Raw genomic sequence first — 104,256 nt, 5'->3', positions numbered from 1 at the left:
CCGCCGTAGCCCGGCGGCGGGGGAGGTGTGCCATAACCCGGCGGCGGCGGTGCGCCGTAGTTCGGCGGCGGGTAGCCAGGAGGGTTGCTGCCCTGGGGGTCTGCCGGGCTGCCCGGATACTCGGGAGGTTGGCTCATGTCCGTCCTTGCTGTCGGATTTCCTCGTGTCTGAAGTTTCCTAGGAGGAAGGCGCGCGGAACTTGGCAAACGGGAACTTAGCAAAGATGCGGCCGGAGCGCGCGGATTGACGGCCCGCACGCCTGGGGCGGCGCGGGTGTCCGCCCGCCGTGGTATGCCTGAAACCGTGTCCGACGGTCTGTTTGACCTCCCCGGTGCGCCGCAGCCGACCGATCACGGGCTGGGCGTGTCGGGCGGTGCACCCATGGCGGTCCGGATGCGTCCGGCGTCGCTGGACGAGGTGGTCGGGCAGGACCATCTGCTGGCGCCCGGATCTCCCCTGCGCCGGCTGGTCGAGGGCTCGGGCGTGGCGTCGGCCATCCTGTACGGGCCGCCCGGCAGCGGCAAGACGACGCTGGCCGCGCTGATCTCGCAGGCCACCGGCCGCCGGTTCGAGGCGCTGTCGGCCCTGTCGGCCGGTGTCAAAGACGTTCGGGCGGTGATCGACACCGCGCGCCGGGCGCTGCTGTCCGGTGAGCAGACGGTGCTGTTCATCGACGAGGTGCACCGCTTCTCCAAGACCCAACAGGACGCGCTGTTGTCCGCTGTGGAGAACCGGGTGGTGCTGCTGGTGGCGGCGACCACGGAGAACCCCAGCTTCTCGGTGGTGGCGCCGCTGCTGTCGCGCTCGCTGATCCTGCAGTTGCGGCCGCTGAGCGCCGACGACATCCGCACAGTGGTGCAGCGCGCGATCGACGACCCACGCGGACTGGGCGGCCAGGTCGCGGTCGCGCCCGAGGCCGTCGACCTGCTGGTGCGGCTGGCCGCGGGCGACGCCCGGCGCGCGCTGACGGCGCTGGAGGTCGCCGCCGAGGCGGTCGAGCCCGGCGGCGAGCTGACCGTCGCCGCCGTCGAGCAGTCTCTGGACGAGGCCGCGGTGCGCTACGACCGCGACGGCGACCAGCACTACGACGTCATCAGCGCCTTCATCAAGTCGGTGCGCGGTTCGGACGTCGACGCCGCGCTGCACTACCTGGCCCGCATGCTCGTCGCCGGCGAGGATCCGCGGTTCGTCGCGCGCCGGCTGATGATCCTGGCCAGCGAGGACATCGGCATGGCCGACCCGAACGCGCTGCAGGTCGCGGTGGCGGCCGCGCAGACGGTGGCGCTGATCGGCATGCCCGAGGCGCAGCTCACCCTGGCGCACTGCACGATTTATCTGGCCACCGCGCCGAAGTCGAACGCGGTCACCACGGCACTGGCCGCGGCGATGGCCGACATCAGGGCCGGCAAAGCCGGTCTGGTTCCGCCCCATCTGCGCGACGGTCACTATTCGGGTGCGGCGGGGCTGGGCAACGCGCAGGGCTACAAGTATTCCCACGACCACCCGGATGGGGTTGTGGCACAACAATATCCGCCGGACGAGCTGGCAGGGGTCGACTACTATCGGCCCACCGGCCGCGGCGGTGAACGCGAGATGGCCGGCCGGCTGGACCGGCTGCGCGCGATCATCCGTAAGAGGGGACGGGCATGAGGTTCTTCACCGACGAGGAGATGGGCGCCCTGCTGCCCACCGCCCAGCCCTACAGCGTGGTGATCCTGGAGAAGGGACCGAAGTACGGCGACGAGGACACGCCGGGCATCGTCTGGGAGCACGGCCGCCGCAATTTCGGGCTGCGCGACGACGGAGTGCTCCCGGTGGTGCTGCCGATCGTCGACGAATCCGACGTGTGCGGCATCGGAGTGTTCGCAGCGACAGTCGAGGACACCACGGCGATCATGGCCGACGACCCGGGTGTGGCGGCGGGCGTCTTCACCTACCGGGTGCACCCGTGCCGCGGATTCCCCGGGGACGCGCTGCCCTGAGCGGTCCTGGACCGATTGGGGTAGCTAGACCAGCTCGGGCACCCGCAGGTGGGCGATAGCCAGCTCGAACTCGGCCACGTCGATCACCTCGGCGCCCAGCTCTCGCACGCGCCTGCTGCGCAGTTCGCTGGCGCGGTCGCGGTTGCGGGCCATCGCCTCCATCGAGTCGAACGTGGAGCAGGTGACGGCCCGGCGGCAGGCGGGGTGGTCGACCATCAGGCTGGCGCTGCAGAACCCGTCGAGGTCCGCCATCTCGGGCAGCACCGCCATCCGGTAGAAGTCCAGCGATCGGCTCAGCTGATCCGGCACCACCTTGAGCCAGGTGGCGCGCACGCACGCGCCGGGGCGGGACGGGTGGTCGCGGTGCAGCAACGGGATGTCCCATTCCTCGACCCGTGCGCTGCCGTCGAACATCAGCGCGGCACGGTCGCGGATGGGTGCGACCTGCTCGGCGCTGCGGCGCATCGCCTCCATGGTTTCCCACGAGCTGGTGGCGATGCAGGTGCCCGATTGCCGGTCAACCAGCAGCGATAGTCCGACACACCCGTCGATCTCGGTGAGCGCGGGCATGACGACATCGCGAACATGCGCAATGCCGATGTCGACCGACAGGGGTTGCGCCTGGATGGTGGTGGAGCGTGCGTACACGGTCGACCCCTCCTATGTCGGGGCGGCGCCCCGGTGGCGCCACCGGTCCCACCCGCTACCTTCCTCCTGCCGGTTACTCGCCGCAATGCTTTGCCGAAAGGCTCCTGAGGCCCCCGGATGTTGTGGCAGCGCTCACAATGCATTGGCTGGTCGCGAGGCCGGCGCCGTAGGCTTGGCCGGGTGCATACCGATGTGCTGGACGTGGACACCTCCCGCCGCCGCATCGTCGATCTCACCGAGGCGGTGCGCGGGTTCTGCTGGTCGCGCGGGGACGGATTGTGCAACGTGTTCGTCCCGCACGCCACCGCGGGGGTGGCCATCATCGAGACGGGCGCCGGTTCCGACGACGACCTGGTCGACACGCTGGAACGGCTGTTGCCGCGCGACGATCGCTACCGGCATTCGCACGGCTCCGCGGGCCACGGCGCCGACCACGTGATGCCGGCGCTCGTCGCGCCGTCGGTGACGGTTCCGGTGTCGGCCGGTGAGCCGATGCTGGGGACGTGGCAGAGCATCGTCCTGGTCGACCTGAACCGGGACAACCCGCAACGCTCGGTCCGGCTGAGCTTTCTGGAGGGTTAGCGGCTCGGTGCCCGGCGCGCCGGGGCAGGTACTGTGAGCGGTCGAAATGCGTCGTGAGACGGGCTTGCCATGCCCCGGCGAATAGGCTGGGAATGAGACGTCGAAGTAACGGAAAGAAGCGGACTCGAAAGTGCAGACACACGAGATCAGGAAGCGGTTTCTTGATCATTTCGTGAAGGCGGGCCACACCGAGGTGCCGAGCGCATCGGTGATCCTCGACGACCCCAACCTGCTGTTCGTCAACGCGGGCATGGTCCAGTTCGTGCCCTACTTCCTGGGCGCGCGCACCCCCGAATACTCGACCGCCACCAGTATCCAGAAGTGCATCCGCACCCCCGATATCGACGAGGTCGGTATCACCACCCGGCACAACACGTTCTTTCAGATGGCCGGCAACTTCTCGTTCGGCGACTATTTCAAGCGTCGCGCCATCGAGCTGGCCTGGACGCTGCTGACCAACGGTGTCGAGCAGGGCGGTTACGGCCTGGATCCCGAACGCATCTGGACGACGGTCTTTTTCGACGACGACGAGGCCGTTCAGCTGTGGCAGGAGATCGCCGGGCTACCCGAGGATCGCATCCAGCGCCGCGGCATGGAGGACAACTACTGGTCGATGGGCATCCCGGGCCCGTGCGGCCCGTCCTCGGAGATCTACTACGACCGCGGGCCGGAGTTCGGCGTCGAGGGCGGCCCGATCGCCAACGAGGACCGCTACATCGAGATCTGGAATCTCGTGTTCATGCAGAACGAGCGCGGCGAGGGCACCGGTAAGGCCGACTTCGAGATCCTGGGGCCGTTGCCCCGCAAAAACATTGACACCGGCATGGGTGTGGAGCGGGTCGCCTTCATCCTGCAGGGCGTGCACAACGTCTACGAGACCGACCTGCTGCGGCCCGTCATCGACACCGCCGCCGCGCGGGCGCCGCGCGGGTATGACGTCGGCAACCACGACGACGACGTGCGCTACCGGGTGATCGCCGACCACAGCCGCACCGCGGCCATCCTGATCGGCGACGGCGTCACGCCCGGCAACGACGGCCGCGGCTATGTGCTGCGCCGGCTGCTGCGTCGGGTGATCCGCTCGGCCAGGCTGCTTGACATCGAGGGGCCCATCGTCGGTGACCTGATGGCCACCGTGCGCGACGCGATGGGCCCGTCGTATCCGGAGCTGGTCGCCGACTTCGATCGGATCCGGCGGATCGCGGTCGCCGAGGAGACCGCGTTCAATCGCACGCTGGCGGCGGGCTCGAAGCTGTTCGACGAGGTGGCGGGCACCACCAAAGCCTCTGGCGCGAAAGCGATCTCGGGTTCGGATGCCTTCACGCTGCACGACACCTACGGGTTCCCGATCGAGCTCACGCTGGAAATGGCGTCCGAGGCCGGCCTGCACGTGGACGAAATCGGCTTCCGGGAACTGATGGCCGAGCAGCGTCGCCGGGCCAAGGCCGACGCCGCCGCGCGCAAGCACGCGCACGCCGACCTGACCGCCTACCGGGAGCTGGTCGACGCCGGACCCACCCAGTTCACCGGCTTCGACGAATTGACTTCCGAGGCAAAGATTCTGGGGATCTTCGTGGACGGTAAGCGGGTTCCGGTGGTCACCCACGGGGCCGAGGGGGCCGACCGGGTCGAGCTGGTGCTGGACCGCACGCCGTTGTACGCCGAGGCCGGCGGCCAGATCGCCGACGAGGGGACCATCAGCGGAACGGGCGCCGGACAGAGCGCCCGCGCCGCCGTCACCGACGTGCAGAAGATCGCCAAAACCCTGTGGGTGCACCGGGTTAACGTCGAGTCCGGTGAATTCGTGGAGGGCGACACCGTCGTCGCGGCCGTCGACCCGCAGTGGCGCCGCGGCGCCACCCAGGGGCACTCGGGCACTCATATGGTGCACGCGGCGCTGCGACAGGTGTTGGGACCCAATGCCGTTCAGGCCGGGTCGCTGAACCGGCCGGGCTACCTGCGGTTCGACTTCAACTGGCAGGGGCCGCTGTCCGAAGAACAGCGCACCCAGGTCGAAGAGGTGACCAACCAGGCCGTGCAGGCCGACTTCGAGGTGCACACGTTCACCGAGCAGTTGGAGAGGGCCAAGGCGATGGGCGCGATGGCCATGTTCGGCGAGGCCTACCCCGACGAGGTCCGGGTGGTGGAGATCGGCGGCCCGTTCTCGCTGGAGCTCTGCGGCGGGACGCACGTGCACAACTCGGCGCAGATCGGGCCGGTGACCATTCTGGGCGAATCCTCGGTCGGTTCCGGGGTGCGCCGGGTGGAGGCCTACGTCGGGCTCGAGTCGTTCCGGCACCTGGCCAAGGAACGCGCGCTGATGGCGGGGCTGGCGTCGTCGCTGAAGGTGCCGTCCGACGAGGTGCCCGCCCGGGTGGCCAACCTGGTGGAGCGGCTCAAGGCGGCGGAGAAGGAACTCGAACGCGCCCGGCTGGCCGGTGCGCGGGCCGCCGCGACCAACGCAGCGGCGGGCGCGGAGCGTATCGGTAACGTCCGGGTGGTGGCACAGCGGATGTCGGGCGGGATGACGGCGGCCGATCTGCGCTCCCTGGTCGGCGACATTCGCGGCAAGCTGGGCAGCGATCCCGCGGTGGTCGCGCTGATCGCCGAGGGAGAGGGCGGGTCGGTGCCGTATGCGGTCGCCGCCAACCCGGCCGCCCAGGATCTCGGGCTTCGCGCCAACGAGCTGGTCAAGCAGCTCGCCGCTAGCGTCGACGGCCGCGGGGGCGGCAAGGCCGACCTGGCGCAGGGTTCCGGCAAGGATCCGGCGGGCATCGACGCAGCGCTCGGCGCGGTACGTTCCGAGATCGCCGTGATAACGCGGGTCGATTGAGTGGTCTCCGCACAGCACCGCTTGCCTGACCGGCCCGGCGATCCCCACCAGGACCCTGGACGGGGACGGCGGCTCGGCATCGACGTGGGCAGCGTCCGCATCGGGGTGGCCTGCAGCGACCCCGACGCCATCCTGGCCACCCCGGTCGAGACCGTCCGCCGCGACCGCAACGGCAAACACCTGCGGCGGCTGGCTGCGCTGGCCGCCGAACTCGAGGCCGTCGAGGTGGTCGTCGGCCTGCCGCGCACGCTGGCCGACCGCACCGGCCCGTCGGCGATCGACGCGATCGAGGTGGCCGACGCGCTGGCGGAAGTGCTGGCCCGCCGAGTTCCTCCCACTCCGGTGCGGCTGGCCGACGAGCGGCTGACCACGGTGGCGGCGCAGCGTTCGCTGCGCGCGGCCGGGGTGCGGGCCAGGGAGCAGCGCGCGGTGATCGACCAGGCGGCGGCGGTGGCGATCCTGCAGAGTTGGCTGGATCAGCGCCGCGCGGCGGTGGCGGGGGAGCACAGCGATGGTTGACAGCGCACGGCGGGAACGGGCCGAGCCGGAGGCCGTGGGTGCGCCGTCGGGGCGGCGGCCGAGCCGCGTCTCCCGCAAACAGGCCAAGCGGGGCCGTCGGCGGCGGTTCGTCGGCAAGATCGTGCTCGCGCTGCTCGTCGTGGTGGTGCTGGCGGGGGTCTTCGTCGGCGGCAAGCTGTGGCACACGCTGTTCGGGCCCGATAACGACTACAGCGGCGGCGGCAAGCGGGACCTGGTGATTCAGGTGCAGGCCGGTGACTCGACCACCAACATCGGCGAGACGCTGCAAAAAGAGCAGGTCATCAAGACGGTCCGGGCGTTCGTCAACGCCGCGCACGGCAACAGCGCCATCAACTCGATCCAGCCCGGCTTCTACCGGATGCGCACCGAGATCCCGGCGGCCAACGCGGTCGCGCGGCTGACCGACCCGAAGAGCCGGGTGGGCCGGCTGGTCATCCCGGAGGGCCGCCAGCTCGACGACACCACCGACATGAAGACCAACGTGGTGACTCCGGGGATCCTGACGCTGATCTCGCGCGCCACCTGCGTGGATCTCGACGGTGACACGCGCTGCGTCCGGGCGCAGGACCTGCGCGCGGCCGCGACCAACAGTTCCGCCTTGGCGTTGGCGGTGCCGCCGTGGGCCACCGAACCCGTCGGCGAGCTCGGCAAGGACCACCGCCGGATCGAGGGCCTGATCGCGCCGGGCACGTTCAACGTCGATCCGTCCGCGTCGCCGGAGAGCATCCTGGCCACCCTGATCGGCGCCGGCGGCGAGGAGTACGTGAAGTCCGGGCTGGTCGACACCGCCCAGGCCATGGGCCTGTCGCCCTACGACATCCTGGTGGTGGCGTCGCTGGTGCAGCAGGAATCCAACTCCCAGGACTTCGCCAAGGTCGCGCAGGTCATCTACAACCGCCTGCACGCCCACCACACGCTCGAGTTCGACTCGACGGTCAACTATCCGCTGGACCGCCGCGAGGTGGCCACCAGCGACGCCGACCGCGCCCAGAAGACGCCGTGGAACACCTACGTGTCGCAGGGCCTGCCGGCCACCGCGATCTGTTCGCCCGGCACCGACGCGCTGCAGGCCGCCGAGCACCCGCAGCCCGGTGACTGGCTGTACTTCGTCACCATCGACGCCCAGGGCACGACGCTGTTCACCCGCGACTATCAACAACATCTCGCCAACATCGAGCTGGCTAAGCGCAACGGTGTCCTCGACAGCACGCCCCGCTAGCGCGGGCCCCCGCAAGGCTGCCGTGCTCGGCAAGCCAATCGCCCACTCCAAGTCCCCGCAATTGCACCTGGCCGCCTATCGCGCGCTTGGCCTGGCCGACTGGACGTACGAGCGCATCGAATGCGACGCAGACCAGCTGCCCGGCGTGGTCGGCGGCCTCGGCCCCGAGTGGGTCGGGGTGTCGGTGACCATGCCCGGCAAGTTCGCCGCCCTGCGATTCGCCGACGAGCGCACCGACCGGGCGCAGCGGGTGGGATCGGCCAACACCCTGGTGCGCACGCCCGCGGGCTGGCGGGCCGACAACACCGACATCGACGGGGTCGCCGGCGCGCTCGGCTGCGCCTCGGGATGGGCGCTCGTCTGTGGATCGGGCGGCACCGCGCCGGCCGCCGTCGCCGGCCTGGCCCAGCTGGGTGTCGCCGGCATCACCGTGGTGGCCCGCAATCCCGACAAGGCGGCCCGGCTGGTGGACCTGGGCAACGAGCTGGGCGTGCCGACCCGGTTCTGCGACCTGGACGGCGACGGGCTGGCCGATGAGGTGGCGGGCGCCGAGGTGCTGGTCAGCACCATCCCGGCGGACGTGGCCGAACGCTACGCCGGCACCTTCGCAAGCATCGGTGTGCTGCTGGACGCCGTCTACGACCCATGGCCCACGCCGCTGGCCGCCGCGGTGAGCGCCGCCGGCGGGCGGGTGGTCAGCGGCCTGCAGATGCTGCTGCACCAGGCTTTCGCGCAGGTGGAACAGTTCACCGGGCGGCCCGCACCCCGCGAGGCCATGACTTGCGCGGTGGCCGCGCCGGAATAGCCTGCCGCGCATGCGGATTGCGGTCGCGTGCCTGGTGCTGGCCTGGTTGGCGGCGTTGAGTTGCTACGACATTCGCGAACGCCGCCTGCCCAACGCGCTGACGCTGACCGGGGCCGCGGCGGTCCTGGCGGTCGCGACGCTGGCCGGACGCGGGCCCGCGGCGCTGGCCGGAGCCTTGGCCCTGACCGCGATCTACCTGGCGGTGCACTGCGCGGCGCCAGGCGGGATGGGCGCCGGTGACGTCAAGCTGGCCCTCGGTCTCGGCGCCCTGACCGGGTGCTTCGGCGTCGGCGTGTGGTTTCTCGCGGCGCTCGGTGCGCCGCTGCTGACCGCGGCGCTCGGGGCGGTCGCCCGGCTTCGCGGCGGTGCCGACGGCACGGCCCCGGTGCCGCACGGGCCGTCGATGTGTCTGGCCAGCGCGGCGGGCGTGGGGCTGACGCTGCTCTGACGGCCTCAGTTCGGCACGGCGGTGGGGCGCAGCAGTGGCAGCAACTGGTCGCCGAGCCTGACCGTCTCCGACTTGTACGGGGTGTCCGACAGCACGAAATGGCTGACCCCGAGGTCGGCGTATTTACGCAGCGCGTCGGCGACCTCGACGGCCGAGCCGACCAGCCAGGTCGTGCCGGCGCCCTCCCCGCCGTACTTGCTCGGCGTTGTATACAGGCAGAAATCGACCACCTCGCCGCGCCCGGCAAGGTCGTTGAGCCGCCGCTGACCCTCGGACCCGGCCGGGTCGTGCAACAGCAGCATGGTCGGCGTGCCGGCCAGCTTGGCGACCTTCGCCTCGGCGTCGCGCCAGGCCTGCTCGGACGTGTCGCGCACCAGCGTCGTCACCCGCAGGCCGAATTCCAGCGGCGCGTGTTCACGACCGAGCTTGTCGGACAACGACTTCAGCCTGTCGATGCGCTCGGCGATTCCGTCCAGTGACTCGCCCCAGAACAGTTGGACGTCGGCGTCGGTCGCGGCGACCTGCTCGGCGGCCGCGGATGCTCCGCCGAAATAGAGCTTCGGGTACCGGCCGTCGGCCGCACCGAGGGGGCGCGGCTGCAACGTCGAGTGTTCGACACCGAAAAACTCGCCGCGGAAGGTGACGTCGTCCTCGCTCCACAAGCGGCGAACCAGCCGGATGAATTCGCGGGTGCGGTCGTAGCGGCGGCCCATGTCGACCTCGGCGTCGCCGTATGCGGCCAGATCATCGGCACCGCTGACGACGTTGATCAGCAGCCGGCCGTCGTTGAGTCGATCCAGGGTTGCCGCCGCACTGGCGAAATGCGCCGGATGCCAATAACCGGGGCGGACCGCCACCAGCGGGGCGAAGTTGGTGGTGCGCGCGGCGATGGCGGTCGCAACGGTGAAAGTGTCCGGCCGCCCCCAGCCGGTGCCGATCAGCGCGCCTTCCCAGCCGTGTTGCTCGGCGCGCAGCGCCAGGTCGACCGAATAGTCCAAGCTTCCCCAGCCGTCGACGGTGTCGTCGCCTCGATGGCCGGGCTCGACGGTATTCGGTATGTACCAGAGAAATTGACCCACCAGGCAACATGGTGGCACATGACCGCGGTGGCGTGGCCCGGCTTCGCGGCATATCTCGTGGTCACCGCAAGAATCAGCACGGATGAATGTCCACCCACGGCGAAAAATTCAGGACGCAGCAAACCGTTGCCGCCGGCGTCCGCTTCTGACAGCCTTTCCGGCTGGCCGTCGTGCGCACGACATCGATTCGCCCAGAAAGGCTTTGACTCCATGATCGTTGGCGGCCGAGCTCGCCCCAGCGCTGCAGGCGCCGCGCGGCACCGGGATTGATCCCGGGCCGGAAACCCGGTCGTCGATCGCGGCCGCGCGGGTCAAGGTCGCGATCCAGGAGCCGGCGCTGCGGGCCGCGTCGCGCGTCTTCGACGTCGGCGGCGCGTCGGCCGTGCAGGCGTCGGCGCTGTTGGACCGGCACTGGCGCAACCCGCGGACGCTGTTCTCGCACAACCCGACCGTGTACAAGGCGCGGTGCTCGGCGATGTCGCCGTCAACCGCGCGGAGCCGCCCGCGAGCAGTTTCTTCTGACCGGCGCCGCGCCCGGACCTACTACCGCCGCGGGCTGCGCGAATCGGCTTTTCGGAAGTCGACATGGGAAGATGGGACCCGTGTTGCGTTGGATCACTGCTGGGGAGTCGCATGGCCGCGCGCTGGTGGCCGTGCTCGAAGGCATGGTCGCGGGTGTGGAGGTCACCTCCCTCGACATTGCGGAACAATTGGCCCGTCGCCGCCTGGGTTACGGCCGCGGCGCCCGGATGGCGTTCGAGCGGGACGCGGTGAGCGTGCTGTCCGGGGTGCGTCACGGTGTCACCCTGGGCGGCCCCATCGCCGTCGAGATCGGCAATACCGAATGGCCGAAGTGGGAGACCGTGATGGCCGCCGATCCGGTCGACCCTGGCGAGCTGGCGGACAGCGCGCGCAACGCGCCGCTGACCCGGCCGCGGCCCGGCCACGCCGACTACGCGGGCATGCTCAAGTACGGTTTCGACGACGCCCGACCGGTGCTGGAGCGGGCCAGCGCCCGCGAGACCGCGGCCCGCGTCGCGGCCGCCACCATCGCCCGCTCGTTCCTGCGTCAGGCGCTCGGCGTGGAGGTGCTCTCGCACGTCGTCTCGATCGGCCCGTCGGCGCCGTACGATGGCCCGCCGCCCGGCCCGGGCGACCTGCCCGCCATCGACGCCAGCCCGGTGCGCGCCTTCGACAAGGCCGCCGAGCAGGCGATGATCACCGAGATCGAGGCCGCCAAGAAGGACGGCGACACGCTCGGCGGTGTGGTCGAGGTGGTGGTCCTGGGCCTGCCCGTCGGGCTGGGCTCGTTCACCAGCGGCGACAACCGGCTGGACAGCCAGCTCGCGGGCGCCGTCATGGGCATCCAGGCGATCAAGGGCGTCGAGATCGGCGACGGCTTCGAGACGGCACGCCGCCGCGGCAGCCGCGCCCACGACGAGATGTACCCCGGTCCCGACGGCGTGGTCCGCTCGACGAACCGCGCGGGCGGCCTGGAGGGCGGCATGACCAACGGCCAGGCGCTGCGGGTGCGTGCCGCGATGAAGCCCATCTCCACGGTGCCGCGCGCGCTGGCCACGGTCGACATGGCGACCGGCGACGAGGCCGTCGCGATCCACCAGCGCTCGGACGTGTGCGCGGTGCCCGCCGCCGGCGTGGTGGTCGAGGCCATGGTGGCCCTGGTGCTGGCGCGGGCCGCGCTGCAGAAGTTCGGCGGCGATTCGCTGGCCGAAACTCGCCGCAATGTCGAGTCCTACCGGCAGGCGGTCGCCGAGCGGGAGTCGCCGGCCGCCCGGGGTACCGCGTAATGGCGCCCAAGGCGGTCCTGGTGGGCCTGCCGGGGTCGGGCAAGTCCACCATCGGCCGGCGGTTGTCCAAAGCGCTCGGCGTCGATTTCCTGGACACCGATGTGGCCATCGAACAGCAGACCGGGCGCCGCATCGCCGACATCTTCGCCGCCGACGGGGAGCCGGAATTCCGCCGCATCGAGGAAGACGTGGTGCGCGCCGCGCTGGCCGGCCACGACGGTGTGGTGTCGCTGGGGGGCGGCGCCGTCACCAGCCCGGGGGTGCGCGAGGCGCTCGCCGGTCACACCGTCATCTACCTGGAGATCAGCGCCACCGAAGGCGTGCGCCGCACCGGCGGCAACGTGGTGCGCCCGCTGCTGGCCGGCCCCGATCGCGCCGACAAGTACCGCGCGCTGCTGGCCGAGCGCAGCCCGCTGTACCGACGGGCGGCCACCATCCGCGTCGACACCAACCGGCGCAACCCCGGCGCGGTGGTCCGCTACATCGTCTCGCGGTTGCAGGCTCCCGCCGGGGCGGCCACATGACGCGCTCCGGTGATCCGGTCACCATCGAGGTGGCCGTCGACCCGCCGTACCCGGTGATCGTCGGCACCCGCCTGCTGGGCGAGCTGGACGAACTCCTCGGCGGCCGGCACAAGGTGGCCATCGTCCATCAGCCCGTGCTGACCGAGACCGCCGAGGTGATCCGAAGCCGCTTGGCGGACAAGGGCGTCGACGCGCACCGCATCGAAATCCCGGACGCAGAGGAAGGCAAGGACCTCCCGGTGGTGGGCTTCTTGTGGGAAGTGTTGGGCCGCATCGGGATTGGACGCAAAGACGCATTAATCAGCCTTGGCGGTGGCGCGGCCACCGACGTCGCCGGATTCGCGGCCGCCACCTGGCTGCGCGGCGTCGACATCGTGCACGTGCCCACCACGTTGCTCGGCATGGTCGACGCGGCCGTCGGCGGCAAGACCGGGATCAACACCGACGCGGGCAAGAACCTGGTCGGGTCGTTCCATCAGCCGCACGCCGTTCTGGTGGACCTCGACACGCTGCAGACGTTGCCGCACAACGAACTTGTGGCCGGGATGGCCGAAATCGTCAAGGCGGGATTCATCGCGGATCCGGTGATCCTCGACCTCATCGAGGCCGACCCGCGGGCCGCGGTCGACCCGTCGGGTGACGTGCTGGCGGAGCTGATTAGCCGCGCGATCGCCGTCAAGGCGGAGGTGGTGGCCGCCGACGAGAAAGAGTCGGAGCTGCGCGAAATCCTCAACTACGGGCACACATTGGGGCACGCCATCGAGCGTCGCGAGCACTACCGGTGGCGGCACGGGGCGGCGGTGTCGGTGGGACTGGTCTTCGCCGCCGAGCTGGCCCGGCTGGCGGGCCGCCTCGACGACGCCACCGCGCAGCGGCACCGCACCATCCTGTCCGCGCTCGGCCTGCCGGTCAGCTACGACGCCGACGCGCTGCCGCAGTTGCTGGAATACATGGCGGGAGATAAGAAGTCGCGGGCCGGGGTGCTGCGGTTCGTGGTCCTCGACGGCCTGGGCAAGCCGGGCCGGATGGCCGGCCCCGACCCGTCGCTGTTGGCGGCGGCCTATGCCGGACTCGCGGAGGCGGAAACATCATGACCTGCGCCGGCGACGATGCAGAGCGAAGCGATGAGGAGCGGCGCCGATGACCACCGTCGTGAACGTCATCAACGGCCCGAACCTGGGCCGGCTGGGTCGGCGCGAGCCGGACGTGTACGGCGACACGACGCATGATCAACTGGCGGCGCTCATCGAGCGGGAAGCCGACACGCTCGGCCTCAAAGCCGTTGTGCGGCAAAGCGATAGCGAAGCCGAACTGCTGGACTGGATCCATGCGGCCGCCGACGCGGGCGAGTCGGTGATCCTCAACGCCGGCGGACTCACCCACACGTCGGTGGCGCTGCGCGACGCGTGCGCGGAGTTGAGTGCGCCCCTGATCGAGGTGCACATCTCCAATGTCCATGCGCGCGAAGAGTTCCGGCGACACTCCTACCTCAGCCCGGTCGCGACCGGAGTGATCGTCGGGCTGGGGGTGCAGGGCTATCTGCTCGCCCTGCGCTATCTGGCCGGGGAGCCCGGCGCCAACAGCTAGCCCTTGTCGTGTTCGGTGCCCGGCTTGGTGTGCTCGTCGCCGGTGCGGATCACCTCGGTCTTCGGGTCGTCCTCGGTGTGCTGAATCGTTTCGGTAGGTGATTCGGTGGTGGCTACCTTGTCGGTGGCCGCCTCGCGCTCGGCCGTGGCGACCGACGCGGTCCGCGCCTCGGTGTGGGCTCCGGACGACTGCGTGGGAATCTCGCCGGTGGGCGCGTCGTCGGCGCGCACCGCGGAGAACACGTCGGTGTCACCGTCCCGCTCTCGTTTTTCGTCAAGGCCGTGGTGTTTCTCCGGAGTCTTCTCGAACTGCCGGTCCACCCGCCAGCGCCCAATGGTCACGCCGATGATTCCGGGCAGGAAGACGCACAGCGCGGTGAAGGCCGCAAACGTCGTCAGCTCGTTGAGCAACCCGCCGGTGTACAGGCCCTTGTAGAAGAGCGCGAGCAGCCAGGTAACGGCACCACTGAGCACACCGGCCACCAGGCCGGCCAGCAGCCAGGTCATCGCCAGGTCGCCGCGGCGATCGGGGTCCCGGTTGGCGCGGGCGTCGGCCCGGCCGTCGAGAACCCCCCATACGGCCACGCCGATGATGAACAGAATCAGCAGCGCCGCACTGATCAGCCCGGCCTGCGTCTGCCACGCGTTGATCAGTGCACCTTGGAACAATCGGACGACGACCATCGCCGCGGCGTAGACCAATCCGCGCAACATCCAGTTACTCATGGCCCAAAAGCGTAGCGAGTACCGTCAAGACCTGTGACACATTCACAGCGTCGGGACAGGCTCAGAGCGCGACTTGAGGCCAGCGGATTGGATGCGCTGCTGGTCACGGACTTGGTGAACGTCCGTTACCTCTCCGGTTTTACCGGATCCAACGGCGCGTTGCTGGTGTTCGCCGACGATCGCGGCCCCGTGCTGGCCACCGATGGGCGGTACCGGACCCAGGCCGCCGAGCAGGCGCCGGACCTCGACGTCGCCATCGAGCGGGCGCTGGGACGGCACCTGGCCGCGCACGCCGCCGAGGCCGGCGCGCAGAAGCTGGGCTTCGAGAGCAACGTGGTGACCGTCGACGGATTCGACGCGCTGACCCGCGAGCTTGACGAGCGCAAGGCGGCCACCGAGCTGGTCAAGGCCGCCGGAACCGTCGAGGCGTTGCGCGAGGTGAAGGACGCCGGCGAGGTCGCGCTGCTGCGGCTGGCGTGCGAGGCGGCCGACGCGGCGCTGACCGATCTGGTGGCGCGCGGTGGCCTGCGGCCCGGCCGGACCGAACGCGAGGTCAGCCGCGAGCTGGAGGCCCTGATGCTCGACCACGGCGCCGACGCGATCTCGTTCGACACCATCGTGGCCGCGGGCCCGAATTCGGCGATCCCGCATCACCGCCCCACCGACGCGGTGTTGGCCAGCGGCGATTTCGTCAAGATCGACTTCGGTGCGCTGGTCGGCGGCTACCACTCCGACATGACCCGCACCTTCGTGCTCGGAAAGGCCGCCGACTGGCAGCTGGAGATCTACCAGTTGGTCGCCGACTCCCAGCGGGCCGGCCGCGAGGCGCTGCACGCGGGTGCCGACCTGCGCGAGGTGGACGCGGCGGCCCGCCGGGTGATCGCCGAAGCGGGCTATGGCGAGCAGTTCAGCCACAGCCTGGGCCACGGCGTGGGCCTGGAGATCCACGAAGCGCCGGGCATCGGCGCCACATCCACCGGCACGTTGCTGGCCGAATCCGTGGTGACCGTGGAACCCGGCGTCTACCTGCCCGGCCGCGGCGGGGTGCGCATCGAGGACACGCTGGTGGTGCCTGACGAAACCCTTGGCAAGCCACCGGAATTGCTGACCAAGTTCCCCAAGGAGCTCGCCGTTTTGGCCTAGTCCCGATGGTGCCGACCCGCTGCGCCCGATCGCATGCGCCGCGCTTGCGATCGGCACTAGCTACGGCCGACTCACGGCTTCGCTGGGGTTGCGCCCCCGAGTACAGTCGGGTGCGTGAACGGGGTGGCACGGGGTCTGGCGCGCCTCCGGGATTCGCGGTGGGACATGTACGCTGAGCCCCTTCGGGAGATGCGGCTGGCGATGCAGATCGTCTACTTCGCGAACCACATGCCGTTCGCCAGCGGGGTCACGCTGCACGTCCCGCTGCTGACGATGATCGAGCCGGTGCCGTCGCCGGACGAGCACGCCGCGGTCGGCTCCGAACACGTCCACCACTAACGGCGTTTCGCGCGTCACGGCCAGACCCCGGCGCGCGGGGCACGGTCGCGGAGCGCTCTAAACTGGCCGACAAGTTACAGACAGTTCCGTAGCGACTGTCCATCCTCGAGGAGATATACCGAACCGTGGCAAGCACTGCCGATTTCAAGAACGGACTGGTGCTGGTGATCGACGGCCAGCTGTGGCAGATCGTCGAGTTCCAGCACGTCAAACCGGGCAAGGGCCCGGCCTTCGTGCGGACGAAGCTCAAGAACGTGCTCTCCGGCAAGGTCGTCGACAAGACGTACAACGCCGGCGTGAAGGTGGAGACCGCCACTGTCGACCGGCGCGATTCCACGTACCTGTACCGCGACGGCTCGGACTTCGTGTTCATGGACAGCGAGGACTACGAGCAGCACCCGCTGCCCGAGGCGCTGGTCGGCGATTCCGCCCGGTTCCTGCTGGAGGGCCTGCCGGTGCAGGTGGCGTTCCACAACGGCGCCCCGCTGTACCTCGAGTTGCCCGTCTCGGTCGAGATGGAGGTCACCCACACGGAGCCGGGCCTGCAGGGCGACCGGTCCAGCGCCGGCACCAAGCCCGCCACCGTGGAGACCGGCGCCGAGATCCAGGTGCCGTTATTCATCAACACCGGAGACAAGCTGAAGGTCGACACGCGCGACGGCAGCTACCTGGGGCGCGTCAACGCGTGAGCAGACCCGTGCGGGGACGCCATCAGGCCCGCAAGCGTGCCGTCGACTTGTTGTTCGAAGCCGAGGCCCGTGGGCTGAGCCCGGCGGAGGTCGTCGACGTCCGCACCAGGCTCGCCGAAACGAACCCCGAAGTCGCGCCCCTGCAACCGTATACGGCCGCGGCCGCCCGGGGCGTCGGCGAACATGCCGCGCACATCGATGACCTGATCAGCTCGCATCTGCAGGGCTGGACGCTGGACCGGCTGCCCGCCGTGGACCGCGCCATCCTGCGGGTCGCGGTCTGGGAGCTGCTTCACGCCGACGACGTGCCGGAACCGGTCGCCGTCGACGAGGCCGTCCAGCTGGCCAAGGAGCTGTCCACCGACGACTCGCCGGGCTTCGTCAACGGGGTGCTCGGCCACGTCATGCTGGTGACACCGCAGATCAGGGCCGCCGCCCAGGCGGTTCGGGGTGCGGTGGCTTCCGACACCGCCGGCACACCGGAGGACCACGGACCGCAACCATGACCCGGTTGGAGCTGCGCCTGCTCGTGGCGGCCATCCTGGCCGCGACGGTGGTGCTGGGTGCGGTGATCTGCGCCGCCTACGGCCTGACCATCGTGGCCTCGGTGCTGTCGATCTACGCGCTGGGCGTGGGCGCCTGGTTGTATCACTGCGTCGAACGGGTGGTCGTCGCCCGCCGCATCAGCACGGTGCGTTCGGCGGCCAAGCCGCTGCAGCCGCTGCTGCCGGTGATGGCCGCGATCATGGGGCTGACGCAGGGCGTGGTGCGCTCGCTCAGCGATGTCACCGAGTTGCCGGTCCGTCGCCTCGAGCTGCCCATGCTGCGGTGGGCGGACAGCGCGCGGGGCAATCGGCGCCCTCGAGGCGACGTCGTGGACAGTGACGACGAGGCGGATCACCGAGCAAGCTGAGGTGAAATGACCACGGGCGTGGCGCAGCGGGTTCACAATACGAGCGGCACGTCAGCGGCGGCGATCCGAGAAGAACAGGTGAGGTCATGATTCGATACAGCACCCAGCCGCGACGACTACGAGTGTCCGCACTGGCGGCGGTGGCCAACCCGTCCTACGCCCGGGTCGACACCTGGAACCTGCTCGACGACGCCTGCCGTCACCTCGCCGAGGTGGACCTCGCCGGGCTGGACAAGACCCACGACGTGGCGCGGGTGAAGCGCCTCATGGATCGCATCGCCGCCTACGAGCGGTACTGGCTGTACCCCGGTGCGGCGAACCTGGCGATCTTCCGGGCCCACCTGGAGAGCCTGTCCACGGTGCGGCTCACCGAGGAGGTCTCCCTGGCCGTGCGGCTGCTGAGTGAATACGGCGACCGCGCAGGGCTTTTCGACACCTCCGCGCCGCTGGATGACCAGGAGCTCGTCGCGCAGGCCAAGCAGCAGCACTTCTACACCGTGCTGCTCGCCGACGACGCCCCGAGCACGGCGCCGGACAGCCTGGCCGAGTGCCTGCGCGCGCTGCGCTGCGCGTCCGACGATGTGCAGTTCGAGATCCTGGTGGTGCCCAGCGTCGAAGACGCCATCGCGGCGGTTGCGCTGAACGGGGAGATTCAGGCCGCGATCATCCGCGACGACCTGCCGCTGCGGTCCCGCGACCGGCTGCCGCTGATGAACACGCTGCTGGGGCCCAACGAGGATGCCGACGGGGTCATTCCCGATCGGGCCAACGACTGGGTGGAGTGCGGCGAGTGGATCAGGGAGCTGCGGCCCCACATCGACCTGTATCTGCTGACCGACGAGTCGATCGCGGCCGGCGATGACACCGAGCCCGACGTCTACGACCGCACGTTCTACCGGCTCAACGACGTCACCGACCTGCACAGCACGGTGCTCGCCGGACTGCGAAACCGTTACGCCACACCGTTTTTCGATGCGCTGCGCGCGTATGCGGCCGCGCCGGTCGGCCAATTCCACGCCCTGCCGGTCGCGCGGGGCGCCAGCATCTTCAACTCCAGGTCGCTGCAGGACATGGGGGAGTTCTACGGCCGCAACATCTTCATGGCCGAAACCTCCACCACCTCCGGTGGCCTCGACTCGCTGCTGGACCCGCACGGCAACATCAAAAAGGCGATGGACAAAGCCGCCAAGACGTGGAACGCCGACCACACCTACTTCGTCACCAACGGGACGTCGACGGCCAACAAGATCGTGGTGCAGTCGCTGACCCGGCCCGGTGACATCGTGCTGATCGACCGCAACTGCCACAAGTCGCACCACTACGGGCTGGTGCTGGCAGGTGCCTACCCGCTGTACCTGGACGCGTATCCGCTGCCGCAGTTCGCGATCTATGGCGCGGTGTCGCTGCGCACCATCAAGCAGACGCTGCTGGACCTGGAGGCGGCGGGACAGTTGCACCGGGTGCGCATGCTGCTGCTGACCAACTGCACCTTCGACGGCGTCGTCTACAACCCTTTGCAGGTCATGCAGGAGGTGCTGGCGATCAAGCCGGACATCTGCTTCCTGTGGGACGAGGCGTGGTACGCGTTCGCCACGGCCGTGCCGTGGGCCCGGCAGCGGACCGCCATGGTGTCCGCCGAGCGCCTGGAGCAGATGCTGGCAGCGCCGGAATACGTTGCGGAATACCGGAAATGGGCCGCGTCCATGGACGGGGTCGACCGGTCCGAGTGGATCGAGCGCGAGCTGATGCCCGACCCGGCCACCGCCCGGGTGCGCGTCTACGCCACGCACTCCACGCACAAGTCGCTGTCTGCGCTGCGGCAGGCGTCGATGATCCACGTGCGCGACCAGGATTTCAACGCGCTCACCCGGGATTCCTTCGGCGAGGCGTTCCTGACGCACACCTCGACGTCGCCGAACCAGCAGCTGCTGGCGTCCTTGGACCTGGCCCGCCGACAGGTCGACATCGAGGGCTTCCAACTGGTCCGGCAGGTCTACGACATGGCGCTGGTCTTCCGGCATCGGGTGCGAAAGGACCGGCTGATCAGCAAGTGGTTCCGCATCCTCGACGAATCCGACCTGGTGCCCGAGGAGTTCCGGGAGTCCTCGGTGAGTTCCTACCGCCAGGTCAGGCAGGGCGCGCTGGCCGAGTGGAACGAGGCCTGGCGCTCCGACCAGTTCGTGCTGGACGCGACGCGGGTGACCTTGTTCGTTGGCGCGACCGGGATGAACGGCTACGACTTCCGCGAGAAGATCCTGATGGAGCGATTCGGCATCCAGATCAACAAGACGTCGATCAACAGCGTGCTGCTGATCTTCACGATCGGCGTCACCTGGTCCAGCGTGCATTACCTGCTCGACGTGTTGCGAAGGGTGGCAATCGATTTCGACCGCATCGAGAAAGCGGCCAGCGTCGCCGACCGGGCGCTGCAGAAGCGTCATGTCGAGGAGATCACCGAGGATCTGCCGCATCTGCCCGACTTCAGCGAATTCGACGTCGCGTTCCGGCCCGTCGACGAGTGCAACTTCGGCGACATGCGATCGGCGTTCTACGCCGGCTACGAGGAGACCGACCGCGAACACGTGCTGATCGGCATGGCCGGGCGACGACTGGCCGAGGGCAAGACCCTGGTGTCGACCACCTTCGTGGTGCCCTACCCGCCGGGCTTTCCGGTGCTGGTCCCGGGCCAGGTGGTCTCCAAGGAGATCGTCTACTTCCTGGCCCAGCTCGACGTCAAGGAAATCCACGGGTACAACCCCGATCTCGGGTTGTCGGTCTTCACCGAGACGGCGCTGGCGCGCATGGAGGCGCAACGCAACGCCGCGATGGCGGCGGTGGGCTCGGTGACCGCGGCGTTCGAGTTGCCGGCGAACGCGTCGGCGACGAACGGCGCGCGCAACAACGGTGCCAACGACGCCCCGGCCGTGCCGTCGGTCGCCGACAGCAGCTGAGCGATCAGCCGGTCGTCGGAGTCGGATTCGCGCCGCAGGTGGTGCGGGCCGAGGTGTGCGGTGCGCTCGGCGACCAATCGGCGATACCCCGCCGGATCCCCTGCAGGAGTGCGTCGCGGCCCGCAGGAGCCGTCTGGTTGCAGCTCGAACTGAGTGTGTTGAACGGACTCGGGTCGGCTCCGGCCGGCGCAGCCAGGACACCGGAGCCGAACACGACCGCCGCGCTGACCAGTATTCGGGCGATCGCACGATCGTTACGGCGCACAGGGCGTGCAGTACTGAACATGACGGCGCCAGCCTAGGACGCGACCGCTGAGAGACCGCTGAGAACGCGCTGAGCTCGATGTTTTCAGCCGGGCCGCGGGGCTGCAGAATTAACGACGTGCGAGTATCCGGTGTCTGGCCGTTTCGGCGAAGCGGGCGGGCGGCTCCGTGGCGCCTCGCCCACCTGGGCATCTCGGCTCGCTCGGCGGCCGTGTCGGCGATCGTCGTGCTGATTGCGCTCAGCGTGGCCGGCGCGGGTTTGGACGCGATCCTGTACCACAAGCTGTTGTCGGGCGTCGATTACGCCGCAGTCGAGCGGGTCCGCGACATCACCAAGGCGCTGCAGTCTAATTCGCCCGACGACCTCGACAATCGTTTGCTGACCACCGACCAGCGGGTCGTCGCGACCCAACTGCTCGGTCCGGATGGCAACGTGGTCAAACGATCCGGCTCGGCTCCGAATACGCCGCTGGTTTCCGCGAGCGAGTTCGACTTCAACCTGCGCCGCGGCCTGCCCGACGACGCGGTGGCCGGAGACGACATGCGGGTGAGTGGCCGAAAAGTCGCGACCCGATCCGGTGTGTACACGGTGCTGGTAGGGGGAGGCAGCGAGGCGGTCGAGGCGACCGCGCGGACGCTGGCGATCCTGCTGGCCTGCAGCGCGCCGGTCATCGTCGGGGTGGTGGCGGGGGCGACCTACTGGCTGGTGCGCCGCTCGCTGCAGTCGGTGGACGCCATCCGGACCAGGGTGGCCGACATCTCGACGTCCGACCTGGCCGAGCGGGTGCCGGTGCCGGACAGCCGCGACGAGATCGCGGCCCTGGCCGTCACCATGAACGAGATGCTGTCGCGTCTGGAAGCGGGTCACCGTGCGCAGCAACGCTTTGTCGGCGACGCGTCCCACGAATTGCGAAGCCCGCTCGCCACGATCATCTCCGGGCTGGAAGTGGCCGAGGCTCATCCCGATCTGCTCGACGCCGACCTGGCGGTGAACACCCTGCTGCCCGAGGCGCAGCGCATGCACACCCTGATCGAAGATCTGCTGCTGCTGGCCCGCGCCGACGAGCAGACGCTGCTCCGGCGCAAGGAGCAGGTGGCGCTCGACGACCTCGCGCGGGCCGAGGCCGACCGCGCGCGGCGTGACAAGCAATGCGTGGTCCACACCGATCTCCGTCCGGTGCGCCTGGAAGCCGACCCGGTGGCTATGTCGCGGATGATCCGTAACCTCGTCGAAAACGCTGTCCATCATGCGGTTTCGTGCGTGGCCATCGAAGTCGGCGGCCGGGACCGGGTGGCGATCCTGACCGTCAGCGACGACGGCCCGGGAATCGCCCCCGCCGACCGCAGCCGGGTATTCGAACGTTTCGTGCGCCTGGATTCCGACCGGGCCCGCAGCGGGGGAGGGACGGGCCTCGGCCTGGCGATCGTCGCCGAGATCGTTGCGGCACATGAGGGCACGGTTACCATCGACGACCCGCCCTCCGGCGGAACCAAGATGATCGTGACGTTGCCCGTGTCTCAGCAGAGCAATCGGTAACCGACGCCCCGAATCGTCTCGATGGTGTTGGTGCCGAAGGGGACATCGATCTTGCGACGCAGATATCCCACGTAGACCTCGACCACGTTGTCGGGGCCGTGATGATGCGCATCCCACACGTTTCGCAGTATCTCGGCCTTGGTCACCACCACGTCCTTGTTGCGCATCAGGAACTCGAGCACCCCGTATTCGCGGGGAGTCAGGGCGATCGGGGTCGAGCCCCGTTTGACCGTGTGCCTTGCGGGATCCAGCGCCAGCGTCCCGGCTTTCAGCACCACCGGCCGCGCCGGCGCGCCGCGACGAATCAGCGCCCGCAGCCGCGCCACCAACACCGGAAACGAGAACGGTTTGGTCAGATAGTCGTCCGCACCCAGATCGAAGGCGTCGGTCTCGTCGTACTCACCGTCCTTGGCGGTGAGCATGAGCACCGGTGTCCACACGTTGTGCGACCGCATCCGGCGCAGCACCTCGTAGCCGCTGAGACCGGGCAGCATGATGTCGAGAATGATTACGTCGAAACTGTTTTCGGTGGCCTTCCGCAGGCCCTCGACACCGTTGCCGACGGCCACGACGACGAAGCCCTCTGCCTTGAGCCCCCTGGCCACGGTGGCGGACAACCGCGGTTCATCCTCGACGAGCAGGACTCTCATGTTTCAACGCTACGTCGAGCACCGGATGGACCCTCAGTCGGGCCAGCGGGCCTCGATCAGCACCTCGGCGAACGGGCCGCCCATGCGGCAGAAACGGTTGGTCGCCACCCACACGACGCCCGGGTTTTCCAGCGTGATGCGCACCGGGTGACCGACGATCGTCTCACCGGGATTTGTGCCGCCGTCATTACCGACTGACGAACCGTACGGTCGAATCGCTGTGAAATCGTTGAGAATCGCGTCGTGCCTTGCCCGTTACCGCGGGTGGCGCCCGGTTTGCGAGTTAACTTCTCGATGAGCGTGGCCGCCGCCGTGTCAGCGTGGATCACGGTCGGGTTGCTCGATACCGGTTTCCGGATGGTGTTCCGTCGCATCATCTTTGGGCCGGCCGGGGTGGTGACCGGGCCGCTGCGGTATGACGACGACCAACACAGCGATCAGCGCCGCGAGCACCGCCGAGGCGAGCGGGCGGCTCCACGCCAGGCCACCGTCGGCGACGGGCTTGTCGATGAAGTCACCGACGGTCGCCCCCAGCGGCCTGGTCAGGATGAACGCGACCCAGAACAAGGTGACGCGGGAGATGGGCGTCCAGAAGTACATCGCCGCGACCACCGCCAGGCCGACCGCGAAAACCAGCGCGCCGCGTTCGTAACCGAAATCGCGTGTGTCGGCCAGCCAATCGCCGAGCGCGGTGCCGAGCGTCTGCGAGAACGTGATGGTCGCCCAGTAAAACGCCTCCACCTTAGGCGTGGAGACGGTGCTGACCGATACGGTGCCCTGCGACCAGCGCCAGAGTCCCAGGGTGGCCAGCAGGCACGCCAGCAGCAGCAGCGATCCGCCGGTGTAGCCGATGCCCAGCGATCGGTCCGCGAAATCGGCCAGCACGGTGCCGAACGTCGTCGAGGCCACGATCGTCGACCAGTAGAGGGCCGCATGGAATCGCTTGGCGAGAATCTGCGCCGCCACCAGCGCCACCAGTGCGACGCCGAAAATCGCGACCCCCGCGGCGTAGCCCCAATTCAGCGTCATCGTGACGGTGTCGCCGCCCGTCTCGCCCAACGTCGTCGCCAAGACCTTGATGACCCAGAACCCCAGGGTGACCGCCGGCACCTTGGTCAACGCGTGCTTCGTCACGTCCGTCATGCACGCCATCTTCCGCCGTCGGGAGCCCATCCGGGAATCGTCGGGTTCCACGGCGTGGCAGGTTCTGCTCACCGGGATCACAAAGCAGACACGTTCGCGCAGGTGGCGCAATACCGCGGTGGGTGGCGGTTTTAGCTGGTCGGGCCTCGAGGCGGCCCGGCGCAATACCCGCGACCGCCCTCGCAGGGCCTGGTCGACGACCCGAAAAACGGCCCTGAGCTGCGTTAGCGTGACTCCCGTGGCGCAACCAGTACCCAGCTGGGACATTCAAGACTCCAGGGCCAATCGCGCCCGCCGGGTCGCCGACGTGCTGCGCCAACAGATCCATTCCGACGCCTACCCGGAGGGCCTGCCCGCCGAACTGGACCTGGCCGCCGAATTCTCGGTATCCCGCAACACCATTCGCGAGGCGCTGACCGTCCTCAAGCACGAGGGGCTGATCGACCGGGGACCCAAGGTCGGCACGCACGTCGCGCAGCGCAAGTACGACCACGGGCTGGACGCGCTGCTGGGCCTGAAGGAGACGTTCAAGGATCTCGGTGAGGTCCGCAACGAGGTGCGCGCCGCGATGCCGGTCACCGCGCCGCCGTCGGTGGCCCGCCGGCTGCGGCTGCAACCGGGCGAGCAGGCGGTGTTCATCGAGCGGTTGCGATACCTGGGGGACCTGCCGCTCAGCCTCGACCTCACCTACCTCGCGCCGGACATCGGCCGCGAGGTTCTGACCCATCCGCTGGAGACCAACGACCTATTCGCGCTCATCGAGCAGGTGAGCGGGCAACGCCTGGGGTCGGCCGCACTGGCGCTGGAGGCCATTCCCGCCGACGCGCACTCGGCGGCCACGCTGCAGGTGCCCGACGGTGCGGCGCTGCTGATGCTGGAGCGGCTCACCAGCCTCGCCGACGGCACCCCCGTCGACCTGGAGCACATCCGGATGCGGGGCGATCGAATCACCATGCGGGGCAACCTGATGAGGAGCAACCCATGACGCTGATCAACAACAACCGCGCCGACGTGCCGGTCACCATCGACGAGTCGCTGTGTATCGACGGCTGCACGCTGTGCGTGGAGGTCTGCCCGCTCGACGCGCTGGCCATCAACCCCGACACCGGCAAGGCCTTCATGCACGTCGACGAGTGTTGGTACTGCGGCCCCTGCGCGGCCCGCTGTCCCACCGGCGCCGTCACGGTCAACATGCCCTATCTCCTTCGCTGAAAAGCATTCGACCCCAGGATCTTCCATGAAACGACGCGCCATCCGGCTGGCGTCGGTGGTGATCGCGATCGCCGCGCTCACCTCCGGTTGCTCGCTGGAATCCCTGTCGCAGTCCTCCGGTGTGGTCAACGTGGTGGTGGGATATCAGTCCAAGACCATCAACACCGTCACCGCGGGTACGTTGCTGCGCGCGCAGGGCTACCTGGAGCACCGACTGGCTGACATCACCACCCGCACCGGCACCAAATACGCAGTGCGGTGGCAGGATTACGACACCGGCGCCCCGATCACCGCGCAGATGCTTGCCGAGAAGATCGACATCGGCTCGATGGGCGACTATCCGATGTTGATCAACGGCTCGAAGACGCAGGCCAACCCGCTGGCAAAAACCGAGATCGTCTCCATCGCCGGCTACAACCCCAAGGGCGCCCTGAACATGGTGGTGGTGGCGCCCGGTTCGTCGGCGACCACGCTGCGCGACCTGGCCGGCTCCAAGGTTTCAGCGAGCGTGGGGTCGGCCGGTCACGGCACCTTGATGCGGGCGCTGGACAGGGCCGGGATCAAGGGTGTGGAAGTGCTCAACCAGCAGCCGCAGGTCGGTGCCTCTGCTCTGGAATCCGGTCAGGTGCAGGGTCTTTCGCAGTTCGTCGCCTGGCCGGGGCTGCTGGTCTTCCAGAACAAGGCCAAACTGCTATACGACGGCGCCGAGCTGAATCTGCCCACCCTGCACGGGGTGGTGGTGCGGCGCTCGTACGCGACGTCTCATCCGGAGGTGCTGGGCGCGTTCCTGCAGGCGCAACTGGACGCCACCGACTTCCTCAACTCCAGGCCGCTGGAGGCCGCCCGGATCGTCGCCCAGGGGAGCGGCCTGCCGCAGGAAGTGGTGTACCTCTACAACGGCCCCGGTGGTACCTCGTTCGACACCACGCTCAAACCGTCCCTGGTCGAGGCGTTGAAAAATGATGTGCCGTACCTGAAGTCGATCGGCGATTTCGCCGACCTCGACGTGTCCGGCTTCGTCCAGGACGGGCCGTTGCGCACCGTGTTCGGGGCACGCGGGCTGAACTACGAGGCGGCCCGGGCCGCCACCGCCAACCCGTCCGCGCTGCGCGGGGATCCCGCCCTGGCCAGCGAATTATGGCTGGACGGTTCGGATTCCACGCAGACGGTCGCCAACCCGACCGGTCTGCTTCGGGCGGTGCGAGAGGCGGCCGCCCGGGGCGCCAAGGTCCGCGCCGCCTATGTGCCCGACGCGGAGCTGGGCACCCGGTGGTTCGCCGACAAGGCGGTCTGGGTGCAAGACGGCCAGAACTACCTGCCGTTTGGCACGCCGGCCGGCGCGCATCGCTATCTCAACGCACACCCGGGCGGCGCCATCGTGAATTACCAGCAGGCCCTTGGAGGTTCGGTATGACCGCTTATCTCACCGGCGACCCGGCAGCCCCGGTGTCGGCGCAAGTCGTCGACACGGCGCCGGCGACGGCCACCCCGCGGCGTGCCGGCTCGCCGTGGCAGTGGCGGCTGCTGCGGCTCGCATCGGTCGCCGCCGCGATCGGGCTATGGCAGGCGCTCACCGCCGACAAGGTGCGGCTGCTGCTGCGCTTCGACACGCTGCCCACCGTCACCGAGATCGTGCACGCGCTGGGACGCCGGCTCGGAACCTCCGAGTACTGGCTTGACCTGGCGCAGTCGCTGATCCGGATCCTCACCGGCTTCGGATTGGCCGCGGTGGTCGGGGTCGCGACGGGCGTGCTGCTGGGGCGTTCCCGCTTGTTCGCCAACACCTTCGGCCCGCTGACGGAGTTGGTCAGACCCGTTCCGGCCATCGCGATGGTGCCGGTGGCGATCCTGCTGTTCCCGACCGACGAGGCCGGCATCGTGTTCATCACCTTCCTCGCGGCGTACTTCCCGATCCTGGTCAGCACCCGGCACGCGGTGCGGGCGCTGCCCACGCTGTGGGAGGACTCGGTGCGCACCCTCGGCGGCGGCCGGTGGGATGTGCTTAAACAGGTGGTGTTGCCGGGCATCCTGCCCGGCGTGTTCGGCGGCCTATCGGTCGGGATGGGCGTGGCGTGGATCTGCGTGATCTCCGCGGAGATGATCTCGGGCCGACTCGGGATTGGCTACCGCACCTGGCAGGACTACACCGTGCTGGCGTACCCCCAGGTGTTCGTCGGCATCATCACCATCGGCGTGCTGGGTTTCGCGACGGCCGCGGCCGTCGAGGTCGTGGGCCGTCGGGTGACCAGCTGGCTGCCGCGTGCCGAGGAGGAAGGCCGGCAATGACCATAAAAAAGGCTGGAGTGAGTCTGGAACTGGATCGAGTTCGCTTGTCCTACACCGGAGAACCGGTGATCGACGGGCTGAGCCTGACGGTGCGGCCCGGGGAGATCCTGGTGCTCACCGGTCCCTCGGGCTGCGGCAAGTCGACGGTCCTGCGGGCCCTGGCGGGACTGCTGCGGCCCGACGAGGGCCGGATCGTCGCCGACGGCGACGAGGTGACGACCACCTCGGGTGACCGGGGCATGGTGTTCCAGGACAACGCATTACTGCCCTGGCGCACCGTGCGCTCCAACATTGAGTTGGCCCTGCGGCTGCGCGGCCTCGCCCGGTCGGGCCGGCGCGCCGAGGCCGACCGCTGGATCGCCGAGCTCGGTCTCACCGGCTTCGGCGACTACCTGCCCAAGAGCCTGTCCGGCGGCATGCGGCAGCGCGTCCAGCTGGCCCGCGGTCTGGCCGGGGCGCCGCGCGCGGTGATGATGGACGAACCGTTCGGCGCGCTGGACACCCAGACCCGTACGGCCATGCAGCGGCTGCTGATCGACACCTGGCGTGCCCATCCGACGACGATCGTCTTCGTCACGCACGACGTCGACGAGGCGCTGCTGCTGGGCGATCGCATCGCCGTACTGGGCAAGGCCGGTCAGCCGCTGCGCACCCAGGTCGACGTGCCGGAGCCGCGCGTCGACCGCCAGCGCGCCGCGCTGCGCGCCGAAGTCATTGCGGCACTGAATCACTCGGCGGTGGCGGCATGATGCAGATTCCCGACCCGGCGACCGCGGCCCGGCTCGACTGTGACGTCCTGGTCATCGGCGGCGGCACCGCGGGCACCATGGCGGCGCTGTCGGCCGCCGAGAGCGGCGCGCAGGTGCTGCTGCTGGAGAAGGCCCACGTGCGCCACTCCGGCGCCCTGGCGATGGGCATGGACGGCGTCAACAACGCGGTGATCCCGGGCAAGGCCGAACCCGAGGACTACGTCGCCGAAATCACCCGCGCCAACGACGGAATCGTCAACCAGCGCACGGTGTATCAGACCGCCACCCGCGGCTTCGCGATGGTGCAGCGGCTGGAGCGCTACGGCGTGAAGTTCGAGAAGAACGAGCACGGCGAGTACGCCGTGCGCCGGGTGCACCGCTCGGGCTCCTACGTGCTGCCGATGCCCGAGGGCAAGGACGTCAAAAAGGCGCTGTATCGCGTGCTGCGGCAACGGTCGATGCGTGAGAAGATCCAGATCGAGAACCGGCTGATGCCGGTGCGGGTGCTGACCAACGAGGGCCGGGCCGTGGGCGCCGCGGCGCTGAACACCCGCACCGGTGAATTCGTCACGGTCGGCGCCAAGGCGGTCATCCTCGCCACCGGCGCGTGCGGCCGGCTCGGCCTGCCCGCGTCGGGCTACTTGTACGGCACCTATGAGAACCCCACCAACGCCGGTGACGGCTATTCGATGGCCTACCACGCGGGTGCGGAACTGTCCGGCATCGAGTGCTTCCAGGTCAACCCGCTGATCAAGGACTACAACGGCCCGGCCTGTGCGTACGTCGCCAATCCCTTCGGCGGCTATCAGGTCAACGCGCACGGCGAGCGGTTCGTCGACTCCGACTACTGGTCGGGGCAGATGATGGCCGAGGTCAAGACCGAGATCGACTCCGCGCGCGGACCCATCTACCTCAAGGTGTCGCACCTGCCCGACGAGACGCTGACCGCGCTGGAAAACATCCTGCACACCACCGAGCGGCCCACCCGGGGTACCTTCCACGCCAACCGCGGCCACGACTACCGCACGCATGACATCGAGATGCACATCTCCGAGATCGGCTTGTGTAGCGGGCATTCCGCGTCGGGGGTGTGGGTCGACGAGCACGCCCGCACCACGGTTCCCGGGCTGTACGCCGCCGGTGACCTGGCCTGCGTGCCGCACAACTACATGATCGGGGCATTCGTGTTCGGCGACCTGGCCGGCACGCACGCCGCCTCGACCCTGGCCGAGGTCGCTGCGCCGCAACAACTTCCGGAGGATCAGGTGCGCGAGGCGCACGAGCTGATCTACCGGCCGCTGCGACATCCGGACGGCCCGCCGCAACCCCAGGTCGAATATAAGCTGCGCCGCTTCGTCAACGACTACGTCGCGCCGCCCAAGACCGGGGCCAAGCTGTCGCTGGCCATCCGCACCTTCGAGCGGATGAGCGCCGAGATCGCCGAGATGGGCGCCCGCAATCCGCACGAGCTGATGCGCGCGGTGGAGGTGTCGTTCATCCGCGACTGCGCCGAGATGGCCGCCCGCTCGTCGCACACCCGCACCGAATCCCGCTGGGGCCTCTATCACGATCGCGCCGACCTACCCGGCCGCGACGACGACCAATGGGGCTATCACCTCAACCTGCGCAAAGCGACCCAAGGCGACGCCGAAAAAGGAATGGTGTTCCTCAAGCGGCCGGTGGCACCGTATTTCGTGCCCGTCCCGGAGCTCGACGGCCTGCCGCCCACCGACCGGACCGTGTACCCGGTGGAGCAGCCGCCGCTGGTCGGCGGCCAGGCGCCGGCCACCGCGGTGTCCCGAATCGGTTCGGCCACAACCGCGTTCGAACCGCCGTCGCCGCGCATCGCCGAGGTCCTGGCGCTCGAGGAACCCACGATGGCCGACCTCGATCCCTACCTCGCCGACGCGGATCCCGGCGTGCGCCGCACCGCGGTGTCGACGCTGACCGAGCACATCCCCGACGGGTATGCGCCCGCCCTGGTCGCCGCGCTGAACGACGGCGACGCCTCGGTCCGCCTCACCAGCGCCGACGGCATCCGCGAGCTGGTCGAGGTGTTGCCGCAGCCGGAAAGCGTGCGGGAGCACCTGGATTCGGCCGATCGGGTGGTGCGCGCGGCCTCGCTGTACGTGCTGGCCGCCCGCCGGGCCGGTGATGCCGCGCAATACCGTCACGCCCTCGACGACGCCGATCATCGGGTGCGCATCGAGGCGGTGCGCGCGCTGGTGTCCGTCGACGACGTGGCAGGTGTCGTCGCCGCCGCCGGCGACGAGAACCGCGAGGTGCGCATCGCGGCGGCCGCCGGGCTGGCGACGCTGAGGGTGGCAGCGGCCCCAGCTAGCCGTGCCGTGCGTCGGCTCGTCGCCGACTCCGACCCGCTGGTTCGCGCCGCCGCACTGGCCGCCCTGGGCCAATTGGGTTGCGGCCAAGACGATTACGCCGCCATCAAGCAGGCGCTGCGGGCGCCGGCCTGGCAGGTGCGGGAAGGCGCGGCCCGCGCGCTGGCCGGCGCGCCGGTCGACTTCGCGGTTTCGCACCTGTCCGAGGCGCTGGGCGACGCCCATCTGGACGTGCGTAAGGCGGCCGTGCTCAGCCTGACCCGCTGGGCCGCGGAGCCCGCCGCCCGGGACGCCCTGGGACTTGCGCTCAAGGACGGCGACGCCGACGTGCGGGCCTACGCGCGCCGAGCGCTCGAGCAGGACAGCTTGGCGGAAAAGGGTTAGTCAACGCAGGATCTTGGCGTACAGCAGGCTGTCCTGCGGTTCGGGTCCCATCGTGGGGTAGACCGCGTGCCGGGCGAGCCGCCCCTCCAGGAAGAAGCCGGCGTGCTCGAGTAGCCGGGCCGAGCGCTCGTTGTCCACGCTGCAGGTGGCCCAGACGCGGTACACCTCGCGGTCGGCGTCGAGCGCGGTGAGCAGCATGCCGAGCACCTCGGACATCAGCCCCTTGCCCCACCAGCGCCGACCCAGGCAGTAGCCGACCTCGACCGAGTGCGGCGCGGTGCGCCGGCAGCTGGCCAGCCCGATCACCTCGCCGCGGTGCCGCGACTCGATGACCCAGGTCTTCTCGTCCGCGCCTGCGTTCAGTTTTTCGGTGATCACGCGCCGCGTCGCGGCCACGTCGGGGTGCGGTGCCCACAACAGATACTTGGTGACCTGCGGGTCGCGGGCGACCCGCTGGAACAGCGCCCCCGCGTCGTCGAGCGTGGGTAGGCGCAGCAGCAGCCGCGGACCGCTGATGCGGTCGGGTGGGAATTCGGGCATCGGGATGTGACTTTAAAGGTCGAGGGCGCGATAGGTGTTGCGGACGAATCGCGGTTGCGCCGTGCGGAGTTTGGCCAGCGACGTGTTTCCGGCGACGGCCGTGGCGGCGTCGACGGTCAGGTCCGGCAGGTTCTGAATCAGGTAGAGCAGGATCAGATCCGCGCTGGGGTCGGCCTGCCACCAGGTCCCGTAGGCGCCGGGCCAGCTGAACGTGCCGAGGCCGCCGGGCCCGAAAAGCGGTGTGCTCTTGGCCGGGTCGGTCACCAGCGACAAGTTCAGCCCGAAGCCGCGGCCGACCCAGTACGGCGCGCCGAGGAAGTTGTGCCGCTTCTGCTCCTCGGTGAGCCGGTCGGTCCGCATCGACCGGACGGACTCTTCCGAGAGCACCCGCACGCCGTCGACCGTTCCGCCGCCGAGCAGCATCCGCACGAATCGCAGGTAATCGTCGGCGCTCGACCACAATCCGCCCCCGGCGTTGCAGAACGAGGGCGGTGTGATGTGCGGTGGGCCCATCACGCCGTGCTGCAGCCGGCTCTGTTCGTCGAGTGAGTACATGGTCGCCGCGCGGCGCCGCGCCTCGGGTGACACGAAGAACCCGGTGTCGGTCATGCCCGCCGGGCCCAGGATCCGTTCGTCGAGCACCTCGTGGAACGGCTTGTCGTCGACGCGGGAGGCGATGACGCCCAGCAGGTCGATGGAGTGGCTGTAGGTGACCCGGTCACCCGGCTGATGCACCAGCGGCAGCTCGGCCAGCTCGGCCAGCCAGGCGTCGGGGCCCTGATTGAAGGGCAGCCGCATGTAGGCCTTGGAGATCGGCCCGGACACCGAGAAGCCGTAGGCCAGCCCGCTGGTGTGGGTCAGCAGATCCTGGATCAGGATGGTGCGGTTCACCGGGTGCGTCCGGTCGAGCGGGCCGTGCGGATCGTCGAGCACCCGAACGTCGGCCAACTCCGGCGCCCAGCGGGTGACCGGATCCTTGAGCGTCAGCTTGCCGTCGTCGACCAGGCTCATCACCGTCGCGACCGTCACCGGCTTGGTCATCGACGCGATGCGTAACAGCGAGTCGCGCTGCATCGGCAGACCCGCGTCCACGTCCCGGTAGCCGATTTCGTTGACCTGCAGCAGTTCTCCCCGCTGCCAGACCATTGTCACCGCACCGGCGAGCAGGCCGGCGTCGCACACCTCACGAATGGAGGCGGCATTGCCACTGAGGGTCGAGCTATTCACCTGGTCAGGTTAGCGGGCCGGTGACGGCGCCGGATTAGCCCCACCGCGCGGACGAAATAGCGCGCGCCATTTCAGCGCGGAATAACGCCCCTGGACATTCAGCGCGGAGAAATGAGAATTGACCCTCATGGCCAATCAAATGGCCAGGACGATAGCCGCAGCGTGCGGTGGTGCTGCCAGTATTTGCCCTGGCGCTCAATGGAATCGGCGGTGTTCAAACCCGCCCACCAACATGGCGGACCCGGTGACGACCGTGGAATCGACGCCCACATCGCCGGACGATGTCTGCTGCGATACACCCCAACCCCAGGCAAGCGGCTGGCACTGCAAATCGGCCTGAACTGTGGGCCGATCAACCCGCGCCGCACCTGGCCTCCACCCCCTCCTCCGCCTCGGCAATAGATTTCTACGCCGAAATTCAGCGTTTACTTTCGTCGAATCCGGCGCTCGCGGGCCGGCATTATTCGTGGCGCCTTTCGGCGATTAAATCGCGCTTAATCTCGACCCGCGGCGGCGCCGGCCGCGAGGTGTCGCTGTGCCGCGGGCCACACCATGCGCCCCATTCCGAGACTCATGGGGCGGAAGTGACTGGCGTGGGTGGGGCGACGGACGCCGCACGTGCCTCGCGGCGTAGCACTCGAAATAAGTGCTACGCTGCCTCGCAGTCGACATCCTTTAACGATCCGTCCGGCGAGGCGGAGAAGGAGGTCAAGTTTCGTTATGGGTGCTGCGGGCGACACCGGCTTAGGCAGCGATTCCCGGGAGTTGATGTCGGCGGCCGATGTGGGCCGCACCATTTCCCGCATTGCGCATCAAATCATCGAAAAGACCGCGCTGGATGGTCCCGACGCGCCACGGGTGGTGCTGCTCGGCATCCCGACCCGCGGTGTGATCCTCGCCAATCGGCTCGCCACCCACATCGGCGAATACAGCGGCGTCGAGGTCGGCCACGGCGCCCTGGACATCACGCTCTACCGCGACGATCTGATGCAGAAGCCGCCGCGACCGCTGGAAGACACCTCGATTCCGGCCGGCGGCATCGACGACGCGTTGGTGATCCTGGTCGACGACGTCTTGTACTCCGGCCGCTCGGTGCGTTCCGCGCTGGACGCGCTGCGCGACGTGGGCCGGCCGCGGGTGGTGCAGCTGGCGGTACTGGTCGACCGCGGCCACCGCGAACTGCCGCTGCGCGCCGACTATGTGGGCAAGAACGTCCCCACCTCACGCGGCGAAAGCGTGCACGTGCTGCTGAGCGAGAACGACGGTGACGACGGCGTGGTGATCTCACGATGACGCGCCACCTGCTGGCGGCCGGCGACCTGAGCCGCGATGACGCCACCGCCATCCTCGACGATGCCGACCGGTTCGCCCAGGCGCTGGTGGGTCGCGAGATCAAGAAGCTGCCAACGCTGCGCGGCCGCACCATCGTCACAATGTTCTACGAGAACTCGACGCGCACCCGGGTGTCCTTCGAGGTGGCCGGCAAGTGGATGAGCGCCGACGTGATCAACGTCAGCGCGTCCGGATCGTCGGTGGGCAAGGGGGAGTCGCTGCGCGACACCGCGTTCACGCTGCGCGCGGCCGGCGCCGACGCGCTGATCATCCGGCACCCGGCCTCCGGCGCCGCGCACCTGCTGGCCGAGTGGACTTCGGGCGGGAACGCCGCCCGAGAGGATCCAGGGCCGTCGGTGATCAACGCCGGCGACGGCACCCACGAGCACCCGACCCAGGCGCTGCTGGACGCGCTGACCATTCGCCAGCGGCTCGGCGGCATCGAGGGCCGTCGCATCGTGATCGTCGGCGACATCCTGCACAGCCGGGTCGCGCGCTCCAACGTGATGCTGTTGCACACCCTGGGCGCCGAGGTCGTCCTGGTCGCGCCGCCGACGCTGCTGCCGGTCGGCGTCGAGGGCTGGCCGGTCACCGTGTCCAACGACTTCGACGCCGAGCTGCCCGCCGCCGACGCGGTGCTGATGCTGCGGGTGCAGGCCGAGCGGATGAACGGCGGGTTCTTCCCCTCGGTGCGCGAATACTCCTCGCTGTACGGGCTTTCCGATCGCCGCCAGGCGATGCTGCCCGACCACGCCGTGGTGCTGCACCCGGGGCCGATGCTGCGCGGTATGGAGATCGCCTCCTCGGTGGCCGACTCATCGCAATCGGCTGTGCTGCAACAGGTTTCCAACGGTGTCCACGTGCGGATGGCGGTGCTGTTCCACGTGCTGGTCGGCACCGAATTAGCCGGAGAAGAGGGTGCGGCGTGAGCGTGCTGCTGCGCGGGGTTCGGTTGTACGGCGAGGGTGATCGGGTCGATGTGCTGGTCGACGACGGCCAGATCGCCGACATCGGCCCCGGGTTGGTCGAGGCCGGAGGCGTCGAAAAGGACCTGGACGTGATCGACGCTACCGATCAGGTGCTGCTGCCCGGCCTCGTCGACCTGCACACCCACCTGCGCGAACCCGGGCGCGAATACGCCGAGGACATCGAAACCGGCTCGGCCGCGGCGGCTTTGGGTGGCTACACCGCGGTGTTCGCGATGGCCAACACCAACCCGGTCGCCGACAGTCCGGTGGTCACCGACCACGTGTGGCACCGAGGCCAGCAGGTCGGCCTGGTCGACGTGCACCCGGTGGGCGCCGTCACCGTCGGGCTCGCCGGCAAAGAGCTCACCGAGATGGGCATGATGGCGGCCGGGGCCGCGCAGGTGCGGATGTTCTCCGACGACGGTATCTGCGTGCACGACCCGCTGGTGATGCGTCGCGCCCTGGAATACGCCACCGGTCTGGGCGTGCTCGTCGCCCAGCACGCCGAGGAGCCTCGGCTGACCGTCGGCGCCGTCGCCCACGAGGGGCCCACCGCCGCCCGGCTGGGCCTGGCGGGCTGGCCCCGGGCCGCCGAGGAGTCGATCGTCGCCCGCGACGCGCTGCTGGCCCGCGACGCGGGCGCCCGGGTGCACATCTGCCACGCGTCCACCGCGGGCACCGTGGAGATCGTGAAATGGGCTAAGGGGCAAGGGATCTCGATCACCGCCGAGGTCACCCCGCACCACCTGATGCTCGACGACAGCAGGCTGACCGGTTACGACGGGCAAAACCGGGTGAATCCGCCGCTGCGCGAAGCGGCAGACGCGGTGGCGCTGCGCCAGGCGCTGGCCGACGGCGTCATCGACTGTGTAGCCACCGATCACGCCCCGCACGCCGAGCACGAGAAGTGCGTGGAGTTCTCCGCGGCGCGCCCGGGCATGCTGGGGTTGCAGACGGCGCTGTCGATCGTGGTGCAGACGATGGTCATCCCCGGCCTGTTGACCTGGCGGGACCTCGCCCGGGTGATGAGTGAAAACCCCGCAAGCATCGCGGGCCTGCCCGATCACGGCCGACCGCTGGAGGTGGGGGAGCCGGCCAACCTCACGGTGGTGGATCCCACGACCTCGTGGACCGTCGCCGGATCCGACCTGGCCAGCCGGTCGGCCAACACGCCCTACGAGGCGATGACGCTGCCCGCCACCGTGACGGCCACGCTGCTGCGCGGCAAGGTCACCGCCCGAGACGGGAAGTCCCCGGCATGAATTCGGGCACACTGGTGGGATCGCTGATCTTCGCGGCCGTGGTGGTGGTGGTGATCACGGTGGTGATCCAGCTGATGATGCGGACCTGGCACCGTCGTTCGCGGCAGCAGGCGGAGCTGATCGGGGCGTTGCCCGAAATTCCCGACCAGGTGGGGGCGGCGACCATCACCACCCGCGGGCACTATTGCGGTTCCATGATGGCGCCGGGCTGGAGTGAGCGGATCGCGGCCGGTGATCTGGGTTTCCGTAGCAAAGCGGTGCTGACCCGCTATGCCGGGGGCATCATGGTGGAACGCGTACGGGCCCAACCCATTTGGATCCCTCAGGACTCGATCACCCAGATCCGCATGGAGCGCAGAATGACCGGCCGGGTCGGCATCTTGGCGATCCGTTGGCGGCTGCCGTCGGGCGTCGAGATCGACACCGGCTTCCGGGCGAACCACCGTAACGAATACGACGGCTGGCTCAAATCGCAGCATGAGGAGGAGCGGCGCTCGTGACTAAGGCGCAGTTGGTACTCGAGGACGGACGCGTCTTCACCGGCACACCGTTCGGCAAGATCGGCCAAACTTTGGGTGAGGCCGTGTTTTCCACCGGCATGTCCGGCTACCAGGAGACGCTGACCGATCCGAGTTACCACCGGCAGATCGTGGTGGCTACCGCGCCGCAGATCGGCAACACCGGCTGGAACGGCGAGGACGCCGAGAGTCGCGGCGACAAGATCTGGGTGGCCGGCTACGCGGTGCGCGATCCGTCGCCGCGCCCGTCCAACTGGCGGTCCACCGGCACCCTGGAGGACGAACTGGTCCGCCAGCAGATCGTGGGCATCGCCGGCATCGACACCCGCGCGGTGGTCCGGCATCTGCGCACCCGCGGCTCGATGAAGGCGGGCGTGTTCTCCGGTGATGCGCTCGCCGATGCGGACGAACTGCTGGCGCGGGTGCGCGGGCAGCGGTCGATGCTGGGGGCCGACCTGGCCGGCGAGGTCAGCACGCCGGACACCTACATCGTGGAACCCGAAGGCTCACCACGGTTTACGGTCGCCGCGCTGGATCTGGGGATCAAAACCAACACGCCGCGCAACTTCGCCCGCCGCGGCGTCCGCACCCACGTGCTGGCCTCGTCGGCGACCTACGAGCAGATCGCCGACCTCAAGCCCGACGGCGTCTTCCTGTCCAACGGCCCCGGCGACCCCGCCACCGCCGACCACATCGTCGCGGTCACCCGCGAGGTGCTGGGCGCCGGAATCCCGTTGTTCGGCATCTGCTTCGGCAATCAGATCCTGGGCCGGGCGCTGGGACTGTCCACCTACAAGATGGTGTTCGGGCACCGCGGCATCAACATCCCGGTGATCGACCACGCCACCAGGCGGGTGGCGGTCACCGCCCAAAACCACGGCTTCGCGCTCGAGGGCGAGGCCGGCCAAACCTTCGACACGCCGTTCGGACAGGCGATCGTGAGCCACACCTGCGCCAACGACGGAGTGGTCGAGGGCGTCAAACTCGCAGACGGGCAAGCGTTCTCGGTGCAGTACCACCCGGAGGCCGCGGCCGGACCGCACGATGCGGAGTACCTGTTCGACCAATTCATCGAGCTGATGGCAGGGGAGGGCCGCTAGTGCCACGTCGCACCGACCTCAACCACGTGCTGGTGATCGGCTCCGGGCCGATCGTCATCGGTCAGGCCTGCGAGTTCGACTACTCGGGAACCCAGGCCTGCCGGGTGCTGCGCGCGGAGGGGCTGCAGGTCAGCCTGGTCAACTCCAATCCGGCCACCATCATGACCGACCCGGAGTACGCCGACCACACCTACGTCGAGCCGATCACCGCCGCCTTCGTGGAGAAGGTGATCGCCCAGCAGGCCGAGCGCGGCAACAAGATCGACGCGCTGCTGGCCACCCTGGGCGGGCAGACCGCGCTGAACACCGCCGTCGCGCTGTACGAGAACGGCGCGCTGGAGCGGCACGGCGTCGAGCTGATCGGCGCCGACTTCGACGCCATCCAGCGCGGCGAGGACCGGCAGATGTTCAAGGACATCGTCGCCAAGGTCGGCGGTGAATCCGCCCGCAGCCGAGTGTGCTTCACCATGGAAGAGGTCCGCGAGACGGTCGAGGAGCTCGGCCTGCCGGTCGTGGTGCGGCCCAGCTTCACCATGGGCGGCCTGGGTTCGGGGATGGCGCGGTCCGTCGAGGAGGTCGACCGGATGGCCGGCGCCGGGCTGGCCGAAAGCCCCAGCGCCAACGTGCTGATCGAGGAATCGATCTACGGCTGGAAGGAATTCGAGCTCGAGCTGATGCGCGACGGCAACGACAACGTGGTCGTGGTCTGCTCGATCGAGAACTTCGACCCGATGGGCGTGCACACCGGCGACTCGGTCACCGTCGCGCCGGCGATGACGCTGACCGACCGGGAATACCAGCGGATGCGGGACCTGGGCATCGCGATCCTGCGCGAGGTCGGGGTGGACACCGGCGGCTGCAACATCCAGTTCGCGATCAACCCGGTCGACGGCCGGCTGATCGTCATCGAGATGAACCCCCGGGTGTCGCGGTCCAGCGCGCTGGCGTCCAAGGCGACCGGTTTCCCCATCGCCAAGATCGCCGCCAAGCTGGCCATCGGGTACACCCTCGACGAGATCGTCAACGACATCACCAAGGAAACGCCGGCCTGCTTCGAGCCCACCCTGGATTACGTGGTGGTCAAGGCGCCGCGCTTCGCGTTCGAGAAGTTCCCGGGCGCCGATCCCACGCTGACCACCACCATGAAATCCGTCGGCGAGGCGATGTCGTTGGGCCGCAACTTCGTTGAGGCGCTGGGCAAGGTGATGCGGTCGCTGGAGACCACCCGCGCCGGTTTCTGGACCAAACCCGACCCCGAGGGTGACGTCGGCGAGGTGCTGACCCGGCTACGGACGCCGACCGAGGGCCGGCTCTACGACATCGAACTGGCGCTTCGGCTGGGCGCGTCGGTGGAGCAGGTGGCCGAGGCCAGCGGCGTGGACCCGTGGTTCGTGGCGCAGATCGGCGAGCTGATCGAGCTGCGCGCGGAGCTGATCGCCGCCCCGGTGCTCGACGCCGACCTGTTGCGTCGCGGCAAGCACAGCGGGCTGTCGGACCGCCAGATCGCCGCGCTGCGGCCCGAACTGGCCGGCGAGAACGGTGTGCGCTCGCTGCGTGAGCGGCTGGGCGTGCACCCGGTGTACAAGACCGTCGACACCTGCGCGGCCGAGTTCGAGGCCAAGACGCCGTATCACTACAGCAGCTACGAGCTGGACCCCGCCGCCGAGACCGAGGTGGCGCCGCAGACCGAGAAGCCCAAGGTATTGATCCTGGGGTCGGGTCCCAACCGCATCGGTCAGGGCATCGAGTTCGACTACAGCTGCGTGCACGCGGCAACGACGTTGTCACAGGCCGGGTTTGAGACCGTGATGGTCAACTGCAACCCGGAAACGGTGTCCACCGACTACGACACCGCCGACCGGCTGTACTTCGAGCCGCTGACCTTCGAGGACGTCCTCGAGGTGTTCCGCGCCGAGCAGCAGTCCGCGGGCGACGGCCCGGGCGTGGCCGGGGTGATCGTGCAACTGGGCGGTCAGACGCCGCTCGGACTGGCGCAGCGCCTGGCCGACGCGGGCGTGCCGATCGTCGGCACTCCGCCGGAGGCCATCGACCTGGCCGAGGACCGCGGCGCCTTCGGCGACGTGCTCACCTCGGCCGGCCTGCCGGCGCCGAAGTACGGCACCGCAACCACTTTCGCCCAGGCCCAGCGGATCGCCGAGGACATCGGCTACCCGGTGCTGGTGCGGCCGTCCTACGTGCTGGGCGGTCGGGGCATGGAGATCGTCTACGACGAGGAGACGTTGCGGGGCTACATCACCCGCGCCACCGAGCTGTCACCCGAGCACCCGGTGCTCGTCGACCGCTTCCTCGAGGACGCGGTGGAGATCGACGTGGACGCGCTGTGCGACGGCACCGAGGTCTACATCGGCGGCATCATGGAACACATCGAGGAGGCCGGCATCCATTCCGGCGACTCGGCGTGCGCGCTGCCGCCGGTGACGCTGGGCCGCAGCGACATCGAGAAGGTTCGCCGCGCGACCGAGGCCATCGCGCGCGGCATCGGCGTGGTGGGCCTGCTCAACGTGCAGTACGCGCTCAAGGACGACGTGCTCTACGTCCTGGAGGCCAACCCGCGCGCCAGCCGCACGGTGCCGTTCGTGTCGAAGGCCACCGCGATCCCGCTCGCCAAGGCGTGCGCCCGGGTCATGTTGGGCGCCAGCATCTCCCAGCTTCGCGAGGAGGGCATGCTGGCGGCGTCCGGCGACGGCGCCCACGCTGCGCAGAACGCCCCGATCGCGGTCAAGGAGGCCGTGCTGCCCTTCCACCGCTTCCGCCGCGCGGACGGGGCCGCCATCGACTCGCTGCTGGGCCCGGAGATGAAATCCACCGGCGAGGTGATGGGCATCGACCGCGACTTCGGCAGCGCCTTCGCCAAGAGCCAGACCGCCGCCTATGGGTCGCTGCCCGCGCAGGGCACCATCTTCGTGTCGGTGGCGAACCGGGACAAACGCTCGCTGGTGTTCCCCGTCAAGCGCCTGGCCGACCTGGGATTCCGCGTTCTTGCCACCGAGGGCACCGCGGAGATGTTGCGCCGCAACGGAATTCCCTGTGACGAGGTGCGCAAGCACTTCGAGGAACCGCAGCCGGGTCGTCCCGCGGCGTCCGCGGTGGACCTGATCAAGGCCGGTGAGGTCGACATGGTGATCAACACCCCCTACGGCAACTCCGGCCCGCGCATCGACGGATACGAAATCCGGTCGGCCGCAGTGTCGGTCAACATTCCCTGCGTCACCACGGTGCAGGGTGCCTCAGCCGCCGTCCAGGGCATCGAGGCGGGCATCCGCGGCGACATCGGTGTGCGAAGCCTGCAAGAACTGCACAGCCAGATCGGACAGGCCGGGAACGGGGTCCAGTGACCGGGTTCGGTATCCGGCTGGCGGACGCGAAGGCGGAACGCGGGCCGCTGTGCGTGGGCATCGACCCGCATCCCGAATTGCTGCGCGCCTGGGGCCTGCCCACGACCGCCGACGGCCTGGCGGCGTTCTGCGACATCTGCATCGAGGCGTTTTCCGGATTCGCCGTCGTCAAACCACAAGTCGCGTTCTTCGAGGCCTACGGCGCCGCGGGATTCGCGGTGCTGGAACGCACCATCGCGGCCCTGCGATCGGTCGGGGTGCTGGTGCTGGCCGACGCCAAACGCGGCGACATCGGCACGACGATGGCGGCGTATGCGGCCGCCTGGGCGGGTGATTCACCGCTGGCCGCCGATGCCGTGACGGCCACCCCATACCTGGGATTCGGCTCGTTGCGGCCGCTACTGGAGACCGCCGCGGCGCACGATCGCGGGGTGTTCGTGCTGGCGGCCACGTCCAACCCCGAGGGCGCCACCGTGCAGCGTGCCGCCTTCGACGGCCGCACGGTGGCCCAGCTGGTCGTCGACCAGGCGGCGGTGGTGAACCGCTCCGCGACCCCGTCCGGGCCGGGATACGTCGGCGTGGTCGTGGGCGCGACGGTGTTGCAGGCGCCCGACGTCAGCGCGCTGGGCGGTCCGGTCCTGGTGCCCGGGCTCGGCGTCCAGGGCGGGCGGCCGGAGGCGCTCGCCGGGCTGGGCGGCGCGGAACCGGGGCAGTTGCTGCCCGCGGTGGCCCGCGAGGTGCTGCGGGCCGGGCCGGGCGTGCCGGAGCTGCGTGCGGCGGCCGATCGTATGCTGGACGCGGTCGCCTACCTGGCGGTGTGAGTGGGCGCCTAGTCGGATGGTGGCGACCCGCTGCGCCCGGCTACGCCGCGCTTGCGATCGCCTAGTCCGACGCCAGCGCGGTGCTGGGCCGCGCGGTTTCGACGATGACGGTGGTGGCCTTGACGACGGCCACCGCGACGCTGCCGGGACGCAGCTGCAGGTCTTCGGCGGCCTCGGTGCTCATCAGCGACACCACGGTGAACGGGCCGCACTGCATCTCCACCTGGGTCATCACCTTGTCGCTGACCACCGAGGTGACCAGCCCGACGAACCGGTTGCGGGCCGAGCTGCCGATGCTGAGCGGGTCCGCCGGCGGGGCGGGCGCATTGGTGCGGGAGAAGTGGGCGAGGTCCTCGCTCGCGATTACCTTGCGGCCGGCGGCGTCGTGACTGACCGCAAGGGCGCCCTGGTTGATCCAGCGCCGCACGGTGTCGTCGCTGACGCCAAGCAGCTCGGCTGCCTGGCGAATTCGCAGGTGGGACACTTCTCGATCGTATCGGATTCCGTGCCACCGATTAGCTGAAATGAGACCCAGGGGGCACCACTATCCCGCAATTACGGAATCAGGATGGTCTTTAGCCCGCGTGTGCGGAGTTGGGGGGAAGATTTCGCCCGGTATCGCGGAATCGAGCACCCGTCATCGCCCGCGCGCGTCCGGCGCAGCGGTCATCCCGGTAGCCGAACGACGCTGCGGCCCTTGATGGTTGGTCACAGTTCACCATTTGTTCAGGCGAGTAGATCTTGATCACGTCCCATGTAATCCGGCCGCGGCGCGCGCTCGGATGCCTACCGCCGGACGTGGGGTCGCCGCGACGTGAAAGCCGGCCGGGCAGGCGGCTTCGACGACGAATCCCGGCGGCGGCCTCGTTGATTGCTGGAGCGATCGAGGCGTGACGTGCGGAAGGCCGCCCAGGCTGGCACCCCGGGCCCGGGAGTCGGCGGACCGTCGGAGGGTGCCCGGACGCCCGGATTCGAGGCCACCAGGCCGCCCCGGGGCCCCCACGGGGGCCGTCAGGACCGGGGCGCGGGCCGAACGCCGGTGTTGGCCTGGCGTTTGACCGGCGACACGACACGCGCGACACGCCGCAACAAATCCGTGATCCCTCGCACCAGGCGTGACGGCGGCCCACCGGCGGCGTTCCGGACGGTCCGGCCGCCACGGCCGCCGCCGTCGTCGGCCGATCAAACCGCAGGTAGATGGCCTATTGACGAAGCCAATCGGAGCCGGTGCCGACACCTGGTCGGTGCTCGGCGCGACTGTCGTGACCCCCGCCGCAGGCACCGCTCTGGCCGGTCACACGCCGGTGCATGCTGGGACTTTGCCCCCTTAAGCAGGGGGCCGGGTTAGATTTCGTCAGAAGGCCTGAGTACGGTCGTCTCCGCTGGCAGAAGTACCGGCGAGACAAAATGAGATCGATTGAAATTGATTGATCAGATACGGAGGAATCGTGGCCCTTCCCCAGTTGACCGACGAGCAGCGCGCGGCCGCGTTGGAGAAGGCGGCTGCCGCACGTCGAGCGCGAGCAGAGCTCAAGGACCGCCTGAAGCGTGGCGGCACCAACCTGACCCAGGTCCTCAAGGACGCCGAGACCGATGAAGTCCTGGGCAAGATGAAGGTTTCCGCGCTTCTCGAGGCATTGCCCAAGGTGGGCAAGGTCAAGGCGCAGGAGATCATGACTGAGCTGGAGATCGCCCCGACCCGCCGTCTGCGCGGTCTCGGCGATCGTCAGCGCAAGGCCCTGCTGGAAAAGTTCGGCTCCTAACCGAGTCGTGGGCGCACCGGCCCAAGGAGCGCCAGTGAGCGCCGGCGGGGGACCGGACGTCCAGCACGGCACACGTCCTGAACCATCAGGTAACGGACGTGTGGTCGTGCTGTCCGGTCCCTCCGCGGTCGGCAAGTCGACTGTGGTCCGATGCCTGCGTGAGCGGGTCCCGGACCTGCATTTCAGCGTCTCGGCCACGACGCGGGCGCCGCGGCCCGGCGAGGTCGACGGCGTCGATTACCACTTCGTCACCCCGGCCCGCTTCCAGCAGCTCATCGACGAGGGCGCGCTGCTGGAGTGGGCCGAAATCCATTCGGGACTGCACCGATCCGGCACCCTGGCCGAGCCGGTCCGGGCCGCAACGGCCCGCGGATTCCCGGTGCTGATCGAGGTCGATCTGGCCGGGGCCCGGGCCGTCAAGAAGGCGATGCCCGAGGCTCTCGCGGTCTTCCTGGCGCCGCCCAGCTGGGAGGACCTCAGGGCCAGGCTCGTCGGCCGCGGCACCGAGACGCCGGAGGTCATGGAGCGGCGTCTGGAGACCGCCCGCACCGAAATGGCGGCCCAAAACGACTTCGACCGGGTGGTCGTGAACAGTGAATTGGAGTCTGCGTGCTCCGAATTGGTATCCTTGCTGGTGGGAACTGCGCCGGGCCGGCACGACCCGTCTGGCCAGTCCAGAAGCCGGACCACTTCCCAGCAAGATTGACCACCGAATTTTTTCAGTTCTTTCAGCGGCGACGAGCCGCTGACAATCCGCCAGGAGATTGACCTAAGTGAGTATTCCGCAGTCCGACGCGGCATTGGCCGCCGTCCCCGACCGGTTCGATCCGTCCGCCGGGGGACCGGGCGCCTACGACACCCCGCTGGGTATCACCAACCCGCCCATCGACGAGCTGCTGGACCGCGTCTCGAGCAAGTACGCCCTGGTGATCTACGCCGCCAAGCGGGCCCGTCAGATCAACGACTACTACAACCAGCTCGGTGAGGGCATCCTCGAATACGTCGGTCCGCTGGTCGAGCCCGGGCTGCAGGAAAAGCCGCTTTCGATAGCGATGCGCGAGATCCACGCCGACCTCCTCGAGCACACCGAGGGCGAGTAACAGGGCCGGGCCGGGCGCGCTGTGGACAACCGCGATCGGGTCGCGAAAAGAGTAATCGTCGGCGTCTCCGGCGGTATCGCCGCCTATAAGGCGTGCACGGTCGTCCGTCAGCTCGCCGAGGCCGGTCATTCGGTCCGCGTCATCCCGACCGAGTCCGCGCTGCGTTTCGTCGGTTCCGCCACCTTCGAGGCGCTCTCCGGCCAGCCGGTGCACACCGGCGTCTTCAACGACGTGCCGGAGGTTCCGCACGTCCAGCTCGGCAAGCAGGCCGACCTGGTCGTCGTCGCGCCGGCCACCGCGGACCTGCTGGCCCGGGCGGTACACGGCCGGGCCGACGACCTGCTGACCGCCACCCTGCTCACCGCGCGATGTCCGGTGCTGTTCGCGCCGGCGATGCACACCGAGATGTGGTTGCACCCGGCCACCGTCGAAAACGTGGCCACGCTGCGCCGCCGGGGAGCAGTCGTGCTCGAACCCGCCGCCGGGCGGCTCACCGGGACGGACAGCGGCTCGGGCCGGCTACCGGAGGCCGAGGAGATCACCACGCTGGCTCATCTGCTGCTGGAACGCCACGACGCGCTGCCCTACGACCTCGCCGGCTGCAAGGTGCTGGTGACGGCCGGGGGCACGCGTGAACCGGTCGACCCGGTCCGCTTCATCGGCAACCGCAGCTCCGGCAAGCAGGGTTATGCGGTGGCGCGGGTCGCCGCCCAGCGCGGCGCGGAGGTCACGCTGATCGCCGGGCACACCGCCGGGTTGATCGACCCCGCCGGCGTCGAGGTGGTCCATGTCAGCTCGGCCCAACAACTTGGCGACGCGGTCGCCAAGCACGCTTCCGAGGCGGACGTGTTGGTGATGGCCGCCGCCGTCGCCGACTTCCGGCCGGCCCGGGTTGCGGCCGCCAAGATCAAAAAGGGCTCGAAGGAGCAAGACCAGCCCCCCACCATCGAGTTGGTCCGCAACGACGACGTGCTGGCGGGTGCGGTGCGGGCGCGGGCCAACGGCGAGCTGCCCAACATGCGTGCCATCGTGGGATTCGCCGCCGAGACCGGCGATGCCAACGGGGACGTGCTGTTTCACGCCCGGGCGAAGCTGCGCAATAAGGGCTGCGACCTGTTGGTCGTCAACGCGGTGGGCGACGGCCGGGCCTTCGAGGTGGACAGCAACGACGGCTGGCTGCTGGCGGCCGACGGTACCGAGTCGGCGCTGCAGCACGGCTCCAAGACATTGATGGCCAGTCGTATCGTGGATGCGATCGCCGCGTTCCTGCAGGGGGACGGCGGATAGCACGGTCGAGTTCTTCTCGGCACCGGGGCAGGTGCTGGCCGGGCCGACGCCAACCGATATAATTCGGCTAACTAACTAATTGGAAGGATTGTCATTGTGAGCGAAAAGGGTCGCCTGTTTACCAGTGAGTCGGTGACTGAGGGACATCCCGACAAGATCTGTGACGCGATCAGCGATTCGGTCCTCGACGCCCTCCTCGCGCAGGATCCCCGTTCACGTGTCGCTGTCGAGACGCTGGTCACCACCGGACAGGTGCACGTGGTGGGTGAGGTGACCACGACGGCCAAGGAGGCGTTCGCCGACATCACCAACACGGTTCGCGAGCGCATCCTCGACATCGGCTACGACTCCTCGGAGAAGGGCTTCGACGGGAGCACCTGTGGGGTCAACATCGGCATCGGGGCGCAGTCACCCGACATCGCCCAGGGTGTGGACACCGCCCACGAGCACCGCGTCGAGGGTGCCGCCGACCCGCTGGACGCCCAGGGCGCCGGCGACCAGGGCCTGATGTTCGGCTACGCGATCAACGACACCCCCGAGCGGATGCCGCTGCCGATCGCGCTGGCCCACCGGCTGTCGCGGAAGTTGACCGAGGTCCGCAAGAACGGCACGCTGCCTTACCTGCGACCGGACGGCAAGACGCAGGTCACCATCGAGTACGAGGACGACGTTCCGGTTCGCCTGGACACCGTGGTGGTCTCCACCCAGCACGCCGACGGCATCGACCTGGAGAAGACGCTCGATCCCGACATCCGCCAGCACGTGCTCAAGACCGTGCTCGAGGAGCTGGCCCACGACACCCTGGACTCGTCGGCGACGCGGGTGCTGGTGAACCCGACCGGCAAGTTCGTCCTCGGCGGCCCGATGGGCGACGCCGGCCTGACCGGCCGCAAGATCATCGTGGACACGTACGGCGGCTGGGCCCGCCACGGCGGCGGTGCCTTTTCCGGCAAGGATCCGTCCAAGGTGGACCGTTCGGCGGCCTACGCGATGCGCTGGGTGGCCAAGAACATCGTCGCCGCCGGGCTGGCGGAGCGGGTCGAGGTCCAGGTGGCCTACGCCATCGGCAAGGCCGCCCCGGTCGGGCTGTTCATCGAGACCTTCGGCACCGCGACGGTCGACCCGGTCAAGATCGAGAAGATCGTCCCCGAGGTCTTCGACCTGCGGCCCGGCGCGATCATCCGCGACCTGGACCTGCTGCGCCCGATCTACGCGCAGACGGCCGCGTACGGCCACTTCGGCCGCACCGACGTCGAGCTGCCCTGGGAGCAGCTGAACAAGGTCGACGACCTCAAGCGCGCGATCTAACGCGGCAGGGGGTGATCCGCGTCCAGCGCGGGTAGCCCGTCGATGCTGCGCCGGTTGCGATCGATCAGCCGGCTGTACTGGCCGTCGATGGCCTTGCGATGCGCGGCGTCGAGCACCGGCCGTTCGTCGACGAGATCGTAATAGGGCACCGCGAATCCGCACGCATCGGCGATCCGCTCCACATCGATCACGATGATGGTGCGGACCCCCGCGTGCTGGTCGCCGAAATGTCGCATCAGAGCAGCGAATTCGGTGTCGTCCGGGCGGATCACCCGTCCGGTGCCGAACAGCCGCAGGATCCGCGAGTTGCGGGTGAACGAGCAGAACATGACGGTGATCCGGCCATTGTCGCGCAGATGGGCGATGGTTTCCACGCCGCTGCCGAACAGATCCAGGTAGGCGACGGTGTGCTCGTCGAGAACTGCGAACGTGTCGCGATATCCCTTGGGGGACAGGTTGATTCGCCCACCTTCGGACGGAGCGGTGGCGACGAAGAATACGGCCTGCTCCCGGATGAAGTCGCGAAGCGACCTGTCGATGCTCGGAAATTCCTTTGCCACGTGAGCACGCTAGCGGGTGAACCGGTAGTCGTCCAGGTCGAATCGCCGGCTGCGCCAGTACACCTCCGGGGTGGTGCCCGGCCGCAGCGGCACGTCACCGTTCTTGTCGAAGTAGTAGCTGTTGGCCAGCCGGCAGCTGTCCTGCCAGAAGATCTGCCGGGGCCGGCGGCGCATCATCTCGGCGAAGTAGCGGTCGTTGGCCTCCTGGCTCACCTCGACGCGGGTCGCGCCGACGCGCTTGGCCCGCTTGAGGCAGCGCACGATGTGATGCGTCTGCGCCTCGATCAGCGCGAAATACGAAGAGCCGACGTAACCGTACGGGCCGAACACGGTAAAGAGGTTGGGAAATCCCGGCACGGTGACACCCTCGTAGGCCTGCAGCCGGTGCTCGTCCCAGAAGCGGCTCAACGACTTTCCGCCGCTCCCGGTCACGGCGAAGGTCGGCACGTTGTCAGGGTCCATCACCTTGAACCCGGTCGCCAGGATCAGCACGTCGATCTCGTGGTTCTCGCCGTCGGTGGTGGCCACCGCGTCGGGTGTGATCTTGTCGATCGGTTCGGTGACCAGCCGCACGTTGTCGCGGTTGAACGTGGCGAGGTAGCCGTTGTGGAAGCCGGGGCGTTTGCAGCCCACCGCGTACTGCGGGGTGAGCTGCTCACGCACGTCCGGATCCTGAACCTGTTGCTGCAGATAGGATTTCCCAAACGAGGCCATCCTCTTGGCCAGCGGGAGGACCGTGAAGTAGTGCGCCGAGATGGGGAAGGTGAGCTCCACGTAGGCCTGACTGAGCAGGCGCTGCAGGAACTTGCCGCCGGGAATTCGCATCGCCCAGCGCGCCGGAGCCGGCAGCGGAACGTCGAACTTGGGGAAGCACCAGATCGGGGTGCGCTGAAACACCGTGAGCGACGACACGATTGGCGCGATCTCGGGAATCACCTGGACGGCCGAGGCGCCGGTGCCGATCACCGCGACGCGCTTGCCGCGCAGATCCTGGCCGTGATCCCACCGCGCGGTATGCATGGTGATGCCGCCGAACGAGTCGACGCCGTCGATGTCGGGCAGGTTCGGCACCGTCAGTACGCCGCAGGCGCTGATCAGAAATCGCGCCGTGATGCCCCCGCAACCGGGAGGTGCCCCCACTCCGGCCGGGTCGGTCTGCACCCGCCACAGGCCGCGCTCGTCGTCATACTCGGCGGTTTGCACCTTGGTGTTGAACCGGATCCGCGAGCGGATGCCGTACTTGTCGGCGCAGTGTTCGGCGTAGGCCTTGAGCTCCCGGCCCGGCGCGTAGGTGCGCGACCAGTGCTGGCTCTGCTCGAAGGAGAACTGGTAGGAGAACGACGGAATGTCCACGGCGATACCGGGATACGTGTTCCAGTGCCAGGTGCCGCCGACCCCGTCGCCGGCCTCTATCACCAGGTAATCGGGCAGCCCGGCCCTGTCCAGGTTGATCGCCGCACCGATGCCGGAGAACCCGGCGCCGATGATCAGCGTGTGATAGTCGGGGGCTTCGTCTTCGTGCGGGACCATCGTTGCCTGCCTAGGGGTGCAGTGCCTTGCGAAGAGCCGTGAGGCCGCGCTCGGTGGCCTCCGCGGCGGCGGGTATCGCCAGGGCGAAACTGACGAACCCGTGCACCAGGGTGGGCTCGTTGCTCAGCTCCACCGGCACGCCGGCGGCGCCCAGCAGCTCGGCGTAACAAGCCCCGTCATCGCGCAGCGGATCGTGTTCGGCGGTGCCGATGTAGGCGGGCGCCAGCCCGGACAGGTCCGCGGCGTTCGCGGGGGCCATGGTGGTGGGCAGTGCCTTCGGGTCGGTGATATCCAGGTCGGGTACGTACCAGGACAGGAAAGCGTCGATGACCTCACGGTTCAGGATCGGCGCGTCGGCGTTGTCGGTGTACGCAGGCAGGGACAGGTCCGCGGTGACGGTCGGGTACCAGAGCAACTGGAAGCGCAGTGCCGGGCCGCCGTTGTCGCGGGCCAGCAGCGCCGTCACGGCGGCGAGATTGCCGCCCGCCGAGTCGCCGGCCACGGCGATGTTGTTCGGGTCGCCGCCGAGCTCGGCCGCGTTCTCGGCGACCCATTGCAGCGCCGCCCAGCAGTCGTCCACGCCGGCCGGGAACGGGTGCTCGGGGGCCAGCCGGTAGCCGACGGACACCACGACGGCCTCGGCGCCGACGGCGTGCGCACGGGCGACCGGGTCGTGCGTGTCCAGGTCGCCCAGGCAAAAGCCGCCGCCGTGATAGAAGACGACCACGGGCAGCGGGCTGGCGTCACTGTCGGGCCAGTAGATGCGCACCGGGATGTCGGTGCGCTCGCCGTGGGCGATCGTACGGTTCTCGATCCGCAGGTCCGGCAGCATTTTGGGCGGCACCTTGAGCAGCCGGAGACGCGAGCGGGCGACCTCGACACCGTCGGCCTCGCGGAAGGTCATCGGAAAGGCGTCGAGCAGCGACTTGAACGTCGGATCGATCCCGGGCCGGGCGGTGGTCGGCTCGCTCATGCGTTTACCGTACGCTGCGGGGTCACCGGTGCAGGGCGCTTCGCAGCGCGGCCAGTCCGCCCTCGAGCGCCGCGGTGGCGGCGGGCACCACGCCGGCATAGCCCAGGTAGCCGTGCACCAGCGTCTCGGCGTTGTGCACCCGGGCGTCCACGCCGGCGGCGGTCAGCAATTCGCCGTAGCGGATGCCGTCGTCGCGCAGCGGGTCGTATCCGGCGACCGCGATGTAGGCCGGCGCCAGGTTGCTCAGATCCTTCGCCCGCCCCGGCGCCATGTCCGACGGCGGATCGGACATGTCGACTTCGCCTGCGTACCAACGGGAGAACTCCGCGACGGCCTTGACGTCCAGGATCGGTGCGGTGGCGTTCTCGGCGAATGACGGCAGCGACGCGTCCCACATGGTCGACGGATACCACATCAGCTGGAACACGATCGGCGGGGCGGCGTTGTCCCGCGCCCGCTGCGCCACCGCGGCCGAGATGGTGCCGCCGGCCGAATCCCCGGCGACGGCGATCCGGTTCGGGTCGCCGTGCAGTTCGCCGGCGTTCTCGGCGACCCAAAGCGTTGCGGCCCAAGCGTCTTCGACCGCGGCGGGGTAGGGGTGCTCGGGGGCCAGCCGGTAGTCGACGGACACCACGATCGCGTCGGCGCCGACCGCGTGCTGACGGGCCGTGCCGTCGTGGGTGTCGAGGTCGCCGATGACGAACCCGCCGCCGTGGAAATACAGCACGACCGGCGCCGGGGCGCCAGCCGGGTAGGCGTCGGAATGGGTTGGCGGCCAATAGATCCGGACCGCGATGGCGCCCGCGGGCCCGGGAATCGTGCGGTCCTCGACCCGCAGCTCGGGGTGCAGCGGCCGGCGCGGCAGGTCGCGGAACCGCTGTCGCGCCGCGTCGATTCCGTCCTCAGTGGATAGCCGGAAGGGAACCGCATCCAGTACCTTCTGCAGGATGGGGTCGATAGCGGGTTTCTCGTCGGCTGTGTTATCCAAGCTGGGCATGGACGTACCGTACGCACCTCGTCTGGTGGCCGGCGCCTGGGTGGCGGCCGGCTGGGTGGCCCTGGCCTACGGCATCTACCTGACCGTGCTGGCGCTGCGCTCGCCGCCGGGAATCGAGTTGACCGGGCACTGGGTGCTGCAGCCGGCGTTCAAGGCCTCGATGGCGTTGCTGCTGACGCTGGCCGCGGCGGGGCATGCCGTCGTCCGCGAGCGGCGGTGGCTGATGCTGGCGCTGCTGCTCTCGGCGGTCGGCGACTGGGTGCTGGCGATCCCGTGGTGGACGCTGTCCTTCGTGGTGGGCCTGGCGGCATTCCTGTTGGCGCACTTGTGTTTTCTGGCCGCCCTGCTGCCGCTGGTGCCGGCGTTCTCGAAGGATGCGCCGCCGTCGACGGTGCGCATCGTTGCGGTGGTCCTGATGTGTGCGGCGTCGATCGCGCTGCTGGCCTGGTTCTGGCCCCACCTGGGCGCGGAGAAGCTGACGCTTCCGGTGACGGTCTACATCGTGGTGCTGACCGCGATGGTGTGCACGGCCCTGTTGGCGAAACTGCCGACGATCTGGACTGCGGTGGGGGCGGTGTGTTTCGCGGTCTCGGACTCGATGATCGCCATCGCCCGCTTCATCCTGGGCAATGAGGCGCTGGCGGTCCCGATCTGGTGGTCGTATGCGGCGGCCCAGATCCTGATCACGGCCGGGTTCTTCTTCGGCCGCGAGCTTCCCGCCGACGCCGCCGGGGACGCCCCGGCGCCCGCCGAGGGCTGATTGTCGCCCGTGCCCGGTACGCTGCGGACCGGACGGTAAGCAATTGGATGACAACATGATTCGCGGCCCGGGGACGCGGTGAGTCCGAGCGCGCGCACGCCCGTCGAGGTGGAGCCCATCGCCCGGGTGCTGCCGATGCTGTCGGTGCCGCACCTGGACCGGGAGTTCGACTACCTGGTGTCGGCCGAGCAGTCCGACGACGCGCAGCCCGGGGTGCGGGTGCGGGTGCGCTTCCACGGCCGGCTGGTCGACGGGTTCGTGCTGGAGCGCCGCAACGACACCGATCACCCCGGCAAGCTGGGCTGGCTCGATCGCGTCGTGTCGGCCGAGCCGGTGCTCACCCCGGAAATCCGCCGGTTGGTCGACGCGGTGGCCGCCCACTACGCGGGCACCCGCCCCGACGTGCTGCGCCTGGCCGTACCGGCCCGGCACGCCCGGGTGGAGCGGGAAGCCCTGGTCAGCCGCGATGCGGCGGTCCCGGAGCCCGTCGACCCGTCGGGCTGGGACGGTTACGGCCGGGGCGCTCAATTTCTGGCCGCGCTGGCCGAATCACGGGCCGCCCGGGCCGTCTGGCAGGCGCTGCCGGGCGAGTCGTGGACGGACCGCTTCGCCGAGGCCGCCGCGCAAACCGTGCGGACCGGCCGATCGGCGCTGGCGATCGTTCCCGACCAGCGCGACCTGGACGCGCTGTGGCAGGCCGCGACGGCACGGATCGACGAGGGCAGCGTGGTGGCCCTGTCGGCCGGCCTGGGCCCGGCGGCCCGGTACCGGCGCTGGCTGGCGGCGCTGCGCGGTTCCGCGCGGTTGGTGATCGGCACGCGCAGCGCGGTGTTCGCGCCGCTGAGCGATCTCGGGCTGGTCATGGTGTGGGCCGACGCCGACGACAGCCTGGCCGAGCCGCGGGCGCCGTATCCACACGCCCGCGAGGTGGCGATGCTGCGCGCGCATCAGGCCCGGTGCGCCGCCCTGATCGGCGGCTACGTGCGCACCGCCGAGGCCCACGCGCTGGTGCGGAGCGGCTGGGCCCACGACATCGTCGCGGCGCGGCCGGTGGTGCGGGCCCGCACGCCGCGGGTGATCGCCCTGGACGACACCGGCTACGCCGACGAGCGCGACCCGGCGGCGCGCACGGCGCGCATTCCGTCCATCGCGTTGCGCGCCGCCCGTTCGGCGCTGCAGGCCGGGGCGCCGGTGCTGGTGCAGGTGCCGCGGCGCGGATACCTCCCGTCGCTGGCCTGCGCGCGGTGCCGCACGATCGCCCGGTGCCGGCACTGCACGGGCCCGCTGTCGTTGCAGGAGGGCGGCGCGGCGCTGCTGTGCCGCTGGTGCGGGCGCGTCGACCCGACGCGCCGGTGCGCGCGATGCGGGTCGGACGCGGTGCGCGCCGTCGTCGTCGGGGCGCGCCGCACCGCCGAAGAACTCGGCCGCGCGTTCCCCGGCACGGCGGTGATCACGTCGTCGGGCGACGGCGTGGTGCCCGAGGTCGCGGCCGGCCCGGCGCTGGTGGTGGCCACCCCGGGCGCCGAGCCGCAGGCGTCCGGCGGTTATGGCGCGGCGCTGCTGTTGGACACCTGGGCGCTGTTGGGCCGCCAAGACCTGCGCGCGGCCGAGGACGCGCTGTGGCGCTGGATGACGGCCGCCGCGCTGGTGCGCGCCCGCGGCGACGGCGGCGTGGTCATGGTGGTCGCCGAATCCTCGCTTCCCACAGTGCAATCGCTGATCCGCTGGGATCCGGTGGGTCATGCGGAGGCGGAAGTGACCGCGCGGGCCGAGGTCGGCCTGCCGCCCAGCGTGCACATGGCGGCCGTCGACGGGACGGCCGGCGCCGTGACCGCGCTGCTCGACGAGGCCCGGCTGTCCGACCAGGATTCCTTGCACGCGGATTTGCTTGGGCCGGTGGACCTTCCGGCCGGGGTGCGCCGCCCGGCCGGAACGCCGGCCGGTGCCCCGGTGACGCGGATGCTGGTGCGCGTGCCCCGCCAGCAGGGCCTGGCGCTGGCGGCCGCGCTGCGGCGCGGCGTAGGTGTACTCAGCGCCCGGCAAACCCATGAGCCGGCCCGGGTGCAGATCGACCCCCTGCACATCGGCTAAGTTTTACGAACTATTACCCTAGGCGACAATATGCGCGTGCAATAATCTCTTTCTACGACATTAGAGTGTTGCTACACTTTCTAATTTTTAGCCGCCGAGAAGTCCGGAAACCATCCGGGAAGGGGCGATATGGCAGCCGACAACGCCACAGTTGACGAGTCATTGGACGTCATCACCGATGCCCTGCTGACGGCCTCCCGTTTGCTGATGGCCATCTCGGCTCGCTCCGTCGGGCAGGTCGACGAGACCATCACCATCGCGCAGTTCCGGACGCTGGTGCTCCTGTCCAATCGTGGCCCGGTCAACCTGGCAACGCTGGCCGGTCTGCTGGGCGTGCAGCCGTCGGCCACCGGACGGATGGTGGACCGGTTGGTCGCCGCCGGGCTGATCGACCGCTTGCCGCACCCGACCTCGCGGCGCGAGCTGCTCGCCGCGCTCACCACCCGCGGCCGCGACGTCGTCCATCAGGTCACCGCCCACCGGCGCGCCGAGATCGCGGCCATCGTGGCGAAGATGCCGCCGCCGGAGCGGCACGGGTTGGTGCGGGCCCTGACGGCCTTCACCGCCGCGGGCGGCGAGCCCGACGTCCACCTGGACGCCGAGATCGACCTGTAAGTGAGCTGTGGCGATCGCGAGCGCGGCGGAGCCGGGCGAAGCGGGTCGCCACCATCAGAGCTGTTGCGATCGCGAGCGCGGCGGAGCCGGGCGAAGCGGGTCGCCACCATCAGAGCTGTTGCGATCGCGAGCGCGGCGGAGCCGGGCGAAGCGGGTCGCCACCATCAGAGCTGTTGCGATCGCGAGCGCGGCGGAGCCGGGCGAAGCGGGTCGCCACCATCAGAGCTGTTGCGATCGCGAGCGCGGCGGAGCCGGGCGAAGCGGGTCGCCACCATCAGAGCTAGTCGGTCCGCTTCCGCGCGGTCACCAGCAGGTACTCCCAGCCCATCGTGCCGTTGGCCAGGTGCTGCTGCGCGAGTTCGACGAGCTGGGCGTCGAGCTCGGCGGCCAGAACCCGGTTGTGGCCGATGTTCGCGTACGCCTCGATCGTCGGGCCGTAGTGCTGCTTGAAATACGCGTGCACGGCCTCGGCGCTGTCGAACCTGTTGACCGTCAACATGCCTCGCGTCGTGGTGAGGTCACCGATCTGGTCACCCAGCAGCGCGGCGACGTAGCGCGGGCGACCCCAGAGCGAGGCCGGCGGCACGGGGTGCGACAGGCTCGGGCGGTACGGCCGGATGGTGGCGAGCATGCGGCCGAAGAACCCCTCGGGGGTCCAGCTGATCACGCCGATCGTGCCGCCCGGCCGGCAGACCCGGACCAGTTCGGCGGCGGCGCGCTGCTGGTCGGGGGCGAACTGCACGCCGATCGCGGACATGACCACGTCGAACTCCCCGTTGCCGAAGGGTAGCGCCTGCGCGTTGGCTTCCCGGTAGTCGATCGTCAGGCCTCGGGCCTCCGCCCGGGCCTGCGACCGTCGCAACAGCTCCGGGGTGAGGTCGGTGGACACGACGGTGGCGCCGGTGGACGCGGCCGGCAGCGAGATGTTGCCCGAGCCGGCGGCGACGTCCAGGACCCGCACGCCGGGCCCGATGCCGGTGGCTTTGACCAGGGCGGGGCCGAGGGGTGCCATCACTTCCTCGGCCATCAGGGCGTAGTCGCCCAACGCCCATACCGTGCGATGAGTGGCAGCCACCGAGGCGTCGCTGATCGGGGTGTCGAGGGTCATCTAGACCTCCTTTGAGAAGGGGAAAGGGTTGTCTTTCGACCTCGTTGTCGACGTGAATCGGCAGTACGGCTCACACCGGTGGTTAATGACTGCCAGAAATAATAGCTATAGGCAATAGTGTACGCACGCACATGGGGTCGGCTCGGGCGGGTCGGGCCTGCGTGCGCCGCTTCCTAGACTGGGCCGGTGCGTCTTGTCTTCGCCGGAACCCCAGAACCCGCGCTACCCGCATTGCGCCGCCTCATCGACTCGCCGCGGCACGAGGTGATCGCGGTGCTGACGCGGCCCGACGCCACCGTCGGACGGCGTGGCAAGCCGGAGCCGTCGCCGGTGGCCTGCGAGGCGCTCGATCGTGGAATTCCGGTGCTGCGGCCGTCGCGGCCGAACTCGGACGAGTTCGTCGCGGAGCTGTCGGAGTTGGCACCGGACTGCTGCGCGGTGGTGGCCTACGGCGCGCTGCTGCGCGACGGCCTGCTGGCCGTCCCGCCGAGGGGGTGGATCAACCTGCACTTCTCGCTGCTGCCCGCCTGGCGCGGCGCCGCGCCGGTGCAGGCGGCCATCGCCGCGGGCGACAGCATCACGGGCGCCTCGACGTTCCAGATCGAGCCGAGCCTGGACTCCGGCCCGATCTTCGGAGTCGTGACCGAGACCATCCGGCCGACCGACACCGCCGGGGAACTGCTTGAGCGACTGGCCGTTTCGGGCGCGGTACTGCTGTCGACCACGCTGGACGGCATCGACGATGCGACGCTGACACCGGTGCCGCAGCCCGCCGACGGGGTCAGCATCGCACCCAAGATCACCGTCGAGCAGGCCCGGGTGCGCTGGGACCTGCCGGCGCTGGTCGTGGATCGTCGCATTCGCGCCGTCACCCCGAATCCCGGCGCGTGGACGCTGATCGGCGACCTGCGCATCAAACTGGGGCCGGTACAGGTCGCCGAGGCCTCCGCGCTGCCGCGGCCCTCAGAACCGTTGCTGCCCGGGGCTATTCACGTCGACCGCAAGAGCGTCTGGGTCGGCACGGGTTCCGAGCCGGTGCGGCTGGACCAGATCCAGCCGCCCGGAAAGAAATTCATGAACGCGGTGGACTGGGCGCGCGGCGCCCGGCTCGACCCCGAGGTGCGGGCGACATGAGCACCGGGCGCGACAGACCGCAGCGCGGCCGCCCGGAGCGCAAGTCGCCGCGACCGCAGCAGCGCGACCGCCGACCGCCGCGCCGGCCCCTTGACCCGGCCCGCGGCGCTGCGTTCGACGTGCTTCGGGCGGTCAGCGAACGCGATGCCTACGCGAACCTGGCGCTGCCCGCGTTGCTGCGCGAACGCGGAATCACCGGCCGCGACGCGGCATTCGCCACCGAGCTCACCTACGGCACCTGCCGCACCCGGGGCCTGCTCGACGCCGTCATCGGCGCGGCCGCGCGGCGCTCGCCGCAGGCCATCGACCCGGTGTTGCTCGACCTGCTGCGGCTCGGCGCGTATCAACTGCTGCGCACCCGGGTCGACGCGCACGCCGCGGTGTCCACCACCGTCGAGCAGGCCGGAATCGAATTCGACTCGGCGCGAGCGGGTTTCGTCAACGGAGTACTGCGCACCATCTCCGGGCGCGACGAGCAGTCCTGGGTCGCCGAGCTGGCCCCCGACCCCGGGCAGGATCCGATCGGGCACGCCGCGTTCGTGCATGCCCACCCCCGGTGGATCGCCCAGGCCTTCGCCGATGCGTTGGGTGCCGCCGCGACCGAACTCGACGCGGTGCTGGCCAGCGACGACGAGCGGCCCCAGGTGCACCTGGCCGCCCGCGCCGGGGCGCTGACCGCCGCCGAGTTGGCCGACGCGGTGGACGGGACGGTCGGCCGCTATTCGCCGTACGCGGTGTACCTGGCGGGCGGCGATCCCGGGCGGCTGACGCCGGTGCGCGACGGCGTCGCGCTGGTCCAGGACGAGGGCAGCCAGCTGGTGGCGCGGGCGCTGACCCTGGCGCCGGTCGACGGCGACAGGGGCCGGTGGCTGGACCTGTGCGCCGGGCCGGGTGGGAAGACGGCGCTGCTGGCGTCCCTGGGCGTGCAGCAGCACCCGGAGTCCGGGTTCCGTCTCACCGCGGTGGAGCCGGCGCCGCGCCGCGCCGACCTGGTCGCCGAGAACACCCGTGGCCTGCCGGTCGACGTGCTGCGGGTCGACGGGCGGCAGACGGAACTGGAGCCGACGTTCGACCGGGTGCTCGTCGACGCGCCCTGCACCGGGCTGGGGGCGCTGCGCCGCCGGCCGGAGGCCCGTTGGCGGCGGCAACCCGCCGACGTGCCCACGCTGACCAAGCTGCAGCGCGAGTTGCTGGGCGCCGCGATCGCGCTGACGCGCCCTGGCGGCGTGGTGCTCTACGCCACCTGCTCGCCGCACCTGGCTGAGACCGTCGGCGTGGTCGCCGACGCGCTGCGCCGCCAGCCGGTGAGCGCGCTCGACACCCGGCCGTTGTTCGAGCCCGTCGCCGACCTGGGGGACGGGCCGCACGTCCAGTTGTGGCCGCACCGGCACGGCACCGACGCGATGTTCGCGGCCGCGCTGCGCCGCGAGGCGGGGTAGCGGGGCCGCGCCGGATGTGAAGCGGGCCGCGCGGCTCAGTAGTCTGGCGCTCATGCCTCCCAATCCGGAACCGTCAAAGGGCCCGCTGATCGCGCCGTCGATCCTTGCCGCTGACTTCTCCCGGCTCGCCGACGAAGCCGCCGCCGTGACCGGCGCCGACTGGCTGCACGTCGATGTGATGGACAACCACTTCGTGCCGAACCTGACCATCGGCCTACCGGTGGTCGAGAGCCTGCTGGCCGCCACGACCATCCCGATGGACTGCCACCTGATGATCGAGAACCCCGACCGCTGGGCGCCTCCCTACGCGGAGGCGGGGGCGTACAACGTCACCTTTCACGCCGAGGCCACCGACAATCCAGTCGGGGTGGCGCGCGACATCCGCGCCGCGGGCGCCAAGGCGGGAATCAGCGTCAAGCCGGGCACCCCGCTGGAGCCTTACCTCGAAATCCTGCCGCAGTTCGACACGCTGCTCATCATGTCGGTCGAGCCCGGCTTCGGCGGCCAGAGCTTTATCCCCGAGGTGCTGAGCAAGGTCCGCACCGCGCGCAAGCTGATCGACGCGGGGGAGCTGACGATCCTGGTCGAAATCGACGGTGGCATCAACGACCACACCATCGAGCAGGCCGCCGAGGCCGGCGTCGATTGCTTCGTCGCCGGGTCGGCCGTGTACGGCGCCGACGACCCAAAGGCCGCGATCGACGCGTTGCGGCGCCAGGCCGCCGGCGCATCCCCGCACCTGCGTCGATGACGCTTCCGCCGGGCGACAGTCTTGCCGCCGCGATGCGCCTGGCGATCGACCAGTCCAACCACGTCAAGGGGACCACGTATCCGAACCCACCGGTGGGGGCGGTCATCCTGGATGCCGGTGGCGAGGTGGTCGGCGTCGGCGCCACCGAACCGGCCGGTGGCGATCACGCCGAGATCCTGGCGCTGCGGCGGGCCGGCGATCTGGCGGTCGGGGGCACCGTGGTGGTCACCCTCGAGCCGTGCAACCACTACGGCAGAACCCCGCCCTGTGTAAACGCCCTGCTCGACGCAAAGGTGGGGACCGTGGTGTACGCCGTCGCCGACCCGAACCCGGAGGCGTCCGGTGGGGCGGCCCGGCTCGAGGAGGCCGGCGTCGCGGTGCAGTCCGGGGTGCTGGCCGACGAGGTGACCGGCGGGCCGCTGCGCGAGTGGCTGCATAAGCAACGGACCGGGCTGCCACACGTGACCTGGAAATACGCTAGCAGCGTCGATGGTCGCAGCGCGGCCGCGGACGGCTCCAGCCAGTGGATTTCCAGCGAGGCCTCCCGGCTGGATCTGCATCGCCGACGCGCGGCCGCCGGAGCGATCGTGGTGGGCACCGGCACGGTGCTGGCCGACGACCCGGCGCTGACCGCGCGGCTGCCCGACGGCTCGCTGGCCGACCGGCAACCGCTGCGAGTGGTCGTCGGGATGCGTGAAATACCTTCGGAGGCAAAGGTTCTCAACGACGATTCGCGAACCATGCTGATCCGCACGCACGACCCGATGGAGGTGCTCAAGGCCGTCTCCGACCGCACCGACGTGCTGCTGGAGGGCGGCCCGACGCTCGCGGGCGCCTTCCTGCGGGCCGGGGTGGTCAACCGGATTTTGGCCTACGTCGCGCCGACGCTGCTGGGCGGTCCCGTCACCGTGGTCGACGACGTGGGCGTGTCCACGATCGGGCGGGCGCTGCGCTGGCAGTTCGACGGCATCGACCGGGTCGGGCCCGACGTGGTGCTCAGCCTGGTGCCGCGCAGCGGCTAGCGCTCACCCAACGAAACCGTTTGCGGCTCGGCTATTTCCGGCTCCTCGGCGTGTTCCTTGCGGCCGCCGATTAGCAGGCCTAGCAGCGCACCGGCGATACAGATCACCACGGTGGCCTCGAAGATGTCGCCGTACATCATTGCGAAGGCCTTGAGGTACATGGTGCCCTGCGCGGCGATGCGCTCCAGCAGGGTGGCGTTGGCCGGGATCGCGGCCGTCAGGCCCGCCACGATCTGGTTGAACCGGTACAGTCCCCACGCGCTGAGTGCGGCGACACCGATCAGCATGCCCGTCATCCGGGCCACCACCACCGCCGCCGAGGCGATGCCGTGTTGGGCGGACGGCACCACCCGCAGCGCGGCGGAGGTCAGCGGCCCGATCACCAGGCCCAGGCCCACCCCGGCCACCAGCAGGTCGGCGTGCAGCACCGGCACGCTGAACACCCCGAAGATGTTGTGCTTCTGGCTCATCACGTCTTGGCGCCAGAAGTGGATCAGCCAGTACCCGTAGGCCGCGATCATCAGCCCGACGAAGGTCATGATGCGGTCACCGACTCGGGTGGCGATCCACCCGCCCAGCACCGCCCCGATCGGCAGTGCGATCAGGAACCACAGCAGCAGCCCGGCGGCCTGGGTCTGGGACTGTCCCAGCACGCCCTGGCCGAACAGTTCGACGTCGACCAGCGTCACCATCAGCGCGGCACCGGCGAACAGCGAGGCACCCAGCGCGGCCAGGAACGGGCGGAAGTGCACACCCGCCGGTTCGATCAGCCGGGTGCGCGCGAAGCGCTCCCAGAGCAGGAAGAGCGCGGCGACCACGACCGCGCCGATGACCAGTGGCAGCCCGTAGCTGGGCAGGATCTGCTTGCCGTCGGGTTGGGGGTTGTACAGACCGATGACGGCGAGGCCCAGGGCGACCGCCAGCAGCACGCCACCGACCAGGTCGACCTTCTCGGGCTCCTCCACCCGTTTGTGCGACGGCAGGCTGAACTGGATCATCACCATCGCGATGAGGGTCAGCGGCACGTTGATCCAGAACACGTAGCGCCAGTCGTGGAACAGGAAGACGATGAAGATCCCGTACAGCGGGCCTAGCACGCTGCCGAGTTCCTGCGCGGCACCGATGCCGCCCAGCACGCCGGCGCGGTTGCGTTGGGACCACAGGTCGGCGCCCAGGGCGAGGGTGACCGGCAGCAGCGCGCCGCTGGCCACACCCTGGATGGTGCGGCCGCCGACCAGCAGGTGGAAGTCGCCCCAGTGGCCGGCCAGCGCGGTGACCACGGAGCCGACGATGAACAGCGCCAGGCTGACCTGCAGCACCAGCTTGCGGCCGAACCGGTCGGATGCGCGGCCCAGCAGCGGCATGGCGGCGATGTAGCCCAGCAGGTACATCGTGATGATCCAGGTGATGCGCTGCAGCTGGTTAATCGGGATGTGAACGTCGGTCATAATGTCGCGCATGATCGTCACGACGACGTAGGCGTCCAGGGCGCCCAGCAGGACCGCCAGGCTGCCCGCGCTGATCGCTACGCGGCGCCCGGTTTGGTGCCCGGTCGGGGCCGCGGTCTCCGCGGTCACGAGCTCACCGGGGGCTTGGTGACCTGAACCTGCTCGCCCCAATTGGACAGGGTGATCTGGGCGGAGTTGCCCGAGCTCTTCTGCAGGTTGGCCTGGACCAGCAGGTGGTCACCGGTCTCCTGGACCCACACCGTGCTCGGCACCGGCTGCGTCGCGTTGAACTGCGGCACGATCTTGTTCACCGCGTCGGCCGAGACATTGCCGGTGATGCGGATGGTGTTCTGCCCGTTGATGTTCTCGCGGCCCTCGGCCTTGGCGTTGCTGAAGTTGGCCAGCGCGTTGCCCAGCCCGTTGTCGGGGTTCAGCAGCACCGAGACGTCGTAGATGTCGGAGGCCTTGCCGAAGTCACTCCACTTGTTCGGGGTGAGGGTGGCGTAGAGGGTTCCGTCGAGCACCACGAAGTTGGCGTCGATGTCGGAGCCGCCCAGGGTGATCGTGGCGTTGCCCGACGCGGCGGTGGCCGGCGCCGTGGTGAGGTCACCGGTCAGCGTCTTGATGGGTAGCCCGGGGATCTTGCCCTGGATGCTCAGAGCGATGTGCGCGCTCTGCACCTTCTTGGTGGCGTCGGCCGACTGCTTCACCAAGGTCGTGCCGTCGGGGAGCGGCGCGCTGCTCTGTTTTGAGCCCGACGAACAGCCGGCGATCAAGGTGGTGGCGAGGGTCAGGGATGCGATGACGGCCGATATACGGCGGCGGGTCTGCATACTCTGCATCGTAGAGGGTGCCGATGACTGCCCTGGTGAACGCGGGGTGCCAGTGTCGTCCGGGCGCGGGTGTTTGCCCTGCTCATCAGCGTGAGTGGGGGCCAATTAGCCTAAGAGGATGTTTACCGGAATTGTCGAGGAACTCGGCGAGGTGACGGCTCGTGACGTCCTTTCGGACGCCGCACGGCTGACCATCCGCGGTGCCGTCGTGACCGCCGACGCGGGCCATGGCGATTCGATCGCCGTCAACGGCGTGTGCCTGACCGTCGCCGAGCTGCTACCGGGCGGGCAGTTCACCGCCGACGTTATGGCCGAATCGCTCAACCGGTCGAACTTGGGCGAATTGCAGGTCGGCAGCCGGGTCAACCTGGAGCGCGCCGCGGCCGTCAACAGCCGGCTGGGCGGGCACATCGTGCAGGGGCACGTCGACGGGACTGGGCGCATCGTGGGCCGGACACCGTCGGAGCACTGGGAAGTGGTGCGCATCGAGATGCCGGCCGAGGTGGCCCGCTACGTCGTGGAAAAGGGGTCGATCACCGTCGACGGGATTTCGTTGACGGTGTCCGCGCTGGGCGGCGAGCCGGGGGACTGGTTCGAAGTCTCGCTGATCCCCACCACCCGCGAATTGACCACGTTGGGCAGCGCTCCGGTCGGCACACAGGTGAACCTCGAGGTCGACGTGATCGCCAAATACGTTGAGCGGTTGATGGCGCGCTAAACCGGGGTCTGCAGCAATCGGGCCTGTCGGGGCTGACTAAGAGATCCTGGTGGTGCTCTCGGGTCACGACGGGTACCGCATGTCCGCCCGCGACCTGTGCAACATCAAGCCGTCATGACAGCAGGCCGCTAGCCGCGGCGTCTCGCGCCGCGACTAACGGCCTGCGTTGGGATCAGCTGGCTACTCGGCTATTACACCGGGCGCCAGTTGGGGCCTTCCCAGTAACCCCAATGGTTCATGTTGGGATCCCAGACGATCTGGGCCCACGGTGCCCACGGTGGCGGCGGTGGCGGCGGCCCCGCCCACGGCGGAGCCCCGTAACCGGCCGGACCACCGTTGTTATCGTCCCAATCGTGACAGCTGTTCCAGTTCTGGTACGGGCCCCAGCCCGGATCCCACTGATCGCCCGGGCACCAGTGGTGGTGATACATAGGCGGAGGAGGAGGCGCCGCCGCAGCGGTGCCCGTGGACAGTCCGAGCGCGGACATGGCCAGGCCGCCGGCCGCGAGCGCGCCGGTACACAGACGGACCCACGGTCGTGTTCGTGTGTTGGTATTCATGCGGCTTGGATTTCCCCGCGCTAATGTGCGCGAAACCCGTTTCCGCCGTTTGCCGGTGTCAAATATCGGGCACAGCCAACACATATCTGCTGCAAAGGCTTTCGGCCTGTACGGGCCTTTCATAGGGTTATTTTTGACACCAGGTGACGATATTGCGGGCTGAGCAAACCATTTTTGGCGGCGCCATCCTGTTTGCGGATTACCTCGAGCCCGAAATCGCCCGGAGCCATTCCCCTCGCGAAAAGGGTTCCTGGCGTCGTGCCCGGTGTCGGCGGCCGGGGCGGCGAAAAATTGTGATCCCGGCAACGATTACGGGGGTCGCGAGGCCCGATCCGACACCGGGATGCCGCGGGGATCCGCGGCGACGAGATATGTGCGCGCTCATCGGATGTGGTCAGGCCGTCGGCGTCGCCAGCCCACTCGGTGGCGCAACGCGATCCGGGACCGTCCCACTGATCAAGCCGTGGCAATAACGGCGCCGCCGCCGTGGTTCATACTGAATGCAACACGTGGGCTTCTCGTGTGAGCCGTTTCGACAGTGTTCCCGCCGGACAGCGGGGACGGCGAGGTAGCAAAGATGACGAGGTTGGACTCCGTCGAGAGGGCGGTTGCCGACATTGCGGCCGGCAAGGCCGTCATCGTCATCGACGACGAGGACCGCGAGAACGAGGGCGATCTGATCTTCGCCGCCGAGAAGGCGACGCCGGAGATGGTGGCCTTCATGGTGCGCTACACCTCGGGATACCTGTGCGTGCCGCTGGACGGCGAGGTCTGCGACCGGCTGGGCCTGCTGCCGATGTACGCGGTGAACCAGGACAAGCACGGCACCGCCTACACGGTCACCGTCGATGCGAGACGGGGTGTGGGCACCGGGATTTCAGCCTCGGACCGGGCCACCACGATGCGGCTGCTGGCCGATCCCACCAGCGTCGCCGACGACTTCACCCGACCGGGTCACGTGGTTCCGTTGCGCGCCAAGGACGGTGGCGTGTTGCGCCGCCCCGGTCACACCGAGGCCGCCGTCGACCTGGCCCGGCTGGCCGGTCTGCAGCCCGCGGGCGCCATCTGCGAGATCGTCAGCCAAAAAGACGAGGGCGCGATGGCGCAGACCGATGAACTGCGGGTGTTCGCCGACGAACACGACCTGGCCATGATCACCATCGCCGACCTGATCGAGTGGCGCCGCAAGCACGAGAAGCACATCGCCCGGATCGCCGAGGCCCGGATACCGACGCGGCACGGCGAATTTCGTGCCATCGGCTACGCCAGCATCTACGAAGAGGTCGAACACGTCGCGCTGGTGCGCGGGGACATCTCCGGGCCGAACTCCGACGGTGACGACGTGCTGGTGCGCGTGCACTCCGAATGCCTGACCGGTGACGTGTTCGGTTCGCGCCGTTGTGATTGCGGGCCGCAGCTGGACGCTGCGATGGCCATGGTCGCCCGCGAGGGACGCGGCATCGTGCTCTACATGCGCGGCCACGAGGGACGCGGCATCGGGCTGATGCACAAGCTGCAGGCCTACCAGCTGCAGGACGCCGGTGAAGACACCGTCGACGCCAACCTCAAGCTCGGATTGCCGGCCGACGCACGAGATTACGGTATCGGCGCGCAGATCCTGGTGGACCTCGGGGTGCGTTCGATGCGGCTGCTGACCAACAACCCTGCGAAGCGGGTCGGGTTGGACGGGTACGGCCTGCACATCATCGAGCGGGTGCCGCTGCCGGTGCGCGCCAACGCGGAGAACATCCGTTACCTGATGACCAAGCGGGACAAGATGGGCCACGACCTGGCCGGGCTGGACGATTTTCACGAATCCGTCCATCTGCCAGGTGAATTCGGCGGTGCTTTGTGAGCCGCGCCGGCGACGATGCAGAGCGAAGTGATGCTGAGGAGTGGCGCCGATGAGCCCCGCCGACGGTGTGCCGGAGGTTCCGCCGCTCGATGCATCCGGCCTGCGACTGGCCCTGGTCGCGAGCACCTGGCACAGCGAAATCTGCGACGCCTTGCTGGCGGGTGCCCGCAAGGTGGCCTCGGAATCGGGTATCGACGACCCGACGGTGATCCGGGTGATCGGCGCGATCGAAATCCCGGTGGTGGCGCAGGAACTCACCCGCAACCACGACGCCGTCGTCGCGCTGGGCGTCGTGATCCGCGGGCAGACACCGCATTTCGAATACGTGTGTGATGCGGTGACGCAGGGCCTTACCCGGGTGTCGTTGGACACTTCCACACCGGTGGCCAACGGCGTGCTGACGACCGACACCGAGGAGCAGGCGTTGGACCGGGCCGGCCTTCCGGAATCGGCCGAGGACAAAGGGGCCCAAGCCACTCTGGCGGCCCTGACCACCGCACTGACCCTGCGTGAGTTGCGCGCTCAGTCGTGACGTCGCCGCCGGACCGCGAGTCCTGGGATGCGGTGCTGCGTCCCCATCGCACACCGCTATTCGCTTATGGAGCGGCGTTTCTCATCGCCGCGGCGCATATCGTGGTGGGCCTGTTGCTCAAGGCGGGGTCAACCGGGGTGGTCTTTCAGACCTCCGATCAGGTGGCGATCGCGGTGCTGGGCCTGGTCATCGCCGGCGTCGTGCTGCTGTTCGCACGGCCGCGGCTGCGAGTGGGGCCGGCCGGCGTTTCGGTGAGAAATCTGTTGGGCGACAAGCTGATCGAGTGGCCGGATGTTGCCGGGGTGTCGTTTCCGGTGGGTCACCGCTGGGCGCGCATCGACCTGCCGGATGACGAGTACATACCGGTGATGGCCATCCAGGCCGTGGACAAGGGCCGCGCGGTGGACGCCATGGACACGGTCCGGTCGCTGCTGGCGCGCTATCGGCCGGACCTGCAGATGCACTGAGCGCTCCACCATCGGCCGATGGCTCTTCAGGCCCGGCTGGGCGCGGCCGCCCGGGTTCTGCTGCTGGCAGCCTGTGACGCGCAGCCTGAGTTCCCGATGGCGGACTGGGCGGCGAAAACGCCGGGCACAGGTCGACGGGCGCACCGCTTAGACGCGGTGGCCCGCCGCCTGGTGGTTCAACTCGTGGGCCGGGAAGCCCAGGCCAGAGCGGTGGAAGGCACTCAGTACCGAGTGCAGTCCGTCATCATTTGCTGGAAGATCGGCAGGGCCTGCTGGGCCCCCTGGTTGTGCTCGATCGCGTGCAGCAGGTTCACCCGCTGATCGGGCGACGATGCCAGGTACTGCTGCAAGAACTGCTGGTTGGGCGGCGATTGGTCGAGGTACTGGGCGGCCATCGGGTTCTCGGCGTGCACCGCCCGCATCGCCTGGTCGTAGCTACAGGTGGTGTGGATCATCGGACCGTAATCGGGATCAGCAGATGCGACCCCGGCCCCAGCGGTCGACGCCAGTGCCAGACCGCCGAGCGCGACGGCCAGTTTGGCCAACGAGCGCTTCATCATTTACGGACTCCCTCCATTGCTCTGCCCCCCACTCTAACGTTGAGCTAGAAGCCTGGTAGCCGGATCGGATGCCGCCCAAACCGCCACGACCGCGCGGGGCCCCGCTACGGGCCTTCTAGCTGCCCGGATGTTCCTTCGTCGGATTCGGGGCTCCAGCTGCTCGGCAACAGCGGCACGGGTCCAGGCCGCCGTCGGCGCGGCGGTAGGCCGCCGGATCCTTATACTCGCCGCCCTTGACCAGCTGCACGGCCGACGGTTCGGGCTGCACATGCTCGATCGTCGACGGCCGAAGGCCCGGCCAGCAGCCGGTCGAAGTAGCCCGGCCGGCAGCGCACTCGTCGAGGAAGGTGTCGACACCGAGGGGCTGCAGCAACCAGGCTAGCGAGGACTCGACGGTAATCCCCTCAAACGTCGTGGTGACCGGTATGCACAACACTAGACCGGCACCCGCACGCGCCCCGCCTTTCTCGGCACCACGCCGGCGGCTACTAGCCTGGATCTGTGCCCGATCCCGCCACCTACCGCCCCGCACCCGGGTCCATCCCGGTCGAGCCCGGCGTCTACCGATTCCGGGATCCGCACGGGCGAGTCATCTACGTCGGCAAGGCCAAGAGCCTGCGCAGCCGGCTGACGTCATACTTCGCCGACATCTCCAGCCTGCACCCGCGAACCCGGCAGATGGTGACCACCGCGGCCAAGGTCGAGTGGACGGTGGTCAACACCGAAGTCGAGGCGCTGCAGCTCGAATACAACTGGATCAAAGAATTCGACCCGCGGTTCAACGTCCGCTATCGCGACGACAAGACCTATCCGGTGCTGGCCGTGACCCTCAACGAGGAGTTCCCGCGGCTGATGGTCTATCGCGGCCCCCGCCGCAAAGGCGTGCGGTATTTCGGGCCATACTCGCACGCGTGGGCCATCCGGGAAACGCTGGACCTGCTCACCCGGGTGTTTCCGGCGCGCACCTGCTCGGCGGGAGTGTTCAAGCGGCACAAACAGATCGACCGTCCCTGCCTGCTCGGCTACATCGACAAATGCTCGGCTCCGTGCATCGGCAGGGTCAGCGCCGAGCAGCACCGTCAGATCGTGGACGATTTCTGCGACTTCCTGTCCGGCAAGACCGACCGGTTCGCCCGGGAGCTGGAACAGCGGATGAACGCCGCGGCCGAGCAGCTCGATTTCGAGCGGGCCGCGCGGCTGCGCGACGACCTGGCCGCGGTGAAGCGGGCGATGGAGAAGCAGGCCGTCGTCCTCGGCGACGGCACCGACGCCGACGTGGTGGCGTTTGCCGACGACGACCTCGAGGCCGCGGTCCAGGTGTTCCACGTCCGCGGCGGCCGGGTGCGCGGCCAGCGCGGCTGGATCGTCGAAATGTCCGCCGACCCTGGCGATTCCGGTGAGGAACAGCTGGTCGAGCAGTTCTTGACCCAGTTCTACGGTGAGCAGGCCGAATTGGGTGGCGCCGCAGACGAATCGGTGAACCCGGTGCCGCGCGAGGTGCTGGTTCCGTGCCTGCCGTCGAATGCCGGCGAGCTGACCAGTTGGCTGTCCGGCTTGCGTGGATCCCGGGTGGTGCTGCGGGTGCCGCAGCGTGGCGACAAACGTGCGCTTGCCGAGACCGTGCAACGCAACGCGAAAGAGGCGTTGCAGCAACACAAACTGAGGCGCGCCGGTGACTTCAACGCCAGATCCGCTGCGCTGCAGAACATCCAGGAGGCACTTGGCCTATCCGACGCGCCGTTGCGCATCGAATGCGTGGACATCAGCCATGTCCAGGGCACCGACGTGGTGGGCTCGCTGGTGGTCTTCGAGGACGGCCTGCCGCGCAAATCGGACTACCGGCACTTCGGCATCCGGGAAGCCGCGGGACAGGGGCGCTCCGACGACGTCGCCTCCATCGCCGAGGTGACCCGGCGCCGCTTCGCGCGGCACCTGAGTGAACAAAACGACCCGAATATGCTTTCGGCGGAAGGAAAGTCTCGTCGGTTCGCCTACCCGCCGAATCTGTACGTCGTCGACGGCGGTGCGCCGCAAGTCAACGCGGCCAGCGCGGTGCTCGAGGAACTCGGCATCACCGACGTCGCGGTGATCGGCCTGGCCAAGCGGCTGGAAGAGGTGTGGGTGCCCTCGGAGCCCGATCCCGTCATCATGCCGCGCAACAGCGAGGGACTTTATTTGCTGCAACGCGTCCGTGACGAGGCGCATCGGTTCGCCATCACCTACCATCGCAGCAAGCGATCCAAGCGAATGACGGCATCGGTGTTGGATTCGGTGCCAGGATTGGGAGAACGTCGCCGCAAGGCACTGGTAAGCCATTTCGGATCGATAGCCCGCCTCAAGGAGGCCACCGTCGACCAGATCACCGCCGTTCCCGGCATCGGGGTGGCAACCGCCACCGCCGTCCTCGAGGCGCTGCGACCCGATCAGTCCGAGGCCGCCCGGTGACGGGCCCAGGTGAGTTCGCGGGCGGCCACTCGGTGGATGCCGCGGCCGGTATCGACGTCGTTCTGGTGACCGGATTATCCGGCGCCGGGCGGGGTACCGCAGCCAAGGTGCTCGAAGACCTCGGCTGGTATGTGGCCGACAACCTGCCCCCGCAGCTGATCACCCGGATGGTCGATTTCGGTCTGGCCGCCGGCTCGCGGATCACCCAGCTCGCGGTGGTGATGGACGTGCGGTCGCGCGGCTTCACCGGCGACCTGGACTCGGTGCGCACCGAGCTGGCTACCCGAAACATCGCCCCGCGCGTGGTCTTCATGGAAGCATCCGACGACATGCTGGTGCGCCGCTATGAACAGAACCGGCGCAGTCACCCGCTGCAGGGCGATCAGACCCTGGCCGAGGGCATCGCCGCCGAGCGCCGGATGCTGGCATCGGTTCGCGCCAACGCCGACCTGATCATCGACACCTCGACGCTGTCGGTGCGCGGCCTGCGCGAGACCATCGAGCGGGCCTTCGCCGGCGTCGCCAGCGCGACCACCAGCGTCACGGTCGAGTCTTTCGGCTTCAAGTACGGCCTGCCGATGGACGCCGACATGGTGATGGATGTGCGGTTCCTGCCGAACCCGCACTGGGTCGACGAATTGCGTCCCCGCACCGGGCAGGACCCCGCGGTGCGGGATTACGTGTTGAGCCAGCCGGGCGCGGCCGAATTCCTCGATGCCTACCATCGATTGCTGTCTCTGGTCGTCGACGGCTACCGCCGGGAGGGCAAGCGCTATATGACGGTGGCCATCGGCTGCACGGGCGGCAAGCATCGCAGCGTCGCGATCGCGGAGGCATTGATGCAGTTGCTCAAGACCGATCCCCAACTGTCGGTGCGGGTGTTGCACCGGGATCTGGGCCGCGAATGACCGAGCCGACGAACCGCGGCATCGTCGCGCTGGGCGGCGGACACGGCCTGTACGCGACGCTGTCGGCGGCCCGCCGGCTGACTCCCTACGTGACCGCCGTGGTGACCGTTGCCGACGACGGTGGTTCGTCCGGCCGGTTGCGTAGCGAGCTGGACGTGGTGCCGCCGGGTGACCTGCGAATGGCATTGGCCGCCTTGGCATCTGACAGCCCACATGGGCGGCTGTGGGCGACCATCCTGCAGCACCGGTTCGGCGGCACCGGCGCCCTGGCCGGGCATCCGATCGGCAACCTGATCCTGGCCGGCCTGTCCGAGGTGCTGGCCGACCCGGTGGCCGCACTCGACGAGCTGGGGCGCATCCTCGGCGTCAAGGGCCGGGTGCTGCCGATGTGCCCGATCGCGCTCCAGATCGAGGCCGACGTCTCCGGCCTGGAATCCGACCCGCGGATGTTCCGGCTGATTCGCGGCCAGGTGGCGATCGCGACCACACCGGGCAAGGTGCGCCGCGTCCGGCTGCTGCCGGACAACCCCCCGGCGACGCGGCAGGCCGTCGACGCCATCATGGCTGCGGATCTGGTGGTGCTGGGCCCCGGGTCGTGGTTCACCAGCGTGATCCCGCATGTGCTGGTGCCCGGGCTGGCCGCGGCGCTGCGGGCGACCACCGCGCGGCGCGCCCTGGTGCTCAATCTGGTGGCAGAGCCGGGGGAGACGGCCGGCTTCTCCGTCGAGCGTCACTTGCACGTGCTGGCCCAGCACGCACCGGAATTCAGCGTGCACGACATCATCATCGACGCCGAACGGGTGCCCAGTGAGCGCGAGCGCGATCAACTGCGCCGTACCGCCACACTGCTTTCGGCCGAGGTCCACTTCGCCGACGTGGCCAGACCTGGTACACCTTTACATGATCCAGGCAAGCTCGCGGCGGCCCTGGACGGGGTCCGGGCGGCCCACAAGGCTCCGGGACCGTCTTCGGTCACGGCCACCGCGGATATTCGGGTCGACGGTGCCAGCCCACCAGCCGGGGGGAGTGGACCGGCCGGCAGCGGACCAAGGGGTGACGACGCGTGGCGATGACGACCGAAGTCAAAGACGAACTGAGCCGCCTCATCGTGAAATCGGTCAGCGCGCGCCGGGCGGAGGTCACGTCCCTGCTGCGATTCGCCGGCGGGCTGCACATCGTCGGCGGCCGCGTGGTGGTCGAGGCCGAGGTGGACCTGGGCAACGTCGCGCGGCGGTTGCGCAAGGACATTTTCGAGCTGTACGGATACAACGCCGTCGTACATGTGTTGTCGGCCAGCGGGATTCGCAAGAGCACCCGGTACGTGCTGCGGGTGGCCAACGACGGTGAGGCGCTGGCGCGCCAGACCGGCCTGCTCGACAACCGCGGCCGCCCGGTGCGCGGACTGCCGGCCCAGGTGGTGGGCGGCAGCGTCGGCGACGCCGAGGCCGCCTGGCGGGGAGCCTTCCTGGCGCACGGGTCGCTGACCGAGCCGGGGCGGTCGTCGGCGCTGGAAGTCAGCTGCCCCGGCCCGGAGGCGGCGCTGGCGCTGGTGGGTGCCGCGCGTCGGCTCGGTGTCAGCGCGAAGGCCCGCGAGGTGCGTGGCGCCGACCGGGTGGTGGTGCGCGACGGCGAGGCGATCGGCGCGCTGCTGACCCGGATGGGCGCCCAGGACACCCGGCTGGTGTGGGAGGAGCGCCGGATGCGGCGCGAGGTCCGGGCCACGGCCAACCGGCTCGCCAACTTCGACGACGCCAACTTGCGCCGCTCGGCGCGGGCTGCGGTCGCGGCCGCGGCCCGGGTGGAGCGGGCGCTGGAGATCCTGGGCGACACCGTTCCCGACCATTTGGCCTCGGCCGGCAAGCTGCGCGTCGAGCACCGGCAGGCATCACTGGAGGAGCTCGGCCGGCTCGCCGACCCTCCGATGACGAAAGATGCTGTGGCGGGCCGTATTCGGCGGCTGCTGTCGATGGCCGATCGAAAGGCGAAGGTCGAGGGCATCCCCGATACCGAGTCGGCGGTGACGCCGGATTTGCTTGAGGACGCGTAACTGGTCGCGCCAATCGCTGTTCGCAACGGGTGGGCGGGGGCTACGGTCGGGTGATGAAACGGCTTTCGAGCGTTGATGCGGCGTTCTGGTCGGCCGAAACCGCGGGCTGGCACATGCACGTGGGAGCGCTGGCGATTTGCGACCCGAAGGAATCACCCGAGTACAGCTTCCAGCGACTCCGCGAACTGATCATCGAGCGGCTGCCGGAGCTGCCGCAGCTGCGGTGGCGGGTCACCGGGGCACCGCTGGGGCTGGACCGGCCCTGGTTTGTCGAAGATGAAGACCTCGACATCGACTTCCACATCCGGCGCATCGCCGTTCCGGCGCCGGGCGGTCGCCGCGAGCTCGAGGAGCTGGCCGGCCGGTTGATGTCCTACAAGCTGGACCGTGCCCGGCCCCTATGGGAGATGTGGGTAATCGAGGGCGTCGAGGGCGGCCGGATCGCGTCGCTGACCAAGATGCACCACGCCATCGTCGACGGTGTCTCGGGCGCCGGCCTGGGTGAGATTCTCCTGGATGTCACGCCGGAACCGCGCCCGCCGCAACAGGAAACGGTGGGATCGCTGGTGGGATCGCAGATTCCCGGCATCGAACGGCGCGCGGTGGGCGCGCTCATCAACCTTGGTGTCAAGACGCCTTTTCGTATCGCCAGGCTCATGGAACAGACCGTGCGCCAGCAGATCGCCACGCTGGGCGTGCGCAGCAGGCCGCCGCGCTACTTCGAGGCCCCGAAAACCCGCTTCAACGCGCCGGTCTCGCCGCACCGGCGCATCACCGGCTGCCGCGTCGAACTGGCCCGTGCCAAAGCCGTCAAGGACGCGTACGGCTTCAAGCTCAACGATGTCGTGCTCGCGCTGGTGGCCGGGGCGGTGCGTGACTACTTACAGAAGCGCGGCGAGTTGCCCGCCAAGCCACTGATAGCGCAGATCCCGGTCTCGACGCGCACCGACGACGATAAGGACGACGTCGGCAACAAGGTCAGCTCGATGACCGTCTCGCTGGCCACAGATGTCGAAGACCCGGGCGAGCGGCTGCGGGCCATTCACGAAAGCACCCAGAACGCCAAGCTGATGGCCAAGGCGCTGTCGGCGCATCAGATCATGGGGCTGACCGAGACCACGCCGCCCGGGCTGTTGGGGTTGGCCGCCCGGGCCTACACGGCCAGCGGGCTGTCGCGAAACCTGGCTCCCATCAACCTGGTTGTCTCCAATGTCCCCGGCCCGCCGTTCCCGCTGTACATGGCCGGCGCCAAGCTGGATTCGCTGGTGCCGCTGGGGCCGCCGGTGATGGACGTCGCACTGAACATCACCTGCTTCTCTTACACCGATTACCTGGACTTCGGTTTCGTGACGACGCCCGAGGTGGCCAACGACATCGACGACATGGCCGATCGGATCGAGCCGGCCTTGACCGACCTGGAGAAGGCCGCCGCGCGCGAGAGCGGCTGATAGCGCGTATCTACAACTTGCGGGCTTCCTGCGCGATCGGTTGCTCGGAACGGTCGGCGATTGCCCGTGCTATTCGAGACTCGATGTCGTAGGGCACGATTATCGCGGTCGCAGAGTGGATCCGGCTGACAGCCCGGGCCATCTTGTCCGCAGTAGCGTCATGCAGCAGACGGCCTACCAGCGGCGCATATTCTCGACGCGGCAACAGTACCGTCACCTGCGTGCCTGGATGATCATTGAGTGACTGTAAGACCAGCTCTTGGGCGGCCCGACCGAGGTGGCGATCCGGGCAGTCGATGACCCAAAGCGCAGTGACGTTGTCGAACTGTTCCCACTGCGCCTGCAAGTCCGCGGCATGAGCCGCGTCCACCACGAAGTGCACCGCGGTCAGCTGGTCGGGGTGCAAGCCCTTTCCGTAACGCAGTGCCGCGGCCACCGCGAGGTCAACCGAATCCACAAAGACGAACACCCGGTGTCTTGCATGGTCGAACAGCTCAGCAGGCTCTTGCTCGGTGCGTGACGTCTCCAGAACGGCGGCCTCGGCACGGTACTGCCGGTTGAGCCGCGTTAATGCCAACACCAGCAGGGGGAAGATAACGACGATTACCCAGGCTCCCTCGGTGAACTTGGCCACCACGAAGATCGCCACCACGATCGTTGACGAGATCCCCGCAGACAGGTTGATCACCAGCTTGTGTCGCCAGCCCGGCGCACGCTGGGTGAGATGGTGTTTGGTCATGCCGTAGCCGGCCATCGCGAATGCGCTGAACACACCGATCGCGAACAGCGGCACCAACGCTCGCACCGAGCCGCCGGTCGCCAGCAGTAGTGCCACCGCCAGCACGGCCAGCGTGATGATGCCGTTGGAGAACACCAGACGATGACCGCGTTTGGTCAGCGGCCGCGGCAAGAAGCGGTCCTCGGCAATGAAACTGGCCAGCGGCGGGAAGCCAGTGAAACTGGTATTGGCGCCGGTGAAGAGGATCGCCGCGCTCGACGCCTGGACGAGGAAGTACAGGATGTTGCCGATCACTCCGTGGCCGAAAACCGTCCGGGCGATCTCGGAGAGCATCGACGGATATTCAGCGACAAAGGGAGTGACATGGGTGTGGTGCGCAAGATAGGCCACACCAGTCAGCAAGAACCCGAGGATCCAGACCATTACGGTGAGGGCCCGGCGCGCGTTGGGGCCCTGCGGTTTACGAAAGACATTGACCGAGTTGGAAATCGCCTCCACTCCGGTCAGCGACGTGCTGCCATGGGCGAACGCGCGCAGCAACACCAGAATGGTGGCCCCCATCACCAGGCCGTTGTCATGATGCACCGGCACCGCCCCGGGAAGGTGCTCCGGATCGTACGCGTATGTCGGCAAGCCCCAAATGACTTCACGGATGAAGCCGGTGGCGATCATCAGCGTCATCATGATGACGAACGAGTAGGTCGTCGCGGCGAATATCCGGCCTGCGTGCCGCAACCCGCGCAGGTTGGCGTAGCAAATGAGGGCCACCGCAGCCACGGCGATTTCCAAGCTGTACGGACGCAGCTGGGGTATTGCCGACACCACCGCCACTGTGCCGGCCGCGGGTTGCACCGCGACGGTGACCACGTAGTCGATCAACAGCGCGGCGGCGGCGACCTGCGCCACCCGGGGCCCGAAGTTCTCCCGCGCCACGAGGTAGGAGCCGCCAGCGCGGGCGTAGGCCGTCACGACCTGGCGATACGACAGCGTCACCAATACCAGGACCAGCAAGATGGCCGCGGTGATCGGCAGCACCAACACAAACGCGGCCAGCCCGGCATGTGGCAGCAGTTCGACCATGATCTGTTCGGGACCGTAGGCGGTCGACGAGATCGCGTCCGGTGCAATCGCGCCGAGTGCAACCGGGTTGGACAAGCTCTCCGAGTCCAGCTGCTCGCTGATCAGCGGCTTCCCCAGCAAGACGCGCTTGCATACGTCGCCGATGGATGGCCGGATAACCGGCCGGCGAACCGACGTTGTCACATCAGATGTTGTCACAACACATCACTTCCCCGGTTACTCGACGACTTGGTAGGTGGGGTCGACCATCGACATCGGCTCGTTGCCGTTTCGGCGCGCCTCGGCGGTGACCCGCAGCAGCTGACCGGGCTGGATAGTCTCACCGTGGCCGGGATGGAGAGTGACCCGGACCTCTCCGCTGTCATCGCCGACCAGGATCCACCGAGATGTTCGCCGGTCCTCGCTGATGTCTTCGACCCGCCTGACCCATCCTTCGATGGTGGCCCGTCGCCCGGGAACCAGGCCCGCCACGGAGATCACCGCCGGGGACAAGGAGTGGTCTTTTTCCTCGATGCGCGATATCCGCATCAGCACTTTGCCGATTCGTCGGGCGATCCGTTGCTCGAAACCGGCGGCGGTCGCCTGCGCTATCCGAGACCCCGTGTCGTAGGGAACGATCAGCGCGACCACACCCGGGAGCCGGCTGATAGCCCGAGACATCTTGTCCGCGGTGCGGTCATGCAGCAGCCGGCCCACCAGCGGCGCATATGTTCGACGCGGCAACAGAGCCGTCACCTCGGTCTCTGGACATTCGCCGAGCGCTTGGAGGACCAGCTCTTGGGCGGCCCGACTGAGGTGACGATCCGGACAGTCGATCAGGCGTAGCGGAGTCTCTTGATCGAAGCGGTCCCAGAGCTCCGCTAACTCCGCAGCATGAGCCGCGTCCAGCACGAAGTGCACCGCGGTTAGCTCGTCGGGGTGCAAGCTCTTTCCGTAGCGCAGCGCCGCGATCTCGGCCAGGTCAACCGAATCCACAAAGACGAACACTCGATGTCGGGTATACGCGGCCGACCCGGGCGGCTCGGTGGAAGACGTCTTCAAGACGGTGGCCTCGGCGCGGTAGCGCCGGTTGAGCCGCATCAACACGAACACCAGTGCGGGCATGACCACGACGACCAGCCACGCCCCCTCGGTGAACTTGGCCACCGCGAAGATCCCCACCACGATCGTCGACAAGATCCCCGCGGACAGGTTGATCACCAGTTTGTGGCGCCAGCCCGGCCCACGCTGGGCGAGATGGTGTTTGGTCATGCCATAGCCGGCCATCGAGAACCCGGTGAACACCCCCATTGCGAACAGCGGCACGATCGCGTCGACCGAGCCGCCGGTCACCAGCAGCAATATCAGCGCCAGCGCGGTCAACGTGATGATGGCGTTGGAGAACACCAGCCGATGACCGCGTTTCACCAGCGGCCGCGGCAGAAAGCTATCCTCGGCAATGAAACTGGTCAGCGCAGGGAAACCATTGAAACTGGTATTGGCACCGAAGAACAAAATGGCCGCGCTCGCCGTCTGCAGAAGCCAATACATGCTGCTGCCGATCACCCCGGTACCGAAAACCGCACGGGCGACCTCGGAAAGCATCGACGGATATTCGGCGACAAAGGGAGTCGCGTGGGTGACGTGCACAAGGTAGATGACACCAACCAACAAGAACCCCAGGACACAGGCCATTGCGGTGAGAACGCGACGCGCGTTGACGCCTTGCGGCTTACGAAAGATGTTGACCGCGTCGGCGATGGACTCGACGCCGGTCAGCGACGTTCCGCCGTTGGCGAAGGCACGCAGCAACACCAGAATCGTGGCGCCCATCACCAGCCCGTTGCCCTGATGCACCGGCACAGCTCCGGCAATGTGCGCCGGATCGTATTGCGGTAAACCCCAAAAGGCTTCACGAACGACACCAGTCACGATCATCACCGTGAGCATGACGATGAAAGAGTAGACCGGCACCGCGAATATCCGGCCCGCCTCCCGCAATCCGCGTAGGTTGGCGTAAGCAATCAAGAGCAACGCCACCACCGTGATTTCCAAGTGGTAAGGGCCCAGCGAAGGTACCGCCGACACCACCGCAAAAGTGCCGGACGCACACTGCACCGCCACGGTGACCACGTAGTCGATCAACAGCGCGGCGGCAGACAGCTGCGCCACCCGGGGTCCGAAGTTGGCCCGCGCCACCACATAAGAGCCGCCTCGCTGGGTGTAAGCCATCACGACCTGCCGATACGATCCGGTCACCAGCGCCAATATCAGCAAGATGACACCGGCGATCGGAAGCACCAGCACGTACGCGGCCAACCCGGCGGCAGGCAGCAGCTCAACCATGATCTGTTCGGGACCATAAACCGTCGACGAGATCGCATCCGGTGAAAGCGCGCCCAGCGCAACAACGTTCGACAAGCTCTCCGATTCCAGGTGCTCGCTGATCAGCGGCTTACCCAAAAAGAGGCGCTTGCCCACGTCGCCGATCGACAACGAGACACCCAGCCGGTCAGTCGACGATCTCATGCCCGCACCCTCCCGATCAGAGCGACAACGAAAGGCTTGCCGCTTTTGCGCACCGCCGCCCGACAGCGACGACCACCACCGGCACATCGACGTTGCGGTCGACGACGACGGGCGGCCGCTGTCCGAAAAAACCCAAGTTGGCGTCGGCCCTGGACCTGGCCGCCGCTGGTTGCCGCTCACCGAGGTAGGTGGGCAGCATCAGCGATTGGTATTTCACAGATCTCCTCCGATCTGGCCGTTTCCCGGAAGCCGAAGGCCTTCCTCCCCGCGGTTGCCATTTCGAGAGCCCGGCAGCTTCTTTTCCGGCAGCCGCACGTGCTTAGTCTGCGTCGTCTGCGCCTCCGGGGCAATCCGAGCGAGATCAGCCTGGCCGTCGAGTTAGCTACGGCGGCGGGCAGCAGCTACGGGTAGCGGGAAATGCCTCTGTGTTCATGGACGAATCACGTTGGCGCCCTGAGGATTATTCGGGAAGGCCGGAAGGCCTGTAGCGATCTCGGCTGCGGAGTGCCACCTATGTGTATCCCACAATATTTACATCGGGCAACTTTGCGGCGGCTGCGTGGTTCAGATTGTTAACGTTATGTTTATTCATGTAAAAAGACCGAAAAGCGATAGGAATTCGGTGACGTCTCTTGGTCTTCTCGCGGCACCAAAGGCGGTGTCGCACAAGAAGTTTCGGAGCTTTTGAACGGGTGACGAGAACAATGCGTCACGACACCTCCCCAGCTTGCAGGGGGGTCAATTATGTCGCGGGTCTATTCAGAGGTGTATCAACTCGGCTGATCCACAACACTGCCGGTGGCGACGCCGACTTCGCCAGTTCCGCATGATGACGCGGCCGAGCAAAGGTGTTGTGCTCTGCGATAGCTGAAGGGCGGCTAGAGTCCGGCGGACGGGCAGCCAAGCCTCCCGCCGCCGTTCAGCATTCGTCAAGAATGCTGGGATCGCCGGGCTGCGATTGCTAGGGTCGGCGCATGCGCGCCGAGGATATTGCTGAGGCCTTTCCGGTGATCCGTATCGATGCTGACGCGGTTGAGGCCGTCCGTATGATCGCTGAGCAACGGCTTCCGGGGATCTTGGTCGTTGACGCGTCTGGCGGACTTTACGCGGTGCTACCGGCCTCCCAAGTGGTTCGATTTGTGGTGCCGCGCTTTGTGCAGGATGATCCATTGCTAGCTGGTGTGTTGAGCGAGTCGGTTGCTGATCACGTTGCGGACCGATTGCGTGGCAAGGCGGTCGGCGCCATGCTGCCAGAGCATTTGGTCAACGTGCCGCCCGCTGAATTCGACGAGACCGTCCTCGAAGTCGCTGCGAAAATGGCGAGGCTGCGCACTCCGCTGATCCCGGTGGAAAGGGGTGGAAATCTACTTGGCGTGATTACGGCCTCACGCTTGCTCGCCGCAGTGCTGAAGTCGTGATCGGTGGATCGCGGTGCGCGGTACCGAGCCGCGCACATGCCCAACGGGGGGACGGCAGATGAGCGCGTTTCACGCGATTTACGCGGTCGTAGTGTTCGTGATCGCCTACGGGTTGATCACCATCGAGCGTTTTAACAAGACACTGGTGGCGCTGGCCGGCGCGACGGCCATGTTCTTCTTGCCGGTCGTCAATTCCCATGAAGTCTTTTACTCGGAGGACACCGGAATCGACTGGGATGTCATCTTTCTGCTCCTGGGGATGATGATCATCGTCAGCGTCGTGCGCCAGACCGGCGTGTTCGAATACGTGGCGATCTGGTCGGCCAAGCGTGCCAAGGGCTCCCCGCTGCGGATCATGGTGCTGCTGTTGCTGGTCACCGCGCTCGGATCGGCTTTCCTGGACAACGTCACCACGGTCTTGTTGATCGCGCCGGTCACGCTATTGGTGTGCGATCGGTTGGACGTCGCTGCCTCCCCGTTTCTCATCGTCGAGGCGTTCGCAGCCAACATCGGCGGCGCGGCGACGCTGGTCGGTGACCCGACCACCATCATCATCGGCACCGGAGCCGACCTGAGTTTTGTGTCCTTTCTGGCCAACATGGCGCCCGTGGTGATCATCGTTCTCGGTGCCCTGGTTGCGCTACTACGCCCCCTGTTCCCCGGCGCTTTCACTGTCGACCCTGAGCGAATCGCCAATGTCATGTCGATGGATGAACGCGAAGCGATCCGCAATCCCCGGCTGCTGATCCACTGCGGGGTTATCCTGGTTGCCGTTTTCGCCGGGTTCGTCGCGCACAAGCAGATCCACATGGAGCCGTCACTCGTGGCGATGACCGGCGCCGGGCTCCTGATAGTGATCTCCCGTCTGGGCCGTGAGTTTTATCTGTCCAGCGTCGAGTGGGAGACGCTGCTGTTCTTTGCGGGGCTGTTCATCATGGTCGGAACGCTGGTCAAAACCGGCGTCATCGATAAATTGGCGCACTTGGCCAGCCATGCAACCGGTGGCGGGCCGTGGATGACGACACTACTGATCCTCGGCGTGTCCTTCCTTTTCAGCGGCTTTGTCAATAACGTCCCCTATGCCGCCACGATGACACCGATCGTCGGACAGTTCACCGCGTCAAATCAGCACCTCAACCCGCACGGCGTGCTGTGGTGGGCCTTGATCCTGGGCACCGTCCTCGGCGGCAACCTCACCGCCGTCGGGGCCAGCGCGAACGTCGTCGTCGTCGGGATCGCCGTGCGCGCCGGCAGCGCCGTCTCCTTCTGGGACTTCACCCGACGAGGGGCGGTAGTGACCGCGACGTCGGCGTTAATCGGCATTGGCTACTTGTGGGTGCGCTACTTCCTGTTGGCGTAGCCGCGCGTATCGAGCGGGGAACGCGTTAACTGGCAAGCGTCTCGGACGACGATGGTTTGTCGCCCGAGCCAATCAGTGCCATGACCGCCTGATAGCGACGCGTGACGTCGTCTCGGTCTCCCTGGTCGGCCACCGTATCCAGGTTTAATCTCTGGATAGCCTCGGCTTGGTCGCGTAGTACTGTTTGCCGGGTCCGGTCGGGCGTCTGCTCGGCGATCTTCGCCAATGCATCGAGCTGCCGGATCAGGATCGCGGGCATGCCGGCTGCCGCCTGCCGGATTGTGTCAAAAGCCCGTTGCACCAACCGTTCAAAATCGGGCTGGTAGGCAATCACGCGTATCTCTCCGCGCGCGTCACACCGGATCCGTCGCGGATGCCACGAACGCGAAATCCGGCAAAGTCCGTCGGCGATCCAGTCGACACAGGTCATTCCCGTGAAGGTGTCGTTGACCGCGGGTGACAACGCACGTAGGGCAATCTCCACCAATTGGTCGATTCCGAACGAAATATCCTGGGGGAGTGTGCGATACGCACCCGCGATATGGCCAAAAGCCAGACTCTGCTCCACCGCGGCGGCCGCACTGGGCGGCCACACCCGCGCCATCACCTGGCCCGCGACGAAGAAATGCCCTGGGCGATAGGGCAGCTCGATGACCGCACCGGCCTTGGAGGCTACCTTCACCAGTTTTTGCATTCGGATCACTTGCAGGTAGCCGCTGCGCGGTGTGCGGATCGGGGCACCACCCTCGGCCAGGCGAGTCAGCAATTCCTCGTACGGTTCGCGCTCCGCCTCGTCGGCGGGGAAACCTGCTCGATTTTCTGCCTCGATCTCGGCGGTGAGAGTTTTTGCGATGCCCGCGATCACGACGGGTAGCTGGATCATCACGGCGACATGATTCAGGAAGTAGATCAGTACGCCGACATTGGTGATTGTCAGCGCCAAAGCCACGGTGATCGACAGATGCGGAACAAACTCACCCTTTTCACCGCCACCGACCGATACCAGGGTGATCATCGTGTAGCAAAACGTCGCAACGAAAGCCCCAAGTGCCACTTGCGTTCCCACGTCGCGCACGCAGTTGCGCAACATTCTCGGCCCGAATTGAGTCGAGGCGAGCGTCAGGACCACGATGGTGATCGAGAAGACGATGCCGATCACGGTGATGATCGCCGCGGCAATCGTGGTCAGGATGACTCGCGCGGTATCGGCGGTACCGTTGAGTACCCACTCTGGGAAATGAATGTGCCCGTAATAGGCGGCGCGGTCTGCCGTATAAGTGACGAAGAAGAGAAGCGATATGACCGCTGTTTCGATCGCAGGGACAACCCACAGATTGGTCCGCAGGGCTTCTCGCCGCCAATCTGGCTCTAAATATGCGTGACCAAACATCACTGCATAACCGTAGCTGGGAGGTGTGGTGCACCGCGACCGAAATCAATGGTCGGATCCCGCAAATCTCCCGACGGCCCTGCTCACCTATCCGGATGACGGGGGACCGGACGCCGCCAATAAGCAGCTCGTCTGCCTGACGTGTTCATCTGCCGCTTCGACGTGTTGGTGCGCACCGCGTCATTTTGCAGAGCGATGTGACTTCGGTGCAGTTCTGATGGGGCGACACGCGGTCGGTGCGGCGCGAGCTGAGGGTTGCAGCCCGCATACCGGAGACACGTCTAGTCGCGCTCGGGCGGATTCAGAAACCAGTGGAGGCATACACCCACGACAGGAATCGCGCCACGGCCTCCGCGGACCGATGCGCGCGCGGGGAACTGAAGATATCGAAAGCGTGTTGGGCGTGCGGTAATTCGGCGTAGGCGACCGGGTTCTTCGACACCGCGCGCAGTTCCTCGACGAACTCTTCGGCCTCACCGACCGGGATCAGCGAATCGTCGTGGCCGTGCAGGACGAAGAACGGCGGTGCGTCGGCGCGCAGCCGCCGGATCGGCGAGGCGTCGACGTAGATGTCGCGGTGGGTCGCGAATTTCTTTTTGACGACGAACTTTTGGAGCAGGTCCACGAATTCGCGCCGGCCCTCACCCTCGGTGGAGAACCAGTCGTAGCGCCCGTACACCGGCACCGCGGCGACCACCGAGGTGTCGGCATCCTCGAACCCGGGCTGGAACTTCGGGTCGTTGGGCGTCAGCGCCGCCAGCGAACACAGGTGGCCGCCGGCGGATCCGCCGGTGATGGCCACGAAGTTCGGGTCGCCGCCGTAGCGGGAGATGTTCTCCTTGACCCAGGCCAGCGCGCGTTTGACGTCGACGATGTGGTCGGGCCAGGTGTGCCGGGGCGACACCCGGTAGCCGATCGACACGCACACCCAGCCGCGCGCGGCCAGGTGGCTCATCAGCGGATAGGCCTGGGGGCGGCGCATCCCGATCATCCAGGCGCCGCCCGGCACCTGCAGCAGGACGGGCGCCTTGCCGTCGCGGGGCAGATCGCGGCGGCGCCAGATGTCGGCGAGGTTGGCGCGGCCGTGCGGACCATAGGACACCACGTTGGTCTTCTCGACGTAGCGGCGGCGCGCCACGGTGTTGCCCAGCGGCAGGGTGCGCCGCCCGCTGCGCGTCGGTGTGCTCTGGGGCAGCTCGCTCAGCGCCTCTTCGTAGTCGTCGCCCAGTTGGTCGCGCAGGCCCGCCTCCAGCACCGGGCCGGGAGTCGTGACGCCGCGATACTTGATCACGCCCAGGATGGCCCAGGACGCCGCCGTCAGGGCCAGGGCGGCCTTGCCGCGCCGGCCCGCGAAGTCGCCGCGGCGGCCCCGCCGCAGCGCGTCGAGCAGCGAGGCGGAGAAGTAGACGCCGGGCACCTCGGAGGCCGGCCAGCCGAACCAGAAGACCAGCACGGTGCTGTAGCCCTTGCGCGCGAGTGGGCGTAAACCGTTGGCGGCGTTGGCCAATTCGAGCGCGGCCCGGGCGAGCGGCCGGGGTTTTCTGATGGTCCGGGCGAGCCGCATCAGCCGGTCACCCGCGCTTGCAGCTCGGCGCGCAGGATCTTGCCGGTGCTGCTGCGGGGAAGCTCGTCCAGCACCGTGATCTCGCGGGGGATCTTGTAGTTGGCCAGGTTCTCCCGCACGTGCTGCTTGAGCGCCTCGGGTGCGGCGCCCGCGTCGAGCGCGGCGCCGGGCTCGAGCACCACGAAGGCCGCCAGCCGCTGCCCGTATTGTTCGTCGTCCACGCCGATTACCGATGCCTCCGCCACGTCGGGATGTGCCGCCAGAATCTTCTCCACCTCGATCGGGTACACGTTCTCGCCGCCGGAAACGATCATCTCGTCGTCGCGGCCGACGACGAACAGTCGCCCCGCCTCATCGAGATAGCCCAGGTCGCCCGACGACATGAAGCCGGCGTGGAAGTCCTTCCCTTTGCCGGTGGAGCCCTCCGTGTAGCCGTCGAACTGAGTGTTGTTGCGCACGTAGATACTGCCGACCTCGCCGGTGGGCAGTTCGTTGAATTCCGGGTCCAGGATTCGGATTTCGGTTCCCCCCGCGGGCCGGCCCGCGGTGTCGGGTGCCGCACGCAAATCCTGTGGTGTGGCCGTCGCGATCATGCCGGCCTCGGTGGCGTTGTAGTTGTTGTAGATCACGTCGCCGAACGCGTCCATGAACGCGATGACCACGTCGGGTCGCATCCGCGATCCCGATGCCGCGGCGAATCTCAGCGACCGGCCGCTGTAGCGGCGCCGCACCTCGGCGGGCAGCTCCATGATGCGGTCGAACATCACCGGCACCACGGCGAGCCCGGTGGCCTTGTGGCGGTCGATGAGGTCCAGCGTGGCCTCGGGGTCGAATTTGCGTCGGGTGATCACCGTGCAGGCCATGGACGCGGCGAAGATCAACTGGGAGAAACCCCAGGCGTGGAACATCGGCGCCACGATCACGATGTTCTCCTCGGCCCGCCACGGCGTGCGGTCCAGAATCGCCTTGAGCGTGCCGATTCCGGCGTTGCCGCCGGTCTGGTTGGCGCCCTTGGGCGTTCCGGTCGTGCCGGAGGTGAGCAGGATCATCCGGCCCTTGCGGCCGGAGCGCTGGGGCTGTTGCCCGGCGTGGGCGGCGATCAGCTTCTCGACGGTGAGATCGTGTTGCCCGTCCGTCCAGGCCACGATGCGGGCGGCGTCCGGCCTGTCGGCCAGCGCGGGCCCGGCGAACGAGGTGTTGAGCAGCACGACATCGGAACCGATCCGGTTGACGGCCACCACCGCCTCGACGAAGCCGCGGTGATTGCGGCACATGATGCCCACGACCCTGGGTTGACCCGCGGGCAGCTGTTGCAGCGCGGCGCCGAACGCGTTGATCCGCTCGTCGAGCTCGCGCCAGGTCAGCGTGCCGCGCTCGTCGATCAGCCCGGGACGATCCGGGCAGCGCTGCGCCGCACTGGCGAAGCCGACCGTCATGCCCATGCCCTCGCGGCGCATGGCCGCGGCCATCTTCAGGTAGCGGTCGGGGCGCATCGGCGCGATCATGCCGGCGCGGCTCAGCGTGGTGACCAGGCCGAGGGTCTCGCTCAACGGATTCGGCACGGCTCAGCCCAGGATCGGGAAGCGACGCTTGGCGGCCAGCTCGGTCAGCGCCTCCTGCATCACCGACCGCACGTACTCGTCGACCTCGTCGACGTCCGGGTCGTCGCCGAACTGCTTGGCGATGTCGATGGGCTCGAGCACCTGGGTCACGATCTTGGTGGGCAGCGGTAGGTTCGGCGGGATGACCGCGCTCAGGCCGAAGGGGAAGCCGAACGACAGCGGCAGAATCGCGCTGCGCAGCAAGCGTTTGATGCCCAGCCGCTCGGCCAGCCAGGTGCCGCGGGTCAGGTAGAGCTGGGTCTCCTGGCCGCCGATGGACACCGCAGGCACGATCGGGACGCCGGCCTCGATCGCCGTGCGGATGTATCCCTTGCGGCCGTTGAAGTCGATGACGTTCTCCGACAGGGTCGGCCGGTAGGCGTCGTAGTCGCCGCCGGGGAACACGATCACCACGCCCCCGGACCGCAACGCCTCGGCCGCGTTCTCGCGGTTGGCCCGGATGTATCCGGTGCGCCGGAAGAAGTCTCCCGTGGGGCCGGTCATCAGGATGTCGTGGCTCAGCGTGTAGACCGGCCGGTCATAGCCGAGTTTGTCGTAGAAGTGGACGCTGAAGATCGGGACGTCCATGGGGAACATGCCGCCGGAGTGGTTGCCCACCACCAGCGCTCCGCCGGGCGGGAACGCATCCAGGCCGTGTACCTCGGACCGGAAGTAGGTTTTCAGGACCGGGCGCATCACCGCCATCAGGCGCTGGGTCAAGCCGGGGTCGAATTTGCCGATGTCCCCGCCGCCGGGGTTGCCGTTGTCGGTCACGTTCCTCCCTTGACACTCGCGCCAGGCCCCTTGAGGTTTGGGGGGCCGAGTCGAGTCCCTCGATGGTAGCGACCGGACCCTCGCTGCTGTCGGGGTGTTTTACCCTATTTCGTCCAAGTATGTGGTGCGGTCCCGACCCGGGCGCTATCGTTACGGCGCCTTAAGTAATCCTCGAGCAAGGGGGATCCGATGGACGTCGCCGGTCTGTCACCTGAGCGCGGCGCACGCTCGAGCGCCACACACAGATCGGCCGGCACCCGGGACCGGCGCGGGCGCCGTTCCCACACCGCCGCGTCCCGCCCGGAAACCGCTCGTCAGGGCCAAGACGCGTCCCGGCACGCACCGGCCATCGCGCGGGCCGCCGACGCGCTCGCCGCGGCCGCCCCGGATAGCGCGGACCAACAGCAGGCCGACTACTTCGTGCGGCTGCTCGCCGGGCGGCGCGGCTTCATCGATCAGCGCATCGAGGAGTATCAGCACAAGATCGGCACCGCGGAAATCACGGGCGACCTCGACGCGGTGGCGAACCTGCGTCGCCTGGTGCGCATCGCCGAGCAGGATCGGCGGACGCTGGACACCCTACTCGACAAGCTGCGCCGGCGGTTTGTCCGCCAGGCACCGGCAACGGGTTCGGCTCAGGCGCGCCCCGCGGTTCGCCGGGCCGCCCCAGCCGTACGCTGAATCACCCATCGCCGCAGCGGTTTCGTCATCGAGGCAGTGACGCGGTAGCCGGCGGATCGCGGACGCGCACAAATCGGCACACCCGCGTGGCGGTGCCGATACATTCTATGGGCCAGCTGGTTTCTAGATAGGAACGAGGCCGCCCATGGGATTCATGGCCCCGGAGTTTCCCGACGTCGACCCGCATACGTGGCTCAGCCTGCCGCGTTCGACCAGGCGCCAGATCATGACCCGGCACTGGGTCGAACACGGCTTCGGCTCCCCGTACGCGGTCTATCTGTTCTACGTCTTCAAGATCGCCGGGTACGCCGTCGGCGCCGCCGCGGTGATCTCGCTGACGCCGGGCCTGGGCGGGCTGGGCCACCTCGCCGACTGGTGGACGCAGCCGATCGTGTACCAGAAGCTGGTCGTCTTCACGCTGCTGTTCGAGATGCTGGGCCTGGGTTGTGGATCGGGGCCGCTGACCGCGCGATTCTGGCCGCCGTTCGGTGGCTTTCTGTATTGGTTGCGACCCAACACTATTCGGTTGCCGGCGTGGCCGGACAAGGTCCCGTTCACCCGTGGGGACCGCCGCACCGTCGTCGACGTCGCGCTGTACCTCGTGGTGCTGGCCTCCGGCGTCTGGGCGCTGCTCTCCCCGGGGCGGGGCGGCCCGGTCACCGCGGCGGGCGACGTCGGCCTGATCGATCCCATGCTGGTCGTGCCCGCCATCGTTGCGCTCGCGCTGCTGGGCCTGCGGGACAAGACCGTGTTCCTGGCGGCACGCGGCGAGCACTACGGGTTGACCCTGCTGGTGTTCTTCTTCGGGTTCACCGATCAGATCGCCGCCTTCAAGATCATCATGCTGGCGCTGTGGTGGGGCGCGGCGACCTCCAAGCTCAACCACCACTTCCCGTACGTCGTCGCGGTCATGATGAGCAACAGCCCACTGCTGCGCAGTCGGGCGTTCAACTGGTTCAAGCGCCGGCTCTACCTCGACCCGGTCGACGACCTGCGGCCGTCGTGGATCCCGAAGGTCATGGCCCACGTCGGCGGGACAACGGCCGAGTTTCTGGTGCCGCTGGTTCTGGTGTTCGTCGCCGACGGTCACCGGTGGGCGTGGTTCCTGATCGCCTTCATGGTGCTGTTCCACCTCAACATCACGTCCACCATCCCGATGGGCGTCCCGCTGGAGTGGAACGTCTTCTTCATCTTTTCGCTGTTCTATCTGTTCGGGCACTACGCCGGCGTGACGGCCGCCGGGCTGAGCTCGCCGCTGCTGCTGATCATCCTGATCGTCGCGCTGGCGGTGGTGCCGATCGTGGGAAACATCTTCCCGCAACAGATTTCGTTCCTTCCGGCGATGCGCTACTACGCGGGCAACTGGGCCACCAGCACATGGTGTCTGCGTAAGGGCGTCGAGGACAAGATCGAGGCGAACATCACCAAGGCGTCGGCGCTGGCGCCCAATCAGCTTGCCCGGCTTTACGATCCGCAGACCGCCGAGCTCATGATCGACAAGCTGATGGCGTGGCGATCCATGCACACGCACGGGCGGACGTTGGGCGGGCTGGTGCCGCGCGCCTTGCCCGCCGGCGCCGACGAGGTCGACTACCTGTTGCGCGACGGCGAGATCATCGCCGGACCGCTGATCGGCTGGAACTTCGGCGAAGGCCACCTGCACAACGAACAGCTGCTGGCCGCCGTGCAGCGGCGCTGCGACTTCGACGAGGGCGACGTGCGGGTGATCATCCTGGAGGCCCAGCCGATCCATCGCCAGACGCAGGCCTACCGCATCGTCGACGCCAAGACCGGCCTGATCGAAGAAGGCTACGTCGACGTCGCAGGGATGCTGAGCCGCCAGCCCTGGCCGGAGCCGGGCGACGACTACCCCGTGCACGTCACGACCCGGCACGTCACGACCCGGCACGGCACTCGATGACGGAGCGGTCGTCGTCGGCGCCGGCCCCAACGGCCTGGCCGCGGCGATCCAGCTCGCCCGCCACGGGGTCGACGTGCAGGTGCTGGAGGCGCGCGACACCGTCGGCGGGGGAGCGCGCTGTTCGGCGGCGCCATCGCCACCGGGGTCACCGTCACCGTCCGCCGCGACATCCCCGACCCGACATCGTCATGCTCGACCTGAGCCCCGCCGCGGCGTTGCGGCTCTACGGCGACGCCATGCCCGGCCGCGTCAAGCGCTCCTACCGGCGCTACCGCCAGGGCTCCTCGGCGTTCAAGGTCTCGACTTCGCGGTGCGGGGCGACATCCCCTGGACCAACCCCGACTGCCGGCGCGCGGGCAGCGTGCACCTCGGCGGCGGCTTCGCCGAGATCGCCGACACCGAACGCCAGCGCGCGCAAGGCAAGATGGCCCAGCGGCCGTTCGTTCTCCATCTGGGCCTATGCGCACGTGCCGTTCGGCTAGACCGGCGACGCCACCGCCGCGGTCGTCGACCAGATCGAGCGGTTCCCGGGATTCCGCGACCGCATCGTCGCGACGGTCAGCATGAGCACTGCCGAGTTGGCGGCCTACAACGCCAACTATGTCGGCGGCGACATCCTCGGCGGGGCCAACGACGGCCTCCAGGTCATCCTGCGGCCGCGCATCTCGGTCAACCCGTATGCCCGCTCGCCCACGCCGCCCTCGGAATCCCAGATCGACTCCCGGGCCATTTCCTTACGTCTGGCCCTGCGGCGCATGCCCGCACGGAGTACGTCTTCGATGGTCAATGGGCCATTGTCGATCAACGAGATATCGGATTCTGTTGGGAGCGTGAAGCGCTTCGCGGCAGAGGTGATGACCGAATGGGTTTCGGTAGTGTGCGTCATGGTCGTGCACCTATCTGCTCGCTGAAAGCGAGCTGCTGTCTGTGTGGGTCCTGCATTGCGTACCGGGGCGACCTCGAAAGGTGCGGAACTAGATCGGATGGCGGATCGTCGCGCGCCTGAGCCGACGGTTGTTCATCGGATCGTGCGTCGACTTCTGGTGTTCAAGCTGCCGGGTCAACTCGCGCTTTGCATCGCACAGAGCACGGGTGATGTCCGGATTTTCCGCGACCGCTACCAGTAGTGGATGGCCGGGAAGGGTTGTGCGCAGCGTGATGCGTTGCTCCTTGCCGCCGCGGTCCTGCAGGGTGACTTCTATGTCCACATCACTCGAATCCCACCTGCCTAGATGCGTCTCGAGCGTGGACAGCGTCTGTGTGACGTGCGGACGCTCCTTGGCGAGAAAGCCCGCGCCCACGTGGATCACATTCTCGCGGAAAGTGTTTCGTTTCGCGCGGCCAGAGTTTCTCATTGTCGCCTCATTTCCGGTGTTTGGTCGCGGGTCTTCAGCTGAGTAGGCGCTACGCGTCGGCTAGACGAAGATCATGATGCTGGTGACCGGAACCGCAAGTCCCAGGACGGGCATAGTGCCGTTCGTGAGAGCCTGAGTGCGGTGTGCTACGGCGTACTCGTGAGCGCCGACGACCAGTTTCGGACTGGACCTTCAGTAAACGCCCTATCAAATGTAATGTCAACACTGTGGGCCTACGGCGTTGGCACACTGTGACTAGGGAAGTGGGCTACGCTGGCATCTCGTGCCGCGAGGCCCATTGCGCGCGCCGGCCCAATTCGCGCCCCCGCGAATTGGGTTGTGGCAGTGGTATTCGTGGCGGGCTCCGAGTCGCTGGAGCGGGTTAAGCCTGCGCTCTGGCCGGTTTTTTCGTCGGCGGCCACTTTCAGTTCGCCGAGCACGTCTTCGATGTCGCTTGCGATCGATGCGACGTCGTCGACGTTGTCGGGGCACGCGACGATGCCCACGGCCAGGGTGTCGCCATAGGACACGGCGGTGATGTTGAGATTGGAGCCCTCAAACAGCGGGGCCATGGCATGCATTCCCAGCACATGTGCTCCGGCGCAATAGATTTCGTCACTGGGACCCGGAACGTTGGAAGTGATGACATGGGCGACTGGCGAGTGGAATCGCGACAGTTTCAAGGCGGTGTACACACCCATCGCCATGGCGATGACCACAGGTGGAACGAGATCTATGACGTCGGCGAGGTTGACGGGCGGCACTGCGCGTCGCCCGTCCTTGATCCTGGATGTAGCGTCGTGAATGCTGGCCAGCTGCTGTGCCGGATCGGCCAGATTGACCGGCAATTTGACGAGCACCGGTGACCAACTATTGGACGCGTTGCCATCGCTACCACGTGTCGAGATCGGCATCATGGTGCGCAGCGGATGACTGGGCACCGTGTCATGGGTTGCCAACCAACGGCGCAGCGCCGATGTCGTTGCGGTCAGGAAAACATCGTTGACGGTGACGTCGAACGCGGCGGTGATGGCCCGCAGGTCATCCATGGCCAACGTGGCGAACGCAACGCTGCGTCGCGCGGTGAGCGGGGCGTTGAGCTGCGTTCGCGGCGAGTTCTCGTCCTCTTCGGAATCCAAACCATCGGGCCGTTGCGGGCCGACACCCGGGAGGAGTCGACGTACCGATCCCAGCGCGGTTCCTACCACCGACTTCACCGCGACGGGGCCCAACCTGCCGGCGATCCGAATCCCCACAGCGGCGTTGGATGCGACCTCGTCGATCGCGTCCCACACTCTCGCGGCCGCGAGTGGCATCGTGGCCCGGGCGTGCTCGGGTGCCGCAGCAAATTCAGCGTGCGCGTCAACAGTCATCAGTTCGGGCAGCATCGATGTCACTGCGCCCACACCATCGGTAATGGCGTGGGAGAACTTGATCAACACGACGAGTCTGCCGTCGGCGAGACCTTGCACGACCCACGCGTCCCAGAGCGGGCGGCGGCGGTCCAGAGGCTGCCCATGCAGCTCACCGATGAGTGTGGTCAACTCTCGCATGGTGCCGGGTTTGGCCAGCCGGACGCAATGAAGATGGCTGTGGACATCGAACGCGGGGTCCTCGATCCATGACGGCTGGCCCAACCCGAAAGCTCGGGTGAGCAGGCGCTGCCGGAAACCCGGCGTCGCAGCAGTGCGCTCAGCGAGCAGCTGGGAAATCGCCGCGGCGGTCATTTCGCCGCGCGCCTCAGGGTCGCAAAACAACACTGCCGTCACATGGGTGGGCATCACGGATGTTTCGCCGTGCAGGGTGACACCGTCCAGACCGGTCAATCGTTTCATCATGCTGCTCCATCCGTAGATCCGAGCTGTCAGCTCAAAAAGTTTGGCTCGCGATTTTTCCCGCCGCGCTCAGCAACGACGGCGCCGGACATGCGCCAAAGCGCACGGCCGCAAGGTGATTCGGTGATAGGTGGCACCTTCTCGCAATTCGTGCCAGCGGCACTTCGACCAGTCTACACCGTGGCGCATCTCCATACGTCTACACTGTTGACACTAACGCGAATCGGTTCAACGCGCAGTTGTGAACGGCGATGTCCGATGAGCGAACGAGGGTGTCGGGGCCTCGATCAAGCCTTCAGTACGTCGAAAGAACGCGCACAAATCGGAAGCCGTGCGGGCGTTGATATTTGAGCCCAGTCGGGGCCGTTGCTCAGCGCACCTTCTCGGGGATCGAGTTCAATGCGGCCAGGACATGTGCGGCGAGTTTGACTGCCGCGTCACTGCCCAGTTTGGAGTGGGCGCTGATGGTGTCCGTGACGAGTTGGAGACGAATCTCGTAGGGAGTGCGGATCGTTGTGAGCGAAGCCATCGAATTTCCTTTGTAGTCGAGCATGTTCGCTCGCAACCGAGCTGCTCGATATCGATGAGCTTACCCCGATTCGCGGCCGCCGCGTGCGCGACGAGCATGCGGATATTGGGTACGCCGATTTTGGAAGGGCAGGATTTTCGGATTCAGCACAGTCCCGTCGAGGATCTCGATCGCCCGACGCACCGTTCGATCGGCCTGTCACGCGTCACGCCCGGCGATCACGGTCGCTAGGTAGGGGAGCAGCGCCCCGCTGATCTCCCAGGTCGCCGAATCCCACAGGTAGGAAGGGCTGTGATCGACCGCGTAGCAGGTGACGTTCGCCCCGACGGAAAACGTCGGTCGCGCAAACGAGGTGGGGAGTGCCCAGATTAAACCCATTGTCTCATCACAGGATACGTCGATTATGAGGCTGTTCGGCCGTAGTGCGGCGAGGTCGTCGTCGCCCCGGAAGATGAGTGCTGCGTTGCTATCCTGCAACACGCAGTTGACGAGAATGTCGCGCTGGGCAAGGAATCCGGCGAGCGGCACTCTGCCTGCCCGCAGCCGGCGACCGTAGGTACCCGACCAACTGACGATAGACATGGCATGCAGCACCGAGTAATAACCCGCGATCTCGTTGTTCTTATGGAACACATGCAATTTGAACGAGCTGTTGCGGCTCCACAGGTTCATCGACTCGAACGCGATCAGCGTCTGTCGACGCTCGATGGCGCGCTGCGTCAGCTCCTCGTCTTGCACGCAGTGCGGCCAGCCCCCAACACCTGGCCGCTGCGAAGATCGGCCCCCGCTACCCCGCTTCGAGATAGATGCTTGCGCGAACATCGGCATGCATCCGGTGGAAATGGTGTGGATGGATCGGCAGACGGCGCTCGTTGTGCTTACGAGTCGCACTGATGACACCGAGACGCAGTTGACCCATGCCCGCCTACTTCCTCACGCGCTTGCGGGCCGAACGCCGTGGCGCTGCCACGGTGGCGTTTAGACCGATGAACAACAGATCCAGGGCGCGGTCTAGTTCGGCTGCACCGTTATAGGAGCCCAGTGCTGAGGCCAGCGCACGCACCTGAGGGAACTCGGTGATCGCCAGCCGGTGCAACCCGAGGCGCAGCACATCATCGGACTCCTCGGGCCGCTCGACGACCTCCTGCAACTCGGTGAGGATATGGCCATACAGGTAGCCGAACAGCACCCGGTAAATGTGTAGCGCGTCGACTCCGCTGAAGCCCACCGAAGTGAGCAGCGCAACGACGTCCTCCAATGGCCGCAGCATACCCGGCGGCCGCTGCCCCAGCGGCGTGGCTAGTGGTCGAGTCACCAACAGCGGCACCACGTTCGGGTGCGCCAGGGCCAGTCGGCGGAAGTCATGCGCCACCGCGCGCAGCTGCCCGGCCCAGTCCGCGTCTGCGGTGTCCACCCGCAATTGGCCCAGCACGATCTCGGCGACCCCGTCGAGCAGCGCCGCCTTGTTCGGCACATGCCGATAGATCACCGTCGGATCCCGACCCACCGCCTCACTCAGGCGCCGCATCGACAATCCATCCACACCGTCACGATCGACCAATCGCAACGCACACTGCAAAACCACTGACCGGCTGACCGGGCCGTGTTCCGGGCGGTTGTCGACGGACGGATCAGGTCCGTCAGCGGCAACTGTCGGTTGCTTCGCCATCGTGGGCGTCCCGTTCCTCTATATGTATGTGCCTCGGTTTGCGCCGTCTCATCCTAACGCCGCGTGCCAACGTTGTTGACGTGCAGCGTGCAGCGTGGGGAAGGGTGTGCGGGAGGCGGCCTGTACGGGCTTCCACCCGCAAGCCCAGCCTCCACCCGTGCGGCCGCGGGCGCGGCGCTGGGCTGGGCCCGCAAGCACAATCCAGGGTGATGTTCAGCACACGATTTGACCTGTACCGATGGTCATCCTGCAAGGGCAGTGGTCCGCACTCTGACCGGCGCGGCAACCCTTTGTGCCGCTGATCTAGGCTGACCACAGGCACTGTGCGGCGGACATGCAAAGGCACAGCGAAGACGACACAGAAAAGAAAAGACGACAGGAGAGACAAGTGACGGTCCGAGTAGGTATCAACGGCTTCGGTCGCATCGGGCGGAACTTCTACCGGGCCTTACTGGCCCAACAGGAGCAAGGCACCGCCGACATCGAGGTGGTCGCGGTCAACGACCTCACCGACAACGCCAGCCTGGCGCACCTGCTGAAGTTCGACTCCATCCTGGGCCGCCTTCCCCACGACGTCAGCCTCGAGGGTGACGACACGATCGTCGTCGGCAGCAAGAAGATCAAGGCGCTCGAGGTCAAGGAAGGCCCGGCGGCGCTGCCCTGGGGCGACCTGGGCGTCGACGTCGTCGTCGAGTCCACCGGCATCTTCACCAACGCGGCCAAGGCCAAGGGCCACCTGGACGCCGGCGCCAAGAAGGTGATCATCTCCGCTCCCGCCACCGACGAGGACATCACCATCGTGCTGGGCGTCAACGACGACAAGTACGACGGCAGCCAGAACATCATCTCCAACGCCTCGTGCACCACGAACTGCCTCGGCCCGATCGCCAAGGTCCTCAACGACGAGTTCGGCATCGTCAAGGGCCTGATGACCACCATCCACGCCTACACCCAGGACCAGAACCTGCAGGACGGGCCGCACAAGGACCTGCGCCGGGCCCGCGCCGCCGCGCTGAACATCGTGCCGACCTCCACCGGCGCCGCCAAGGCCATCGGCCTGGTGCTCCCGGAGCTGAAGGGCAAGCTGGACGGGTACGCGCTGCGGGTGCCGATCCCCACCGGCTCGGTCACCGACCTCACCGCCGAGCTGAAGAAGTCCGCCACCGCCGACGAGATCAACGCCGCGATGAAGGCCGCCGCCGAGGGACCCATGAAGGGCATCCTGAAGTACTACGACGCGCCGATCGTGTCCAGCGACATCGTCACCGACCCGCACAGTTCGATCTTCGACTCCGGCCTGACCAAGGTGATCGACGACCAAGCCAAGGTGGTGTCCTGGTACGACAACGAATGGGGCTACTCCAACCGCCTCGTCGACCTGGCCGCCCTGGTCGGCAAGTCGCTGTAAACCGTGGCTGTCCACACTCTGAAAGACCTTCTCGCCGAGGGGGTTTCCGGGCGCGGCGTGCTGGTGCGCTCCGATCTGAATGTGCCGCTCGACTGGTCCGGTTCGCAAGGCAAGATCACCGATGCCGGGCGCATCACCGCCTCGGTGCCGACGCTGAAGGCGCTGGTCGATGCGGGCGCCAAGGTGGTGGTCACCGCGCACCTGGGGCGGCCCAAGGGGGGACCCGACCCGAAGCTGTCACTGGCGCCCGTCGCCGCGGCACTCGGTGAGCAGCTCGGCCGCCACGTGCAGCTGGCCGGCGACGTCGTTGGCACCGACGCGCTGGCGCGCGCCGAGGGCCTGACCGACGGCGACGTCCTGCTGCTGGAGAACATCCGCTTCGACGCCCGCGAAACCAGCAAGGACGACGGCGAGCGGCTGGCGCTGGCCAAGCAGCTGGCCGAATTGGTCGGGCCGACAGGAGCTTTCGTCTCCGACGGCTTCGGCGTGGTGCACCGCAAGCAGGCCTCCGTGTACGACATCGCCACCCTGCTGCCGCACTACGCCGGCACGCTGGTGGCCGACGAGATCCAGGTGCTCGAGCAGTTGACCAGCTCCACCAAGCGCCCCTACGCGGTGGTGCTGGGTGGGTCGAAGGTGTCCGACAAGCTCGGCGTCATCGAGTCGCTGGCCACCAAGGCCGACAGCATCGTGATCGGCGGCGGGATGTGCTTCACCTTCCTTGCGGCGCAAGGGCATTCGGTGGGCAAGTCGCTGCTGGAAACCGAGATGGTGGACACCTGCCGTCGACTGCTGGACACCTACCACGACGTCCTGCGGCTACCGGTGGACATCGTGGTTGGCGAGAAATTCGCCGCCGACGCGACGCCGCAGACCGTGGCGGCCGGGGCGATTCCCGACGACGCGATGGGCCTGGACATCGGGCCCGGTTCGGTGAAGCGGTTCGCGGCCCTGTTGTCCAACGCCAGCACCGTCTTCTGGAACGGCCCGATGGGCGTGTTCGAGTTCCCGGCGTTCGCCGCGGGCACCAAGGGCGTCGCCGAGGCGATCGCCGCGGCCACCCGCAAAGGCGCGTTCAGCGTGGTGGGCGGCGGGGACTCCGCGGCCGCGGTGCGCGCGCTGGGCATCCCCGAGGGCGACTTCTCGCACATCTCCACCGGTGGGGGAGCGTCGCTGGAATACCTTGAGGGCAAGACGCTTCCGGGCATCGAGGTGTTGAGCCGACCCCAGCCCGACCACAACTAGGGAGGCCCTGAGTCGTGAGCCGCAAACCGCTGATCGCCGGCAACTGGAAGATGAACCTCAACCACTTCGAGGCCATCGCGCTGGTGCAAAAGATCGCGTTCGCGTTGCCGGACAAGTACTACGACAAGGTGGACGTCACGGTGCTGCCGCCGTTCACGGATCTGCGCAGCGTGCAAACCCTCGTCGACGGCGACAAGCTGCGGTTGACCTACGGCGGGCAGGACCTGTCCGAGCACGACTCGGGCGCCTACACCGGCGACATCAGCGGCGCCTTCCTGGCCAAGCTGGGTTGCAGGTTCGTCGTCGTCGGGCACTCCGAGCGGCGGACCTACCACCACGAGGACGACGCGGTGGTGGCCGCCAAGGCCGCCGCGGCGCTCAGGCACGAATTGACCCCCATCGTCTGCATCGGCGAGCACCTGGAGGTCCGCGAGGCGGGAAACCACGTCGTCCACTGCGAGGAACAGCTGCGCGGTTCGCTCGCCGGGCTGTCCGCCGAACAGCTCGGCAAGGTCGTCATCGCCTACGAACCGGTGTGGGCCATCGGCACCGGGCGGGTGGCCAGCGCGGGCGACGCCCAGGAGGTCTGCGCGGCGATCCGCAAGGAACTGGCCGCGCTGGCGTCACCGCAAATCGCCGAGAACGTCCGGGTGCTCTACGGCGGCTCGGTGAACGCGAAGAACATCGGCGAGCTGGTCGCCCGCGACGACATCGACGGCGGTCTGGTCGGCGGCGCGTCCCTGGACGGCGAGCAGTTTGCCACGATGGCGGCGATCGCCGCCGGTGGGCCCCTTCCATAGGGGGGTGCCCTGAGAACCACCCCGCCCCGGTAGGCTGGCCGTCATGCAGTTGGCTTTGCAGATCACGCTGGTCGTTACCAGCATCCTGGTGGTGCTGCTGGTGCTGCTGCACCGCGCCAAGGGTGGTGGCCTGTCCACGCTGTTCGGTGGCGGTGTGCAGTCCAGCCTGTCCGGCTCCACGGTGGTGGAAAAGAACCTGGACCGGCTGACGTACTTCGTCACCGCCATCTGGCTGGTGTGCATCGTCGGCATGGCGCTGCTGATCAAGTACCGCTGACCGCTGATCTGTCGACGGGCGGACGCTGACATCCGCATCGATACTGGGTCCCATGGTTGAGGCATCCGAGGGCACGCTGGAACCGATCGGCGCCGTACAGCGCACCCTGGTCGGTCGTGAGGCGACCGAACCGATGCGGGCCGACATCAGGCTGCTGGGCGCCATCCTGGGCGACACCGTCCGCGAGCAGAACGGGCACGAAGTGTTCGAGCTCGTCGAACGCGCCCGGGTGGAATCGTTCCGGGTGCGCCGCTCCGAGATCGACCGCGCCGAGCTGGCGCGGATGTTCGATGGCATCGACATCCGTCAGGCCATCCCGGTCATCCGCGCGTTCAGCCACTTCGCCCTGCTCGCCAACGTCGCCGAAGACATCCACCGGGAGCGCCGCCGGGCGATTCACGTCGCCGCCGGCGAAGCGCCGCAGGACAGCAGCCTGGCCGCGACCTACGCCAAACTCGACCGGGCGCAACTGGATTCGGCTACCGTCGCCGGCGCGCTGAAGGGCGCGGTGGTGGCCCCGGTGATCACCGCGCACCCCACGGAGACCCGCCGGCGCACCGTCTTCGTCACCCAGCACCGGATCACCGAGCTGATGCGGCTGCGCGCCGAGGGGCATCAGGAGACCGACGAGGGCCGCAATATCGAACTCGAGCTGCGCCGCCAGGTCCTGACGCTGTGGCAGACCGCGCTGATCCGGTTGTCGCGGCTCCAGATCACCGACGAGATCGAGGTGGGGCTGCGCTATTATGCCGCGGCATTCTTCAGGGTGGTCCCGCAGGTCAACGCCGGGGTGCGCGACGCGCTGCGGACACGCTGGCCCGACGCGGACCTGCTGAACCAGCCGATCCTGCAGCCCGGATCCTGGATCGGCGGCGACCGCGACGGCAATCCGAACGTGACGGGCGACGTGGTGCGCCAGGCCACCGGCAACGCCGCGTTCACCGCGCTGGCGCACTACTTGGCCGAACTGACCGCCCTGGAACAGGAGCTGTCGATGTCGGCGCGCCTGGTCGCGGTCACCCCCGAGCTGACCGAGCTGGCCGAGGGCTGCGGCGAGAAGGCCCGCGCCGACGAGCCGTACCGGCGCGCGGTGCGGGTGATCCGCGCCCGGCTCACCGCGACGGGCGCCCAGATCCTGGACCGGCGACCGCAGCACGAGCTGGACCTGGGGTTGACGCCGTACGCTGCCCCGGCTGAGCTGCAGGCCGACCTGGACACCATCGATGCGTCGCTGCGCGCGCACGGCAGCGCACTGCTGGCCGACGACCGCCTGGCGCTGCTGCGAGAAGGCGTGCGGGTCTTCGGGTTTCATCTGTGCGGCCTGGACATGCGGCAGAACTCCGACGTGCACGAGGAAGTGGTCGCCGAGCTGCTGGCGTGGGCGGGGGTGCATCCGGATTACGGTTCGCTGCCCGAAGATGAGCGGGTCGAGCTGTTGGCCGCCGAACTGGCCACCCGCCGGCCGCTGGTCGGAGACCGCGCGGAACTGTCCGAGCTGGCGCACAAAGAGCTGGGCGTGGTACGCGCGGCCGCGCACGCCATCGAGCGCTACGGGCCGTCCGCCGTACCGAATTACGTGATCTCCATGTGCCGTTCGGTCTCCGACGTCTTGGAGGCCGCGATCCTGCTCAAGGAGGCGGGCCTGATCGACGTGTCCGGAGATGCGCCGTACTGCCCGGTGGGCATCTCGCCGCTGTTCGAGACCATCGACGATCTGCACAACGGTGCGACGATCCTGCACGCGATGCTCGAACTCCCGATCTACCGCGCGCTGGTGGCCGCGCGCGACGACAGCCAGGAAGTGATGCTGGGCTATTCCGACTCCAACAAGGACGGCGGATATCTGGCCTCCAGCTGGGCGGTGTACCGGGCCGAGCTGGCCCTGGTCGAGGTGGCGCGCAAGACCGGAATCCGGTTGCGGCTCTTCCACGGTCGCGGCGGCACCGTCGGCCGCGGCGGCGGCCCGAGCTACGAAGCCATCCTGGCGCAGCCGCCCGGGGCGGTGAACGGCTCGCTGCGGCTCACCGAGCAGGGCGAGGTGATCGCCGCGAAATACGCCGAACCGCAAGCGGCGCAACGCAACCTGGAGAGCCTGCTGGCCGCCACGCTGGAATCGACGCTGCTGGATGTAGAGGGATTGGGCGACGCGGCGGAGCCGGCGTATGCGGTGCTCGACGAGGTGGCCGTGCTGGCGCAGCGTGCCTATGCCGAGTTGGTGCACGACACACCGGGTTTCGTCGACTACTTCATGGCCTCCACGCCGGTCAGCGAGATCGGTTCGCTGAACATCGGCAGCCGGCCCACCTCACGCAAACCCACCCAGTCCATCTCGGACCTGCGCGCCATCCCGTGGGTGCTGGCATGGAGTCAGTCGCGGGTGATGCTGCCCGGCTGGTACGGCACCGGGTCGGCGTTCGAGCAGTGGATCGCGGCGGGCCCGGAAAGCGAAAGCGAGCGGGTGGACATCCTGCACGAGTTGTACCAGCGCTGGCCGTTTTTCCGCAGCGTGCTGTCGAATCTGGCCCAGGTGCTGGCCAAGAGTGACCTCGGCCTGGCGGCGCGCTACGCCGAACTGGTGGACGACGAGGAGTTGCGGCACCGGGTGTTCGACAAGATCGTCGACGAGCACCGCCGAACCATCGCCATGCACAAGCTCATCACCGGTCAGGACAACCTGCTGGCCGACAACCCGGCGCTGGCGCGTTCGGTGTTCAACCGTTTCCCGTACCTCGAGCCGTTGAATCACCTGCAGGTGGAGTTGCTCCGCCGCTACCGGTCCGGTGATGACGACGAATTGGTGCAGCGCGGCATTTTGCTGACGATGAACGGACTGGCCAGCGCGCTGCGAAACAGCGGCTGATAACCCCCGAATCGGTCACCGGCCCGGCCCGCTCGCGAATACCCTGAATCGACGCGACGCCGACCGAGGAGAGCAGTGAGCGGATCCGGACTACCCCTGTGGCTCTTTCTGGTTTCTGTCATCGCCGTGGCGATCGCGATCGCAGTGGGCTCCATCTGGCTGGGAAACCGCATCCTGCCGATGCAGCGCTACGGCAAGGACCCGAACCCGGCGATCGCCTCGTTCCTGACCGTCGTCGGGTTCATCTACGGCGCCCTGCTGGGCTTCACCGTGGTGGCCACCTGGGAACACTTCTCGTCCACCCAGGTAGTCGTGTCCGGCGAGGCGTCGGCGCTGACGACGATGTACCGGCAAACTGTCGCGATGCCCGAACCGGAGCGCACCGAAGTTCAGGAGCTGTTGCGTAAGTACGCGAGCGCGGTGGCGGGCCCGGAGTGGAACAAGCAGCGCAACGACGGCGCGCGCGCCGCGATCACCCGGATGTATCGCACCGTCGGGCGCCAGCAGCCCAATATCGCGGCCAAGCCGATCAATCAGCAATTCCTCAACCAGTTGAGCGAGCTGGCGTCCGACCGTAACGAGCGGATCGTGGGCACCAAGCCGCGGATACCCGCCCTGATGTGGGCGGGCCTGATCTTCGGTGCGGTTGTGCTGGTTGCGTTTACGGGTTTCCTGCGGATGGGCAGCACCGTCGGCCACGTCATCGTGTCCGGCACGGTCGCGGTTCTGCTGGGTGTGCTGCTGTGCGTCGTGTTCCAGCTCGATCACTCGTACGCGACCGATCAGCGCATCACGTCCGGGCCGTTCCAGCACGCACTGGACATTTTCGACTCGGTCGACAACGACAGCCGCTACTTCCCGCGCTGAGCATTGACGTTGCGGGCCGCGGCATCGGCCTGGTTATGGTTGAGTTCGGGGGCTCGGCCGCACCGGCCGCATACGCAGTGGACGTCTATGCAACGGGGAGGTTGCCATTGAAGACCATCACATTCGGCAAGACGGGGCTCGAGGTTTCCCGGTTGGCGTTCGGTACCTGGGAGTTTTGTAGTGACTGGGGCCATGCCGACGAGGAGGCCGCGATCACCATGATCCGCAGCGCCCGCGAGCTCGGCATCAACTTCTTCGACACCGCGCAGCAATACGGGTTCGGCGCGTCCGAACGCCTGCTGGGCAAGGCCCTTCGCGACGACCTGAAGAAGTCTCGGGACGAGGTGGTGATCGCCACCAAGGGCGGCCTGCGGGCCACCGGCAACGGCCTGGTTCGCGACGGCAGCCGGAAATGGCTGCGCGAAGGCGTGGAGTCCAGCCTGAACGCACTGGGCATCGACCACATCGACGTCTACCTGGTGCACTGGCCCGATCCCAACACCCCGGCCGCCGACACCGCCGGGGCACTCGCAGAACTGGTGTCGGAAGGCAAGATTCGCCATGTGGGTGTGTCGAACTACGACACCGCGCAGGTGCGCGAGTTTTCCGAGACGCTGCCGGTGGAAGTGGTGCAGCCGCCCTACCACCTGTTCCGCCGCGATATCGAGGACGAGCTGCTGCCGTATGCGCGCGAGCACGACATCGGGGTGATGGTGTACGGGCCGCTGGCGCACGGTCTGCTGACCGGCACGATGAAGGCCGACACCAGTTTCGCCGCCCAGGACTGGCGCGGCAAGAGCGACATCTTCAGCGGCGACGGCTACCTGCGCAACCTGGAAGTCGTTGCGCGCCTTGAGGCTCTGGCCGCCGGCCTGGGCGTGACGATCAGCCAGCTGGCGATCGCGCGGGCCATCGCGCAGCCGGGTGTCCACGTGGCCATCGTCGGTGCCCAGCACCTGCAATACCTGCAGGAAAGCGCCCGCGCGGCCGACGTCACGCTGTCCGAAGGCGATCTCGTCGCCATCGACGAGATCCTGGGGGCGGCGACGCCGGTCGGCGGCCCGTACCCCGAGATGCACCAGAAGGCAAGTTAGCTCAGCCCTTCAGCAGTTCGCCGACGTGCTCGGTGACCGAATCGGTCAGGCCCTGCAGGTCGTAGCCGCCCTCGAGCACCGCCACCAACCGGCCGTCGCACAGCTTTTCGGCTGACGTCATCAATTCCCTGGTGACCCAGGCGAAGTCGGCGGCCGTCATGGTCAGCGAGCCGAGTGGATCGCGTTCGTGGGCGTCGAAACCTGCCGAGACGATGATCAGCTCGGGCGAAAACGCTTGCAACGCAGGCACTATCCGGTCCTGGAACGCCGTGCGCAATTCGGCGCCTCCGTCACCGGGCGTCAGCGGCGAATTGAAGATGTTGCCCACGCCGGTTTCTCGAGCCGCGCCGGTCCCGGGAAACAGCGGCATCTGATGCGTGGACGCATAAAGCACACTCGGGTCGGAGTAGAAGATCTGCTGGGTGCCGTTGCCGTGATGGACGTCGAAATCGACGATGGCTACCCGCATCAGCCCGTGCTTGCGCTGTGCATGACGCGCCCCGATGCTGACGTTGTTGA

Annotated in this window: 94 protein-coding genes and 5 pseudogenes (1 of these 99 cut by a window edge); 67 read left to right on the top strand and 32 right to left on the bottom strand. The window is 68.1% G+C overall.

Annotated features, from left to right (window positions below; translation table 11 throughout):
- Nucleotides 1-291 precede the first annotated feature (291 nt).
- Both B8W69_RS09225 and B8W69_RS09220 read left to right on the top strand, forming a co-directional pair.
- The gene (locus tag B8W69_RS09225) at nt 292-1,650 is read left to right on the top strand and encodes a replication-associated recombination protein A (RefSeq protein ID WP_085289535.1); all 1,359 of its coding nucleotides are present in this window, start codon (nt 292-294) and stop codon (nt 1,648-1,650) included.
- On the top strand, nt 1,647-1,982 hold the full coding sequence (locus tag B8W69_RS09220; RefSeq protein ID WP_085289514.1) for a hypothetical protein: 336 nt from the start codon (nt 1,647-1,649) through the stop codon (nt 1,980-1,982). Before B8W69_RS09225 ends, B8W69_RS09220 begins: the two co-directional genes overlap by 4 nt.
- A gap of 24 nt (nt 1,983-2,006) precedes the next feature.
- Here B8W69_RS09220 and B8W69_RS09215 read toward each other — a convergent pair whose 3' ends face one another.
- Nucleotides 2,007-2,630 carry a hypothetical protein gene (locus tag B8W69_RS09215; RefSeq protein ID WP_085289513.1) on the bottom strand — a complete coding sequence of 208 codons (624 nt, stop codon included), beginning with the start codon at nt 2,628-2,630 and terminating at the stop codon, nt 2,007-2,009.
- 180 nt (nt 2,631-2,810) lie between these two features.
- Between B8W69_RS09215 and B8W69_RS09210 the strand changes: the two genes are divergently transcribed.
- The 6 genes from B8W69_RS09210 (at nt 2,811) to B8W69_RS09185 (ending at nt 9,057) form a co-directional block, all read left to right on the top strand.
- Nucleotides 2,811-3,212 carry a secondary thiamine-phosphate synthase enzyme YjbQ gene (locus B8W69_RS09210; protein ID WP_064885621.1) on the top strand — a complete coding sequence of 134 codons (402 nt, stop codon included), beginning with the start codon at nt 2,811-2,813 and terminating at the stop codon, nt 3,210-3,212.
- A 130-nt stretch (nt 3,213-3,342) separates the two neighbouring features.
- Complete coding sequence (gene alaS, locus B8W69_RS09205) at nt 3,343-6,045, top strand: alanine--tRNA ligase (protein WP_085289512.1); 2,703 nt, start codon at nt 3,343-3,345, stop codon at nt 6,043-6,045.
- Complete coding sequence (gene ruvX / locus B8W69_RS09200) at nt 6,046-6,564, top strand: Holliday junction resolvase RuvX (protein WP_085289511.1); 519 nt, start codon at nt 6,046-6,048, stop codon at nt 6,562-6,564.
- Nucleotides 6,557-7,804, top strand: coding sequence for an endolytic transglycosylase MltG (gene mltG / locus B8W69_RS09195; RefSeq protein ID WP_085289510.1), 1,248 nt, complete (start codon nt 6,557-6,559; stop codon nt 7,802-7,804). The genes ruvX and mltG overlap by 8 nt, the downstream gene beginning before the upstream one ends.
- A complete protein-coding gene (locus B8W69_RS09190) occupies nt 7,779-8,609 on the top strand; it encodes a shikimate dehydrogenase (protein ID WP_085289509.1) in 831 nt (276 codons plus the stop codon). The genes mltG and B8W69_RS09190 overlap by 26 nt, the downstream gene beginning before the upstream one ends.
- Before the next feature lie 10 nt (nt 8,610-8,619).
- Nucleotides 8,620-9,057 (top strand): prepilin peptidase, encoded by a 438-nt coding sequence (locus B8W69_RS09185; protein ID WP_085289508.1) that lies wholly within the window; start codon nt 8,620-8,622, stop codon nt 9,055-9,057.
- Nucleotides 9,058-9,062: 5 nt separating this feature from the next.
- Here B8W69_RS09185 and B8W69_RS09180 read toward each other — a convergent pair whose 3' ends face one another.
- Nucleotides 9,063-10,136, bottom strand: coding sequence for an LLM class flavin-dependent oxidoreductase (locus B8W69_RS09180; protein ID WP_085289507.1), 1,074 nt, complete (start codon nt 10,134-10,136; stop codon nt 9,063-9,065).
- A gap of 217 nt (nt 10,137-10,353) precedes the next feature.
- On the opposite strand from B8W69_RS09180, the pseudogene B8W69_RS32205 reads away from it, so the two are divergent.
- From B8W69_RS32205 to aroQ, 5 genes and pseudogenes are all read left to right on the top strand, one after another.
- Nucleotides 10,354-10,569, top strand: a pseudogene (locus tag B8W69_RS32205) (acyl-CoA dehydrogenase family protein); the annotation flags it as partial.
- Between the two features lie 169 nt (nt 10,570-10,738).
- Nucleotides 10,739-11,944, top strand: a complete 1,206-nt coding sequence (gene aroC / locus B8W69_RS09170; protein WP_085289534.1) for a chorismate synthase — start codon at nt 10,739-10,741, stop codon at nt 11,942-11,944.
- Nucleotides 11,944-12,468, top strand: a complete 525-nt coding sequence (locus B8W69_RS09165) for a shikimate kinase (RefSeq protein ID WP_085289505.1) — start codon at nt 11,944-11,946, stop codon at nt 12,466-12,468. The genes aroC and B8W69_RS09165 overlap by 1 nt, the downstream gene beginning before the upstream one ends.
- A complete protein-coding gene (gene aroB / locus B8W69_RS09160) occupies nt 12,465-13,562 on the top strand; it encodes a 3-dehydroquinate synthase (protein WP_085289504.1) in 1,098 nt (365 codons plus the stop codon). The genes B8W69_RS09165 and aroB overlap by 4 nt, the downstream gene beginning before the upstream one ends.
- Nucleotides 13,563-13,608: 46 nt before the next feature.
- Nucleotides 13,609-14,055, top strand: coding sequence for a type II 3-dehydroquinate dehydratase (gene aroQ / locus B8W69_RS09155; RefSeq protein ID WP_085289503.1), 447 nt, complete (start codon nt 13,609-13,611; stop codon nt 14,053-14,055).
- Here aroQ and B8W69_RS09150 read toward each other — a convergent pair.
- Nucleotides 14,052-14,780 carry a B-4DMT family transporter gene (locus B8W69_RS09150; protein WP_085289502.1) on the bottom strand — a complete coding sequence of 243 codons (729 nt, stop codon included), beginning with the start codon at nt 14,778-14,780 and terminating at the stop codon, nt 14,052-14,054. The genes aroQ and B8W69_RS09150 overlap by 4 nt on opposite strands.
- 33 nt (nt 14,781-14,813) lie before the next feature.
- On the opposite strand from B8W69_RS09150, the gene B8W69_RS09145 reads away from it, so the two are divergent.
- From B8W69_RS09145 to B8W69_RS09120, 6 genes are all read left to right on the top strand, one after another.
- Nucleotides 14,814-15,923 carry a M24 family metallopeptidase gene (locus B8W69_RS09145; RefSeq protein WP_085289501.1) on the top strand — a complete coding sequence of 370 codons (1,110 nt, stop codon included), beginning with the start codon at nt 14,814-14,816 and terminating at the stop codon, nt 15,921-15,923.
- Nucleotides 15,924-16,037: 114 nt separating this feature from the next.
- Complete coding sequence (locus tag B8W69_RS09140) at nt 16,038-16,262, top strand: hypothetical protein (protein ID WP_085289500.1); 225 nt, start codon at nt 16,038-16,040, stop codon at nt 16,260-16,262.
- A gap of 125 nt (nt 16,263-16,387) precedes the next feature.
- The gene (gene efp, locus B8W69_RS09135; protein WP_085289499.1) at nt 16,388-16,951 is read left to right on the top strand and encodes an elongation factor P; all 564 of its coding nucleotides are present in this window, start codon (nt 16,388-16,390) and stop codon (nt 16,949-16,951) included.
- Entirely contained in the window at nt 16,948-17,457 is a 510-nt protein-coding gene (gene nusB / locus B8W69_RS09130) for a transcription antitermination factor NusB (RefSeq protein WP_085289498.1), read from the top strand. Before efp ends, nusB begins: the two co-directional genes overlap by 4 nt.
- A complete protein-coding gene (locus B8W69_RS09125; protein WP_085289497.1) occupies nt 17,454-17,864 on the top strand; it encodes an antitermination protein NusB in 411 nt (136 codons plus the stop codon). Before nusB ends, B8W69_RS09125 begins: the two co-directional genes overlap by 4 nt.
- Before the next feature lie 86 nt (nt 17,865-17,950).
- Nucleotides 17,951-20,815, top strand: a complete 2,865-nt coding sequence (locus tag B8W69_RS09120) for an aminotransferase class I/II-fold pyridoxal phosphate-dependent enzyme (protein WP_085289496.1) — start codon at nt 17,951-17,953, stop codon at nt 20,813-20,815.
- Nucleotides 20,816-20,819: 4 nt separating this feature from the next.
- On the opposite strand, the gene B8W69_RS09115 is transcribed toward B8W69_RS09120, so the two are convergent.
- Nucleotides 20,820-21,080 carry a hypothetical protein gene (locus tag B8W69_RS09115; protein WP_245843181.1) on the bottom strand — a complete coding sequence of 87 codons (261 nt, stop codon included), beginning with the start codon at nt 21,078-21,080 and terminating at the stop codon, nt 20,820-20,822.
- A 78-nt stretch (nt 21,081-21,158) separates the two neighbouring features.
- Between B8W69_RS09115 and B8W69_RS09110 the strand changes: the two genes are divergently transcribed.
- A complete protein-coding gene (locus tag B8W69_RS09110) occupies nt 21,159-22,616 on the top strand; it encodes a sensor histidine kinase (protein ID WP_085289495.1) in 1,458 nt (485 codons plus the stop codon).
- On the opposite strand, the gene B8W69_RS09105 is transcribed toward B8W69_RS09110, so the two are convergent.
- Together B8W69_RS09105 and B8W69_RS09100 are read right to left on the bottom strand one after the other, a co-directional pair.
- A complete protein-coding gene (locus B8W69_RS09105; RefSeq protein WP_085289494.1) occupies nt 22,598-23,266 on the bottom strand; it encodes a response regulator transcription factor in 669 nt (222 codons plus the stop codon). The two genes, B8W69_RS09110 and B8W69_RS09105, sit on opposite strands and share 19 nt — an antisense overlap.
- A 315-nt stretch (nt 23,267-23,581) precedes the next feature.
- Nucleotides 23,582-24,409 (bottom strand): COG4705 family protein, encoded by an 828-nt coding sequence (locus B8W69_RS09100; protein WP_085289532.1) that lies wholly within the window; start codon nt 24,407-24,409, stop codon nt 23,582-23,584.
- Nucleotides 24,410-24,638: 229 nt separating this feature from the next.
- On the opposite strand from B8W69_RS09100, the gene B8W69_RS09095 reads away from it, so the two are divergent.
- From B8W69_RS09095 to B8W69_RS09070, 6 genes are read left to right on the top strand one after another with little or no spacing between them, the layout of a single operon-like run.
- Nucleotides 24,639-25,394, top strand: coding sequence for a GntR family transcriptional regulator (locus B8W69_RS09095; RefSeq protein ID WP_085289493.1), 756 nt, complete (start codon nt 24,639-24,641; stop codon nt 25,392-25,394).
- A complete protein-coding gene (locus tag B8W69_RS09090) occupies nt 25,391-25,621 on the top strand; it encodes a 4Fe-4S dicluster domain-containing protein (RefSeq protein WP_064885673.1) in 231 nt (76 codons plus the stop codon). Before B8W69_RS09095 ends, B8W69_RS09090 begins: the two co-directional genes overlap by 4 nt.
- Before the next feature lie 25 nt (nt 25,622-25,646).
- Entirely contained in the window at nt 25,647-27,035 is a 1,389-nt protein-coding gene (locus B8W69_RS09085; protein ID WP_085289492.1) for an ABC transporter substrate-binding protein, read from the top strand.
- Entirely contained in the window at nt 27,032-27,907 is an 876-nt protein-coding gene (locus B8W69_RS09080; protein WP_085289491.1) for an ABC transporter permease, read from the top strand. The genes B8W69_RS09085 and B8W69_RS09080 overlap by 4 nt, the downstream gene beginning before the upstream one ends.
- Nucleotides 27,904-28,656 (top strand): ABC transporter ATP-binding protein, encoded by a 753-nt coding sequence (locus B8W69_RS09075; RefSeq protein WP_085289490.1) that lies wholly within the window; start codon nt 27,904-27,906, stop codon nt 28,654-28,656. Before B8W69_RS09080 ends, B8W69_RS09075 begins: the two co-directional genes overlap by 4 nt.
- The gene (locus B8W69_RS09070; protein ID WP_181447356.1) at nt 28,653-31,379 is read left to right on the top strand and encodes a fumarate reductase/succinate dehydrogenase flavoprotein subunit; all 2,727 of its coding nucleotides are present in this window, start codon (nt 28,653-28,655) and stop codon (nt 31,377-31,379) included. The genes B8W69_RS09075 and B8W69_RS09070 overlap by 4 nt, the downstream gene beginning before the upstream one ends.
- Here the strand turns inward: B8W69_RS09070 and B8W69_RS09065 are convergent, their stop codons facing one another.
- A complete protein-coding gene (locus tag B8W69_RS09065; protein WP_085289489.1) occupies nt 31,380-31,919 on the bottom strand; it encodes a GNAT family N-acetyltransferase in 540 nt (179 codons plus the stop codon). It lies immediately after the preceding gene.
- Nucleotides 31,920-31,931: 12 nt separating this feature from the next.
- Nucleotides 31,932-33,146 (bottom strand): serine hydrolase domain-containing protein, encoded by a 1,215-nt coding sequence (locus B8W69_RS09060; protein ID WP_085289488.1) that lies wholly within the window; start codon nt 33,144-33,146, stop codon nt 31,932-31,934.
- A 720-nt stretch (nt 33,147-33,866) separates the two neighbouring features.
- On the opposite strand from B8W69_RS09060, the gene pyrR reads away from it, so the two are divergent.
- Genes pyrR through pyrF form a run of 7 tightly spaced genes read left to right on the top strand, consistent with a single transcriptional unit; the run spans nt 33,867 to nt 42,503 of the window.
- Complete coding sequence (pyrR, locus tag B8W69_RS09055; protein ID WP_085289487.1) at nt 33,867-34,439, top strand: bifunctional pyr operon transcriptional regulator/uracil phosphoribosyltransferase PyrR; 573 nt, start codon at nt 33,867-33,869, stop codon at nt 34,437-34,439.
- A complete protein-coding gene (locus B8W69_RS09050; protein WP_085289486.1) occupies nt 34,436-35,407 on the top strand; it encodes an aspartate carbamoyltransferase catalytic subunit in 972 nt (323 codons plus the stop codon). Before pyrR ends, B8W69_RS09050 begins: the two co-directional genes overlap by 4 nt.
- Nucleotides 35,404-36,708: a dihydroorotase gene (locus B8W69_RS09045; protein WP_085289485.1), complete on the top strand. Its 1,305-nt coding sequence runs from the start codon at nt 35,404-35,406 to the stop codon at nt 36,706-36,708. The genes B8W69_RS09050 and B8W69_RS09045 overlap by 4 nt, the downstream gene beginning before the upstream one ends.
- Nucleotides 36,705-37,208 carry a PH-like domain-containing protein gene (locus B8W69_RS09040; protein ID WP_085289484.1) on the top strand — a complete coding sequence of 168 codons (504 nt, stop codon included), beginning with the start codon at nt 36,705-36,707 and terminating at the stop codon, nt 37,206-37,208. The genes B8W69_RS09045 and B8W69_RS09040 overlap by 4 nt, the downstream gene beginning before the upstream one ends.
- Complete coding sequence (carA, locus tag B8W69_RS09035) at nt 37,205-38,326, top strand: glutamine-hydrolyzing carbamoyl-phosphate synthase small subunit (RefSeq protein ID WP_110881872.1); 1,122 nt, start codon at nt 37,205-37,207, stop codon at nt 38,324-38,326. Before B8W69_RS09040 ends, carA begins: the two co-directional genes overlap by 4 nt.
- The gene (gene carB / locus B8W69_RS09030; RefSeq protein ID WP_085289483.1) at nt 38,326-41,682 is read left to right on the top strand and encodes a carbamoyl-phosphate synthase large subunit; all 3,357 of its coding nucleotides are present in this window, start codon (nt 38,326-38,328) and stop codon (nt 41,680-41,682) included. Before carA ends, carB begins: the two co-directional genes overlap by 1 nt.
- The gene (gene pyrF, locus B8W69_RS09025; RefSeq protein WP_085289482.1) at nt 41,679-42,503 is read left to right on the top strand and encodes an orotidine-5'-phosphate decarboxylase; all 825 of its coding nucleotides are present in this window, start codon (nt 41,679-41,681) and stop codon (nt 42,501-42,503) included. Before carB ends, pyrF begins: the two co-directional genes overlap by 4 nt.
- 61 nt (nt 42,504-42,564) lie before the next feature.
- On the opposite strand, the gene B8W69_RS09020 is transcribed toward pyrF, so the two are convergent.
- Entirely contained in the window at nt 42,565-42,987 is a 423-nt protein-coding gene (locus B8W69_RS09020) for a TOBE domain-containing protein (RefSeq protein WP_085289481.1), read from the bottom strand.
- Nucleotides 42,988-43,951: 964 nt separating this feature from the next.
- On the opposite strand from B8W69_RS09020, the gene mihF reads away from it, so the two are divergent.
- The 5 genes from mihF (at nt 43,952) to metK (ending at nt 47,961) form a co-directional block, all read left to right on the top strand.
- Nucleotides 43,952-44,266, top strand: coding sequence for an integration host factor, actinobacterial type (mihF, locus tag B8W69_RS09010; RefSeq protein ID WP_007171927.1), 315 nt, complete (start codon nt 43,952-43,954; stop codon nt 44,264-44,266).
- A gap of 34 nt (nt 44,267-44,300) precedes the next feature.
- Entirely contained in the window at nt 44,301-44,972 is a 672-nt protein-coding gene (gene gmk, locus B8W69_RS09005) for a guanylate kinase (RefSeq protein WP_110881871.1), read from the top strand.
- Between the two features lie 67 nt (nt 44,973-45,039).
- Complete coding sequence (gene rpoZ / locus B8W69_RS09000; protein WP_085289478.1) at nt 45,040-45,366, top strand: DNA-directed RNA polymerase subunit omega; 327 nt, start codon at nt 45,040-45,042, stop codon at nt 45,364-45,366.
- 21 nt (nt 45,367-45,387) lie between these two features.
- Nucleotides 45,388-46,653 carry a bifunctional phosphopantothenoylcysteine decarboxylase/phosphopantothenate--cysteine ligase CoaBC gene (gene coaBC / locus B8W69_RS08995; RefSeq protein ID WP_085289477.1) on the top strand — a complete coding sequence of 422 codons (1,266 nt, stop codon included), beginning with the start codon at nt 45,388-45,390 and terminating at the stop codon, nt 46,651-46,653.
- 96 nt (nt 46,654-46,749) lie between these two features.
- Nucleotides 46,750-47,961, top strand: a complete 1,212-nt coding sequence (metK, locus tag B8W69_RS08990) for a methionine adenosyltransferase (protein ID WP_085289476.1) — start codon at nt 46,750-46,752, stop codon at nt 47,959-47,961.
- On the opposite strand, the gene B8W69_RS08985 is transcribed toward metK, so the two are convergent.
- The 4 genes from B8W69_RS08985 to lipI are packed head-to-tail and all read right to left on the bottom strand — an operon-like array spanning nt 47,958 to nt 52,021.
- On the bottom strand, nt 47,958-48,521 hold the full coding sequence (locus B8W69_RS08985; RefSeq protein ID WP_085289475.1) for a pyridoxamine 5'-phosphate oxidase family protein: 564 nt from the start codon (nt 48,519-48,521) through the stop codon (nt 47,958-47,960). The two genes, metK and B8W69_RS08985, sit on opposite strands and share 4 nt — an antisense overlap.
- 9 nt (nt 48,522-48,530) lie before the next feature.
- Complete coding sequence (locus tag B8W69_RS08980; RefSeq protein WP_085289474.1) at nt 48,531-50,051, bottom strand: flavin-containing monooxygenase; 1,521 nt, start codon at nt 50,049-50,051, stop codon at nt 48,531-48,533.
- A 10-nt stretch (nt 50,052-50,061) separates the two neighbouring features.
- Nucleotides 50,062-51,024 carry an alpha/beta hydrolase gene (locus B8W69_RS08975; RefSeq protein ID WP_085289473.1) on the bottom strand — a complete coding sequence of 321 codons (963 nt, stop codon included), beginning with the start codon at nt 51,022-51,024 and terminating at the stop codon, nt 50,062-50,064.
- Between the two features lie 22 nt (nt 51,025-51,046).
- Nucleotides 51,047-52,021: an esterase LipI gene (gene lipI / locus B8W69_RS08970; RefSeq protein WP_085289472.1), complete on the bottom strand. Its 975-nt coding sequence runs from the start codon at nt 52,019-52,021 to the stop codon at nt 51,047-51,049.
- On the opposite strand from lipI, the gene B8W69_RS08965 reads away from it, so the two are divergent.
- From B8W69_RS08965 to B8W69_RS32200, 4 genes and pseudogenes are all read left to right on the top strand, one after another.
- On the top strand, nt 52,020-52,781 hold the full coding sequence (locus tag B8W69_RS08965) for a lysoplasmalogenase (protein WP_085289471.1): 762 nt from the start codon (nt 52,020-52,022) through the stop codon (nt 52,779-52,781). The genes lipI and B8W69_RS08965 overlap by 2 nt on opposite strands.
- A 78-nt stretch (nt 52,782-52,859) precedes the next feature.
- Nucleotides 52,860-54,872 carry a primosomal protein N' gene (locus B8W69_RS08960; protein WP_181447355.1) on the top strand — a complete coding sequence of 671 codons (2,013 nt, stop codon included), beginning with the start codon at nt 52,860-52,862 and terminating at the stop codon, nt 54,870-54,872.
- 129 nt (nt 54,873-55,001) lie between these two features.
- Complete coding sequence (locus tag B8W69_RS08955; protein ID WP_085289470.1) at nt 55,002-55,487, top strand: MarR family winged helix-turn-helix transcriptional regulator; 486 nt, start codon at nt 55,002-55,004, stop codon at nt 55,485-55,487.
- A gap of 4 nt (nt 55,488-55,491) precedes the next feature.
- Nucleotides 55,492-55,771, top strand: a pseudogene (locus B8W69_RS32200) (2-isopropylmalate synthase); the annotation flags it as partial.
- On the opposite strand, the gene B8W69_RS08945 reads toward B8W69_RS32200, so the two are convergent.
- The gene (locus B8W69_RS08945) at nt 55,768-56,595 is read right to left on the bottom strand and encodes a class I SAM-dependent methyltransferase (RefSeq protein WP_085289469.1); all 828 of its coding nucleotides are present in this window, start codon (nt 56,593-56,595) and stop codon (nt 55,768-55,770) included. The pseudogene B8W69_RS32200 and the gene B8W69_RS08945 overlap by 4 nt on opposite strands.
- A 186-nt stretch (nt 56,596-56,781) precedes the next feature.
- On the opposite strand from B8W69_RS08945, the gene fmt reads away from it, so the two are divergent.
- Genes fmt through ribD form a run of 4 tightly spaced genes read left to right on the top strand, consistent with a single transcriptional unit; the run spans nt 56,782 to nt 60,941 of the window.
- Nucleotides 56,782-57,729 carry a methionyl-tRNA formyltransferase gene (gene fmt, locus B8W69_RS08940; protein WP_085289468.1) on the top strand — a complete coding sequence of 316 codons (948 nt, stop codon included), beginning with the start codon at nt 56,782-56,784 and terminating at the stop codon, nt 57,727-57,729.
- Entirely contained in the window at nt 57,726-59,168 is a 1,443-nt protein-coding gene (locus tag B8W69_RS08935) for an RsmB/NOP family class I SAM-dependent RNA methyltransferase (RefSeq protein ID WP_085289467.1), read from the top strand. Before fmt ends, B8W69_RS08935 begins: the two co-directional genes overlap by 4 nt.
- 52 nt (nt 59,169-59,220) lie before the next feature.
- Entirely contained in the window at nt 59,221-59,919 is a 699-nt protein-coding gene (rpe, locus tag B8W69_RS08930) for a ribulose-phosphate 3-epimerase (protein ID WP_085289466.1), read from the top strand.
- Entirely contained in the window at nt 59,916-60,941 is a 1,026-nt protein-coding gene (ribD, locus tag B8W69_RS08925; RefSeq protein WP_085289465.1) for a bifunctional diaminohydroxyphosphoribosylaminopyrimidine deaminase/5-amino-6-(5-phosphoribosylamino)uracil reductase RibD, read from the top strand. The genes rpe and ribD overlap by 4 nt, the downstream gene beginning before the upstream one ends.
- On the opposite strand, the gene B8W69_RS08920 is transcribed toward ribD, so the two are convergent.
- Nucleotides 60,938-62,518 (bottom strand): MFS transporter, encoded by a 1,581-nt coding sequence (locus tag B8W69_RS08920; protein ID WP_085289464.1) that lies wholly within the window; start codon nt 62,516-62,518, stop codon nt 60,938-60,940. The genes ribD and B8W69_RS08920 overlap by 4 nt on opposite strands.
- Nucleotides 62,515-63,222 (bottom strand): LppX_LprAFG lipoprotein, encoded by a 708-nt coding sequence (locus B8W69_RS08915; protein WP_085289463.1) that lies wholly within the window; start codon nt 63,220-63,222, stop codon nt 62,515-62,517. The genes B8W69_RS08920 and B8W69_RS08915 overlap by 4 nt, the downstream gene beginning before the upstream one ends.
- A gap of 118 nt (nt 63,223-63,340) precedes the next feature.
- On the opposite strand from B8W69_RS08915, the gene B8W69_RS08910 reads away from it, so the two are divergent.
- The gene (locus B8W69_RS08910) at nt 63,341-63,940 is read left to right on the top strand and encodes a riboflavin synthase (protein WP_085289462.1); all 600 of its coding nucleotides are present in this window, start codon (nt 63,341-63,343) and stop codon (nt 63,938-63,940) included.
- Between the two features lie 191 nt (nt 63,941-64,131).
- On the opposite strand, the gene B8W69_RS08905 is transcribed toward B8W69_RS08910, so the two are convergent.
- Complete coding sequence (locus B8W69_RS08905) at nt 64,132-64,500, bottom strand: Mtp family mycobacterial-type pilin (RefSeq protein WP_085289461.1); 369 nt, start codon at nt 64,498-64,500, stop codon at nt 64,132-64,134.
- Nucleotides 64,501-65,077: 577 nt separating this feature from the next.
- Between B8W69_RS08905 and B8W69_RS08900 the strand changes: the two genes are divergently transcribed.
- From B8W69_RS08900 to B8W69_RS08890, 3 genes are read left to right on the top strand one after another with little or no spacing between them, the layout of a single operon-like run.
- A complete protein-coding gene (locus B8W69_RS08900) occupies nt 65,078-66,355 on the top strand; it encodes a bifunctional 3,4-dihydroxy-2-butanone-4-phosphate synthase/GTP cyclohydrolase II (protein ID WP_085289528.1) in 1,278 nt (425 codons plus the stop codon).
- A gap of 49 nt (nt 66,356-66,404) precedes the next feature.
- On the top strand, nt 66,405-66,887 hold the full coding sequence (gene ribH, locus B8W69_RS08895; RefSeq protein ID WP_065030832.1) for a 6,7-dimethyl-8-ribityllumazine synthase: 483 nt from the start codon (nt 66,405-66,407) through the stop codon (nt 66,885-66,887).
- The gene (locus B8W69_RS08890) at nt 66,884-67,354 is read left to right on the top strand and encodes a PH domain-containing protein (RefSeq protein ID WP_085289460.1); all 471 of its coding nucleotides are present in this window, start codon (nt 66,884-66,886) and stop codon (nt 67,352-67,354) included. The genes ribH and B8W69_RS08890 overlap by 4 nt, the downstream gene beginning before the upstream one ends.
- A gap of 221 nt (nt 67,355-67,575) precedes the next feature.
- Here B8W69_RS08890 and B8W69_RS08885 read toward each other — a convergent pair whose 3' ends face one another.
- Complete coding sequence (locus B8W69_RS08885; protein ID WP_085289459.1) at nt 67,576-67,914, bottom strand: hemophore-related protein; 339 nt, start codon at nt 67,912-67,914, stop codon at nt 67,576-67,578.
- Between the two features lie 115 nt (nt 67,915-68,029).
- Nucleotides 68,030-68,350: a hypothetical protein gene (locus tag B8W69_RS08880; protein ID WP_245843179.1), complete on the bottom strand. Its 321-nt coding sequence runs from the start codon at nt 68,348-68,350 to the stop codon at nt 68,030-68,032.
- 65 nt (nt 68,351-68,415) lie between these two features.
- Between B8W69_RS08880 and uvrC the strand changes: the two genes are divergently transcribed.
- From uvrC to B8W69_RS08855, 5 genes are read left to right on the top strand one after another with little or no spacing between them, the layout of a single operon-like run.
- Nucleotides 68,416-70,359, top strand: coding sequence for an excinuclease ABC subunit UvrC (gene uvrC / locus B8W69_RS08875; RefSeq protein ID WP_085289458.1), 1,944 nt, complete (start codon nt 68,416-68,418; stop codon nt 70,357-70,359).
- Nucleotides 70,356-71,267, top strand: a complete 912-nt coding sequence (gene rapZ / locus B8W69_RS08870) for an RNase adapter RapZ (RefSeq protein ID WP_085289457.1) — start codon at nt 70,356-70,358, stop codon at nt 71,265-71,267. Before uvrC ends, rapZ begins: the two co-directional genes overlap by 4 nt.
- Nucleotides 71,264-72,340 carry a uridine diphosphate-N-acetylglucosamine-binding protein YvcK gene (yvcK, locus tag B8W69_RS08865; protein WP_085289456.1) on the top strand — a complete coding sequence of 359 codons (1,077 nt, stop codon included), beginning with the start codon at nt 71,264-71,266 and terminating at the stop codon, nt 72,338-72,340. Before rapZ ends, yvcK begins: the two co-directional genes overlap by 4 nt.
- Nucleotides 72,337-73,314 carry a DNA-binding protein WhiA gene (gene whiA / locus B8W69_RS08860; protein ID WP_040631623.1) on the top strand — a complete coding sequence of 326 codons (978 nt, stop codon included), beginning with the start codon at nt 72,337-72,339 and terminating at the stop codon, nt 73,312-73,314. The genes yvcK and whiA overlap by 4 nt, the downstream gene beginning before the upstream one ends.
- Nucleotides 73,315-73,367: 53 nt before the next feature.
- A complete protein-coding gene (locus B8W69_RS08855; protein WP_085289527.1) occupies nt 73,368-74,762 on the top strand; it encodes a WS/DGAT/MGAT family O-acyltransferase in 1,395 nt (464 codons plus the stop codon).
- Between the two features lie 13 nt (nt 74,763-74,775).
- On the opposite strand, the pseudogene B8W69_RS08850 reads toward B8W69_RS08855, so the two are convergent.
- The 3 genes and pseudogenes from B8W69_RS08850 to B8W69_RS08840 form a co-directional block, all read right to left on the bottom strand.
- Nucleotides 74,776-76,764: pseudogene (locus B8W69_RS08850) on the bottom strand (APC family permease); the annotation flags it as partial.
- 33 nt (nt 76,765-76,797) lie between these two features.
- A complete protein-coding gene (locus B8W69_RS08845) occupies nt 76,798-79,089 on the bottom strand; it encodes an amino acid permease (protein WP_085289454.1) in 2,292 nt (763 codons plus the stop codon).
- A 16-nt stretch (nt 79,090-79,105) separates the two neighbouring features.
- A complete protein-coding gene (locus B8W69_RS08840; protein ID WP_085289453.1) occupies nt 79,106-79,306 on the bottom strand; it encodes a hypothetical protein in 201 nt (66 codons plus the stop codon).
- Nucleotides 79,307-80,063: 757 nt separating this feature from the next.
- Between B8W69_RS08840 and B8W69_RS08835 the strand changes: the two genes are divergently transcribed.
- Together B8W69_RS08835 and B8W69_RS08830 are read left to right on the top strand one after the other, a co-directional pair.
- Nucleotides 80,064-80,507, top strand: a complete 444-nt coding sequence (locus B8W69_RS08835; protein WP_085289452.1) for a CBS domain-containing protein — start codon at nt 80,064-80,066, stop codon at nt 80,505-80,507.
- 58 nt (nt 80,508-80,565) lie between these two features.
- The gene (locus B8W69_RS08830) at nt 80,566-81,867 is read left to right on the top strand and encodes an ArsB/NhaD family transporter (protein ID WP_085289451.1); all 1,302 of its coding nucleotides are present in this window, start codon (nt 80,566-80,568) and stop codon (nt 81,865-81,867) included.
- Nucleotides 81,868-81,892: 25 nt separating this feature from the next.
- On the opposite strand, the gene B8W69_RS08825 is transcribed toward B8W69_RS08830, so the two are convergent.
- The 4 genes from B8W69_RS08825 to B8W69_RS08810 form a co-directional block, all read right to left on the bottom strand.
- Nucleotides 81,893-83,257 carry a DUF2254 domain-containing protein gene (locus B8W69_RS08825; protein WP_085289450.1) on the bottom strand — a complete coding sequence of 455 codons (1,365 nt, stop codon included), beginning with the start codon at nt 83,255-83,257 and terminating at the stop codon, nt 81,893-81,895.
- Between the two features lie 301 nt (nt 83,258-83,558).
- Entirely contained in the window at nt 83,559-84,821 is a 1,263-nt protein-coding gene (locus B8W69_RS08820; protein WP_085289449.1) for an alpha/beta hydrolase, read from the bottom strand.
- The gene (locus B8W69_RS08815) at nt 84,821-86,326 is read right to left on the bottom strand and encodes an AMP-binding protein (protein ID WP_085289526.1); all 1,506 of its coding nucleotides are present in this window, start codon (nt 86,324-86,326) and stop codon (nt 84,821-84,823) included. Before B8W69_RS08815 ends, B8W69_RS08820 begins: the two co-directional genes overlap by 1 nt.
- Before the next feature lie 60 nt (nt 86,327-86,386).
- Nucleotides 86,387-87,127, bottom strand: a complete 741-nt coding sequence (locus tag B8W69_RS08810; protein WP_245843185.1) for a lysophospholipid acyltransferase family protein — start codon at nt 87,125-87,127, stop codon at nt 86,387-86,389.
- A 258-nt stretch (nt 87,128-87,385) separates the two neighbouring features.
- On the opposite strand from B8W69_RS08810, the gene B8W69_RS08805 reads away from it, so the two are divergent.
- From B8W69_RS08805 to B8W69_RS08790, 3 genes and pseudogenes are all read left to right on the top strand, one after another.
- Nucleotides 87,386-87,877 (top strand): hypothetical protein, encoded by a 492-nt coding sequence (locus tag B8W69_RS08805; RefSeq protein ID WP_245843178.1) that lies wholly within the window; start codon nt 87,386-87,388, stop codon nt 87,875-87,877.
- Between the two features lie 145 nt (nt 87,878-88,022).
- Nucleotides 88,023-89,798: a DUF3556 domain-containing protein gene (locus tag B8W69_RS08800; protein WP_085289447.1), complete on the top strand. Its 1,776-nt coding sequence runs from the start codon at nt 88,023-88,025 to the stop codon at nt 89,796-89,798.
- Nucleotides 89,799-89,876: 78 nt separating this feature from the next.
- Nucleotides 89,877-90,481: pseudogene (locus B8W69_RS08790) on the top strand (FAD-dependent oxidoreductase); the annotation flags it as partial.
- Between the two features lie 291 nt (nt 90,482-90,772).
- Here B8W69_RS08790 and B8W69_RS31280 read toward each other — a convergent pair.
- The 5 genes and pseudogenes from B8W69_RS31280 to B8W69_RS08765 all read right to left on the bottom strand — a co-directional run bounded on the left by B8W69_RS31280 (nt 90,773) and on the right by B8W69_RS08765 (nt 95,186).
- On the bottom strand, nt 90,773-91,153 hold the full coding sequence (locus B8W69_RS31280) for an HPF/RaiA family ribosome-associated protein (RefSeq protein WP_245843177.1): 381 nt from the start codon (nt 91,151-91,153) through the stop codon (nt 90,773-90,775).
- 233 nt (nt 91,154-91,386) lie between these two features.
- Nucleotides 91,387-92,991, bottom strand: a complete 1,605-nt coding sequence (locus B8W69_RS08780) for a wax ester/triacylglycerol synthase family O-acyltransferase (protein ID WP_085289445.1) — start codon at nt 92,989-92,991, stop codon at nt 91,387-91,389.
- A 367-nt stretch (nt 92,992-93,358) separates the two neighbouring features.
- Nucleotides 93,359-93,541, bottom strand: a complete 183-nt coding sequence (locus tag B8W69_RS08775; RefSeq protein WP_085289444.1) for a DUF6307 family protein — start codon at nt 93,539-93,541, stop codon at nt 93,359-93,361.
- Between the two features lie 36 nt (nt 93,542-93,577).
- Nucleotides 93,578-94,436: pseudogene (locus tag B8W69_RS32195) on the bottom strand (Rossmann-fold NAD(P)-binding domain-containing protein).
- Between the two features lie 6 nt (nt 94,437-94,442).
- Nucleotides 94,443-95,186 carry a TetR/AcrR family transcriptional regulator gene (locus B8W69_RS08765; RefSeq protein ID WP_085289443.1) on the bottom strand — a complete coding sequence of 248 codons (744 nt, stop codon included), beginning with the start codon at nt 95,184-95,186 and terminating at the stop codon, nt 94,443-94,445.
- Nucleotides 95,187-95,574: 388 nt separating this feature from the next.
- On the opposite strand from B8W69_RS08765, the gene gap reads away from it, so the two are divergent.
- The 7 genes from gap (at nt 95,575) to B8W69_RS08730 (ending at nt 103,737) form a co-directional block, all read left to right on the top strand.
- Entirely contained in the window at nt 95,575-96,594 is a 1,020-nt protein-coding gene (gap, locus tag B8W69_RS08760) for a type I glyceraldehyde-3-phosphate dehydrogenase (protein WP_085289442.1), read from the top strand.
- 3 nt (nt 96,595-96,597) lie between these two features.
- Nucleotides 96,598-97,839, top strand: a complete 1,242-nt coding sequence (locus tag B8W69_RS08755; protein WP_085289441.1) for a phosphoglycerate kinase — start codon at nt 96,598-96,600, stop codon at nt 97,837-97,839.
- A 14-nt stretch (nt 97,840-97,853) separates the two neighbouring features.
- Entirely contained in the window at nt 97,854-98,639 is a 786-nt protein-coding gene (gene tpiA / locus B8W69_RS08750) for a triose-phosphate isomerase (RefSeq protein WP_085289440.1), read from the top strand.
- Between the two features lie 43 nt (nt 98,640-98,682).
- Nucleotides 98,683-98,916: a preprotein translocase subunit SecG gene (gene secG / locus B8W69_RS08745; RefSeq protein ID WP_085289439.1), complete on the top strand. Its 234-nt coding sequence runs from the start codon at nt 98,683-98,685 to the stop codon at nt 98,914-98,916.
- Nucleotides 98,917-98,968: 52 nt separating this feature from the next.
- Nucleotides 98,969-101,776 (top strand): phosphoenolpyruvate carboxylase, encoded by a 2,808-nt coding sequence (ppc, locus tag B8W69_RS08740; RefSeq protein ID WP_085289438.1) that lies wholly within the window; start codon nt 98,969-98,971, stop codon nt 101,774-101,776.
- Nucleotides 101,777-101,851: 75 nt separating this feature from the next.
- Nucleotides 101,852-102,643, top strand: coding sequence for a bestrophin-like domain (locus B8W69_RS08735; protein WP_085289437.1), 792 nt, complete (start codon nt 101,852-101,854; stop codon nt 102,641-102,643).
- Between the two features lie 107 nt (nt 102,644-102,750).
- A complete protein-coding gene (locus tag B8W69_RS08730) occupies nt 102,751-103,737 on the top strand; it encodes an aldo/keto reductase (protein ID WP_085289525.1) in 987 nt (328 codons plus the stop codon).
- A gap of 1 nt (nt 103,738) precedes the next feature.
- On the opposite strand, the gene B8W69_RS08725 is transcribed toward B8W69_RS08730, so the two are convergent.
- Nucleotides 103,739-104,256, bottom strand: the 3' portion of a protein-coding gene (locus B8W69_RS08725) for a histone deacetylase family protein (RefSeq protein ID WP_085289436.1). The gene runs 412 nt beyond the window's last position; the window shows 518 of its 930 coding nt (coding positions 413-930); its start codon lies beyond the right edge, outside the window; it ends in the stop codon at nt 103,739-103,741.

Source organism: Mycolicibacterium vulneris, from assembly GCF_002104765.1.
Lineage (GTDB): Bacteria > Actinomycetota > Actinomycetes > Mycobacteriales > Mycobacteriaceae > Mycobacterium > Mycobacterium vulneris.
This window is presented reverse-complemented; position numbering and strand designations above follow the sequence as displayed.

What these genes read in the sequence shown, in the direction of transcription:
- B8W69_RS09225 (WP_085289535.1), top strand. Translation starts at nt 292, where the DNA reads ATGCCTGAAACCGTGTCCGACGGTCTGTTTGACCTCCCCGGTGCGCCG.
- B8W69_RS09220 (WP_085289514.1), top strand. Translation starts at nt 1,647, where the DNA reads ATGAGGTTCTTCACCGACGAGGAGATGGGCGCCCTGCTGCCCACCGCC.
- mltG (WP_085289510.1), top strand. Translation starts at nt 6,557, where the DNA reads ATGGTTGACAGCGCACGGCGGGAACGGGCCGAGCCGGAGGCCGTGGGT.
- B8W69_RS09185 (WP_085289508.1), top strand. Translation starts at nt 8,620, where the DNA reads ATGCGGATTGCGGTCGCGTGCCTGGTGCTGGCCTGGTTGGCGGCGTTG.
- B8W69_RS09165 (WP_085289505.1), top strand. Translation starts at nt 11,944, where the DNA reads ATGGCGCCCAAGGCGGTCCTGGTGGGCCTGCCGGGGTCGGGCAAGTCC.
- aroB (WP_085289504.1), top strand. Translation starts at nt 12,465, where the DNA reads ATGACGCGCTCCGGTGATCCGGTCACCATCGAGGTGGCCGTCGACCCG.
- aroQ (WP_085289503.1), top strand. Translation starts at nt 13,609, where the DNA reads ATGACCACCGTCGTGAACGTCATCAACGGCCCGAACCTGGGCCGGCTG.
- B8W69_RS09150 (WP_085289502.1), bottom strand. Translation starts at nt 14,780, where the DNA reads ATGAGTAACTGGATGTTGCGCGGATTGGTCTACGCCGCGGCGATGGTC.
- B8W69_RS09125 (WP_085289497.1), top strand. Translation starts at nt 17,454, where the DNA reads ATGACCCGGTTGGAGCTGCGCCTGCTCGTGGCGGCCATCCTGGCCGCG.
- B8W69_RS09120 (WP_085289496.1), top strand. Translation starts at nt 17,951, where the DNA reads ATGATTCGATACAGCACCCAGCCGCGACGACTACGAGTGTCCGCACTG.
- B8W69_RS09110 (WP_085289495.1), top strand. Translation starts at nt 21,159, where the DNA reads ATGTTTTCAGCCGGGCCGCGGGGCTGCAGAATTAACGACGTGCGAGTA.
- B8W69_RS09105 (WP_085289494.1), bottom strand. Translation starts at nt 23,266, where the DNA reads ATGAGAGTCCTGCTCGTCGAGGATGAACCGCGGTTGTCCGCCACCGTG.
- B8W69_RS09100 (WP_085289532.1), bottom strand. Translation starts at nt 24,409, where the DNA reads ATGACGGACGTGACGAAGCACGCGTTGACCAAGGTGCCGGCGGTCACC.
- B8W69_RS09090 (WP_064885673.1), top strand. Translation starts at nt 25,391, where the DNA reads ATGACGCTGATCAACAACAACCGCGCCGACGTGCCGGTCACCATCGAC.
- B8W69_RS09085 (WP_085289492.1), top strand. Translation starts at nt 25,647, where the DNA reads ATGAAACGACGCGCCATCCGGCTGGCGTCGGTGGTGATCGCGATCGCC.
- B8W69_RS09080 (WP_085289491.1), top strand. Translation starts at nt 27,032, where the DNA reads ATGACCGCTTATCTCACCGGCGACCCGGCAGCCCCGGTGTCGGCGCAA.
- B8W69_RS09075 (WP_085289490.1), top strand. Translation starts at nt 27,904, where the DNA reads ATGACCATAAAAAAGGCTGGAGTGAGTCTGGAACTGGATCGAGTTCGC.
- B8W69_RS09070 (WP_181447356.1), top strand. Translation starts at nt 28,653, where the DNA reads ATGATGCAGATTCCCGACCCGGCGACCGCGGCCCGGCTCGACTGTGAC.
- B8W69_RS09065 (WP_085289489.1), bottom strand. Translation starts at nt 31,919, where the DNA reads ATGCCCGAATTCCCACCCGACCGCATCAGCGGTCCGCGGCTGCTGCTG.
- pyrR (WP_085289487.1), top strand. Translation starts at nt 33,867, where the DNA reads ATGGGTGCTGCGGGCGACACCGGCTTAGGCAGCGATTCCCGGGAGTTG.
- B8W69_RS09050 (WP_085289486.1), top strand. Translation starts at nt 34,436, where the DNA reads ATGACGCGCCACCTGCTGGCGGCCGGCGACCTGAGCCGCGATGACGCC.
- B8W69_RS09040 (WP_085289484.1), top strand. Translation starts at nt 36,705, where the DNA reads ATGAATTCGGGCACACTGGTGGGATCGCTGATCTTCGCGGCCGTGGTG.
- B8W69_RS08980 (WP_085289474.1), bottom strand. Translation starts at nt 50,051, where the DNA reads ATGGTCCCGCACGAAGACGAAGCCCCCGACTATCACACGCTGATCATC.
- B8W69_RS08975 (WP_085289473.1), bottom strand. Translation starts at nt 51,024, where the DNA reads ATGAGCGAGCCGACCACCGCCCGGCCCGGGATCGATCCGACGTTCAAG.
- B8W69_RS08965 (WP_085289471.1), top strand. Translation starts at nt 52,020, where the DNA reads ATGGACGTACCGTACGCACCTCGTCTGGTGGCCGGCGCCTGGGTGGCG.
- lipI (WP_085289472.1), bottom strand. Translation starts at nt 52,021, where the DNA reads ATGCCCAGCTTGGATAACACAGCCGACGAGAAACCCGCTATCGACCCC.
- B8W69_RS08955 (WP_085289470.1), top strand. Translation starts at nt 55,002, where the DNA reads ATGGCAGCCGACAACGCCACAGTTGACGAGTCATTGGACGTCATCACC.
- B8W69_RS08945 (WP_085289469.1), bottom strand. Translation starts at nt 56,595, where the DNA reads ATGACCCTCGACACCCCGATCAGCGACGCCTCGGTGGCTGCCACTCAT.
- B8W69_RS08935 (WP_085289467.1), top strand. Translation starts at nt 57,726, where the DNA reads ATGAGCACCGGGCGCGACAGACCGCAGCGCGGCCGCCCGGAGCGCAAG.
- rpe (WP_085289466.1), top strand. Translation starts at nt 59,221, where the DNA reads ATGCCTCCCAATCCGGAACCGTCAAAGGGCCCGCTGATCGCGCCGTCG.
- ribD (WP_085289465.1), top strand. Translation starts at nt 59,916, where the DNA reads ATGACGCTTCCGCCGGGCGACAGTCTTGCCGCCGCGATGCGCCTGGCG.
- B8W69_RS08915 (WP_085289463.1), bottom strand. Translation starts at nt 63,222, where the DNA reads ATGCAGACCCGCCGCCGTATATCGGCCGTCATCGCATCCCTGACCCTC.
- B8W69_RS08910 (WP_085289462.1), top strand. Translation starts at nt 63,341, where the DNA reads ATGTTTACCGGAATTGTCGAGGAACTCGGCGAGGTGACGGCTCGTGAC.
- B8W69_RS08905 (WP_085289461.1), bottom strand. Translation starts at nt 64,500, where the DNA reads ATGAATACCAACACACGAACACGACCGTGGGTCCGTCTGTGTACCGGC.
- B8W69_RS08900 (WP_085289528.1), top strand. Translation starts at nt 65,078, where the DNA reads ATGACGAGGTTGGACTCCGTCGAGAGGGCGGTTGCCGACATTGCGGCC.
- ribH (WP_065030832.1), top strand. Translation starts at nt 66,405, where the DNA reads ATGAGCCCCGCCGACGGTGTGCCGGAGGTTCCGCCGCTCGATGCATCC.
- B8W69_RS08885 (WP_085289459.1), bottom strand. Translation starts at nt 67,914, where the DNA reads ATGATGAAGCGCTCGTTGGCCAAACTGGCCGTCGCGCTCGGCGGTCTG.
- yvcK (WP_085289456.1), top strand. Translation starts at nt 71,264, where the DNA reads ATGACCGAGCCGACGAACCGCGGCATCGTCGCGCTGGGCGGCGGACAC.
- whiA (WP_040631623.1), top strand. Translation starts at nt 72,337, where the DNA reads ATGACGACCGAAGTCAAAGACGAACTGAGCCGCCTCATCGTGAAATCG.
- B8W69_RS08855 (WP_085289527.1), top strand. Translation starts at nt 73,368, where the DNA reads ATGAAACGGCTTTCGAGCGTTGATGCGGCGTTCTGGTCGGCCGAAACC.
- B8W69_RS08845 (WP_085289454.1), bottom strand. Translation starts at nt 79,089, where the DNA reads ATGAGATCGTCGACTGACCGGCTGGGTGTCTCGTTGTCGATCGGCGAC.
- B8W69_RS08835 (WP_085289452.1), top strand. Translation starts at nt 80,064, where the DNA reads ATGCGCGCCGAGGATATTGCTGAGGCCTTTCCGGTGATCCGTATCGAT.
- B8W69_RS08830 (WP_085289451.1), top strand. Translation starts at nt 80,566, where the DNA reads ATGAGCGCGTTTCACGCGATTTACGCGGTCGTAGTGTTCGTGATCGCC.
- B8W69_RS08825 (WP_085289450.1), bottom strand. Translation starts at nt 83,257, where the DNA reads ATGTTTGGTCACGCATATTTAGAGCCAGATTGGCGGCGAGAAGCCCTG.
- B8W69_RS08820 (WP_085289449.1), bottom strand. Translation starts at nt 84,821, where the DNA reads ATGCGGCTCGCCCGGACCATCAGAAAACCCCGGCCGCTCGCCCGGGCC.
- B8W69_RS08815 (WP_085289526.1), bottom strand. Translation starts at nt 86,326, where the DNA reads ATGATCGCGCCGATGCGCCCCGACCGCTACCTGAAGATGGCCGCGGCC.
- B8W69_RS08810 (WP_245843185.1), bottom strand. Translation starts at nt 87,127, where the DNA reads ATGGCGGTGATGCGCCCGGTCCTGAAAACCTACTTCCGGTCCGAGGTA.
- B8W69_RS08805 (WP_245843178.1), top strand. Translation starts at nt 87,386, where the DNA reads ATGGACGTCGCCGGTCTGTCACCTGAGCGCGGCGCACGCTCGAGCGCC.
- B8W69_RS08800 (WP_085289447.1), top strand. Translation starts at nt 88,023, where the DNA reads ATGGGATTCATGGCCCCGGAGTTTCCCGACGTCGACCCGCATACGTGG.
- B8W69_RS31280 (WP_245843177.1), bottom strand. Translation starts at nt 91,153, where the DNA reads ATGAGAAACTCTGGCCGCGCGAAACGAAACACTTTCCGCGAGAATGTG.
- B8W69_RS08780 (WP_085289445.1), bottom strand. Translation starts at nt 92,991, where the DNA reads ATGATGAAACGATTGACCGGTCTGGACGGTGTCACCCTGCACGGCGAA.
- B8W69_RS08775 (WP_085289444.1), bottom strand. Translation starts at nt 93,541, where the DNA reads ATGCTCGACTACAAAGGAAATTCGATGGCTTCGCTCACAACGATCCGC.
- B8W69_RS08765 (WP_085289443.1), bottom strand. Translation starts at nt 95,186, where the DNA reads ATGGCGAAGCAACCGACAGTTGCCGCTGACGGACCTGATCCGTCCGTC.
- secG (WP_085289439.1), top strand. Translation starts at nt 98,683, where the DNA reads ATGCAGTTGGCTTTGCAGATCACGCTGGTCGTTACCAGCATCCTGGTG.
- ppc (WP_085289438.1), top strand. Translation starts at nt 98,969, where the DNA reads ATGGTTGAGGCATCCGAGGGCACGCTGGAACCGATCGGCGCCGTACAG.